A 109516-nucleotide genomic window follows, 5' to 3' on the forward strand; every position below is an offset into this window, starting at 1 on the left:
CGCTCGGCGCCGCGGATTTCCGCGAGAGCGCGCTCTACGCGCCCGACTACGACCGGCGCTACCGGCCCGGCGGCACGGTGGGGTCGCGATCGTGAGCGCCCCCGGCCTCCTCGTCGCGGCGCCGCGCTCCAGCTCCGGCAAGACGACCGTCACTCTCGCGCTGATGCGCGCCCTCACGCGGCGCGGCCTGCTCGTGCGCGGCGCGAAGTGCGGCCCCGACTACATCGACCCGGCCTTCCACCAGGCCGCGACCGGCCATCCGAGCTTCAACCTCGACAGCTTCGCCATGGCGCCGCCGCTCCTCGACGCCCTGGCGGGCGCGACGGCGGCGGCCGACCTGGTGATCGCCGAGGGGTCGATGGGTCTGTTCGACGGTGTCCGGGCGGCCGAGAACCGCACCGGGGCGAATGCCGACATCGCCGCGCGCTACGGCTGGCCGGTTGTGCTCGTGGTGGACGTGTCGGGCGCGGCGCAATCGGCCGCCGCCGTGGCGCTCGGCTGCACCCTCTACGATCCCCGCATCCGGATCGCCGGCGTGATCCTCAACAAGGTAGCGAGCGCCCGCCACCGGCGCCTCGTGGAGGCCGGCATGGAGCGCGCCGGTCTGCCGGTGCTGGGCGCGCTGATGCGTGACGCGCAGCTGGTCCTGCCCGAGCGTCACCTCGGACTCGTGCAGGCCGGCGAGACCGCGGACCTCGCCGCCCGTCTCGACCGGCTCGCCGATCTCGCCGAGGCGGGCATCGACCTCGACGCGGTGATGGCCTGCGCGGGCGGCGCCGTGCCGGCCTCCGGCGGCCAGTTGCCCCGGCCGCCGGGACAGCGCGTGGCCGTCGCCCGGGACGCGGCGTTCAGCTTCCTCTACCCGCATCTCGAGACCGGCTGGCGGATGGCCGGCGCCGAGCTCGTGCCGTTCTCGCCGCTGGCCGACGAGGGACCGCCCGAGGATTGCGACGCCTGCTGGCTGCCCGGCGGCTATCCGGAACTGCACGCCGGTCGGCTCGCCGGTGCGACGCGGTTCCTGGACGGCCTGCGCCGCTTCGCGCGGACCCGGCCGGTCCACGGGGAGTGCGGCGGCTACATGGTCCTCGGGCAGACGCTCCAGGATGCCGACGGCGCCACCCATCCCATGGCCGGACTGCTGCCGGTCGCGACCTCGTATCACCGGCGCAAGCTGCATCTCGGCTACCGCGTCGCGCGGCTGTGCGGTTCCGGCCTGCTCGGTGCCGCGGGGACGCGCCTCGTCGGGCACGAATTCCACTACGCCAGCGAGCTCTCGCCGATCGCGCCCGAGGCAACGGCGCTCGCCCGCGTGTCGGATGCCGAAGGTGTCGATCTGGGATTGGCCGGCCACCGGGTCGGACCCGTCACCGGCAGCTTCTTCCACCTGATCGCGACCGATCCGCCGTGACGCCGACCTCGGCGGAGCCGCTCCGGGCGCGCTGGCGGAGAAGCCGGCGTCGTGCGCCTGTCAGGCCGGATCCGTCGTCGGGGCCGGCGCGCGGTTCTGCGCGAGGCGCGCGGCGCTGCGGACCAGCGCGAGGACGTCGCGGCGCATCTGCTCGTCCTCGATCTGCGCGTAGGCGCGCAGCAGCTCGATGGCGCCGTGGGCGCTGAGGAAGCCGAACACGTCCTCCTGAGCGTTCTCCCGCGGCTCGCTCTCCTCGAAGAACGCGGATACCGGCACCTCGAGGAGGCGCGCGATCTCGCGCAGCCGACCGGCACCGACCCGGTTCTGGCCCTTCTCGTATTTCTGGACCTGCTGGAAGGTCACGCCGACCGCGTTGCCGAGCGCGGTCTGGCTCATGCCGCGCGCCTTGCGCAGGGCGGTGATCCGGATGCCGACCAGACGATCGACGTCAGTGGTCTGTTTCGGCATCGTCTGGCCGGAGGAATCCTTTTCCATGGCGTGGGCTGCATCCTCCTGCGGACGCGGTGTCTTCGCCTCGCTGTCGCGCCGCTTCACCGCCCGCCCCTAAGTCGCATGTCCTGCACGCCAGGTTGCCGGTACTCCGTGCCGCGGTCCGGCTATAGACCTGATGCCGGCACAGGTGAACCGCGGCGCAGTAGGACACCAAGTTGTCAAGCTTCGCAAGTCAAAGGTTACAGCTTCTAGTTTAAGCCCACACATCTTTGCAACATTGTTGCTCAAATGTCGATGCCGAGGTCTGGAATGCTCTTAAGGTGCGCCTTGTCGCCGCGCGGGCGTTCCCCTTAGGAGCACAGAGGCTTGTAGGTTCGGTACCGCGCAGGAGACTCGCATGTTCATCGCGATGAATCGCTTCAAGGTCGTTAAGGACGCGACGGCGGATTTCGAGGCCGTCTGGCTCGGGCGCGACAGCCACCTCGGCGAGATGGAGGGCTTCGTGGAGTTCCACCTGCTCCGCGGACCCGAGCACGAGGACCACGTGCTCTACGCCTCGCACACGATCTGGCGATCACGCGCGGATTTCGAGGCCTGGACCCGCTCCGAGCAGTTCCGCAAGGCGCACGGCCGCGTGCCCACGACCAAGCCCCTGTATCTCGGCCACCCGCAATTCGAGGGTTTCGAGACGATCCAGACAGTCGGCGGGACCGCCGAGGCCCGCCAGGACGCGGACGCCGTCTGATCGCGGCAGACCCCGGCCTCCCAGGGGCCGGGGTCGCCCGCGCTCGCCGACGCGGTTGAATGCGTGAGGCAAGAAACCCGCGTGAATTGAAATAGCTCCGGCGAAAGCGGTTCTCTATCGAAGCCGGCGCGCTCCGGCTGCGCCGAACAGTCACTCAGCATTAACTATGTATTGCCACGTCCGGAGGCAGGCCCTAAGTCGCAGCCTTCCTCCGTGACTGCGAACGCGAACCCGCGGGGCCCGCGGCTTGCTCCGTGACCGTCACCAGGCGGCGCTGAAACCTTTCGTGTCTCAGACTGGTACAGAGTCCGACTAAGACGGGACGTTGCGGGTCAGATGTTTCACGATCGGCTTCCGGAGACGTTTCAGGCGCTGCCGACCTCGGCGGAGCGCCGCCGCAATGTGTGGTCGGCCCTGCTGCCGCGCCGCGGACGGGCGCTGGCGCGGATCGCCCTGTCCACGACGCTGGCCGCGACCGATCTCGCGGCGATCGTGGCGGTGACTCTGGGCCTCGAATGCGCCTACCACGTCATCGCCCAGGACAGCACGGTGTGGGCGGGTCTCGTCCGCGGCCTGAGGCTGTCGGCGCTGCTCGCGCTGGTGATCGTCGCCGCGAACGTCCTGCGCCAGGAGTACAGCCTCGAGAACGTCATGGCGCAGAAGCCGGGCGTCCAGCGCGTGACCTCCCTCTGGCTCGTCGCCTGGGCCGCCGTGCTCGTCGTCAGCTTCATGACGAAGACGACCAACGACTACTCGCGGCTCGTCTCGCTCGGGATCTTCGTCGCGGGACTGCCGGTCCTGATCGGGGCGCGGGCCGCGGTGCGGCGGCTCGTACGCGATCGCCTGAGTGCCGGCTCGGCCACTGCCAGCCGGATCCACCTCGTCGGCTACGAGGAGGACATCGCGCGCTTCTACGCCGGCAAGGAAGTCGACCAGCTCGGCTCGCGGATCATCGGGACGAGCTACCTGCGGCGCGTCGATCCCGGCGCCGACGCGGCCACGCGCCACGACCAGCTGCAGGAAGATCTCGACCTCGCCGTCTCGGTCGTGCGCTTCCTGCGCCCGGACGACGTCTTCGTCCTGGTGCCTTGGGCCGACACCGCGGAGGTGGAGCGCTGCATCGACGCGTTCCTGCGGGTGCCCTCGGCCCTGCACCTGCGTCCCGGCGCGGTCCTCGACCGGTTCCCCGACCTGCAGGTCGCCCGGGTCGGCGGCGTCTCGGGGATCAACATCGGCCGTCGGCCGCTCAACGTCGGCGAGGTCATGCTGAAGCGCGCCCTCGACCTGACGGTGGCGACCATCGCTCTCGTATCGCTGTCGCCGCTGCTCGCCGCGATCGCGGTGGCGATCAAGTTGGACAGCCCCGGTCCGGTCTTCTTCCGGCAGAAGCGCTACGGCTTCAACCAGCAGCCGTTCGGCGTCTTCAAGTTCCGGTCGATGCGGGCGGATCCGAACGCCGCGTTCCGGCAGGCGACCCGGAACGACAGCCGGATCACCCGGATCGGCGCGATCCTGCGCCGGACGAACCTCGACGAGCTGCCCCAGCTCATCAACGTCCTCCGCGGAGAGATGTCGCTGGTCGGTCCCCGCCCGCACGCGCTGGCGCACGACCGCAGCTTCGAGCGCCGGATCGCCCTCTACGCCCGCCGCCACAACGTGAAGCCCGGGATCACCGGCTGGGCGCAGGTCAACGGCTACCGCGGCGAGACGCAGACCGACCTCGCCATGGAGCGGCGCGTCGCCTGCGACCTGCACTACATCGACAACTGGTCGATCTGGTTCGACATCCAGATCATGATCCAGACTGTGGTCTCGCGCCGCGCGTACCAGAACGCCTTCTGACCGGCGGCCGGCGGGGACCATCACGGGCGCCGGGTTGCGCGGCCCGGGCGACGCGCCTCAGGTCGCCGGCTTCCGACCCCGGCAGGCGCCGCAATCGCCCTCGACCTCCAGGATGCTGTGGGTCGGGGTGAACCCCGCCCGCTCGAGCGTGCGGCCCAGGCTGCCCTCGACCTCCTCCGACGAGGCCTCGTCCACGCCCCCGCAGGTGCGGCAGATCAGGAAGATGACCCCCTCTCCGGGCGCGTGGCCGTGCGCGCAGGGGACGAAGGCGTTCCGGCTCGCGATCCGGTGGACCAGCCCTTGATCCATGAGGAAGTCGAGGGCGCGGTAGACCGAGACCGGGGCCACGCGCTTGCCCGGCGCGCTGAGCCGCTCGGCGATGTCGTAGGCGCCCTGGGCCTTCCCGGCCTCCGCGACGGCTTCCAGTACCTCCCGGCGCAGGGGTGTGAACTGAAGACCGCGCTCGCGACACAGGGCCTCGGCCCGCGCGAGCATGTCACCGGTGCCGGCGTGGCACGCGTCGTGACCCTCGTGACGGTGCATGATTGCTCCAGACGTGATCCGCAGGTTGTCCCACGGGTTTGTTACAGTGTATCACCGCCGCCCAGCACCGCACCAGTAGCCCCGGGCGGTGCCCGCGCCGGCCCGAGTGCGCGACGAGGACTCCGTGCCGACCATTCCCAGCCCGAGACACGCGGCGCGGCGATCGCTGTTCCAGAGCGGGATCGGCCTGCGCCTGGCGCTCGCCGCTCTGCTCTCGGCGCTGGTCTGGCTGGCCATCGCCTGGGCGCTCGCCCCGTGAGCGGACCGGATCCGATCCGCCTCGTCGGTCTCACCCTCGGTTACGACCGGCATCCGGCGGTCCACCACCTCGACGGGTCCGTGCGGGCCGGCGACCTGCTCGCCCTGGTCGGACCGAACGGGGCCGGCAAGTCGACGCTCCTCAAGGGCATGGCCGGAGAGATCCGCTGCCTGGACGGCCGCATCGAGCGCGCCGGCGCCCTCGCCTATATGCCGCAGGTGGACGAGATCGACCGGAGCTTCCCACTCACCGTCATGGACCTCGCCGGCATGGGCCTGTGGCGGCGCGCCGGGGCGTGGCGCAGCCTCGCCCGGCGGCGCCCGGCGATCGAGGCGGCGCTGGCCGCGGTCGGGCTCGACGGCTTCGCGGCGCGGCCGATCGGCACCCTGTCGGGCGGGCAGTTCCGCCGCGCCCTGTTCGCCCGGCTGATCCTGCAGGACTGCCCGGTCGTGCTCCTCGACGAGCCGTTCACCGGCATCGACGCGCGGACGGTGGACGATCTCCTGGCGCTCATCCGCACGTGGCACGCCGAGGGGCGGACCGTGGTCGCGGCCCTCCACGACCTCCAGCAGGTCCGCGCGCATTTCCCGACGACGCTGCTGCTCGCCCGGGAGCCCGTGGCCTGGGGTCCGACCGCGCGGGTCCTGACGGCCGAGAACCTCGCGCGCGCCCGCAACCTGTCCGAGGCCTGGGACGAGGGCGCGGCGGTCTGCGCCGGTCCGCGAGAGATCGCGGCGCGGGCGCACGATTACGGCGGCGCGGGCCATCACCACCATGAGGACGCCGCGTGACCGATCCGTTCGGATCCCTGTTCGCGCCGTTCGTGGAGTTCGGCTTCATGCGCCGGGCCCTGGCGGGCTGCCTCGCGCTCTCGGTCTCGGCGCCGCCCATCGGCGTGTTCCTGACGCTGCGCCGCATGAGCCTGATGAGCGACGCGATGAGCCACGCGATCCTGCCCGGGGCGGCGGTCGGCTTCCTGGTCGCCGGCCTGTCGCTGCCGGCGATGACGCTGGGCGGCCTCGTCGCGGGTCTCGCGGTCGCCCTCCTGGCGGGTGCCGTCACCCGGGCGACCGTCGTGCGGGAGGACGCCAACCTCGCGGCGTTCTACCTCATCTCGCTCGCCGCCGGCGTGCTGCTGGTCTCCCTGCGCGGCTCGCAGATCGACCTGATGCACTTCCTGTTCGGCTCGGTCCTGGCGCTCGACGACGCCGCGCTGTGGCTGCTCGGCGGCATCAGCACCCTGACCCTCCTGGCCCTAGCCCTGATCTACCGGCCGCTCGTGATGGAATGCGTCGATCCGCTGTTCCTGCGCAGCGTCAGCCGCAGCGGCGGCCCGGTCCACCTCGCCTTCCTGGCGCTGGTGGTGGTGAATCTCGTCGGCGGGTTCCAGGCCCTCGGCACGCTGCTGGCGGTGGGGCTGATGCTGCTGCCGGCGGTAGCGGCCCGGTTCTGGGCCCGCGACCTCGCCGGGCTGATCCCGGTCTCGATGCTGATCGCCGCCCTGGCGAGCGTGTCGGGGCTCAGCCTGTCGTACCGGTACGACGTGCCGAGCGGGCCGGCCATCGTGCTGGCGGCCGGCGCCCTCTACGTCGCCTCGATGATGGTCGGCCCCCGCGACGGCCTGCTCCGCCGCCTCGTCCGGCCGCGCCACCTCGAGGCCTGATCAGGACTGGTCCTTGAGGGCGGCGAGCCCCTCGCGATAGGTCGGGTAGGCGAGCGCGACGCCGAGTTCGTCGCGGATCAGCCGGTTCCGGACGCGCTTGTTCTCGCCGTAGAAGCTGCGTGCCATCGGCGACAGGTCGGCGGTCTCGAAATCGATCTCGGGCGGCAGCGGCAGCCCGGTGAGGGCCGCCGCGTGCTCGGTTACGGTCTGGGGCGCGGCCGGCTCGTCGTCGGTGACGTTGTAGATCGCCCCCGGCCGCGGCTGGTCGATCGAGGCGAGCAGCGTCGTGGCGATGTCGTCGACGTGGATGCGGTTGAAGACCTGCCCGGCCTTCACGATGCGCTGCGAGCGGCCCTCGCGCAGCTTCACGATCGGGTTGCGCCCGGGCCCGTAGATACCCGAGAGCCGGAACACCTGGACGGCCTTGCCGGTCGCAGCGCCGAGGGCCAGCCACGCCGCCTCGGCGTCGAGGCGCACCTTGGACCGGGCGCTGCGCGGGGTCGCCGGCGCGGTCTCGTCGATCCAGGCGCCGCCCTGGTCGCCGTAGACGCCGATGGTCGACAGGTAGCCGATCCACCGGATCCGGCTCGCCGCGACGGTGTCGGCGTAGCGGGCCAGGACCGGGTCGCCCGCCTCGCCGGGGGGGGCCGAGACGAGCAGCACGTCCGTGTCGGCGAGGTCCGCGGCGATCCGGGGATCGTCGGCCTGAGGCCCGAAGGCGCGCATGGCGAAGCCCGTCTCCGCGGCGACGCGGTCGGCGGCTGCCGGGTCGGTGACGGTGCCGCGGACAGTCCCGAAACGCGCCCGTGCCCGCTCGGCGAAGCGACGGCCGGTGAAGCCGAGCCCGAAAACGAAGAGATTCATGCCGCGGATGTCTCGTCCGCCCGCGGTTCCGTCAAGCCGCCGGCTGCCCGCCACTCGTCGCGCACATGGGCGTCGCTCTCGGAATCACCGTGCTGCCGCCGGAGCGCGCGCACGGCCCCGGGCTCCAGCAGCCGGCCGCAGGCCCAGACCGCCATCCCGCGCACCAGCGGGGACGGGTCGCGCAGCCGCGCGACGGCCGCCTCGGCCAGAGCGGGTTCGCCCGAATTGCCGATCGCGATCATGACGTTGCGGAGGAAGCGGTCGCGCCCGGTACGCTTCACCGGCGTGCCGGCGAAGAAGGCGCGGAACGCCGCGTCGTCGAGGGCCGCCAGATCCGCGAGGGCCGGGGCTGCCAGGTCCGCCCGCGCGGCGAGGCGGCTCTCAGCCGCGGTGCGGGCGAACTTGTTCCACGGACAGACGGCCAGGCAGTCGTCGCAGCCGAAGACCCGGTTGCCGATCGCCGCCCGGAACGCCGCGGGGATCGGCCCGGCATGCTCGATCGTGAGGTACGAGATGCAGCGCCGGGCGTCGAGCCGGTAGGGCGCCGGGAAGGCGTCGGTGGGGCAGACGTCCAGGCAGGCGCGGCAGGAGCCGCAATGGTCCGGCTCCGGCGGGTCGGGCTCGAATTCCGCGCTCGTGTAGATCGCGCCGAGGAGCAGCCAGTTGCCGTGCCCGCGGGAGATCAGCACCGTGTGCTTGCCCTGCCAGCCGAGCCCGGCCGCCTCCGCGAGGGTCTTCTCCATGACGGGGGCGGTGTCGCAGAAGACCTTCACCCGCACGTCGCCCTTGGCCGACAGATATCCACCCAGTTCTTTCAGGCGGCCCTTCAAAACCTCGTGATAATCCCGCCGCTGCGCGTAGGCGGCGACGGCACCGCGGTCGCGGCGCGCCACGAGGTCGAGGGGATCGTGCTCCGGCCGGTAGCTCATCGCCAGGACCAGGATGCTGCGCAGACCGGGCCACAGCGCGATCGGGCTGGCGCGCTGGTCGGCCCGATCCGCCATCCAGGCCATGGTGCCCTGGGCGCCCTCGGCGAGCCAGGCGGACAGGCGGCCCGGCAGGTCGGGCAGCCGGTCGGGCCGGGTCACGCGCAGGCCGCAGAACCCGAGCGTCCGGGCCCGGGTCTCGACGAGGCGGCGCAGGTCGGCGCCGTGGTGGATGCGTCGGGCGTTCAGAAATCCAGATCCGCGTAGTGGGCGGCCGGCGCCATCCCGGCCACACGGTCGGCCAGCAGGGCGCGGAACGAGGGCCGTGACTTGACCCGCGCGTACCAGTTCCGCGCCATCTCGTCCTCGTCCCAGGGCACGTCGCCCAAGTAGTCGACGCAGGAGAGATGGGCGGCCGCCGCGAGGTCGGCATAGGTCAGGTTGTCGCCGGCGATCCAGCGCCGCCGCGCGATCAGGTAGCCGATGTATTTGAGGTGGTAGCGCACGTTGGAGCGCGCCGCGCGGATCGCGTTCATGTCGGGCGGGCCGCCGCCCTCGCTCGCCGACATGAAGCGCTTCGAGATCTTCTCGTTGACGAGGTAGGCGGTCACCTCGGACTCGAACTTGACCAGGAACCAGTCGAGCAGGCGCCGGACCTCGACGCGCTCGACCGTGTCCTCCGGCAGCATCCGCCGCCCGGAGAGACCGAGCCCGCGGGTCTCGTCGAGATACTCGGCGATGACGCCGGCACCGGGCACGACGAGGCCGTTCTGCTCCAGCAGCACGGGTGTGACGCCCGCCGGGTTGATCAGCAGGAAGTCGTCGCGCCGCTCCCAGGGCCGTTCCTCGAACAGCGTCGGCTCCATGCCCATCTCGGCGAGCACGAGACGGATGAACCGGGAATTCGCGCAGAAGGGGAAATGGTAGAGGGTTGCCATCGAGGCCGTGCGGGACGTTCGGTCTGCCAGCGCGGCCGGTCCCGCGCTCGTCGTGGGTCCCGGAGCGCCGGTCTTCAGCGCGCAGGACTTCGGACCGAGCGTTATTGCCCGACCGTTGCCGAGCCCTTAACACGCGCGGCCCGGCCCGGTAACTGCCCGTCAACCCTGATCGGCGAAGCCTCGGGTACAACCATTTCGCGTGGCAGGCGGCGGCCCGACGGGGGCCGCCGCGCCCGCGGCACAAGGCGTCGCGATGGATCCGGCAAGCATCGGCAAGGCAGTGCTGCTCGCCCTCGTGGAGGGGGCGACCGAGTTCATCCCAGTCTCGTCCACCGGCCACCAGCTGCTGGTGGGGCACTTCATCGGCTTCCACTCGCCCAACAACACCTTCGAGGTGCTGATCCAGCTCGGCGCGATCCTGGCGATCCTGCTCGTGTATTTCCGCCGCCTCCTGGGGATCGCCACCGCGGTGCCGTCCGACCCGAAGGCACGCCGCTTCGTGCTCGGCATCCTGGTGGCGTTCCTGCCGGCGGCGATCATCGGCGGCCTCTTCTCGAAGATGATCAAGGCCTACCTGTTCAACCCGTGGATCGTCTGCGCGACCCTGGTGGCCGGCGGCCTCGTGCTGCTCGTCATCGACGACACCGACCTCCAGGTGAAGAAGACCGACGTCTACGACTTCTCACTGCCGATGGACCTGAAGATCGGCATCTTCCAGTGCCTGGCGATGATCCCGGGCGTCTCGCGGTCCGGCGCCACGATCGTGGGCGCGATGCTGATGGGCGCCGACAAGCGCTCGGCCACCGAGTTCTCGTTCTACCTGGCGATGCCGACCATGGCGGGCGCCTTCGCCAAGGACCTGCTCGACAACTACAAGTACCTCTCGAGCAACGATGTCGGGCTGATCGTGATCGGCTTCATCGTGTCGTTCATCTCGGCGCTGTTCGTGGTGCGGGTTCTCCTCGACTACGTTTCCCGCCACGGCTTCTGGCTGTTCGCGTGGTGGCGGATCATCGTCGGCGCCCTCGGCTTCGCCGGCCTGATCATCCTCGGCTGACGGGGGGCGCCCTTCGCGTCGCCATGGTCGCGTCGCTCAAAATTCGGTGATCCGCGGCTTGAGGTTTCCTGAACCATCGGGCGATTGCCAGCGGCGGAGCGGCGTGCGAGGCAAACGCGTGAAAGCGGTGCAGCAGACGCCGCGCCCTGGGACGCACCGATGGAAGACAGACCGCTCGCCGACCTCTTCGAGCCCGCAGACCGCGCACGCTGGCTCGGCCTCGTCGAGGGCGTCCTGAAGGGGGCCGATTTCGAGAAGCGGCTGGTGTCGCGCACGGCCGACGGCCTCCGGATCGAGCCGCTCTACGGACCGGCCGAGCCGGTAGCGCAGCCGGTGCGCGAGCCCGGACCCTGGCGGATCGCCCAGCGTGTCGACCATCCCGACCTCGCCTTGGCCAACACGCAGGCGCTGACCGACCTGGAAGGCGGCGCCGACGCCCTCGTGCTCGCCTTCGCGGGCGCGCCGGGCGCCCGCGGCTTCGGCCTGACGGCGGCGAGCGTCGAGGCGTTCGACGCCGCGCTGAAGGGTGTGATGCTGCCGCTGATCGGCCTGCGGATCGACGCCGGGGGCCGCGGCCTGGAGGTGGCCCGGCTGGTCAGGGCGCTGGCGGAGCGCCGCGGCGAGGATCTCTCGACGTACGACGTTGATCTGGGGCTTGACCCGGTCGGCATCCTGGCGGCCACCGGCGGCCTCGGGGCCGTCTGGACCGACATCGCCCCCCGCCTCGCCGAGGCCGTGGCCGAGCTCGAGGCCGCGGGTTTCCGCGGTCGGGCCTTCCTGGCCGACGGCCGGCCCTACCACGAGGGCGGCGCCGGCGAGGCGGCTGAACTCGGCGCGGTGCTCGCCACCGCCGTCGCCTACCTGCGCGCCCTGGAAGCGGCCGGTCACGATCTCGCGAGCGCCCGCGACCGCGTCGCCGTGCTGCTGGCGGCCGATGCCGACGAGTTCGTGACCGTGGCGAAATTCCGCGCGATGCGGCGCCTCTGGGCGCGGGTCGAGCAGGCCTGCGGCCTCGATCCGAAGCCGCTGCGGCTCCACGCCGAGACCGCGTGGCGGATGATGACCAAGCGGGACCCGTTCGTGAACATCCTCCGGACCGGCATGGCGGCGGCCTCGGCCGGCATGGGCGGCGCCGACAGCGTCGCGGTCCTGCCCTACACGCAGGCCCTCGGCCTGCCCGACGCCTTCGCCCGGCGCGTGGCGCGCAACAGCCAGATCGTGCTCATCGAGGAATCGCACCTCGCGCGGGTCAGCGACCCCGCCGCCGGTGCCGGCGGCTTCGAGGTCCTGACGGCCGAGCTCGCCGAGGCGGGCTGGGCGGCGTTCCAGGCGATCGAGGCCGAGGGCGGCATCGTCGCCTCGCTCAGCGTCGGCAAGCTGCAGCGGCGGATCGAGGTGACCCGCGAGGCCCGCGCGAAGGCGGTGGCGACCCGCCGCGAGCCGCTCACCGGTGCGAGCGAGTTCCCGAACCTTCCCGAGAAGCCGGTCACGGTGCTCGACGTGCCGCCCGTCGCGGCGGTGCCCGGATCCAATTTCGGCGCGGGCGCGGCGGTCGCCTGCGACGCGCTGCCGTCCCAGCGCCTCGCCGAGCCCTACGAGGCCCTGCGCGACGCCTCGGACGCCTTCCTCGCCAAGACAGGGCGCAGGCCGGTCGTGTTCCTGGCCAATCTCGGCCCGGTGGCGGCCTTCAATGCCCGGGCGACCTTCGCGGCCAACGCCTTCGCGGCCGGCGGTCTCGAGGCGCTGTCGAACGAGGGCTTCCCCGACGCCGAGGCGGCCGCGCGGGCGTTCCGGGAATCCGGCGCCAGCCTCGCCTGCATCTGCTCCACCGACGGGATCTACGCCGAGCGCGCGGTCGCGACCGCCGAGGCGCTCACGAGGGCCGGCGCCGGACCGGTCTACCTCGCCGGGAAACCGACGGAGCTGGCCGAGCCCCTCAAGCAGGCGGGCGTGGCCGCCTTCCTGCATGTCGGCTGCGACCTGCTCGACCTCCTCAACGCGGCGCTCCGTGCGGCCATGCGGGCGCCGCCGCCGCGCTGACGGGGCGCAGGACGCTCCGAAGCCCTCCGCATCCCGGATCCGCATGACGCCCCGCCCCGCCGTCGCCCTGCTCCTCGCCGCCACGCTTCCCGCCACCGCGCTTCCCGCCGCGGCCGCGTCGCGCCCGGCCACCCCGCCCAACCGGTTCGACGGCACCTGGAGCGTCGAGATCATCACCGAGACGGGGACCTGCGACCGCGCCTATCGCTACCCGGTGCGGATCGAGCGCGGACGGGCGCGCTTCATCGGGACCGCCTTCACGGTCGAGGGCGGCGTCGCCAGGAACGGCGCGATCCGCGGCACGATCTCGAACGGCGCTGCCACCGCCGACGTGCGCGGACGCCTGGGCCCGGACGGGTTCGGGACCGGAACCTGGGTCGCGTCCGGGGCCCTCGCCTGCCGGGGACACTGGAACGCGGAGCGGCGCGGCTGAGCCGGGCTGTGGCCGTCGTGAAACGGTCGGGATCTTGCCCTCAATCGGGCAGCCGGACCGGGCCGCCAGCCCCGATCCCGACGCAATCATGAGCGAGAGCTGAACGCGGTTCGGACACCCGACGAGGCCGCCCGTATGAAGACTTCGATCCTCGCCACCTGCGCCGTCCTCGCGCTCGTCTCGGCCGCCGAGGCGCGTCCTCACCGGCACCCGGTCGCCCCGAAGGTGAACGCGGCGGAGGCCGAGAAGGTGCTGGCGCCGCTGCGGCAGGCCGCCACCGCGTGCTTCGCCGACACGGTGCTGTCGAATCCGAAGGCGACCGCCGAGGCGCGCGCCGGGCGGTGGTACGAGGCCGTCGGCATCACGGGCTTCCTGTGCCGCCCGGAGGTCGCCGCGATGATCCAGGCCCACGACAGTCTCTACGGTGCGAAGACCGGCGAGCGCTACTTCAAGGGCGCCTACGTCAAGCACCTGGACCAGCAGCTCGCCGAGCGCCTCCAGCCGATGTTCGCCCGCAAGGCCGTCGCCAGCGCCGAGCCGCCGGTCGAGAAGGCCTCGGCCGAGGAGCCCGCCGAGAGCAACTGAGCGGGAACCGACCGGGCTCGCCGCGCCTTCCCCGACCCGGAGGCGTCGATGCCCTACGAGCTCCATTACTGGCCGATGATCCAGGGGCGCGGCGAGTTCGTCCGCCTCGCTCTCGAGGAAGCCGGCGCCGACTACGTCGACGTCGCCCGCCGGGACGACGAGGCCGGCGGCATCGGACCGATGCTCGACCGCCTGTCAGACCCGGGCGAGCCGAGGCCTCCCCTGGCCCCGCCCTTCCTGCGCGACGGCGACGTCGTCGTCGGGCAGAGCGCCGCGATCCTGCTCTATCTCGGGCCGCGCCTCGGCCTCGTCGGCGCGTCGGAACGCGACCGGATCTGGACCCACCAGCTCCAGCTCACCGTCGCGGACGCGGTCGACGAGGCCCACGACACGCACCATCCCGTCGGTGTCGGCCTGTACTACGCGGATCAGAAGCCCGAGGCGCTGCGGCGGGCGGCCGAGTGCCGCAGCGAGCGCATCCCCAGATATCTCGGCTACTTCGAGCGCGTGCTGACGGCCAACGGCGGCGGCCGGCTCGTCGGTGCCGACCTCTGCTACGCCGACCTGTCGCTGTTCCAGCTCGTCGACGGCCTGCTCTACGCCTTTCCCAGAGCCACCGCCGCGGCCCTCCGGAGAAGCCCGCAGGTGGCGCGGCTCCATGACAGGGTCGCGCAGCGCCCGCGGCTCTCCGCCTACCTCGCCAGCCCGCGCCGGGTCCCGTTCAACGAGGACGGCATCTTCCGCCGCTATCCCGAACTGGATCCCTGAGACCGCCGCCGGAGCTCACCGCCGCGGGCCGGCGATCAGGATCGCCGCCAGCACCAGTGCGACGAGGCCGAGCAAAAGCGACAGCAGGCGCCAGAACAGCAGCGGGTCGCGCTCCAGCAGCGACGCCCGCCGGCCCTCCGTGAAGGCCGGGTTGGGGTGGCGCAGGTCGTGGACGAAGGCCGAGACCGCCGCGTAGCGCCGCTGCGGATCGGGATGGACGGCCCTGCACAGCGCCCCGTCGACCCAGACCGGCAGCAGCGGGCGCACCGTTCGCGCCGAGGCGTAGCGCAACCGCCGCTGCGCCGCACGCGTCCGCGCCCGGGGCACTGCGTCGCCGTAGGGCAAGCGCCCCGTGAGCATCTGGTAGGTCATCACGCCGACCGCGAAGACGTCCGACTGGGCGGTCCCCGGGGCGCCGAGGAAGCACTCCGGCGCCGTGTACTGAACCGTGCCGAGGATCTCCGTCGGGTCGATCCGCGGGTCGCCCTCGACGACCCCGGCGACCTGGGTCGCGCCGAAATCGATGATCTGGACAGTCCCGGTCGCGTCGATCAGGACGTTGTCGGGCCGCATGTCCTGGTGGACCATCTCCCGCCGGTGGAAGGCCTGCACGCCCCGCGCGATCTGCTCGACCAGCCCCCGCACAACCTCCAGTTCGGGCGCCGCGTTGTCGCGCATCCACTGGCTCAGGGTCTGGCCCTCGACGTAGCGCATCACCGTGTAGAGGTGGCTGCGGGGGCCGGCTTGGGGATGGGCCTTGAGCACGTGGGGATTGTCGATCCGCCGCGCGATCCACTCCTCCATGACGAAGCGCTTCCGCTGCGCCGGGTCGTCCCGGAGGTCGAGGGACAGCACCTTCAAGGCGACCTGGGCACCGGTCTCCGCCTCCACCGCCAGGTAGACGCGGCTGCGGGGACCGGAATGCAGGATCCGCAGCAGTCGGAATCCGTCGAGTTCCGCGGGCGGGTCGAGGAGCGGCGCCGGGTCCAGCCCCTCGGCCTCGCCGAGCAGGTCGGCCGGCTCACCCTCCGGCACCGCCTCGACCCGCACGATCTGGATCGTCAGGTTGTCCGGGCTGCCGGCCGCCAGGGCCGTCTCCACGATCGCCCGCGCGGCGCCGTCCAGGGTCTCGGCCGCCGCGATCGCCGCGACCATGTCGCGGGGCCGGACATGCTCGTGCACGCCATCGGTCGTCAGCACGAAGGTGTCGCCCGCCGCGATGCCGACGGCGTGGTAGTCGATCTCCAGGCGGGCCTGCGCCCCGAGGGCCCGGCCGAGATAGGATTCCGCAGCGGAGACCACGACGCGGTGGTCCTCGGTGAGCTGCTCCAGGGACTTTCCGGAGACGCGCCAGATCCGGGCATCGCCGACGTGGAAGAGATGGGCCGCGCGCGCTTTCAGCACGAGGGCGTCGAAGGTCGTGACGTGGCCCCGGTCGAGGTCGTTCGGGTCGATGCCGCGCCGCGTCTCGGCGAACAGCCAGGAATTGGTCGCCGCGATCACGCGCTGCGCCGAGGTCTTCACCGACCACGTGTCGGGCGTGGCGTAGTAGTCGCTGAGGAAGCTCTTGACCGCGGTCTCGCTCGCCGCGGCCCCGGCCGCGCTGCTGCTGATCCCGTCGGCCAGCGCGACCGCGATGCCCTTCAGGCCGAGGGCCGGCTGAACCGGGACCAGCGCGCCGTTGAAATCCTGGTTGGCCGCCTTGCGGCCGGCGCTGCTGTGCTGGCCGATCGAGACCGTCAGGTCGGCCGGGCCGCGCGGGCCGCTACTCACGCGGCCGCCGCCGCGCCGTCGCCGCGGCCCCGGTACGAGAGCGCCTCCGCGAGATGGAGCCGTCGAACCTGCGCCTCGCCGTCGAGATCGGCCAGGGTTCGGGCGACGCGCAGCGTCCGGTGAAAGCCGCGGGCGGAGAGGCGCATGCTCTCGGCCGCCTGGCGGATCAGCGCCGTCCCGTCGGCGTCGGGGCTCGCGACGTCCGAGATCAGCGTCGCCGGACAGGTCGCGTTGGTGGTGGAATCCGGCAGGCCGCGCGCGGCGTAGCGCGCGCCCTGGAGCGCGCGGGCCGCCGACACCCGCGCGGCGGCCTCGGCGGAGCCCTCGGCGGGTGCCGGCAGGATCAGGTCGACGGCGGTCACGGCCGGCACCTCGACGCGCAGGTCGATGCGGTCGAGCATCGGGCCGGAGATCCGCCCCTGGTACTGCGCCATGCAGCGCGCGTTCGGCCCGCGCCGGCAGGCGTAGCCCGGCTCGAGACCCTGGCCGCAGCGGCAGGGGTTCATCGCGGCGACCAGCTGGAAGCGCGCCGGGTAGGTGACGCGGTGGTTGGCCCGGGCGATCATCACGACCCCGGATTCCATCGGCTGGCGCAAGGAGTCGAGCACCTGCGGGGCGAACTCGGGCAGCTCGTCCAGGAACAGCACCCCGCCATGGGCGAGGGAGACCTCGCCCGGTCGCGCCCCGAGACCGCCACCGACGAGCGCCGCCATCGAGGCGGAATGGTGCGGCTGCCGGAACGGCCGCCGGTCGGAGAGGGCCCCGTCCTTCAGCGCGCCCGCAACCGACTGGATCATGGAGATGTCGAGGAGCTCGCGCGGCGTCAGCGGCGGGAGGATCGACGGAAGACGGGCCGCGAGCATGGATTTGCCCGAGCCCGGCGGACCGTTCATCAGGAGGTTGTGGCCGCCGGCCGCGGCGATCTCCAGGGCGCGCTTGGCGCCCTCCTGACCCCGGATGTCGGCGAGGTCGGGCAGGGGTCCGGCCGGCACGGCGACGGCGGGCTCCGGCCGCGCCATGACCTGGCTGCCCTTGAAGTGGTTGGCGAGCTGGATCAGCGAGCGCGGCGCGAGCACGTCGAGATCGCCCCCGGCCCAGGCCGCCTCCGGTCCGGTGGCGGCCGGGCAGATGAGCCCGAGCCCCCGGGCACCGGCCGCCATGGCTGCCGGCAGCACGCCGCTGACCGCGGTGATGCTGCCGTCGAGGGCGAGTTCGCCGAGCACGCAGTAGCCGGCGAGCGCGTCGGCCGGGATCGCGCCGATCGCCGCCATGACACCGAGCGCGATCGGCAGGTCGAAGTGCGAACCCTCCTTGGGAAGATCCGCCGGTGCGAGATTCACCGTGATGCGCTTGGCCGGCAGCGCCAGCCCGGAGGCGATCAGCGCGCCGCGGACACGCTCGCGCGATTCCGCCACCGCCTTGTCGGGCAGACCCACGACGGTGAACACCACCGAGCCCGGGACGATCTGGACCTGCACGTCCACCGCCCGCGCCTCGATGCCCTCGAAGGCCACGGTGGCGACGCGCGTGACCATCGGTGCCAAATCCTCGCCGCCGCGTTCCGTAGGGCCAAGATGTGCGGCAGATCCGGGGGCGGCTCAAGGGCATGGCCGCGATGGAACTCCGCTGCCGCCGGCCTGTTCACAGCCGGACACAATGGCCGGAGCGGAGACAGCCATGCGCCTGACCACCACCCTTCTCGCCCTGACCCTGCTCGCCGGCACCAGCCTCTCCGCCCGCGCCGACGAGAAGCTCCCGCCCGACCAGCAGGCGAAGGTCGAAGCCATGCTGAAACAGGAGGGCTTCACCAAGTGGAAGGAGATCGAGCTCGACGACGGCATGATCGAGGTCGACGACGCGATCGACGCGAGCGGCAAGCAGTTCGACCTCAAGCTCGATCCGAAGACCCTGGCGATCGTCAAGCGCGAGGCCGAGTAGGCGACGCAGAGGGGCAGTGCCGAGTCGCAGTGCCGAGTCGCAGCGCGAGATCGCGGCGCTTGCGTTCGGAGCGAGGCCCGGCCATATAGCCGGCGGGGGGTTGGCGAGGGACGTTTCACTCGCCAACCGGGTCAGGTCCGGAAGGAAGCAGCCCTAACGAGACCGAGCGGGTCTTCGTCCAGCCTCCCACCTTATCTCACGGCGCGCGGCAGCCAGACCCAGACACGGCATGGACGCTACGACCGGCACGCCTGACGACGAGCCGGGCCTGCCCGGGTTTCCAGCGCCCCCCGCCGCGGCGACGCCGTACCGGGTGCTCGCGCGCAAGTACCGCCCCACCAATTTCGGCGACCTGATCGGCCAGGACGCGATGGTGCGGACCCTCGCGAACGGGTTCGCGGCCAACCGCATCCCGCAGGCCTGGATGCTCACCGGCGTCCGCGGGGTCGGCAAGACCACCACGGCCCGGATCCTGGCCCGCGGCCTCAACTACGCCCGCGCCGGCCAGCCGGACACCGGCCCGACCGTGTCGATGCCGGAACTCGGCCTCCACTGCGCGGCGATCATGGAATCCCGGCACATGGACGTGCTGGAGATGGACGCCGCCTCGCATACCGGCATCGACGACGTCCGGGCGATCATCGACGGCATCCGCTACGGGCCGGTCTCGGCGCGCTACAAGGTCTACATCGTCGACGAGGTCCACATGCTCTCCGAGAAGGCGTTCAACGCCTTCCTGAAAACGCTGGAGGAGCCGCCGCCGCACGCGAAGTTCGTGTTCGCCACCACGGAGATCCGCAAGGTCCCGGTGACGATCCTGTCGCGCTGCCAGCGGTTCGACCTGCGCCGTGTCGAGGCGCCGACCCTGCACGCCCATCTCGCGAAGGTCTGCGCCGCCGAGGGCGTCACCGTCGAGGACGAGGCACTCGGCGCGATCGTGCGAGCCGCGGAGGGGTCGGTGCGCGACGCGCTCTCGCTGCTCGACCAGGCGATCGCCCACGGCGCCGGGACGATCACCGCGCAGAGCGTGCGCGACATGCTGGGCCTGGCCGATCGCGCCCGCATCCTCGATCTGTTCGAGGCGGTGATGCGCGGGTCGGTCCCGGCCGCCTTCGCGGAATTGCGGGCCCAGTACGATTCCGGCGCGGACCCGTCTGTGGTGCTCTCGGATCTCGCGGCCTTCACGCATCTCGTCACCCGGCTCAAGGTGGTGCCGGAGGCGGCCGCGGACCCGACGCTCAGCGAGACCGAGCGCGTCCGCGGGGCCGCGTTCGCCGAGAAGCTCACGATCCGCGCCCTGTCGCGGGCGTGGCAGATCCTGCTCAAGGCGATTCCCGAGGTTCAGGCGGCGCCCCGGCCGCTGGCGGCGGCCGAGATGGCGATCGTGCGTCTCGCCTACGCGGCCGATCTGCCGACACCCGACGAGGCCCTGCGCCAGTTGCGGGCGGAGGCGGCCGCCGCGCCCGCGGACGAACCGCCGTCCCTGTCGGCCCGGCCGCCGCTGCCGCCGATCCCCGACCTGCGCGGCGGCGGCTCCGCGGCCCTCGCCGCTGCACCCCGTACGGCCGCCCCGGAGGCCGCCCCGGGCGCCCCCGCGCCCGTCGCCGTGAACGCGCCCGTCGGTGCGCCGGCGCCGAGACCGGCGCCGGTGGCACCACCGACACCCCGCCTCGGACGGTACGAGGACCTGATCGCGCTAGCCGACGCCAACCGGGACATCCTGCTGCGGACCGCTCTGGAGCGCGACGTCCACCTGGTGCGCTTCGAGGAAGGCCGGATCGAGTTCCGCCTCGCCTCCGGCGGCCGGGCGAGCCTCGCCAACGACATCGCCGCCGCCATCGAGCGCTGGACCGGGCGGCGCTGGGTGGTGGCCCTGTCGAAGGACGAGGGCGCCCCGACCCTCGACGCGGCCGCCCGCGCCGCCACCGAGACCCGCCGGGAGAACGCCGCCGCGGATCCCTTCGTGCGGGAGGTGCTGACGCGCTTCCCCGGGGCCGAGATCGTCGACGTGCGCGAGACCGTCTCCGAGGCCCTGCCCTCCGCCGAGCAGGAGATCCTCGGGGAAGGCGATGCCGCGCGGGTCGGCGAGGTCGAGGACGACGACGCCTGACGCGCGGTGGCGCACGGGCCGCGCGATACCCAGATCAGACGAGGAAACGGAAAGAGAGCCGCATGCGCGACCTGATGGGCATCATGAAGCAGGCTCAGGCCATGCAGGAGAAGATGGCCAACCTGCAGTCCGAGATGGACGCGATCGAGGTGACCGGCGCGTCCGGCGGCGGCTCGGTCCGGGTCACCATGTCCGCCAAGGGTCAGATGAAGGGCGTCAGCATCGACCCGTCCCTGATGGTGGCGGACGAGCGCGAGATCCTGGAGGACCTGATCGTGGCGGCCTGCAACGACGCCCGCGGCAAGGCGGAAGCGACCATGCAGGAGCGCATGGCCGAGCTGACCAAGGGCCTGCCCCTGCCGCCGGGCATGAAGCTGCCGTTCTAGGAATCCGCTCGGACGAGACGTCCGAACCGTCCTCGCGAGCGGTGCGAAGCAACCCAGGGCAGCGCGACGCTCGCAAGCGTGGCGCAACTGGATTGCTTCGCTCCGCTCGCAAAGACGACTGGGGCGGCCCCGCGGGCCGCCCGCTCTCGGTTTACGCCGCGATCGCCTGAGCGGTCGGCCCGGCGGCGCGCACGTCGGCGTCGACATGGTCCTCGAACCGCTTGAAGTTGTCGTCGAACATCTTCACCAGCCGCGCCGCCGTCTCGACGAAGGCACCCTTGTTGGCCCAGGTCTTGACCGGGGTCAGGATGTGCGGCTCGACGCCCGGAACCGAGACCGGCACGGCGAAGCCGAAATACGGGTCGCGGCGGAATTCGGCCTGCGCCAGCGAGCCGTCGAGGGCGGCGCTCAGCAGGCGGCGCGTCACGCGGATCGGCATGCGCCGGCCGGTGCCGACACCGCCGCCGGTCCAGCCCGTGTTGACCAGCCAGCAATCCACGCTGTGCTTGGCGATGAGGTCGCGCAGCAGGTTGCCATAGGTGCTCGGATGCCGCGGCATGAACGGCGCGCCGAAACAGGTCGAGAAGGTTGCCTCCGGTCCGGTCAGGCCGCGCTCCGTTCCGGCCACCTTGGCGGTGTAGCCCGAGAGGAAGTGGTACATCGCCTCGGCGCCGGTGAGCTTGGCGATCGGCGGCATCACCCCGAAGGCGTCGCAGGTCAGCATCACGATGTTCTTGGGATGCCCGGCCCGGCCGGTGGCGCTCGCGTTGGCGATGAAGTCCAGCGGGTAGGCGCAGCGGGTGTTCTCGGTGAGCGACGCGTCGTCGAAGTCCGGCGCGCGGGTGACCGGATCGATGATCACGTTCTCCATCACCGTGCCGAAGCGCTCGGTGGTGGCGTAGATCTCCGGCTCGGCGTTGCGCGAGAGGCGGATGGTCTTGGCGTAGCAGCCCCCCTCGAAGTTGAAGATCCCGGAATTCGACCAGCCGTGCTCGTCGTCGCCGAGCAGCTGGCGGGAGCTGTCGTTCGACAGTGTCGTCTTGCCGGTGCCCGAGAGGCCGAAGAAGATCGCCGAGCCGCCCTCGGCGTCCAGCGCCGCGTTGGCCGAGCAGTGCATCGGCATCACGCCCTGTCCGGGCAGGATGTAGTTCAGGTAGGTGAAGACCGACTTCTTCATCTCGCCCGCGTAGGCGGAGCCGCCGATCAGCACGAGCTTCTTCGAGAAGTCGATGGCGATCACGGTCTTCGACCGGCAGCCGTGCCGGGCGGGGTCCGCCTGGAAGCTCGGCAGGTCGATGATCGTCATGTCCGGCACGTAGGACGCGATCTCGGATCGGTCCGGCCGGATCAGCAGGTTGCGGATGAACAGCGAATGCCACGCGAACTCGGTGAACACCCGCGCCTTGACCCGGTAGGCCGGATCGGCGCCGCCGTAGAGGTCCTGGGCGAACAGCTCCTTGCCCTCAGCGTGCTTCAAGAAGTCCTGGCGCAGGGTCTCGAACTGCTCTGGCGTGATGGCGCCGTTGTTGTCCCACCAGACCTCGTTCTCGGTGCCGGCATCGCGGACCACGAACTTGTCCTTGGGCGAGCGACCGGTATGGCTGCCGGTGGTGGCGACGAGGGCGCCGCCGCGGGCGAGCTGGGCCTCCTTGCGGGACAGAGCCTCCTCGTAGAGGCGCGGCGCCTCGAAATTCCAGTGGACGGCCTTGAGGTCGCGGAAGCCTGCCGCCTCGGCGCCGTGGGCCGCGTTGTGATCACCGATATTGGTCAAGATCGTATCTCCCGGGCCCCTGTTCGACCGTCGACGCGACTGAGCCGGACGGCAACGCCGTCCGGGTTTGCCCGGGAGACGTCCGTGCGGTCGTACAGGACCGCCGCACGCAGGATCTCCGTTCCCGGCAGCTTTCCGTCCCACTCGCGAGTAGGCGGCGAAGCTTCGCTGTCATAATGGGCCCCGCCAGGAGCCCGCAACATGTACAAACAGGTTAGACCACAGTCGTGGACTCAGGAACCGGGGTCTGTAAGCAGTTGCATCCGCCGCGCAGCATAATGCCACCGGTGAAGCGGCTTCAGAATACCCATATACCACATACGCGGGTGCTCGCCCGCGCACGGACCCTTGCGCGGCGCCCGGCGCCGTCTATGCCCGTCCGGGTCCGCAATCCCTTCCTCGTCCCAGAGGTACGATGCCCCAAGCCGTCGCCGGCCCCGAGATCGAGCGCCTGATCCAGCTCCTCGCCCGCATGCCGGGCCTCGGACCGCGCTCGGCGCGGCGCGCCGCCCTGCAGCTCATCAAGAAGCGCGACACGCTGCTCGGGCCCCTGGCCGACGCGATGCGCGTGGCGGCCGACCGCATCATCGTGTGCACGAGCTGCGGAAACGTCGACACCTCGGACCCGTGCACGATCTGCCGCGACGCCGAGCGCGACCCGACGACGCTCGTGGTGGTGGAAGACGTGTCCGACCTCTGGGCCCTGGAACGCTCCGGAGCCGTCAAGGCGCGCTACCACGTGCTCGGCGGCGTCCTGTCGGCGCTCGACGGCGTGCGCCCGGAGCACCTGAACCTCGCGAGCTTGGTGGAGCGCGTGGCACGGCCCGAGGTCAGCGAGGTCATCCTGGCGCTCAACGCCACCGTCGACGGCCAGACCACCGCCCACTACGTCACCGAGTCGATCCGGCACTGCGACGTGAAGGTCACGCGCCTCGCCCACGGCGTGCCGGTCGGCGGCGAGCTCGACTACCTCGACGAAGGCACGCTCTCGGCGGCGATCCGCAGCCGGACGGCATTCTGAGGGTCGGCGACAGGCAGCGAACCGGTATTTGACCGGTCCTCGGCCGCATCCTATGCGACAGTGAGCCCGGACCCGTCCCGGCGCCTTCCCTGCCGGTTCCCGCCATGACCATCCGCCCGCTCGTCATCCTCCCCGATCCCGTCCTGCGCCTGGGCTCCGAGCCGGTCGGGCCGATCACCGCCGAGATCCGGACCCTCGTCGCCGACATGTTCGAGACGATGTACGACGCACCCGGCGTCGGGCTGGCGGCGATCCAGATCGGCGTCGCCAAGCGCGTCGTGACGATCGACACATCCAAGGAGGAAGGCGTCCGCGACGCGCGGGTCTTCATCAATCCCGAGATCGTCTGGTCGTCGGAGGAGAAGCGCGTCTACGACGAGGGCTGCCTGTCGATCCCGGACTACTATGCCGAGGTCGAGCGGCCGGACCGGGTGCGCGTGAAGTTCCGCGACCTCGACGGCACGGAGCGGGAGATCGAGGCCGACGGCCTGCTCTCGACCTGCATCCAGCACGAGATCGACCATCTCAACGGCGTGCTGTTCATCGACCACCTGTCGAAGCTGAAGCGCGACCGGGTGATCAAGAAGTTCACCAAGGCGGCCAAGCGCGACGCGGCCTGATCCGGCCATGCGCGTCGTCTTCATGGGCACGCCCGACTTCGCGGTGCCGACGCTGGCGCGGCTCGCGCGGGACGGGCACGAGATCGCGGCGGTCTACACCCGCGCTCCCGCGAAGGCCGGCCGCGGCATGAGCCTGCGCCCCTCCCCGGTCCACGCGCTCGCCGACGCGCTCGGCGTGCCGGTCCTGACGCCGTCGACGCTCCGCACACCCGAGGCCGCCGAAACTTTCGCGGCGCACCGGGCCGACGTCGCCGTGGTGGTCGCCTACGGGATGCTGCTGCCGCAGGCGATCCTCGACGCGCCGAAGCACGGTTGCCTCAACCTGCACGGATCCCTGCTGCCGCGCTGGCGCGGCGCGGCGCCGATCCAGCGCGCCGTGATGGCGGGCGACGCCGAGAGCGGCGTCGGCGTCATGCGGATGGAGGCGGGCCTCGACACCGGTCCCGTGGCGCTCGAGGCCCGGCTGCCGATCGCCCCGGGCATGACCGCGGGCGCCCTTCACGACGCGCTCATGCCGCTCGGCGCCGACCTGATGGCGCGCGCCCTCGCGGCGCTCGCGGCGGGCACGCTGACCTTCGCGCCGCAGCCGGAGGACGGCGTCGTCTACGCCCACAAGATCACCAACGACGAGGCCCGGATCGACTGGTCGCGGCCGGCGGCTGAGGTCGCCAACCGGATCAACGGGCTGTCGCCGTTCCCCGGCGCCTTCTTCGAGGTCGATCTCGGCAAGGGGCCCGAGCGCGTGAAGGTGCTCCGCGCCGCTCCGGCAGAGGGTTCGGGCGCGCCGGGGACGCTGCGCGATTCCGACGGTACGGTCGCCTGCGGCAGCGGTGCCGTACGCCTCTTGGAGCTGCGCCGCGCCGGGAAGGGCGGAAGCGCGAGCGGGGCCGAGTTCGTCCGCGGCGCGCGGCTGGCGCCCGGCGCCAGCCTCGGCTGATGCCCCGCTACAAGCTCGTCATCGAGTACGACGGCGGTCCGTTCTGCGGCTGGCAGCGGCAGGCGGACGATCCCACGGTCCAGGGCGCGATCGAGGCGGCGGTCACGCGCTTCTCCGGCGAGGACGCCCGGCTCACCTGCGCGGGCCGGACCGATGCCGGCGTGCACGCGATCCATCAGGTCGCCCATCTCGACCTCGCCAAGGACTGGCGGACCGACACGGTGCGGGACGCCCTGAACGCCCATCTGCGGCCGCAGCCGGTGGCGATCCTGTCCGCCGAGATCGTGCCGGAGAGCTTCGACGCCCGCCACTCGGCGATCCGCCGGCACTACCGCTACCGCATCCTCAACCGGCGCAGCCCCGCCGCGCTGACGCGGGCCCATGTCTGGCAGGTGCCGTGGCTCCTCGACGCAGACCTGATGCACGAAGCCGCCCAGCGCCTCGTCGGCCGCCACGACTTCTCGGCCTTCCGGGCCGCCGAGTGCCAGGCGAACAGCCCGATCCGCACGCTGGAGCAGCTCGACGTGGCCCGCGCGCCGATGGCGCTCCACGACGAGATCGTGGTCGCGACGTCGGCGCGCTCGTTCCTGCACCATCAGGTCCGGGCGATGGTCGGCACGCTGATGCTCGCCGGCAGCCGCCGCCTCTCGGCAGATGACGTCGCCGAGATCCTCGCCTCGGGCGACAAGCGCCGGTGCGGGCCGCTGGCCCCGGCCGCCGGGCTGACCTTCGTGGGCGTCGACTACGATCTGGGGAAGTAGGCGTCGAGCACGCGCCCGTAGATCGCCGTCAGCCGCTCCAGATCGGCGACCGCCACGCACTCGTCGGTCTGGTGCATGGTCTCGCCGACGAGGCCGAACTCGATCACCGGGCAGGCATCCTTGATGAAGCGGGCATCCGACGTGCCGCCCGTCGTGGAGAGCGTCGGGGTGAGGCCGGTCTCGGCCCGGATCGCCTCCGCGACGAGCGTCACGAAGGCGTCCGGCCGCGTCAGGAAAGCCGGCGCGTTCGAGGGCTGCAGGTCGAGGCTGAAGCGCACCGCGTTCCCGGCCGCCTGCTCCAGGCGCCGGCGGATCTCGGCGCCGAGGCTCTCGGCCGTCCAGTCGTCGTTGAAGCGGATGTTGAAGGTCGCCCGCGCGGTCGCGGGGATCACGTTGGTGGCGGGGTTGCCGACGTCGATCGTGGTGAATTCGAGGTTCGAGGCGTCGAAATGCGCCGTCCCGCGATCCAGCGGCTCGGCGACCAGCGCCGAGGCGAGGCGCAGCAGGCCCGGGATCGGATTCTCGGCCTTGTGCGGGTAGGCGACGTGGCCCTGGCGGCCGAGCACGGTGAGTTTGCCGGTCAGCGACCCGCGCCGGCCGATCTTGATCATCTCGCCGAGCCGGCCTGGATTGGTCGGCTCCCCGAGGACGCAGTGGTCGAACCGCTCACCCCGGCGCCGCGCCCAGTCGAGGAGTTTCACGGTGCCGTTGACCGCCGGACCCTCCTCGTCGCCGGTGATCAGGAACGCGATGGAGCCGCCGAATTCGGCCCCGCGCCGGTCGAGGAAGGCGAGCGTCGCCGCCAGCATGCAGGCGACGCCACCCTTCATGTCGGCGGCGCCGCGGCCGTACAGCATGCCGTCGGCCACGGTGCCCGCGAAGGGATCGTGCCGCCACGCACCCTCGCCTTCCGGCACCACGTCGGTGTGGCCGGCGAAGACGAGGCACGGACCGCCCTGCCCGACGCGGGCGTAGAGGTTCGGCGTGTCGGGGTAGCCGGGCTCGGAGAAGACCGGCCGCTCGACCGCGAAGCCGGCCGGCCGGAGCGTGTCGGCGACCACGTCGAGGGCGCCCCGATCCTCCGGCGTCACGGACGGGCACCGGATCAGGTCCTGCGCGAGGCGCAGGGCCGCGTCGGGGGCGTGGTGGTCAGCCGGCATGGATCCGTCCTCGGCGGCGCGACGGGCCGCGCGGCCCGCTTAACCCGAAGCGGGCCGCCCCGGAACTCCCTTCCCGGGTCCTACTTGGTGACGACCACCTGCACGTCGCCGTGGCGGCGCTGCACCGAGACGGTGACGTCGTCGTCGTAGCGCTGGAACCGGATGTCCAGGCGCGAGCCGCCGAGCTTGACGTTGTAGAGGGTCACCCCGTCGAGGAAGCCCGGCAGGATCGGGTTCTTGAGCCGGACGCGGTTGCGCTCGTGGTCGAGTTCGAGGCCGAGGCAAGCCGCCAGGAACGCGAACGGCGCCGCCGCCGCCCAGGCCTGCGGGCTGCAGGCGACCGGGTACGAGACCGGGCCGCGCTGCTTGCGGCGCATGAAGCCGCAGAACAGCTCCGGCAGCCGCTTCTGGTCCTGGTAGAGCGAGGTGTCGAACATCCCCTGGAAGATGCGCGCGGCCTCGTGCTTGCGGTCGTAGCGCGCCAGACCCATCGCGATCAGCGCGTTGTCGTGCGGCCAGATCGAGCCGTTATGGTAGGACATCGGGTTGTAGCGCGCCTCGCCCTTGGCGATCGTGCGCACACCCCAGCCGTTGAAGCCGTCCTTGCACAGAAGCGTCTCGGCGACCCGCGCCGCCCGCTCCGGCTTGGCGATGCCGGTGAACAGGGCGTGCCCGGCATTGGAGGAGCGCACCGCGCACTGCTTCTTCGCGCCGTCGAGGGCCAGCGCGTAAGTGCCGATCTCCTCGTTCCAGAACGCCGCGTCGAACCGCTCGCGCAGGCTCGCTGCCTCCTGGGTGAGGCGCTCGGCCATGGGATCGTGCCCGAGGAGCGCCGCGAGCTTCGCCATGCCGTTCTTGGCCGCGTAGACGTAGCCCTGCACCTCGCAGAGGGCGATCGGACCCTTGGCCAGGTGGCCGTCGGCGTGGAAGATCGAGTCGTGGCTGTCCTTCCAGCCCTGGTTCTCGAGACCCTTGTCGGTGTCGCGGGCGTACTCGACGAAGCCGTCGCCGTCGCGATCGCCGTAGCGGTCCATCCACTCGAGGGCGAGTTCGAGGGCCGGCCAGATCGCGCGCACGGTCTCGAGATCGCCCGTGACCGCGTAGTACTCCCAGGCCAGCATCACGAAGAGCGGCGTGCCGTCGATGGTGCCGTAATAGTGCCGGAACGGCACCTCGCCGAGCATCGCCATCTCGCCGCGGCGGGTCTCGTGCAGGACCTTGCCGGGCTGCGCGTCGGCGGCCGGGTCGACCGCCTTGGCCTGGGTCGAGGCGAGGTAGCGCAGCACGCCGCGGGCGAATTTCGGGTCGATCCAGAGCGCCATCATCGCCGTGATGATGCCGTCGCGCCCGAATACCGTGGAGTACCAGGGAATGCCGGCGAAGGGGTAGATGCCCTCCGGGGTGCGGCTTGCGAGCATGTAGAGGTCGGCCGTAGCCCGGCACAGGCCCTCGTTGAACTGATCGTTCGACGAGATGATCGTGGTGATGCCCGCCGTCAGCGCCCGCAGGTCGCGCCGCGAATCGCGGTAGGCACGGGCGAAGATCGTGCCCTCGCCGAGGTCTTTCGGCTCGCGCCGCGCGCCGCCGGCATTGGCCGCGAGCGTGAGCCGGGCGGCGGCGTCCTCGCCGACCATCGTGTCCGTCGGGGGCTTGGTGAAGGCCCGATGCGCCTCGAAGGTCACGCGGATGAACAGCGAGGTCCGGCCACCAGGGGGGAGCGACACGTCGAACACCACCTTGCCGGGCTCGATCGAATCGGGCTTCGGACCGAAATGCAGCGACGTCGTCCGGACGATCTCGTCCAGGCCGACGTAGCGGAACTGCACCTCGCGGTCGCTCGCCACCAGGACGCCGCGTTTGCCGCGCTCCTTCCGGTCGGTCCCGCGCACCTCGAAAAGGTCGCGGAAATCCGCGTCGAAGGTGACGGCGATGCGCAGGCGGCGGTGCTTCGAGTCGAAGGAGCGCAGGCCGATCCGGTCGTAGCAGGCGCCGCGGAACAGGAACTTGGTGCGCTCGATCGCGACCGTCTCGCGCGGGATCGAGGTCTCATCGTGGGCGTCGATGCGGATGTCCGGCGTCGTCATGTCGACGCTGAGCGCGCCGTTGTCGTCCTGCATCACCGAGGAGAGCATCAGCGGGCGCTGGCCCTCCACCGTCACCTCCAGGCGGGAGAGGTAGCGCGTGTCCTGGAAGTAGAGCCCCTCCGGGCCGGGCTGGACGCCAATATCGCCGTAGGAATCGAGGACGCCGAAGGCCTCGCCGAACTTCAGTGAGCGCAGCGGCCGCTCGACGAGGGAGGTCTGCGCCTCGATGTGGTAGGGCGGAAGGACGTCGTCCGCGTCCTGGAAACCGTGCGCCACGCTTCCGACGCTCGCCGCGGTCCGGGCCTTCGCATCGTGGGCCGCTGCCGTGTTGTCCGCCGCCATGCAGGGCATCTCCGGGTGCAAGTGAGAGGTGCGAATCGAGAGGGCTGCCGCATCCGTTCGATGCAGCAGCCCTTGTTCACCCTACGGATGAGTCGCCTTTAAGACGCTAGGCCGAGCCGGACCCGCCTCGCAAGCCCGGTGCCGGATTTCAGGCCGGCATGGCAGCGACGGGGATCGCCGGACGCGCCGAGCCGTTGACCTCGCCGTACTGCGGCTTGAACCCGGACTTCGGCAGCTTGATCACGTCGGCGCCGCGGGCGAGCAGGTCCTCGTAGGCGGCGACGTACTTCTTCACCATGCACTCGGCGGTGAAGGCGCTCTCGAAGTGACGGCGCACGCCGGCGCGGCTCATGGTCTTGACCTTGGCGACCGCCGCCACGGCGTCGTCCATGTTCTCGCACAGCACGCCGCCGACGCCGTCCTTGATCACCTCCGGGACGGAGCCGTTGCGGAACGCGATCACCGGGGTTCCGGCCGACATCGCCTCGATCATCACGAGGCCGAAGGGCTCCGGCCAGTCGATCGGGAAGGCGAGCGCCAGGGCGTTGCCGAGGAAGTCCTTCTTCTGCTCCTCGTTGATCTCGCCGATGTACTCGATCAGCGGGTGATGGATCATCGGCTCGATGACCTCGTCCCAGTAATCCTGGTCGGCCTTGTCGACCTTCGCGGCGATCTTGAGGGGCGTGCCGGAGCGGATCGCCATCTCGATCGCGCGGTCGGGCCGCTTCTCGGGCGAGATGCGGCCGAGAAAGGCGAGGTAGCCGCCCTTGGCGTCCGGGTAGTACGGGCAGTTCTCGGCAGGAAGGCCGTGATGGATCGTCGCCAGCCAGTTGGAGGTCGGCGGCATGGGCAGGCGCTGGTTGTCGGAGATCGAGACCAGCGGCATGCCCGTGAAGGTGCGGTAGACCGGCATGAAGTCCGGCACGTCGAGGCGACCGTGCATCGTGGTGATGCACTTGTGGTTCAGGTCCTCGAACATCGGGTACTGCAGCAGGTCGATGTGGAAGTGCAGGATGTCGAACTCGTGCGCGCGGCGGTGCACCTGATGCAGCATCGCCAGGTGGCTGGCCGTGTGATCCCGATACCCGAGCAGGCGCAGGCCCTCGGGCGTGCAGGCCGCGAGCTTGGCAGTCGTCTCGGAGTCGCCGCTCGCGAACAGCGTGACTTCGTGGCCCTGGCGGACCAGTTCCTCTGTAATCCAGCTGACGACGCGCTCGGTGCCGCCGTAGAACTTCGGAGGGACGGCCTCCGACAACGGAGCGATCTGGGCAATGCGCACGGAGTGTCTCCTGGTTGGCCGAATTTGACGGGGGGTCTAACCCTGCCGGCCTGAGCGGGACATGAATGAAACCGACGGCCAAGGTTATGGTTCCTGGCGCTCCCGCTGTCCCGCACCGTTTTGTGCGGCGCGGCAGCCGTCCCCGAATTCCTCCGAATCAGCACGGGGAAGACGGCCGTTGCGGCGCCGTTTCCGGCTCGCCCGCACCGACGTCGCGCGCGGAAGCCCCGTCCTCGGGCTCGATACGCCGAAGCCCGCCGGGGCGTTCCGTCGGATCTCGATCTCGTGCTCAGGCCGGCGGACGTTGCCGCCGCGTCAGCTTTCTGTCATAAGCCGCCCCGCGTCGAACCGCCCGGCCGATAGGGCTGCCGTGGCGGCTCGTGCTGCTCCACCAGAAGCATCAGCGCGCGAACCTCATCCGATCCCCCGGGTCGGGCAGAGATCCTTTCGCGCAACGGAGAGCCAAATGCCCAAGTTGAAGACGAAATCGGGCGCGAAGAAGCGCTTCAAGATCACCGGCACCGGCAAGGTGATGTACGCCCAGGCCGGCAAGCGCCACGGGATGATCAAGCGGACGACCAAGCAGATCCGCAACCTGCGCGGCACCACGACCCTGTTCGAGGGCGATGCCGCCAACGTGAAGAAGTACTTCCTGCCGAACGCGCGGTAAGTCCTTCGACACCCGTTGCCACTGTCTTTCGTCGAATCCAGGAGATAACCGATGGCCCGCGTCAAGCGCGGCGTGACCAGTCACGCGAAGCACAAGAAGGTTCTGAAGGCCGCCAAGGGCTATTACGGCCGGCGCAAGAACACGATCCGCATCGCCAAGCAGGCGGTGGAGAAGGGTCTGCAGTACGCCTACCGCGACCGCAAGAACAAGAAGCGCACGTTCCGCGCCCTCTGGATCCAGCGCCTCAACGCGGCCGTCCGCGAGCACGGCCTGACCTACTCGCGCTTCATCGACGGCCTGGCGAAGTCCGGCATCGTGGTTGACCGCAAGGCGCTGTCCGAGCTCGCGATCCACGAGCCGGCGAGCTTCGCCGCCGTCGTCGAGAAGGCGAAGGCCGCGCTGCCGCAGAACACCGCCAAGGCCGCCTGATCCAGGCCTGAGGCGAGACGGACGGAAGGCGCGGTTCCCCAGGGAGCCGCGCCTTCGTCGTTTACGAGGTCCCGCGCCCCGCGCTTGCGCCCGGGCGCACAACGCGCGAGAGCACGGCCCGACGGCCGACTCCGCCAACCCTGCTCGAAGACAGCGATGACCGATCTCGACACCCTGGAACGCGACCTCCTGGCCCAGGTGGGCGCGGCCGCCGACGAGGCGGCCCTCGACGCGGTCCGCGTCGCCGCGCTCGGCAAGAAGGGCAGCGTCTCGGACCTCCTGAAGACCCTCGGCGCGATGACGCCGGACGAGCGCAAGGAGCGCGGGCCCCTGATCAACGGCCTGCGCGACCGGGTCCAGGGCGCCGTCACCGCGCGCAAGACCGAACTCGCCGAGGCCGCCCTGGAGGCCCGCCTCGCCTCCGAGCGGGTCGACGTGACCCTGCCGGTCCGCGAGGCCCCCGAGGTGCGCGGCCGGATCCACCCGATCTCCCAGGTCATCGACGAGATCACCGCGATCTTCGCCGACATGGGCTTCGCGGTCGCCGAGGGTCCGGACATCGAGACGGACGAGCTGAACTTCACGGCGCTCAACTTCCCGCCCGGCCACCCGGCCCGCGAGATGCACGACACCTTCTTCCTGGCCCCGGACCGCGACGGGCAGCGCAAGGTGCTGCGCACCCACACCTCGCCGGTGCAGGTGCGGACCATGCGGGCGCAGACGCCGCCGATCCGCGTGATCATCCCGGGCCGGACCTACCGGCACGATTCCGACCAGACCCACACGCCGATGTTCCACCAGGTCGAGGGGCTGGTGATCGACACCAGCGCCAACATCGCCAACCTGAAATGGGTGCTGGAGGAGTTCTGCAAGGCATTCTTCGAGGTGGAGGGCGTGAAGATGCGCTTCCGCCCGTCCTTCTTCCCGTTCACCGAGCCCTCCGCGGAGGTCGACATCCAGTGCTCGCGCAAGGGCGGCGAGATCCGCTTCGGCGAGGGCGACGACTGGCTGGAGATCCTGGGCTGCGGGATGGTGCACCCGAACGTGCTGCGCAATTGCGGGCTCGACCCGGACGCCGTGCAGGGCTTCGCCTTCGGCGTCGGCATCGACCGCATCGCCATGCTGAAATACGGCATGCCGGACCTGCGCCCGTTCTTCGAGGCCGACGTCCGCTGGCTCGACCATTACGGCTTCCGCCCGCTCGACGTGCCGAGCCTCGTGGGCGGCCTCACCGGCTGAGCCGCCCCGGCCCCGCCGCGGCCCTCCGGCCCCGGTGAGGGCGCCGCGATCCTGTTCCTCCGACGGTCGAGCCGATACCGGGCTCTCGAAGGTCCATCATGAAATTCACCCTCTCCTGGCTCAAGGACCACCTCGAGACCGAGGCCTCCCTCGACACCGTCGCCGAGACGCTCACGCGGATCGGCCTGGAGGTGGAGGGCGTCGAGGACAAGGCCGCCGCGCTCAAGCCCTACGTGATCGCCCGGATCCTGACGGCCGAGCAGCATCCGAACGCCGACCGGCTCCGGGTCTGCACCGTCGACACCGGCGCGGGCGCCCCCGTGCAGGTGGTCTGCGGCGCTCCGAACGCCCGGGCCGACCTCGTCTCGGTCTTCGCGCCGCCCGGCACCTACGTCCCCGGCAAGAACATCACCCTGTCGGTGGGCACGATCCGCGGCGTCGAGAGCCACGGCATGCTGTGCTCGGGCGCCGAGCTCGGCCTCGGCGACGACCATGACGGCATCCTGGAACTCCCGACCGACGCGCCGGTCGGCCAGGCCTACGCCCTCTATGCCGGACTCGACGATCCGGTCATCGAGATCAACCTGACGCCGAACCGGCCGGACTGCACCTCGGTCCACGGCATCGCCCGCGACCTCGCGGCCGCCGGCCTCGGCACGCTCAAGGGCGAGGCGCTGCCGAACGTGCGCGGCGAGGGTCCCTGCCCGGTCGAGGTCGCGTTGGACCTCGCGCCGGCCGACCGGCACCTGGCCCCGCTCTTCGCTCTGCGGTTGGTGCGCGGCGTCAGGAACGGCCCGTCGCCGGCCTGGATGCAGGCCCGACTGCGCGCCATCGGCCTGCGCCCGATTAACAGCCTCGTCGACATCACCAACTACGTCACGTTCGACCGCGGGCGGCCATTGCACGTCTTCGACGCCGCCAAAATCGCCGGCACGCTGACCGTGCGGCGGGCGCGGGCGGGCGAGAGCCTGCGCGCCCTCGACGGCCGGACCCACACGCTGGCCGACGACACCGTGGTGATCGCCGACGCGAACGGCGTCGAATCGATCGCCGGCATCATGGGCGGCGAGGCGTCTGGCTGCGACGCGGGCACGACGGACGTGCTGATCGAGTCGGCCCTGTGGGACCCGGCCAACATCGCCCAGTCGGGCCGCCGCCTCGGCCTCATCACCGACGCGCGCTACCGCTTCGAGCGGGGCGTCGATCCGGCCTTCACGCTCCCGGGCCTCGACCTCGCGACGCGGCTCGTGGTCGACCTCTGCGGCGGTACGCCGACCGAGGCGCGGATCGCCGGCGAAGCGCCCGAAACCGCGCGCAGCATCGACTTCCCCTGGACCGAGGTCCGCCGCCTCGCCGGCCTGGACGTGCCGCGCGCCGAGATGCAGCAGATCCTGGAGACGCTGGGCTTCCACGTCACCGGCTCCGGGGACCGGGTGACGGTGCTGCCGCCGTCCTGGCGGCCCGACGTCGAGGGCAAGGCCGACCTCGTGGAGGAAGTCGTCCGCATCGCCGGTCTCGACCGGATCGTGGCCGAGCCGCTGCCGCCGCTCGCCGGGATCGGCCGCCCGCTGCTCACCGTGATGCAGAAGCGGACCCGCATGGCCAAGCGCGCCCTCGCGAGCCGCGGCCTCATGGAGGCGGTCACGTGGTCGTTCGTGCCGCACGACGACGCCGTCCTGTTCGGCGGCGGCGGGGCCGACCTCGTGCTGGCCAACCCGATCGCCTCGGAGCTGTCCGACATGCGGCCGAGCCTCGTGCCGGGCCTCCTGCGCGCGGCGCAGCGCAACGCCGACCGCGGCCATCCGGACTCCGCCCTGTTCGAGGTCGGCCAGTGCTTCGCCTCCGACGTGCCGGAGGGCCAGACCGTCCGCGCGGCGGCGGTCCGCCGCGGCGGCGCGACCCTGGCCGGCGCCGGGCGGCACTGGAACGGCAAAACCGCGACCGTCGACGCGTTCGACGCCAAGGCCGACGCCATCGCGTTGCTCGGCAGCCTCGGCGTGCCGACGGGTGGCCTCCAGATCGCGGCGGGCGGCCCGTCCTGGCTCCATCCCGGCCGCTCGGGCACGCTGCGCTTCGGCCCGAAGACGGAGATCGGCTGGTTCGGGGAGGTGCATCCGCGGACGCTGCAGGCCCTCGACCTGAAGGGAACGCTCGTGGCGTTCGAGATCGTCCTCGACGCCCTGCCCCTGCCCAAGCTCAAGCCGACCAAGGCCAAGCCCGCCCTGGCGCTGTCGGAATTCCAGCCGCTGTCGCGGGACTTCGCCTTCGTGGTCGGCCGCGACGTGCCGGCGGGCGACATCGTCAAGGCCGCCCAGAACGCCGAGCGCAAACTGGTGACGGGCGTCGACGTGTTCGACCTCTACGAGGGGCCGGGCGTGCCGGACGGCGCGAAGTCGGTGGCGATCGCGGTGCGTCTCCAGCCCGTCGAGCGGACCCTGACCGACGCGGAGATCGAGGCGGTGAGCGCCAGGATCGTCGCCGAGGTCACCCGCAAGACGGGCGCGACCCTCCGGGCCTGAGGAACGCATGGACCGGATCGCCCTGCTCATCGACGACCTCGCGGCGGCCGAGTACCGGCCGAAGGCGGCGTTGCGGGAGGCCCTCAACCACCCGGCCGCCGTCGCGGAGGCGACGCTGCCGCTGCTCGAGGCGGCCGCCGACGGGCGCGAGTTGGCGCCGGAGGAGACGAACCTCCTGTTCTGGGGCCTGCACGTCATGGCCCATGCCCGGGACACACGCGCCCTCGCGCCGCTCCTCAGGCTGCTCCGGCACGACGGGGAGACCCTCGACGCGGTGCTGGGCGACGCCGTCACGGCGACGCTGGCCAAGGTCGTGGCGAGCCTGTTCGACGGCGATCCGCAGCCGCTGTTCCGGCTGATCCTGGACAGCACGGTCGACGATCACGCGCGCATGGCGCTGATGTGCGCCTGCACCTTCGTGACCCTGGAGGGACGGATCGACCGGGCCGCGATGCACGACCTGCTGGTCCGGTTCGACGACGCGCAGGCTGCCGTGGAGGACGGGCCGGCCTGGGTCGGCTGGGAAGAGACGATCGCGCATCTCGGCTTCCGGGACCTCGCGCCCCGCGCGGCCGCGGCCCGCGCCGACGGACGGCTGACCGACGAGATCAGCGACGCCGGGTGGTTCAAGGAGGCCCTGCGCAAGGCGGAGACCAAGCCGGACGACCGGGACCGGCTGGGGCCCTACCAGTACGGCTACCTCGACGATCCGGTCGAGGCCCTCGACTGGGCCGAGGAGGGCGCGGGCGAGCCGCAGCGCAACCCGTTCAAGGATGTCGGCCGCAACGATCCCTGCCCCTGCGGCTCGGGAAAGAAATTCAAGAAATGCTGCCTCGGCAAGGCCGAGGCGGAGGGGCCGTGGATGCCGCCGGGATCCTCAGGCGGCTGAGGCGCCGCTGCCGCTGAGCGGGTTCTCGGGATCCCAGCCGTAGCTCAGGGTCTCGAACCGCATGGCGCGGGCGTCGACCATGAGCAGGCGCCCGACGAGGGGCTCGCCGAAGCCCGCCACGGCCCGGATCACCTCCATGGCCATCAGCGAGCCCATGACGCCGGCGAGCGCGCCGAGGACGCCGGCCTCCGCGCAGGCGGGCACGCTGCCCGGCGGCGGCGGGTTCGGGAAGAGGCAGCGATAGGTCGGGTTCGGCGTCCCGTCTGGCCCCGTCTCGTGGGCCCGGATCGTGGTCAGCGTGCCGTCGAAGCGGCCCAGAGCCGCCGTGACCAGCGGCCGACGCGCGCGGAAGCAGGCGTCGGACACCGCGTAGCGCGTGGCGAAATTGTCGGACCCGTCGGCGACGAGGTCGTAGCCGCCGATCAGGTCGACCGCGTTGCCCGCGTCGATCCGGAACGGGTGCGACACCACCGTCACGTGCGGGTTGAGCCGCGCGACCGCGTCGGCCGCACTCTCCACCTTCGGCCGGCCGAGATCAGGGGTCCCGTGGATCACCTGCCGCTGCAGGTTCGACAGGGAGACCGTGTCGTCGTCGACGAGGCCGATCGTGCCGATCCCCGCGGCGGCGAGGTACTGGATCAGCGGCGCGCCGAGGCCGCCCGCCCCGACGACGAGGATCCGGGCGGCCTTGAGCCGGGCCTGGCCGGGACCGCCGACCTCCGCGAGGACGAGGTGGCGGGCGTAGCGTTCGATCTCATCGGGAGCGAGGGCCATGGGCTGCCCATAGACTGCCGTGGCCGCGCATGGAAGGATCGGGCGCGTCTCGAAGGCGCGTCGGAGTCTCGGCCGCTGCTTCGACCTCGTCATCGCGGGCGCATCTCGCCGATTCAGGTCAGCGAGGCGTCTCTCGGCGCGGCGCGACACCGGGTTGCTTCGCTCCGCTCACGAAGACGGCGGTGCCGTGATCGACAGGAAGCGTATAGCCCTGCACGCTCCGCTGTTCGAGGGCTCGGAACGCGAAACGCCGCCCCGGTGAGGAGGCGGCGCGGGTCTCGCGTCTCTCGATCCGCGCCGCTCAGCGCGGCGCGAGGATCATGATCATCTGCCGGCCTTCGAGCATCGGCTCGCTCTCGACCTTGGCGATCTCCGCGGTCTCGCTCTTCACGCGCTCCAGCAGGCGCAGACCGATGTCCTGGTGAGCCATCTCACGACCGCGGAAGCGCAGGGTCACCTTGACCTTGTCGCCCTCCTCGAAGAAGCGGTGCACCGACTTCATCTTGGTGTCGTAGTCGTGCTTGTCGATGCCGGGCCGGAGCTTGATCTCCTTCACCTCGACGGTCTTCTGCCGCTTGCGGGCCTCGTTCTGCTTCTTCTGCTCGTTGAAGCGGAAGCGCCCGTAATCGAGCAGCTTGCAGACGGGCGGCACGGAGTTCGGCGCGATCTCCACGAGATCGAGACCGGCCTCCTCGGCCAGATTGAGGGCGTCGAAGAAGGGAACGACGCCGCGGTTCTGCCCGGTGTCGTCGATCAGCTGCACTTCCCGCACTCCGCGAATGTCGCGGTTGGCGCGCGGCCCGTCCTTCTGCGGGGCCGGCATGGCTCTCATCGGTCTACGAATGGCTTAGGTCTCCTGCTGCAACGGCGAAACGGCGGATCTTCAGGAGGATCTCCTGACCGCCAGCCGCTCCGGTCTCATCCGGACATACAACGTTGGTGGAACCGCGGCCAGAGTCAACCGGCTACCGTCGCGGTGCCGGAAATATTCGGCCGCCGCGTCGCGATTCGAGGCCCGTCCCGGTGCCGCCTTCAGGCCGACCGGCCGAGCAGCCCGGCATAGACGGCCAGCGTGTCGCCGACCATCCGCTCCAGGGAGAAGTGCGCCTCGACATGCGCGCGGCTCCGCCGGCCGAGGGCGTCGCGGGCGCTCGCGCCGAGGGAGAGCGCTTCGCTGAGGGCGGCGGCGAGCGCGGCCGGGTCGCCGGGCGGCACGCGCCATCCGGTGCGCTGGCCCGCGGGGGTCTCGGGCGGTGCCAGCACCGTCTCCGGCACGGCGCCGAGGTCCGAGACCACCACCGGGGCGCCGAGCGCCTGCGCCTCCACGGCCGAGCGCCCGAAGGCCTCGGGCTCCACGGACGGCACCGCCACCACCGAGGCCGCGCGGAAGGCCGCCGGCATGTCGGTGCAGTGCCCGACCCGGCGGACGACGCCGCCGAGCCCGCGCGCCGCGATGAGCGCGTCGAGCTCGCGCTCGTAGGCGGCGCGGCCCTGCGGGTCCCCCGCCAGGACCACGGCGAGATCGGGAACGCCGCGGTCGCGCATCTGCGCGGCGGCCTCGATCAGCACGCGATGGCCCTTCCAGGCAGTGAGGCGGGCGGCCAGCAGGATCACACGCTCGTGCGGCGCCACGTTCCAGCTCCGGCGCAGCGCCTCGACCCGGGCAGCTCCCACGGCCACCGGGTTGAACACGGCGAGGTCGGTGCCCCTGTGAATGACCCGGACACGGTCGCCGGCCTGCTCGGCATGCAGTCGGTGGATCAGGTCCGCGGTGTAGTGCGAGTTGGCGATGACCACGTCACCGCGAGCCATCACCGAGTTGTAGAGAACCTTCACGCCGGTCCGGCCGGAATAGCTGCCGTGATAGGTGGTCACGAACGGCAATCCCAGGCGGCGCGCCGCCCCGAGGGCGACCCAGGCCGGCGCGCGGGAGCGGGCGTGAATGATCTGCACCTTCTCGCGGCGGCAGAGCGCCATCAGGCGCAGGACGTTCACCGCCATCAGCGCCGGGTTCTTCGACGCGGCCGGGAACCGGAGCCAGTGACCGCCCTTGGCCTGCAACTCGCCGACGAGACGTCCGCCCTCCGTCGCCACGAGGGCACGGGCACCGACGGCGGCGAGCCCGCCCGCCACATCCACCGCGGTGCGCTCGGCGCCGCCGGCGTCGAGCTCGGGGATGATCTGCAGGATGCGGGCGCCGGCCAGCGCCCCGACCTCCGCCGGGAAGCCCGACAGAGCGTGGGTTCCCTCGCCCGTCCGCGGGCCCTCGGCGAGGACGCGCAGGCCCCCGGCCGGTATCTGCCAAATGCTCGCTGCCATTGATCCAGCATCGCCGCCGGGCTTTACGGTCCGGTAAACGAGAGTTGAAGCCGAACCGTTCAGGACCGGACTTCTTCCGTCTCGAGACAGGGATACCGGAGAGAACGATGACGGATACGGCCCCCGAGTTCCTCACCGTCGGCACCGGCGACGCGGCCCGCCGCATCGCCGTGCGGGTGCGCCCGGGCGGCGGGCCGCCGGTGGTCTGGCTCGGCGGCTTTCGCTCCGACATGACCGCGACCAAGGCGACGGCGCTCGATGCCTGGGCCGAACGGACGGGCCGGAGGCTCGTGCGGTTCGACTACGCCGCGCACGGTGCCTCGGGCGGCACCTTCACGGATTGCACCATCTCGTCCTGGCTCCAGGACGCGCAGGCCGTCCTGGCAGCCTACGTAACGGAGGCGCCGGTGCTCGTCGGCTCGTCGATGGGCGGCTGGATCGCCTGCCTCGCGGCCCGCGACCGGGTTGCCCGCGGGCAGGCGACGGCGGGGCTGGTGCTCATCGCGCCCGCGCTGGACTTCACGGAGGAGCTGATCTGGAACCGCCTCACCGAGGCGGCCCGCGAGATGCTGATCCGGGACGGGGTCCTCAGGAAACCCAGCGACTACGCGCCGGAGCCGGACCCGATCACGCGGACCCTCATCGACGACGGCCGCCGGCATTGCATGCTGGGCGGGCCGGTGGATCCGGCCTGCCCGGTGCACATCCTGCAGGGCATGCGGGACACCGACGTCCCCTACACCCACGCCTTGCGGACGATCGAACGTCTGCCGGCCGAGGGGACCGTGCTGACGCTGATTGCCGACGGCGACCACCGGCTGTCGCGGCCGCAGGACATCGCGCGGCTCGTGGCAGCGGTGGCCGACATCGCCTGACCGATCCCCCGATCAGGCATGTCAGCGCAGATGATCAGTGCAGGCTGACGGGCTGCAGGTCGTGCGCGGCGGCGTTGGCCAGCACCACGTCCCGCGAATCGGCGAGCATGATCGGGGCGCCGCTCGCCGAGAGCAGAGCGAACAGGTCGAGCCCGGGCGTCAGCTCGGGAGCCTGCGGGAAGAAGCGGCGAACCTCGTCGGACCGGATCGGCCGGACGTAGGCGATGTGCCCCTCGCCCAGCGCCGCGAGATCGGCGGGCTGGAAATCAGCCGGATCGAGATCGGCCGGGGTCAGGGGAGACGGGTTCAGATCGGTCATCAAGCCCTCCTGGGGTGGCAGAGCGTCTACCGCCGATCCTGAAGGCACCGGCGGCTCCGCCCTGAGATGGGGATGCGCGCCGGCCAATCAATCGGTGGGCCCTAGCCCCGGGCGCCGATATCGATCTTGCGCACGATCCGGTCCGGCTCTGGCCGGACCAGGTCGATCGACAGCAGCCCGTTGGCGAGGTCGGCGCCGAGGACCTCCATGCCGTCCGCCAGCAGGAAGGTCCGCTGGAACTGCCGCGCCGCAATGCCGCGGTGGAGGAAGTGGCGCTCGCGCTCGTCGACCTGCCGGCCGCGCACCACAAGCTGGCTCTCCTCCAACATCACGTCCAATTGGTCGCGGGTGAAACCGGCCACCGCCAGGGTGATCCGCAGGCGCTCGGGCTCGCTCTCGGTCCGCGGCAGACGCTCGATGTTGTAGGGCGGGTAGCCGTCGTTGGCGGCTTTGGAGACCCGATCGAGCGCCTGCTCGATCTCGTCGAAGCCGAGCAGGAACGGGTGCCCGAAGGGCGAGGATCGAGTCATCGCGGCCATCATCCACAAAGCGAGGCCTCCGACCCAGGGATCTGCCGCAATCCCGGGATGCCTGAGCACCTCGTCGACAGGAGCCCGCCCGGGGCAGCGCTCCGCCGGACGCGACGACGCCGGCAACACGGAGATATGGCCAAGGCCCATTGAGCCATCAAGGGAGGCGATCCGTACGACCGCCGGCGTGCCGCAGACGCTGACCCAGGATATTTCGGCAAAAATTGACGGGATGCATAGGCAAAGCCAGGAACAGCCACGCTTTCTTCTAACAGTTTGGAACTGCTCTGATTTTCTCCCCGGCCCTTGATCCGGGCCGCGGGCCTGGATACTGCCGCGGCAGGCGATAATCCGGCTTCCGAGATTGGTCGCCGCGATCTTCTCGCGCGACGTGAGGCACCGGAGCCGTGAGCACGCCCATGACCCCGTCGAACCATGCGGCGATGCGGCGGGTCGCCGACGTGTGCGGCGACGAGGCCGACATCCTGGCCCTGTCGGTGGCCCGCTTCGTGGCGGCCGGCTACATGACCAGCGACGTCGCCTGCTGGAACGCGGCCTTCGACGGCGCCGAGCAGCTGCTCGGGCCGACGGAGGGCTGCCGCTTCGTCGCCTGCGTGGTCGCGATCATCCGGGCGCTCCGTGCGGAGCGCGACGGCGACTGGTCGTTCATGCCGGCGAGCTGCTGCCGCGTCACCGGCCACGAATGCGCGCTGGTGACGCTGATCAACCGGGGTCGACAGCGCCTCTGGGCGGATCTCGAGGCGGCCGCGGCCGAGATCACCGGCCGGGATGCGGCACCGCGCCTCGTGGCGGCGGTCCGCGCGGCGGTCGGGCCGCTGGACGCGGCGGCCGAGCGCCTCGCCCCTGCCTCCTGCCCGGCCGGGACGGTGCTGCACTGATCCGGCGCCCCGCAACCCCGGCCCGCGCGGCGCGACCCGCCGGCCGGCGCGAACTCGAAGAGGACTTTGATACGGTGCTTGCCCTGCGCGCTCCCCTGTACCGCCGTCGGATCGGGCGCATCGCCCTCGACACGGCGGCCTGCTTCGCGCTCTCGGCGCTCCTCGTCGTGTCGGCCCTGGCGCAGGACGCGTCCGAGAAGGCGCCGATCAAGCTGCAGCTCAACAAGGTCGAGACCGCGGGCGAGGCCTGCCGGATCACGATGGTGATCGACAACAAGGGGTCCGGCCTCAAGACCTACAAGGTGGATCTCTTCGCCTTCGACCCGGAGGGCGTCGCGCAGAAGCGCGTGGCCGTCGAGCTCGGGCCGCTGCCGCCGAAGAAGACCACCGTGAAGATCTTCGATTTTCCCGGCATCGCCTGCAACAAGGTCGGACGCGTCCTCCTGAACGACGTTCTGACCTGCGACGGCGGCGACGCGGGACGTGAGGCCTGCCTCGAGCGGACCGAGACCGACAGCAAGGCCGGCCTCCCGTTCGACCGCTGATGCGGGTGGTGTGACGGTCGACGAGACCAAACCGCCCGGCGGCGAGGCCCGCCGGGCGGCGCGCGGCTTTCGCCGCACCCCGTGACGATGGCGGCGCAAGGCCGCGTGAGACCAGGACGCCAGGAGCCCGCGATGGACCCGACACAAGCCCCGATCGAGGCGGCCCACGACTTCTCGTTCCTCGGACTGTTCCTGCAGGCCGACCCGATCGTGAAGGGCGTGATGATCCTGCTGGTGATCGCCTCGATCGCCTGCTGGACGGTGGTGTTCGAGAAGGTCATCCGGCTCGCCGCCGCGCGGCGGCAGGCCAAGGCCTTCGCGAACCTGGTCCGCTCTGGCGGCAGCCTCGACGGCGAGCACCGCGGCATCGCCGGCCACGTTGTTAAGGCGGCGATCGACGCGTGGCGCGATCAGGATTCCTCCGAGACAAGAGCCGAGCGCCGCGACCGCATCGAGCGGGCGATGAAGGGCGCTCTGACCATCGAGGTGAAGCGCCTGCGCACCGGTCTGTCGCTGCTCGCGACCTCCGGGTCCACGGCCCCGTTCGTCGGCCTGTTCGGCACCGTCTGGGGCATCATGAACTCGTTCTCGTCCATCGCCCGGAGCCAGGACACCTCCCTCGCCGTGGTGGCGCCGGGCATCGCCGAAGCGCTGTTCGCGACCGCGATCGGTCTCGTCGTCGCGATCCCGGCGGTGATGGCGTACAACAAGCTGTCGAGCGACGTGAGCGGCATCCAGAGCACCTTCTCGTCCTACATCTCGGTTCTGGGCAACCGCCTCGCGCGCGACCGCGCCGGCGCCCACCGCGCGGCCGCCGAGTAGAGCCGACCGGCGCCCGCCCCCAGAGAGCCGAACGTCAAGGTACCGGAGACGCCCCATGGCGATGGGATCCATTCGCGCGAACGACGACGACGACCTCGACGACGTGCCGATGTCCGAGATCAACGTCACCCCGATGGTCGACGTGATGCTCGTGCTGCTGATCATCTTCATGGTCGCCGCGCCGCTGATGACCACCGGCGTGCCGGTCCAGCTGCCGAAGACCGCGGCCCCCAAGGTCGCGCAGTCGAAGAAGCCCGCCGAGGTGACGGTCGACAAGGACGGCAACCCGTCCATCGCCAAGGAGGTGTTCACGATGGAGAGCATCGTGCCGCGCCTGCGCGAGATGGCGGCGACCGACAAGGACCAGGTCATCCTGGTGCGCGGCGACCGCGACGTGCCCTACGGCAAGGTCATGGAGGTCATGGGCCTCGTCGGGCAGGCCGGCTTCACCAAGGTGTCGCTGATCGCGCAGTCGCCCGGCGGCGCCGCTCCTGCCGCGCCCGCCGCCGCGCCCGCCGCACCCGCAGGGACCGCGCGCTGAACCGATGAGCACCTTCACGCCGACGGATATGCCGGCCGGCCTCGGTGAGCGCCGACCGTCCGGACTGCTCGCCGCCTTCCTGGTCGCCCTGGGCCTGCACGCCTGCGTGCTCGCCGCGGTCATGTTCCTGCGGCTCTCGCCGCCCGCACCGCCCGGCGAGCAGCAGATCACCGTCGACCTCGCGCCGCTCATGACCGACGCGACCACCGAGGCCCCGGCGGAGCAGCAGATGAGCCAGGAGGCGCCGCCGGAGACGAAGCCGGTGGACGCGCCGCCGGACGAAGCCGTCCAGCCGCCGCCGCCGACCGAGATGACCGAGGTGAAGCCGGAGGACACCCAGGCAGTCGAGACGCCGCCGGAGGCTCAGCCCGTGGAGGCGCAGAGCCAGGTGATCACCTCCGCGTCCGAGGCCGCCGAGCCGCTGGCACCGCCGCCCACCGAGGTGGCGAAGACCGAGGAGCCGCCCAAGCCGACGCCCGACCCGGCGAAGCTCAAGGCGGAGCGGGAAGCCAAGCTGCGCAAGATCCGTGAGGAGAAGCTCCGCGAGCAGAAGCGCGAGGAGGCACGGCAGGAACGGCTGGAGGAGATCCGCGAGGCGAAGGCCAAGGCCGCGCGCGAGGCGAAGGCCCGCGAGGCCAAGGCGCGGGCGGGCGCCGAGCGCAGTTCGGCCTCGGCCTCGCGCGCGAACGCTGCTGGCCGCGCCGCCGCCGGCAACGATCCGAGCGCCATGCGGCAGTGGCAGGGCGCCATCAGCGCGGCGATCCACAGCCGGATGAACGTGAACGCGGCGGTCGGCACCGGCGGCGGGACCGCGGTGGTGCGCTTCACCGTGATGCGCTCGGGTCAGGTGACGGGTGCGGGCGTGGCCCGCTCCAGCGGGATCGGCCAGATCGACAGCGCCGCCCTCGCGGCGGTGCGCGGCTCCATGCCGGCGGCGCCCCCCGGCGTGACCCAGTCGAGCCTCTCGGTCTCCATTCCGCTCAACTTCCGCGTGCGTTGATCGGGGGTCGATCGCGCCCGGATCCTCTCGGCTGAACTCGGGCCGGATCCGGATTGTCCAGTGGACGCGTACGAATAGTGTGCGCCGTCAGTCCCTGCCCGCGATCCGGATTCGCCATCGGCCGCGCGGGCATGCTAAAGCCTTCGTGAACCTGCCCTCCCCGCGCGCCTGACGGCGATGCGGGAGGGCGCCGATCCGGCCTTGCCCTCCGCCCCTCGAACAGGCCGGACCCGCTCTGACCCCGTCCCGCGCAGGCTGCGCCGGGTCGGACCCGTCGAGTCGGGGTGAAAGGGACAGGATGAGCGACGACACTGAGTACGACCTCGACGAGGTGAACGCCACCCGCGACGCGGAGGCGGAAGCCAAGACGCGCGCCGAGAACCGCGCCGAGCGCGCGGAACGGGCGGAGCGCATGGCTCGCGAGGGCGCCCAGGCGATGGCGGAGCATCACGCGGCCATCAAGGCGATGGATGAACGGACCGTGCGACTGCGCTCGCTCCGGCTCGCCAAGGAGGCCGCGGACGCGCAGGCCAAGGCGGCCGAGAAGGAAGCCAAGGCGGCCGCCAAGGGCAGCGCCAAGAAGGCCGCGCCGAAGAAGACGACCGCGAAGGGCTAGAGGTCGATGGCCGAAGACCGCAACCGCCGCCGCTTCACCGACCCCCGCGCGGCAGCCGAGGCGGCGTTCCGGGCCGCCACGAGCCCGAAGCCCGCCGCCCCGCCGCCGCAGGCCATGCCCCGGCCGGCGGCGATCCCGGGCTCCCGAGAGGTGGTGAGCCTGCGCCTCGACAGCGCCGTGCTCGCGCATTTCCAGAAGGACGGGCCTGGCTGGCAGGACCGCATCAATGAGGCTCTGAAGGGGCTCGTCCCAGCGGCCGAGGCCTGAGACCGCCCGCGTCCGAGACACGTCCGGTCCCGGACCCTTGCTCAGACCGACTTCGGCCGCTCGCGCAGGATCCGGTTCACCGCCCGGTCGAGGGCGGACAGGAAGGCCGACCGGTCGGCGCGCGAGAAGGGCTTCGGCCCGCCCGTGACGGTGCCAGCCTCGCGCAATGAGTGCATCAGGTCGCGGGTGGCGAGAGCGAGACCGATCCCGGCCTCGCTGAACGGCTTGCCGGTGAACGCCAGGACCGTGGCGCCGGCCTTCACGCAGCGCGCGGCCAGCGGGACGTCGGCGGTGAGCACGATGCTCCCCGGGCCGGCCCGCGCGGCGATCCAGTCGTCGGCGGCGTCCAGTGCTGAGCCCACGACCACTCGCTCGATCCAGGGCTCGCGCGGCAGGTTCAGAACACTGTTGGCGACGACGTGGACGGTCAGGCCGTAGCGTGCGGCCACCCGGTAGGTCTCGTCCTTGACCGGGCAGGCATCGGCGTCGAGGTAGATCGGCGGGCGCACCGGCGCGTCGCTCATGGCCGGGGCACCAGCTTCGAGGTGAAGCCCGCCAGGATCAGGAGCACGCCCAGGGCGAACTGCCCGTGCTCGATATCGCCGCCCACCGATAGAACGATGGCGCGGCCGAACACCACGAGGCCGATGAGCGGAAGGCCGAAGCGCAGCGCCATCTTCGCGGCGATCAGTGTGTTCGCCCGCGCGGTACCGGTCTCGGCCATCAGCGGGCGACCGCGGCGCGGCGCGGCGCCAGATCCGCCACGGGCGCGATCTCTGCGGCGCCGCGCTCCAGCGTGGCCACCGACAGCGGCGCACCGCGGCCGCGGAGCGCGTGGGCGCCGAGGGACCGCGCCCGCACGCCGGCCGGGAGGCGCGGCAGGCGGTTGAGAAGGTCCTGCGAGATCAGGATGCCGACGCCGAGGGGGCGGCACAGGGCCTCGATGCGCGACGTCACGTTCACGGCGTCGCCGAAATACGCGATCTTGTGGCGGTCGACCCCGACCTCGGCCGTGACCACCGAGCCGCCGTGCAGCGCCGCCCGCAGCCGCGGGACCGTGCCGAACCGGGCTTGCCAGGCCGCAGCGTCAGCCTCGATCCGGTCGAGCACCTCGAACACGCAGGTCACGCAGCGCGCGTCCTTCAGGCCGCGGGCCATCGGCCACGTCACCATGGCGAGGTCGCCGACGTAGTCGTCCACCGAACCGCCGTTGCGCCGCACGGGCTCGGCCAGCGTGGCGAACACCGCGCTCAGGTACTCCTGGGCGCGCAGGTCGCCGTGGGTCTCCGCGAAGGCCGTGGAGCCGACCACGTCGAGGAACAGGAAGACCCGCTCCTCCGCCACCGGCTTGTGGTAGCGGCCGATCATGAAGTTCACGAACACCTCGCCGCCGATCAGGTCGCGCATCCGGATGACGAAGACCAGCAGGCCCGAGACGGCCAGGGCGTAGGCAAGGACCCGTGCGGTCATGCGGGTCGCGGTCGTGAGGTCGTCCGGTGTCAGCGCGAAGGCCCAGACCAGGAGGCCGCCCAGCGCGTTGCCCGCCATGATCATCAGCACGTAGGCGAGTTCCGCGGCCAGCACGTAGAGCCAGGCCGGCAGCCGCCGGATCCGCGCCTGGAGACCGGCCAGGATCAGCCCGCGGTCGAAGGCCAGCACCGTGGCGCCCATGCAGAGGCCGTAGGTGAAGCCGGCGAGGGGCGAGGCGCCGGCGGCGAAGATGATGTTGTAGAGCAAGCCCGCGCCGGCCGCTGCCAGCAGGATCAGACCCCAGAATATCCGGTGGGCCGGCAGCATCGAGGCATCTCCAGCATGGCCAGCCGACGGACCGTGCGCGGGTCCGGGTGACGCGTGGCCCTGCGCGGCGGTGCTGCGCGGGCTCGGCAGGCCCGCGCCGCCGGACTCGAGGCATGGGCCTAAAGTTTAGCGCCGCGGAAGGCCGCGTGCCATTGCTCAACGCCCCAACATGGCGCGAGTAAGGCGTGCCGGGTTGTTGCGCGGCCGAGCCGTGATACGTCGGCGGCCGGGGACACGACCGGACCGCCGCCTGCAACCCCCTGCGACAGCGAAGAGGGAGCGCTGCCATGTACGCCAGGAGCTTCGGCGCGACGCGCGTCTCTGTGCCGGTCATCGGCCAGGGCACGTGGCACATCGACAGTTCGGACCGGACGGACGCGATCCGGGCGCTGCGGGCCGGGATCGACGCCGGCATGACCCATGTCGACACCGCGGAGATGTACGGCGACGCGGAGGCGATCGTCGCCGCCGCCGTTGCGGATTGCCGCGAGGAAGTGTTCCTCGTCTCGAAGGTGGTGCCGGGCAACGCGACGCGCCGGGGCGTCGCGCGGGCCTGCGAGGCCTCGCTCCGGCGGCTGCGGACGGACCGGCTGGATTGCTACCTGCTGCACTGGCCGGGCCAGCACCCGCTGGAGGAGACGGTCGCGGGGTTCGAGGACCTGCGCCGGGCGGGCAAGATCCTGTCCTGGGGCGTCAGCAACTTCGACGTCGAGGACCTCGACCGCCTCCTCGGCATCGCGGGGCCGGACCGGATCGCCTGCAATCAGGTCCTCTACCACCTGAATGAGCGGGCCATCGAGCACGCGGTGCTGCCCTGGTGCGAGAAGCACGGTGTCGCGATGGTCGGCTACTCGCCCTTCGGCAGCGGCGACTTCCCCGATCCGGCCAGCGCCGGCGGCCGCGTCCTGGCGGGCATCGCGCAGAACCACGGCACGACGCCCTACGCGGTCGCCCTCGCCTACCTGACCCGGCTGCCGGGGACGTTCACGATCCCCAAGACCGGGCGCCCGGGCCGGGCCGTCGAGAATGCCGGCGCGGCGGACCTGCACCTGGGCGCGGCCGAGCTCGCCCTGATCGACGCGCATTTCCCGCGCGGGCCGCGCCCCCGGATGCTGCCGATGCTCTGAGCGGCGTGCCGGCTCAAGCCGGCAGCGCCAGAGGCACCGGATCGACCGGCGCGGCGGCGCGGACCCGGTTGCGGCCGGCCTTCTTGGCCGCGTAGAGGGCCGCGTCCGCCGCCGTGAACAGGCCTTCGGGCGGATCGCCGCCGCCCGGATCGGCGCTGGCGATGCCGATGCTGACGGTGGCGCTGCCCCCGACCTCCGGAGCGTGGGGGATGCGGAGGTTCACCACGGCGCGGCGGATGCGCTCCGCCGCCACGCTGGCGGCCGTCGCGTCGAGGCCGGGAAGAAGGGCGACGAATTCCTCGCCGCCGATCCGGAAGCTGAGCCCGGTGGTGTCGAGGGTCCGCTGCAGGCAGCCCGCGACCGCCCTGAGCACCTCGTCGCCGCGCTGGTGGCCGAAGCGATCGTTGAACTGCTTGAAGTGGTCGGCATCGACGATCATCAGCGCCAGGGGCGTCCGGAGCTGGGCGGCCCGCTTCCACTCCACGGCGAAGTGCTCGTCGTAGCTGCGCCGGTTCGGCAGGCCTGTCAGGCCGTCGGTCCGGGCGAGAACCGCGAGCGCGGCGTTGGCCTCGCGGGTAGAGGCCTCCGCGGCCACGTGGCGCCCGACCTCCCGGTGCAGCAGGACCGTCAGGCCGAAGGAGAGGCCGCAGAGGCACAGGATCAGGACGCCGACGATCGCCGCCTTGTAGATCCAGACGCCGCGGATGCTGTCGACATCCGTCGCCACCGTCACGATCAGCGGCAGGTCCTCGAGGTCGGCGAAGCTGTAGACACGCTCCACGCCGTCGAGGAACGAGCGACCCTGGAACTCGCCGCGCGGCTTGGACCGGTACATCTGGTAGCCGGGGCTCGTGCTGATGCTGTGACCGAGCGCCTGCGGCCGCGCGGGCGCCCGGATCAGGAGCGTCCCGTCCCGATGGAAGACGTTCAGAGCGATGCCGTCGTCGAAGTGCAGGCGCTCGAACAGGGCCTGGAAATGGGCGAGCTTGATCGACCCGGAAACGATCCCGCCGAACGCGCCGTCGGGCGTCTGGATTCGCCGGGTCATGCGGATGATCGGCTCCCCGGTCAGGAGGGATTCGGTCGGTCCGGACAGGATCAGGCCCGCATCCGGGTCCGCACGGTGGATCTGGAAGTCCGGCAGGGCGCTCAGGTTGGGCCGGGTCCGCACGCCGGGATCGCTCGTCAGCCGGACGTCGCCGGCCGCGTCCGTGACGGCGATCGGGCCGAGGCCGGATCCCGCCGCGGCGGTGTCGAACAGGGCCAGGCGCCGCAGATCCGGGCCCAGGGCCGCGATGTCGGCGCGGCTCGCGAGCCGTGCGGAGCTCTGCAGGGAGAGGTCGTAGATCCTCAGGCTGTGACCGACGCCCTCCTCGATCACCGCCAGGAGGTTCCCGGCGTTGCGGCGCGCGTTGTGCCAGGCGATGTCGCGCAGGTCGAGGCAGAGATAGGCGCCGAGCAGTGCCAGGCAGGCCAGCAGGCATGTGCCGCCCGCCGCGATCAGGCGCGAGGCGCGATCGTCGAGATGGGCTCGGATCGCTGTGGCGGTCGCGCGCAGGAGCATCGGCTCGATCGGGCTGTCGCCGACCGCGCCATTGCGGTCGACGGACTCAGTGTCGACCCGATCTTACGGCGGCGAAGATTGAAAAAGGGGTTATTAACAGCATTAAGAAGCGCCGAATTGCCATCAATACAAATGCAGCCCGGCACGCCTGTCAGTGCAGACGCGCCTCGGACCGGAACGCGACCGTCGTCGGGCTGAGAAAGGACGGCGCGCGCCGCGGGCGGACTCATACCCGTGACGCGCGCCGTCGCGTGACCCCGTCGCAGGCGGACCGTCAGTCCCCGATGCCGAACAGCTTCTCGATGAAGTTGCGGTCATCCTTCTGGCCGCGCCGCGCCGGTGCGGCCTGGCGCGGCGCGGGCGCATCAGGCTCACCGAGGATCTGACCCAGGAGACCACCCGGGCCGGCCGGGGCGGCGCTCGCGACCGAGGCGGTCGTCTCCGGCTGCCGGCGCCAGCGATTGAGGCCCGGGAGCGGGACCGGTGTCTGTCCCTTCAGCGCCTGGGTCATGTAGGTCTTCCAGATCTCCGCCGGCAGGTTGCCGCCAGTGACCTTCTTGGTGAGTTCGCCGTCGTCGTTGCCGAGCCAGACCCCGGTCACGAGGCTGCCCGAGAAGCCCATGAACCACGCGTCGCGGTAATCCTGGGTGGTGCCGCTCTTGCCGGCGAGATCCCATCCCGGGATGTCGGCCTTCTTGCCGGTGCCGCTCACGAAGGTCTCGTGCATCATGGCGTTCATCATGCCATCGGCATTGGCGTCGATGACCCGACCCAGACCGTTGTCGGAGCGCTTGTAGAGCACCTTCCCGTCCTGGCTCTTCACGGCGGTGACCACGTAGGGGATCACGCCGATGCCGCCGTTGGCGAAGGCCCCGTAGGCGCCGACCATCTCCAGGAGCGTGACCTCGGACGTGCCGAGGGCGATGGAGCCGTTGGCCTGAAGCGGCGAGGTGATGCCGAGCCGCTGTGCGGTCTGGACCACGGTCTTAGGCCCGACCTCCTGGCCGAGGCGCACCGCGACGGTGTTGAGCGACTGGGCGAGCGCCGTCCGCAGGGTGACGGGCCCCTCGTAGCGGTGGGAGTAGTTCTCCGGCGCCCAGTTGCCGATCCGGATCGGCGCGTCCTCCCGGACCGTGTCGGGCGTGGCGCCGTGCTCGACGGCCGCGAGGTACACGAAGGGCTTGAACGAGGAGCCGGGCTGGCGCTTGGCGGTCGTGGCCCGGTTGAACTGGCTCTGCGCGTAGTCGCGGCCGCCGATCAGGGCGCGGATGGCGCCGTCGGGCCGCATCGAGACCAGCGCCCCCTGGCTGACGTTGTAGCGCGTGCCCTTGGCGTTGAGCTCGTCGGTGAGCGCCTTCTCGGCGGCGGCCTGGAGGCCGGGATCGACCGTGGTCTGGACCGTGATGTCGGTGTCGAACTTGCCGACGTAGTCGTCGAGCACGTCCATGACGAGGTCGGCGACGTAGTTGGCCGACCCGCCGCCGCGGGCGTTGGCGGGCTTGGCCGGCTGGGCGAGCGCCACCTTGACGTCCTGTGCCGACGCGAAGCCCAGCTCCTGCATGGCGGCGAGCACCTGCGCGGCGCGGGCCTGGGCGGCCGGGAGATTGCGGTTCGGGGCGAGGCGCGAGGGCGCCTGCACGAGGCCGCCGAGCATCGCGGCCTGCGCGAGGCTCACCTCCTTGGCGGGCTTGCCGAAGTAGCGCTGCGCCGCCGCCTCGACCCCGTAGGCGCCGGCGCCGAAGTAGACGCGGTTCAGGTAGAGTTCGAGGATCTCGTCCTTGGTGTACTTGTGCTCGAGCCAGAGCGCGAGGATCGCCTCCTGGATCTTGCGCGACGCGGAGCGCTCCGGAGTCAGGAACAGATTCTTGGCGAGCTGCTGGGTGAGGGTCGAGCCGCCCTGCGCAACGCCGCGCCGGGTCAGGTTCTGGCCGATGGCGCGCAGGATGCCGACCGGATCGACGCCGAAATGCTGGTAGAAGCGCCGATCCTCGATCGCCACGAAAGCGCGCGGCAGGTAAGGCGGCAGCTCCTTGATCGACACGACCCGACCGCCGGTCTCGCCGCGGTTGGCGAGCAGGGAGCCGTCGCTGGCCAGGATGGCGATGTTGGGCGGCCGCTTCGGCACCGCCAGCTGGTCGATCGGCGGCAATTGCGACGCGTGGTAGGCGATGAGGCCGGCGAGGCCGATCACCCCCCAGAGGCCGAGGACGACGGTCCCGTAGACGATGCGGCCGAGCCAGGAGCGGCGGCGTCGGCCGCGCCCCGAGGCCTTCGCCCGCCCCGTAGTCCGCGCCGGCGCCTTGCCCGGCTGCCGCGCCCCGCCGCCCGCTCGCTTCGCCACGCCGTCTCCTGCCCCGGGACGGTCCTCGCGGGTCAGGCGCAGGTCGAGTTCGCCGCGGTCCCGCGCGCGCCCCTCGGGCACGTCGAAATTCGGCTCAATCCTGCCCCGACCCTTGGCCATGCATCCCGTCTTCGACTGTTCCGCCACGACGCGCGTCCGTCAGGCACGCCGCGGAACGGTTTCCGCACGCCAAATGCGGCGGTTTCGCGCCCCGTCCGGAAACGACGCGGGGGCCGGCGGCACCGGCCATCCTTGTCGAAACCGTCTGTGACCGCTTCGCGGTACGGTGCGGAAAAAGGCTGGCCAATCCGTTAAGGAACGCGCCGATCCGTCCGGAGAGTGGCCGGACCCCGAGCTTCGGGACGGCGCGCGACTAGCGCGCGCCGCCCTGCAATTCGCGCGTGCTCGCCAGGATCGCCTCCTGCAGCGCGGTGGCCGCCGCGTGGTGGCGCCCCGGACCGAGCACGACGAACTCGACCGCGCCGAGCGGGGGCAGAGCGGCCGCCTCGGGGAGCGCGGCGAGGCCCGGCGGCATGACCTTGGCCGAGTGCGGCGCGACGCCGAGCCCCGCTTCGACGGCGGCCCGCAACCCCATCAGGCTGCTACTGGTGCAGGCGACCCGCCAGGATCGGCCTACCGCCGCGAGGGCGTCGAGCGCCAGGGTGCGGGTCATCGAGGGCGGCGGGTAGAGCACCAGGGGCAAGGGTTTGTCGGGATCCGGAACGGCGCCGGGGCGGCCTGCCCAGATCAGGTCCTCCGCCCAGGCCAGGGTCCCACGCGGATCGCCGCGACGGCGCTTGCAGAAGATCACGTCGAGCTCGCCCGCGTCGTAGCCCTGGTAGAGAGTCCGGCTCAGCCCGACCGTGATCTGGAGATCGACCGCGTCGTGCCGATCGGCGAAGCCGGCCAGGACCTTCGCCAGGGTCGACAGGGTGTAGTCCTCGGAAACGCCGAGGCGGATGCGTCCGCGCAGGCCGCCCGGCGAGAAGAAGGCGCGCAGCCGGTCCTGCGCCTCCACCACGTCGCGGGCGAAGCCGATCAGGACCTGACCGTCCGGCGTCGGGGCGACCCGGTGCGTGTCGCGCGTCAGGAGCGCGCGCCCGAGAGCCCGCTCCAGACGCGCGATGTGCCCGCTGACCGTCGATTGCCGCAGACCGAGCGTCTGGGCCGCTGCCGTGAAGCTGCTGCTCTCGACGACGGCCAGGAACGAGCGCAGCAGCTCGATGTTCGGATTGCCTATCATGGTTCACGATAACCGATATCGGTAACCCTGGGACGCCGCGCGGCGTTAGGGTCCCGGACAGACCCGTCCCAGAGCCGCGCCGCGAAGCCCCGTCCGATGTCCGCACCCGTGATCATGACCACGCTGTTCGTCGGCGGCCTCGTGGCGATACCGACGCTCGGGAGATGGGCGACGCAGGTCACCGAGGTGCTCGCCTCGCTGCTGGCGACCGCCACCGTCCTGGTCGTGATCCTGTACCTCTGCGATCGCTGGCCGGGCTACTTCGCGAACCCGCAGGTGCCGGTCGGCCTGACGGCGACACCGTTCGGCGACTGAGCCGATGACCCGTCCCGCGCGATCGCAGACCGTGGGGCGCGACCGCACCGCGGGCGCCGCCCTGGCCTTCGTCGCCGGATTCATCGACGCGGCGGCCTTCATCGCCCTGACCGGTCTCTTCACCGCCCACGTGACCGGCAACTTCGTCCTGATCGGCGCCGAGCTGGTCGCGAGCTCCGGCGGCGTGGTGGCCAAGCTCCTGGCGCTGCCCGTCTTCGTCGGGGCGGTGGCGGGCGCGCGGGTTCTGGCCCTGGCGCTGGAACGGCGGGCGCTCGACCCGCTGCCCTGGCTGCTCGCGGTCGAGGTGGCCCTGCTCGCAGGGTTCGGGCTGTGCGGCACCGCGTGGTCGCCCCTCGGCGCGGCGGACAGTGCCGCGTCCATCGCGGTCGGCATGCTGGCGGTCGCGGCCATGGGCCTGCAGAACGCTATCGGCCGCCTGTCCCTCGGCCATCTCGCACCCACGACGGTCATGACGGTGAGCGTCAGCCAAGCCGTCATCGACGCGACCGACCTCCTTCTGGGCAGCGGCGAGCAGCGCGATCAGACCCGGAAGCGATTCCTGCGCGTGCTCCCGGCGATCGCGGCCTTCGCCGTCGGTGCGCTCGTCGGCGCCTTCGGGATCGCGCACCTCGCCTTCGGCAGCCTCGTCCTGCCGCTCGGCGTCCTGACGGCCCTGATCGTCCAGGCCGGAGCGCCCGGCGGCGCCGGCGCCGCGCCGTGAGGCGCCGCGCCGGGCGGCGGTCAGGGAGCGGACGGCCTCACCGCTCGGCCGGCGGTTTGGCGGACGGCTCGCCGAGCACCCGTCGGGCCTCGGTGAGCAGCACCGCGTGGCGCGCCGCCGGCGGACCGGAATCCGGCGTCTCGCGGCCGAGCCGGGCGATGCGCGCCCGGAACAGGCGCCGGCGCAGGCCGAACCGGCGAAGGCTCATCACCAGCGCCTGAAGCACGAGGCGGACGGCCTCCGTCCGTTCGCGCTCCTCGACGATCGCCGCCGCGAGCGCGGCCTCGCGGCGGAGCGCGGCCTCGAGCTCATCCCGGACGGCGGCGCGGGACCCCTCGTCCCTGCGCGCCGCGTCGAGCTGGATCCGGCATTCCTGCAGCGCGCTGAGCAGCAGAAGCTCCTGCGCGGACGCATCCCTCATCAAGGCCTCCAGGGGCGCCGTCACCCGTCCGACGACGGGGCGTTCCGCCCGATCACCGTCGCGCCGGCCGCGGACCGGCCCGCGCGCATCCTCGTGCGACGCCATAGCGAGCGCGGCCGCTGGCCGGAAGCCGCCGACCGGATTATTCGGCACCCGCACCGCAAACCACGGGGGAATCGGGGACGTGCAGATTCGGATCGCTCTGGCCTTCGGGGCCATCACGCTGGGAGGGGGCGCGCTCGCACCCGCCCCGGCCCAGGCCTACCAGCTCGACACGGTGAACTTGGTCGGCTGCGCGCAAGAGGGCGGCGTCTGCCGGATGCCCTACCCCACCAACGTCTATTACGGCGTGCCCGGCCGGACGAACGGTCGGCCGTTCCCGCAGGGCGGCGTCGTGCCCTGCAACACCCAGACCTTCGGCGATCCGGCACCGGGCCAGGCGAAGAGTTGCTGGTACGCGCCGCGCGTCAACGTCGGCGGCGGGGGCGGTGGCTACGGTGGTGGAGGCGGGAATTCCGGCGGCAACGGTTACGGCGGCGGGGGCGGCTACCGGAACGACGGGTACGACGACCGGCGCGAATCCTACCGCGACCGGCGCGACTACGATCGCCCGCCGGTGCGCCGCCCCTACGACGACGATTATGGTCCGGGACCGCGGCGCTACCGGGGCGATCCGGACGAGTACTGATCTCGGCCAAGCAGGGCAGGCACGGGAACGTATTTGCCCTGTTAACCGCCATCCGGCATCGTCCGGCTCCGCGAGGCCCGTGTCCGCGGAGCCGCTCGACCGGATGGAGGAGTTGATGACGGAGAATCGCCGCGGCGCTTTCCGCAAGAACGCCTTCACCTTCGGCGCGGTGCTGCTCGACGGCGGCGAGGTGAGCTGCCTGGTCTGGGACGCCACCGACGTGGGCGCGCAGATCGAGGTCGAGGACGATCAGGCCGTGCCGGACCGCTTCCCGCTGCGCGTCAGCGCCGGCACAGAACCGCGCTTGGCCACCGTGGCGTGGCGGCGCAGCCGGCGGATCGGCATCGCCTTCGAGGGCTGAGCCCCTTCAGGTCGCCTGCAGGGCCGGGCGTGGCCGGGAGCCCGACCCGACGAGCCGGAACCAGCGCGGCCGCACGAACAGGCAGTCGAGCACCGTTCCGCGGACCAGCCGCTCCAGCGCCAGGGGCAGCATCACCGCCACTGCTATGACCGTCAGGCTCGCGAGGCCGATATCGGCGATCGCGCCGGTGCGCACGAGGACCTCGCGGGTCGCCGCCATCGGCAGGGAGAAGGCGAGGTAGATCACGATCGAGCGCTGGCCGCAGATCCGGACCGCCTCGGCGACCGGGCCGCCGGCGCGGCCGATCAGGGAAGCCGCCACCACGATCGCTTGGGCACCGGCGGCGCCGAGGGCGAGGCTCGCCAGCGGCAGGCTGGCAAGCGTCGGGTGCTCCGGCAGGCCCGATGGAGTGAGCGCGAGCCAGCCCTCCAGGATCGCCCAGGCGGCGAGGCCGAGCAGGGCGAGCGGGACGCGGCGGCGCGCCGCGTCCGCGAGCGCGAAGATCCGCCCGGCGAACAGGTAGCCCGCGACGAAGTACACGTAGCGGGCGCAGAACTCCTCGATCAGCGTCGAGTCGCTGCGGATGTCGGCAATCTGCAGCAGGGCGGCGCCGGCGAGGAGCACGCCGCCGGGCACGCGGCGCAGGGCCTTCGTGACCACCGAGAACACCGCCAGCAGGTAGATGAACCAGAGGCTGGAATAGGGCTCGATCAGCGCGTGCGCGAGGTGCGCCGCGAAGGCCGCCGGGCCGGCATCGCCGACGATCTTGCCGTACTTGGCGACGGACTGAATCACCAGCCAGAGCAGGTAGAAATAGGCGAAGTGGACGACCCGGCGGTCGGAGAACAGGCGCCAGTCGCGGTCGATGACCCGTCCCACGAAGAGGCCGGAGAGCAGGAAGAAGTCCGGGATCCGGAACGGCTTCGCGAATGCGACGACCGGGTGGAGGAAGCCCTCGCCGCCCATGGCCTCGCCGGTGCCGATGACCGAATGCATCATGACGACCAGGAGGATGCAGATCCCCTTGGCGATATCGACCCAGGCGAGCCGATCTCCCGTATCCCCGACCCCGGCCATCGTCCCAACCCTCGCGATCGGGGCGATCCTGGACCGGCTCGGGTTGACGGCAAGGAACGGGGCGGCGGCCACCTGCGGATGTGACGAACGCCCGGTAAACGCCGGCCGGGCAGGTGTCAGATCTTGCGGCGCGCCGACTTCCGCTCGCGGGTCATGCGCGTGGCGGCGTGGAAATCGTCGGGCTTGCCGCGGACCCAGACGAGGAAGCGCGCGATCTCCGGATCGGCACGCAGGGCCTCGACGTCGGCGAGGCGCTTGGCGATCTCCGCCTCGCTGTAGCGGGCGTGGATCGCCGAGTGGCAGATCTGGTGCAGCCGGACCGTGCCGCGGTGGGTCCCGCCCTTCAGCTTCGGCGTGAGGTGATGGAGGCTGGAGCGGGCGCGGCGCGGGATCGGGCGCTCGCAGAGGGGGCAGACCGGGTCCGGCGGGCCCGGGACGCCCGGCGCGTCCGGATCCTCGGCGCTCCAGCGCTGCGAGCGCCGTCCGACCACGCGAGCCTCCCTCTCCTACCCCTCCTGGTCCATCGGCTGCGGACAGGCCGCACCGACGCGCGGCCCGAACAGCGCCTCGGCCTCGCGATCCCGGCTCCCCAGGATGGAGACGTGGTCCCCCGGGATCACGTCGATCCGGGCCCGCGGGCCGGCCGCCGCGGCGAGGTTCCGCGCCAGCTCGGCCGGCACCACCGGATCGTCGGAACCCTGCACGATCAGCACCGGCGCGGTCCCGTCGCGGATGCGCAGGTCCGAGCGGTACGTGTCGCGCAGGAGCCAGATCGGGGCTAGCGGGACATGCAGCCGCACGGTGTGGGTCATCGAGTCGAAGGGCGCCTCCAGGTACAGTCCGATCGCCGGAACCCGTTCGGCGACCGCGACGGCCACGGCGGCCCCGAGGGAATGGCCGTGCAGCAGGATCGGCGCGCCGGGCGCCCGCGCCCGCGCGGCCTCGGCGGCCGCCAGCCCGTCGCGGATCAGCCCGTCCTCGCTGGGGCTGCCGGTGGATCCGGGATAGCCGCGATAGGCCACGGTGAGCACGCCCCAGCCGCGGGCCCGCCAGGGCTCCGCGGCGAAGCGGGCCGCGTGCGGCTCGGGGCGGGACCCGTTGCCGTGGAAGCTCACGACGACACCACAGCCCGGCCGCGGCGGCCGCCACAGCCCGTGCAGGGTCTCGCCGTCGGGGGTCGCGACCGTGATGGTCGCGAGGCCCGACGGGATCGTCCACGGGTTCTGCGGGCCGAAGGCGCCCGGATAGAGGAAACGGCGCTGCCCGAGCGCGAGCGCGGCGCAGGCCAGACCGCAGAGGAGGAGCGCGGCGAGCAGGAGGCCGGCGATGAGGCGCATGCGCGGGGCAGGAGAACGTGTGCGTTCGGACGAACGGTTTCCGGGATGTGTTCTCTAGGGCGGCCGGGCAGCATTGACAAAGCCGTCCGCGCGCCCGAGTCTGGAACAGTTCCGAGGGGGGCCCTGCAGAGGGCTGAGATTGGGCACGCGGCCCTGACCCTTGAACCTGATCCGGCTCATACCGGCGGAGGGACGGGAACCTGCGGTCGCCGCTCGCGCGACCACATCTCATCTCGGCCATCGCGTGGACCGGACCGCTCCAGCACGAGGAGAGGCCCACGATGAACGCACCCGTTCTCCCGAAGGACGTGAAAGGCAGCCCCGAGACCGTGACCACGGGTCCGGTGACCGGATCGCGCAAGGCCTACGCGAACCCGGCCGGGCGGCCGGACATCCGCGTCCCCTACCGCGAGATCGTCCTCTCCGATCCGAAGGAGGAGCCGGTGCGGGTCTACGACCCGTCGGGCCCCTACACCGAGACCGATGCCCGCATCGACCTCAATGCCGGCCTCCCCGGCGTGCGCGAGCCCTGGATCGCGGCGCGCGGCTACGCGGCCGTCGCGCCGCGGGCGGTGAAGCCCGAGGATAACGGCTTCGCGGGCGACAAGCTCGTGGCCCCCTGCCCCGCCGAGCGGACCGTCCGCAAGGCGGCCCCGGGCCAGATGGTGACCCAGTACGAGTTCGCCCGCGCCGGGATCATCACCGAGGAGATGATCTATGTCGCCCATCGCGAGAACGTCTGCCGCGAGGCGATGCTCGCGGGCGCCGAGGCCGCGCTCGCCGACGGACAGAGCTTCGGGGCCTCGGTCCCGCCCTTCATCACCCCGGAATTCGTGCGCGACGAGATCGCCCGCGGCCGGGCGATCATCCCGGCCAACATCAACCACACCGAGCTGGAGCCGATGGCGATCGGCCGGAACTTCCTGGTCAAGATCAACGCCAACATCGGCAACTCGGCCGTGACCTCCTCGGCCGCCGACGAGGTCGAGAAGCTCGTCTGGTCGATCCGCTGGGGCGCCGACACGGTCATGGACCTGTCCACCGGCCGCAACATCCACAACATCCGCTCGTGGATCATCCGCAACAGCCCGGTCCCGATCGGCACGGTGCCGATCTACCAGGCGCTGGAGAAGGTCGGCGGCGACCCGCTCAAGCTCGACTGGGAGGTCTTCAAGGACACCCTGATCGAGCAGGCCGAGCAGGGCATCGACTACTTCACCATCCATGCCGGCGTGCGCCTCGCCCACGTGCCGCTGACCGCGCGGCGCGTCACCGGCATCGTCTCGCGCGGCGGCTCGATCATGGCCCGCTGGTGCCTCGCCGGGCACCGGGAATCGTTCCTCTACGAGCGGTTCGACGAGATTTGCGACATCATGCGGGCCTACGACGTGTCGTTCTCCCTGGGCGACGGCCTGCGCCCGGGCTCGATCGCCGACGCCAACGACGCCGCCCAGTTCGGCGAGCTGGAGACGCTGGGCGAATTGACCAAGGTCGCCTGGGACAAGGGCTGCCAGGTGATGATCGAGGGCCCCGGCCACGTGCCGATGCACAAGATCAAGGTCAACATGGAGAAGCAGCTGAAGGAGTGCGGCGAAGCGCCGTTCTACACCCTCGGCCCGCTGACGACCGACATCGCCCCCGGCTACGACCACATCACCTCGGGCATCGGCGCCGCCATGATCGGCTGGTTCGGGACCGCGATGCTCTGCTACGTCACGCCGAAGGAGCATCTCGGCCTGCCGGACCGGGACGACGTGAAGACCGGCGTCATCACCTACAAGATCGCCGCCCACGCCGCCGACCTCGCCAAGGGGCATCCCGCCGCGCAGCTCCGGGACGACGCGCTCAGCCGCGCCCGGTTCGACTTCCGCTGGGAGGACCAGTTCAACCTGGGCCTCGATCCGGATACGGCCCGGCGCTTCCACGACGAGACCCTGCCGAAGGACGCCCACAAGGTCGCGCATTTCTGCTCGATGTGCGGGCCGAAATTCTGCTCGATGAAGATCACGCAGGACCTGCGCGCCGAGGTCCTGGCGATGGAGGAGGCCGGCGAGGTCGTGGGCGCGGCGCCCGCGATGTCCAAGGCCGAAGCCGAGGCCGGCATGCGGGCGAAGTCGCAGGAGTTCCTGGCCGAGGGCGGCAAGCTCTACGTCGACGCCGCCGAGTGAGACGGCGGCGCGCCCGGTCCGCTCAGGATTCGGGCGCGCCGCAGCCCCGCCCCGGCGTTCCGCCGCGCGGGGCCTCGATATCGAGAATGTCGCCCGGGCGGGCGCCGTAGGCATCGTGCAGCGCCGCCAGCATCAGATCCGCGGCGATGCCCATGTCGGGCGGCGTTCCCAGCTCCACGAGGCGCGCGAAATTCTCCGCCAGGTCCGCCTGGACGTATCCGAGCGCCGCCAGCGCCTGCCGGGCCGTCGCATCCAGCCGCAGGCGCCTTCGGCCGGGTGGTCCGTAGGTGCCCGACGCGGCCTCGCAGAACATCCGCGAATCCCGATCCTGGAAGATGCACTGGACGTAGCGCCGCGCCTGTCCGTGCGGCGCGACGACGATGAAGCGGTCGCGCGAGACGTCGACCGGCCCGCGCCTGTGGATGGCGTCGAGCCGCTCCGCGACGGCGCAGCGGTGCTCGCGGATGAACGGCGCGCGCGTACCCGGATCGCCAGCCGCGGCCGGCGCGGCGAGCGCCGGACTCGTCGCCAGGACGAGCATCGCCGAGATCCTGTGCATCGCGTGCTCCACGCTGCGCGGGGCGGGCCGCGGCCCCGTCGCGGGAAGACGAACCGGCTGGGCGCCGGGTCGATCCAGGAGAAAATTCAGCACGGATTTGTGTCGCACCGGTAACGCGATGTTCATCGCATCTCCGATGCCGCCGCATCATCCGGTGGACCGGCGGTCGCCATTAAGGAACGATTAGGCAGGCCCGCGCCTCAATCCTTCGATCACAGGATCGCAGGAGACCGGCGATGGAGATCCGAACGCTGACATCCACGACGCCGGGGCCGCAGGGCCTCGACGCGCTCGGAGCGACGGCCGCCGCCGCCGTGACCCAGCAGGCGCCCGAGCCCGAGACCCCTGCCAAGCCGCTCGAGCCGGCGGTGAAGCTCGACATCGGCACGAACGGCGGCAAGGCGCGGTACATCCAGGACCCGGACACCAGCTCGATCGTGTTCCAGGTGGTCGATCCGTCGTCCGGGAACGTGATCGACCAGCTCCCGAGCGAGACCGCGCTGCGCAACCGCGCCTACGATTCCGCCCGCAGCGCGCAGGGCTCCCAGAGCGGCAGCCTCTCCCGCGTCGCCTGAAGGGCGTCGCTCAGGCGCGCAGCCGGCGAACCGAGTCGTCGACCGGCGGCGCGGCCAGGCCGAACTGCGCGAGCGACAGGATCTCCACCGGCGCATCGCGCCGCGCGACGAGCACGCTGTTCTCGGCGACCGTCGTCCAGGTGCCGTGATCCCGGTCGAGCGGCTCCGAGGCGACGACCACGCCGCCCTCCGAGGCGCGGAAGTAGAGCGAGTTGGCCTTGTCGTTCGCGGCGTACCGGAACGCGTAGAGATCGCGGCCGTCCGCCAGCGCCGCCGTGAAGCGGAACGGGTGCGGGCCGGCGAGGTCCGTGAGCCGCGCGAGCGCGCGCGCCGTCGCCTCGACCGGAGTGCTGCGCGGGCCCGGTCCCATCAGGCCGCAGCCCAGCAACCCCAGGAAGATCGCCTCGGAATCGGTGGTGCCCGCTCGGGACGGGTAGAGCTCGTCGGGGATCAGCGCCTCGACCGGCCGCCGCAGACGGCTCCAGTCGCCGATATAGCCGTTGTGCATGAACAGCCACGGGCCGCAGGCGAAGGGATGACAGTTCGGACGGGTAATCGGTGTCCCGGTCGCGGCGCGCACGTGGGCGAAGAACAGGTGCGAGTGCAGGTGCCGGCACAGGTAGCGCAGATTGTCGTCCGACCAGGCGGGCTGAACCTCGCGGTAGCGGCCGGGCTCCGGATGATCGCCGTACCAGCCGAGCCCGAACCCGTCGCCGTTCGTCGCCGCGGTCGATTCGAGTGCCGCGATGCTCTGCGAGACGAGGCTGTGGGACGGCTCGGTGACGTAGTGCTCCAGCGGGATGGTGCGTCCCGCATAGGCGATCCAGCGGCACATCGACGGGCTTCTCCGGGTGTCTGTCGACCGGCTGATCCGGGACGATCGTGGACAAAGCGCGGCACCTTGAGCGCGCAGTCGATCACGATCCGTCGCGAAAGGCGTGCCGCGACCCGTCTCAGACGCCGTGCGTCTGGAGCCAGCTCTCCAGGAGGGCCACCTGCCAGAGCTTCGAGTTGCCCTTGGGCGTCAGCGTGCCGTCGGGATCGGCGAGCAGGTGATCGACGTAGGCGCGGTTGAAGATGCCGCGCGCGCGCGCCTCGGGCCGGTCGAGGATATCGCGGACGTAGTCGAGGAACGGGCCGCGGATGTGCTTCAGCGCCGGAACCGGGAAGTACCCCTTCTTGCGGTCGATCACCTCGGCCGGGACGACCGCCCGCGCGGCCTCCTTCAGGATGTACTTGCCGCCGTCCCGGACCTTGAGCTCCGCCGGGATGCGGGCCGCCAGCTCGACGAGTTCGTGGTCGAGGAACGGCACCCGCGCCTCGAGGCCGCAGGCCATCGTCATGTTGTCGACCCGCTTGACCGGGTCGTCGACCATCATGACTTCCTGATCGAGCTGCAGGGTCTTGTCGATGGCGCTGTCGCTCAGCGATCTCGCGAAGAAGTCCGCGATGTAGTCGGTGCTGTGATCGCCGCCCAGCATGTCGGGCATCAGGGCTTCCCGCATCTCGGCGTGGTCGCGGTCGAAATACGCCTTCGCGTAATCGGCGACCGGATCGGTCGAGCCCATCAGCTTCGGGTACCAGTGATAGCCGCCGAACACCTCATCGGCGCCCTGCCCGCTCTGGATCACCGTCACGTGCTTGGCGACCTCCTGGGACAGCAGGAGGAAGGCCACGGCGTCGTGGCTCATCTGCGGTTCCGACATCGCCGCGATGGCCGCGGGCAGCGCCTCCAGCGTCCGCGAGCCATCGACGGCCAGCTTCGTGTGATCGGTGGCGAAGGTTTCGGCGATGATGTCCGAGTACTTGAACTCGTCGCCCTCGACGCCGTTCACCGCGTCGAAGCCCACCGAGAAGGTCTTCAGGCCGCGCTGTCCGCCGCGCGCCAGCAGGGCCACGAGCAGCGAGCTGTCCAGGCCGCCCGAGAGCAGTACCCCCGTCGGGACGTCGGCGACCTGCCGGCGCTCGACGGCTGTGCCGAGGGCCTCGAGGACGGCTTCGCGCCAATCCGCCTCGGTCCGGCCGCGATCGGCCTCGCGCGGGCCGATCGCCAGCGTCCAGTAGGTTGACCTGTGCTGAGTCCCGTCCGACTCGATCGTCAGGATCGTGGCCGGTGCCAGCTTGCGGACGCCCTTGAAAATGGTGAGCGGAGCCGGGACGCCCGCGTGCCAGCTCATGTAGTGGTGGAGCGCGACGGGATCGATCGCGGTATCGACGTCTCCGGCGGCGAGCAGGGCCGGAAGCGACGAGGCGAAGCGGAACCGGCCCTTCGTCTCGCTGTAGTAGAGCGGCTTCACGCCGAGCCTGTCGCGCGCCAGCACGACCCGCCCGGAATCCCGCTCCAGGATGGCGAAGGCGAACATGCCGGCGAAGCGCTCGACGCAGGCATGTCCCCAGGCGTGATAGGCCTTGAGCACCACCTCGGTGTCGCTCGTCGAGAAGAAGCCGTAGCCCATCTCCGCGAGCTCAGCGCGCAGGGCGCTGAAATTGTAGATGCAGCCGTTGAACACGATCGCGAGTCCGAGGGCCGGATCGACCATGGGCTGCTGGCCGGCCTCGGACAGGTCGATGATCTTCAGCCTGCGATGGCCGAAGACGACCCGGCCGGAACCGAAGAGCCCCGCGGCGTCGGGGCCGCGCGGCCGCAGGCACCCCATCATCGCGTCGACGGCGGCGGGGTCAGCCGGCCGGTCGAAGCAGATCTCGCCGCAGATTCCACACATGATGCCAGCAGGGTCTCGGTCCGGCGCGTTGCGCGCGCCGCCGAGCGAAACGGCCCGCGCGCCGCGGCGTTCCGCCGATCCCGCCCGGACGGCGCGCCGGTCATCCACACGTCGGACCCCGCTTGCCGCGGCGCGAAGGTGCGCTTGGCGTTTGACGCCGTCGTCGTCGAACTGCTAAACCACGACCGTACATGGGCGGACGGCGCCACTCGGAGTTCGAGTTCCGCGCCAGTTCGTGCCGGCCATGTCGGCGGGCGTAGTTCAGTGGTAGAACGTCAGCTTCCCAAGCTGAATGTCGTCGGTTCGATCCCGATCGCCCGCTCCAGTCAAAACCCTGACCCGGCTGCTCTTCTTCGAGACCTGATCGGACGCGGTGTTCCCCGCCGCTCCCCGAAACCACTCGGAATCCCATCCGAGTCGGACGAAGCCTCGGACTCTGACACCCCTTCCTCAACATCGGCTCTGATCTCGGACCGAATGACGAGATCGGCTGCGGACTCAGGTTGGATCGACCGAGACGCCGCCCTGAGTCGACCGCCCCGTTCGGGGCCAGCCTATATCGGCTGACAGCAGCCGTTATCCGGGAAACAGACAGGCTGCTCGGTACCCCTCGCGGTCGAGAATCATCGGAAACGTCCGTCGCCGAGAGCGGACGTGATCAGTCCATAGTTCGAACCGCCGCCCTCTTCAGCGGCAACTGAACGGACGTCGGCGATGTCGGATGCTTTCGCAGACCAGATTCCGACGCGTTACGGCCGCGGAGAAGCGCCGACGACCGTCGTGAGGTAGCTCTCGATACCGTGCGCGAGGCCGTCAATGAACGCATTGGCCAGCCGCGACGGCTCGCGGTGGTTGGGTACGACCAGGGTCACCCCGACATCGATCGGCGGCACGAAGGGCCGGGCGACGATTCCGTTGGCCAGAAGATTGATCGCCGAGAAAGGGTCCGTGATCGTCAGGCCAAGTCCTTCGAGCACGAACGAGCACGCGATCGCCGAGAGGGGAGTCTCGATCCTCTGGTAGCTGGCCGCTGGACCCAACGCGCTCTCGACCTTGTGCCGGAAAAGGCTGCCCTTCCCGAGAAGGATGATTCGCTCGTTGACGAGATCGTCGGCAGAGATCCGGTCTCGATCGGCCAGACGATGGTCGCGCCGCAGGATCACGACAGCCGAAGCCGGGATCGGGGTGAGGCTGAGGGACGGCCTCTCCACCGGATGCGCCGCGAAGCCCAGGTCGAACTGTCCGCCGGCCACACGCTCCAGCACCAGATGGGAGGGAATTCCGTCGAGCAGGATCGACAAATCCGGGTGCTGCCGTACGAAGGCGGCAATGTAATGGGGCAGAAATCCGAGCGCCATCGCGGGATGCGCGGCGATCCGCAACGACCCTCTCTCGAGATTGCGCAGGTCGTTGGCCCGTTTCTCAATGAATTCGAGGCCGAGATAGGTGCGCTCGACTTCTGAAAAGAGTTCGACCGCCTCAGCCGTCGGGGTGATTTGATTGCCGCGCCGATGGAACAGGACGAGGTCCAGCGTCGCCTCGAGATCCTTGATCAAGCGACTGACCGCGGGCTGAGTGATGTGCAGGGTTTCGGCGGCAGCCGTCATGCCGCCTGTCAGCATCACGGCGCGGAACGCTTCGATCTGGCGGGCCTGCATGCGCATCGTTCGATAATATTTGCGCATGCAAGAGCGTCAATTATGAATTTGCGCTGATCGACGGGCTGCGGGACAGTCGGCACTCATCGAGGTCGGGGGATGCAGGTCATGAGCAGGCGGTTGCGCATCACGGCGGGGCTCGCCCTCGCCCTTCTCTCGCTCCCAGGCCCGCTCCAGGCGCAGGAATCCCTCGTCGTCGCCGGCTATGGCGGCTCGACGGAGACGGCGATCCGCGAGAAGATCCTTCCGAAGTTCGAGAAGGAGAACGGCGTCAAGGTCACCTATGTCGGCGGAAATTCGACCGACACCCTGGCCAAGCTCCTCGCCCAGCGCGACAACCAGGAATACGATGTCGCCCTGATCGACGACGGCCCGATGAGCCGGGCCGTGTCGCTCGGGCTCTGCGCTTCCACCCCGGACATCGATCGGAGCAAGCTGCAGCCGGTCGCCAACATCTTCGGCGACAAGGCGTCGGGCCTGGGCATCATCGCTACGGGGCTGATGTACAACACCAAGGTCTTCAAGGAGAACGGCTGGGCGCCGCCGACGTCTTGGAACGACCTGAAGGATCCCAAGTACAAGGGCAAGATCGTCATGCCCCCGCTCAACAACGGCTACGGCCTGCTGACGGTGGTGATGCTGGCGCGGATGAATGGCGGCAGCGAGGCCAAGATCGATCCGGGCTTCGCCGCGATGAAGGACGTGGCGCCCAACATCCTGGCGTTCGAGCCGTCGCCGGCCAAGATTACAGAACTGTTCCAGACGGGACAGGCGATCCTGGCGGTCTGGGGCTCCTCGCGGGTGCAGGCTTTTGCCGAGACCGGCTTCCCGGTCGACTTCGCCTACCCGAAGGAAGGCGCGCCTGTGGTGATGACCGCCATCTGCACGGTGGCGAAGAAGGCCCCTTCGCCCAAGGCCGAGGCCTTCATGAAGATGATGCTGTCGCCGGCGGTGCAGTCGATCCTGGCCGATGCGGGCGGCACCGCCCCGGTGAACAAGGACGCCGTGATCCAGCGCCCCGGGATGATGCCGGTCGGCGACAAGGCCGCCAAGCTCGTGGCCGCCGACTGGCAGGTGATCAACCCCGTCCGGGACGCCTGGAACAAGCGCTGGACACGGGAAATCGAGCGCTAGGCCGCGCGCCCCGCGACGGATGACGGGGGCGGCTCGGCAGCGCGCCGCATCCCCCTATGCCCCATCAGACCCGCACCATCGCGGGCGGGAGGATGCATGTCGTATCTTGTCTTGAGTGGCCTGCGAAAATCCTATGGCACCGTGCAGGTCCTGCAATCCCTCGATATCGCCGTCGAGAAGGGCGAGTTCATCTCGCTGCTCGGGCCCTCGGGCTGCGGCAAGACCACGACGCTGCAGATGATCGCGGGCTTCCTCGAGCCCAGCGGCGGAACGGTGACGCTGGATGGCGCCGACCTGCTCAAGCTCGCCCCCAATCGGCGGGGCCTCGGGATCGTGTTCCAGAGCTACGCCCTGTTTCCGCACATGAGCGCGGCCCAGAACGTGGCCTTCGGTCTCGAGATGCGCGGCGTCGCCCGGGGGGAGGTACGCCGGCGGGTCGCAGAGGCGCTCGCCCTCGTCGGCCTCGCGGACAAGGGCGAGCGGTTCCCCCGGCAGATGTCGGGGGGGCAGCAGCAGCGCGTCGCGCTGGCGCGGGCCCTGGTGATCCGGCCCTCCATCCTGCTCCTCGACGAGCCGCTCTCGAACCTCGACGCCAAGATGCGCGAGGAGATGCAGATCGAGCTGCGCCAGATCCAGCGCACGCTGGGGACCACCACGATCCTCGTAACCCACGACCAGCAGGAGGCGCTGGCCCTCTCCGACAGGATCGTGGTGATGAACGCCGGTCGGATCGAGCAGGTCGGCGCCCCCCTCGACGTGTACGAGCGCCCGGCGACGCCCTTCGTCGCCTCCTTCCTCGGCACCACCAACGTCTTCCGGGGGACCGGTCGCGGTTCGGCGATCGAGATCGCGGGCCACCTCGTCCCCGTCGGACGGGCGGTGTCCGGGCCGACGGAGCTGACGGTCCGTCCCGAGAAGATCCACTTCGCTGGACCAGGGGCTCCGGGACTGCCCGGCACCGTCAAGGCCCGGGTCTTCCAGGGCGGGCACTGGCTGTTCGAGATCGAGACCGCCGCCGGCCGCACAGTGGTGATCCGCCAGAACGATGGCAGCCCCGCCCCCGCCGAGGGTGACCTCGTGGTGCTCGGCTTCGAGGGGGCCCATGCCCAGCTGCGCGATCAGGAGAGGGCGGCATGAGCGCGTCGAGATCTCCCTCGCCCTACGCCGCCGTCGGCCCCGCCGCGCTGCTCTTCCTCGGGGTTCTCGCGGTGCCCCTCGCGATGACCGTGCTGCTGTCGTTCAACGCCTTCGATTCGGCGCGAGGCATCGTCGCCACGCGCGACTTCCAGAACTACGCCGAGGTCCTCGGCGACGCCTATTTCGCCGAGATCTTCCTGCGAACCCTGCGGATCTCGCTCACCGTCACGGCGATCAGCGTCCTCCTGGGGGTTCCGGAAGCGTATATCCTGAAACGGATGCGCGAGCCCTGGCGCTCGATCTTCATCCTGGTGGTCATCGGCCCGTTGCTGGTCTCGGTCGTGGCACGGACGCTCGGCTGGGCGATCCTGCTCAACGGCAACGGGCTGCTCTCGCAGGCCCTCCAGGCGACGCATCTCAGCGCCGGGCCGGTCTCGCTGATGTTCACCGAGACCGGGGTGGTGATCGGCCTCGTCCACGTCCTCGTGCCGTTCATGGTCCTGTCGGTCTGGGCCTCGCTCTCGCGGATGGATACGGCGAGCGAGCGGGCAGCCGAATCGCTCGGCGCCGCCAAGCTGACGATCCTGCGCCGAATCGTGCTGCCGCAGGCCGTGCCCGGAATCCTCTCCGGCAGCATCGTGGTGTTCTCGCTGTCGGCCAGCGCCTTCGCCACGCCGGCGATCATCGGCGGGCGCCGCCTCAAGGTCGCGGCGACGCTCGCCTACGACGAGTTCCTGAACACCCTCAACTGGCCCCTCGGCGCCGCCGTCGCGGTGCTTCTCCTCGTCGGGATCGTCGCCATCGTGGTCGGCTGGAACCGGTTCGTCGAGCGACGCTACCAGCAGGTGTTCGCATGAAGAACGGCCCCCTCGCCCTCCTCTTCCACGCGCTGTTCATGGCGTTCCTCGTGGCGCCCATGCTGGTGGTCTGCGTCGTCGCCTTCACGCCGGAGGGCTACCTCGCCCTGCCGACCCACGGCGTCTCCCTGCGCTGGTTCCGGCGGCTCGTGGAGTACCCGGAATTCCTCTCGGCCTTCCGCACCAGCCTGCTGATCGCGGCGGCCTCCTCGGTGACGGCGGTCGTCTTCGCCACGCCGGCGGCGCTCGCCATCGCCCGCCATCGCTTCCCCGGGCGGGACGCGCTGAGCGCCCTGTTCCTGGCGCCGCTGATGATCCCGCACGTGGTGCTCGGGATCGCCTTCCTGAGGTTCTTCTCGAGCGTCGGCCTGTCGGGGACCCTGCTCGGGCTGATCGTCAGCCACGTCGTCGTCATCTTTCCCTTCGCCCTGCGGATGGTGCTGGCCGGCGCCAACGGCATGGATCGGCGGATCGAGGATGCCGCCCTCTCCCTGGGCGCGTCCCGGGCGACGGTGGTGCGGCGGGTGATGCTGCCGCTCATACTCCCAGGCATCGCCAGCGGCTTCGCCCTGTCGTTCATCCAGAGCTTCGACGAGGTGACGATGACGGTGTTCATCGCCTCACCCTCGACGACGACCCTGCCGGTGCTGATGTTCAACTACATCCAGGATTCCATCGACCCGCTGATCTGCGCGGTCTCAACCTTGATGATCGTGCTGACGGTGCTCTTCATGATCGTCGTACATAAATTCTACGGTCTTGAGCGCCTGTTCGTCGGCGAGACCCGCGCATGAACCCGCTGATGCAGGACGGCCCCGACTCGCACGACGTCGTCGTGGTGGGCGGCGGCTTGGTCGGGATGGCGCTGGCCTACGGGCTGGCCCGCCAGGGCCGCGGCGTCACCGTCCTGGACGAGGGCGACGTCGCGCACCGGGCATCCCGGGGGAACTTCGCCCTCATCTGGGTGCAGGGGAAGGGCCTCGCGATGCCGGCCTACGCGGACTGGACCCTGCGGTCGGCGGATCTCTGGGGCGGCCTCGCCGCCGGGTTGAGCCGGGAGACGGGTATCGACCTCGGCTATTCCCGCCGGGGAGGGTTCAGCCTGAGCCTCAGTGCGGCCGACCTGGAGGACCGTGCCGGGCGCATGACGCGGCTCCACAACCAGCTCGCCGCGCCGGCAACCTTCGAGGTGCTCGACCGGTCGGCCCTCGGCGACCGGCTTCCGGCGATCGGGCCGGAGGTGGCCGGGGGGATCTACTGCCCGGCCGACGGCCACGTGAACGTGCTCCGGCTCTTCGGAGCGCTCCACCGTGCGGCGCAGACGCAGGGGATCCGGTACCGGCCGAACACTCCCGTGCAGGACATCGCCCGCCATCCGCGCGGCGTCGCCGTCCGGACGGGTGGCGGGGAGATCCGGGCGCGGACGCTCGTCCTCGCCGCCGGGCTCGACAATGCCCGCCTCGCGCCGATGGTCGGCCTGCGGGCGCCGGTGAGGCCGCAGCGGGGGCAGGTGATCGTCACCGAGAAGGTGGCGCCCTTCCTCGACCATCCCCTCGGCACGGTCCGCCAGACCGACGAGGGCAGCGTCATGATCGGCGATTCGAAGGAGGAGGTCGGCTTCGACGACGGCACGCAGAGCCACGTGCTCGGTGGGATCGCCGACCAGGCTGTGCGCATGTTTCCCCTGCTCGCCCGGGCGCAGGTGGTGCGCAGCTGGGGGGCGCTGCGAGTGATGAGCCCGGACGGGCACCCGATCTACGAGCGGTCGCGCACCCTGCCGGCCGCCTATCTCGTCACATGCCACAGCGGCGTGACCCTCGCCGCCGCCCACGCCCTCGTACTCGCACCGCGCATCGCGGCGGAGACGTGGTCCGAGGATCTGGCCCCGTTCGCAGCAGGAAGGTTCGCCGATGTTCCGCAGGCTGCATGAGGCCGCCGAGACCTGCCGGGTGGTCGTGGACGGGCGGCCCGTGGCCGCCGCCGCCGGCGACACCGTCGCCACGGCCCTCCTGCTCGCCGGCATCGGTCCATTCCGCCGGACCCTGAGGAGCGGGACGCCCCGGGCCGCCTATTGCGGCATGGGCGTGTGCTTCGAGTGCCTCGTCGCCATCGACGGCGTCGGCCACCGGCAGGCGTGCCTGGAACCCGTCCGCGACGGGATGGTGATCGTGACGGGCGGGCAGGGCCGCCACCTCAGCGACGAGGACAGGCCATGAGCGACCCAGCCCCACAGGACGCCCCCCAGGACCTGCTGATCGTGGGCTGCGGCCCCGCCGGCATGGCCGCCGCCATCGCCGGCCGGCGGGCCGGACTGGCGGTGACCGTCGCCGACGAATCCCAGGCGGCGGGCGGCCAGATCTACCGGTCGGTGCTGAAGCCGTTTCCGGGAAGCCCGGCGCTGGGCTCCGATTACCGGCTCGGCGCGGCCCTCGCCCGGCGCTTCTCGGATTCGGGCGCCGTGCTGATACCCGGCGCAACGGTCTTCCTCGTCGAGCCCGCCCCCGAGGGCGGGTTTGAGACCGGGCTGATGATCGGCGGGCGCGGGCGCCGGGTCCGCTCCCGGTGCGTGCTGATCGCCACGGGCGCCCACGAGCGGCCCTTCCCCGTACCGGGCTGGACCCTCCCCGGCGTGATGACGGCGGGCGCCGCGCAGACGATGCTGAAGGCGAGCGGCGTCGTGCCCGAGGGCCCCCTGCACCTCGTCGGCACCGGGCCGCTCCTCTATCTCCTCGCCGCCCAGTATGCCCGCCTCGGCGTGCCCGTCGCGGCCCTGCTCGACACCGCCCCCCGCCGGAACTGGCTGGCGGCTCTGCCGCACCTGCCAGCCTTCCTCGGCACCGCCTATGCCTGGAAGGGGATCGGGCTCCTGCGCGAGGTGCTCGCCTCGACGCGCATCGTCCGCGGCGTCGAGGATCTCTCCCTCGGGGGAGACGGGCGTGTCGCCGAGATCCTCTACCGGGCCGGCGGCCGACGGCACGTCCTGCCGACCCGCACGGTGCTGCTGCACCAGGGCGTCGTGCCTCAGGTCAACCTCGCCATGGCCTGCGGCGTCCCGCATCGCTGGAACTCGGACCGGCTCGCCTTCGAGCCGGAACTCGGCCCGGACGGCCGGACGCACCGGCCCGGCCTCTACGTCGCGGGCGATACGGGGGGAATCGCCGGCGCGCAGGTGGCCGAGCACCGGGGGACGCTGGCGGCCCTCGCCGTCCTGCGAGACCTGGGCCGGGACGCGCCGGACGCCGCCGGCCCGCGCGGCGCGGCACGAAAGGCCCTGCGCGGACGGCGCTTCCTCGATGCCCTCTACCGGCCGCCCGACCGGTGCCGCGTCCCGTCCGCGGACGAGACCATCGTCTGCCGCTGCGAGGAGGTGCGGGCCGGCGAGATCCGCGCCCTCGCCCGGCAAGGCGCACAGGGACCGAACCAAGCGAAGTTCTTTTCCCGTGCAGGGATGGGTCCCTGCCAGGGGCGCCTCTGTGGCCTCACGGTCTGCGAGACCATGGCCGCCGAGACGGGGCGCGACCCGGAGGCGATCGGCTACATGCGCGTCCGCATGCCGGTGAAGCCGGTGCCCCTCGCCGCCATGGCGGATCTCGCCCGCGAGCCCGTTTGACCCTTACGAACCGAGAGAGGACTTCGCGATGACCGCCGCCATCACACGGCTGCACACCAACGCCCGGATGAGCAAGATCGTGGAGGCCCAGGGGCTCGTCTATCTCTGCGGCCAGACCTCGGGCGGGACGGACATCGCCGACATCGTGGGCCAGACCCGCGAGGTCCTGTCGCGGATCGACCGCCTCCTCGGCGAGACCGGCTCCTCGCGCACCCATATTCTGACCGCGACGATCCATCTGCGCGACATGGCCGATTTCGACGCGATGAACGCCGTCTGGGAGGCCTGGATGCCGGAGGGAAGTGCCCCGGCCCGGACGACGGTTGAGGCGAGACTCGCCACGCCGAGTTTGCTCGTCGAGATGACGGTGACGGCGCTGCGGGCATCGCGGCCCTGATGCGACGGGCTGGATCGGGGTCAGGACCGGACCGGCGGATTTGACCATCCGACCGGGACGCCTCCGCCATCATCGGGCAAGGACCGCGAGCGTCTATGTTCCTGAGCATCTTCGATGTCTTCAGCATCGGAATCGGGCCCTCGAGTTCGAACACGATGGGGCCGATGCTCGCGGCCCACCACTTCGTCCAGGCGCTGCGCGACCGGGCTGGGCGCGCGCCCGCGACCGCCCCGACGAACGGCGCGTCCAGCGTCATCCCGGCTTTCATCCGCTACTACCGCGACCATTGCCACGGCTCCGACCATGCGGGCATCCGCGACCTCCTCCTGACGGCCGCGGCCATCGGCGGGATCATCAAGACGAACGCGTCGCTCTCCCGGGCCGAGGTCGGCTGCCAGGGCGAAGTCGGATCGGCCGCCGCCATGGCCGCCGCGGGCCTGTGCGCCGCGCTGGGGGGCACGAACGCCCAGGTCGAGAACGCGGCCGAGATCGCGCTGGAACACCATCTCGGCCTGACCTGCGACCCGATCCGGGGGCTGGTGCAGGTGCCCTGCATCGAGCGCAACGGCCTCGGGGCGATCTAGGCCGTCGCCGCCGCTTCGCTGGCGCTACGGGGAGACGGCACGCACATCATGCCCCTCGACAACTCCATCGAGGCCATGAGGCAGACCGGCCGCGATATGAGCACCCGCTACAAGGAAACCTAGACCGGTGGTCTCGCCGTCAACCTCCCCGAGTGCTGAGGCAAGAGCCTACCGCCTGTCCGGGCAGCTCGGAGGATGAGTTAGAACGGCGCTGCGCGCGGCCTTCGTCGCCCGAGCGCCATCCTCCCTCGGAGCTTCGCTCGGCCCTCTGGTTTCCAAGCCTGCGTGGCGCAACTGGCGGATGGTGCAGCCTTCCGGATCTGCTCTCTTCGACGCTGTAAGAGGACCTTCCGCGTTCGGCCAGATCCGGCCGATGCGCAGCGCCCATGTGCTCGTCTCAGATGGGTGGGAAGCAGCTTGGCTGCTTTCAGTCGCAAAACGTTCTAAAGCGGACCTAGGATGAACCGCCTTCTTCGGATGGACGGTCGAACCCATCTCAGGGTCGAAGTTCGTTAAAGCCGGATGCCGACTTCATCAGAGGCGATGCGACCGGCGCGGAAGTGCTATGTCTCGGAGACAGCGGGATTCACGATCGCAAAGCCCCAATCACGCGACGTCTCGTAATGGTCCGGCATGGCCAGAGCGTAGCCAACCAATTCGGTCTATTTACGGAATTGCTGGACTCGCCCTTGACCAAGCAGTGCCGGTTAGAGGCAGAGGCAGCCAGACGGCGTTTGGCCAAGCGCAGCTGGCGCTTTTCCGATGCCTTCACCTCGACGCTGACGCGGGCCGTCGTGAGCGGCTGGCTTATCCTCGATGCGCTCGGGCAACCCGGCCTAATCCCCAACGCTTCGCCGCGCTCGACGAGCGGGACTACGACGACCGACCAGACCGCCGCCGATGCGTGTTGGGGGGCGGAGCGGATCAAGACCTGGCGCTGCTCCTACGCCGAGACGCTGCCGAACGGTGAGATCCTATGCGATACCGTCGCCCGCATCGTGCCATGCTACCTCCGATCCATCCTACCCGCGATCATGGGCAGGGACGTGCTCGTCGTCGGCTATGGTAATTGCCTACGGGCCCTCGTTATGGCGCTCGAAGACCTCAGCCCGGCGGAGATCGAGCACCTCGAACTCGCGACGGGCTCCGTTAGGATCTACGAGTTTGCCGCGGACATGACGATCAAGGCAGGCTGCATCGACGGCTGAATGCGCCTGACGGCCCCCCAAAATGGATCTTCAAAGGCCGCGAAGGGAGTCTAACTCATCTATTTCATTGATGATAAGCATCTAATCATTCCGTTGGATTGAATGAAAGGGCAGTGGGATTCTCCGGCATCACATCGGAGCCATCCATGTCCGCCCCCAGACTTGTCTCCCACCCTCGATCGATGCGTGCTCTGGCCGGCACGAGAACTATCCTTCCGGGACTGAGCCTCTGCGTGGCGGTAACCGCCGCAGCGGTCGGCTTTGAGGCCGTCGAGACGCGCCTGTTCGGTCGCGCTTGGCTCGAAGCCCTGGTGCTGGCGATCCTACTCGGGAGCGCGGTCCGCACCGCCTGGACCCCGTCGCAGCGTTTCTTTCCCGGCATCGCCTTCGGGGCCAAGACCGTGCTGGAGATCGCGGTAGTACTGCTCGGCGCGTCGCTCAGCCTCGCGACGATCCTCGCCGCCGGCCCGGGCCTGCTCTTCGGCATCGCGGGCGTCGTCGTGGTCGCAATCCTGTCGAGCTACGGCATCGGCCGGGCACTCGGGCTGCATTCGCGCATGGCAATCCTCGTCGCCTGCGGCAACTCGATCTGCGGCAACTCGGCGATCGCCGCCACCGCTCCGGTGATCGGCGCCGACGGCGAGGACGTCGCCGCCTCCATCGCCTTCACCGCGGTCCTGGGCGTGCTGGTGGTGCTCGGCCTGCCGCTGCTGGTGCCGCTGCTCGGCCTGTCGCCAATGCAGTACGGCGTGCTTGCCGGCCTCACCGTCTACGCCGTGCCGCAGGTCCTCGCCGCCACCGCGCCGGTCGCGACGCTCAGCGTCCAGGTCGGAACCCTGGTGAAGCTCGTCCGGGTGCTGATGCTCGGGCCGGTCGTTCTGATGCTATCGCTCGGTGCGAGCCGGCTGCGCGAGGAGACCGACGAGGCCGCGCCTGCCGTCACCGCCGGCGACCGCCCGGCCCGCGGCGGCCTCGCGATCCAGCGCCTGGTGCCGTGGTTCATCCTCGCCTTCCTGGCGCTCGCGGGACTTCGCTCGGCCGGGCTGATCCCGCAAGTCGCGCTCGCGCCGATGTCGGAGACCGCCAACGTGCTGACCGTAATCTCGATGGCGGCGCTTGGCCTCGGGGTCGACGTGCGCAGCGTCGCCAAGGCCGGGGCGCGGGTGACCCTCGCTGTGGTCGCGTCGCTCCTTGCCCTCGGCGCCGTCAGCCTCGGCCTGATCCATGTGCTCGGCCTCGTCTGATCCGCGCTATGGCATCGATCCGAACCCTTGATGGAAGAATTGCCGTGACACGTTCGTCCCAATCTTCATCCGAGGCAGTCGCGCAGGCGACGGGATGGTTGATGGGGCCGGGTCGCGAAGCGGTGGACGCGGCAGCCCTTCTTGATGGGTTCAGTGCGTGCCTCTCGGGGCTCGGCCTGCCGCTGGCCCGCGCCACCACCCACGCGCCGACCCTGCATCCGTCGTTCCGGTGGGTGATGCGCGTCTGGCATCCAGGAACGTCGAGCCTAGCCCTGCGTCGCCGCCACGGCATCGAGACAACGCCGACCTTCCACGGCAACACCGTCGAACACGTGGTCGAGACGCGGACCCCATTCCGATGCCGTCTCGACGGGGATGGGCCGCTGCCGTTTCCCGTGCTCGGCGAGCTTCGCAACGAAGGTCTGACCGACTACCTCATCGCGCCGCTGCGCGCCGCGCGTGGACGAATGGGTGCCGCCTCCTGGGCGACAGTGAGACCGGGCGGATTCACGCCGATCGAGATCGACACGTTGCTGGCACTGGTCGAGCCGTTCTCGCTGCTGTTCGAGATCAAGGCGCTCGACGACATGCTCGGCGCAATCCTGAGTGCCTATGTCGGGCGCGACCCGGCTCGGCAAATCCTGGCCGGCACAGTTCGGCGCGGCGACGTACGCCTCATGCGGGCCGCGATGATGCTGACCGACCTGCGTGGGTTCGGCGAACTGTCCGACCGGCAAAGCCCCGACCGTGTCGTGGCCTCCCTCAACCGGATGTTCGACGCCATCGTGCCAGCCGTCGAGGAAGAAGGCGGCGAGGTGCTTAAGTATATCGGCGACGGGCTACTGGCCGTGTTCGATGCCGATCGCGACGAGGCCGAAGCGCGCCGTGCCGCCTTGCGTGCCGCCGAGGCCGCACTCGATGCGCTTGCGACTTTGCGCGACGGCCATAGACCCGCCTTCGAGGTCGGTGTCGCACTTCATGTCGGAGAAGTCGCCTACGGCAATATCGGCGGCGGCGACCGGGTCGATTTCACGGCGATCGGCCGCGATCTGAATGTGCTCGCCCGCGTCGAGCGCCTGTGCAAGACATATGATACGCCGCTCATCGCCACCGACACCTTCCTCGACGGCCTCGCGCATTCCCTCGAATCGCTCGGGACCGTCGCCCTGCGTGGTTTCGCCGAACGTCACGCCCTGTTCGGGCATCGCAGGACCACGGCAGTTGAAGCACCGGCGGCCCGACGTTGAAACGGCATCAAGCACGATCGGGGCGGAGATCGAAAATTTCCAAATCATCGCTTTGAGAGATCGTTCGCATCACGAAAGACCGTTAGTGGGAATAAATCGCATCCCGTAGCATCTCCCTGGTCGCGAGATACCGCGGCGGGCTTGGTGCCCTCGAACGCATCGATGCCGACATTCTTCAAGGGGGAGAGACCATGCACGGACTGGACAGACCAATGAACCGCCGCCTCGTGCTGGGTGGGCTCGGGCTCGGCAGCCTCGGCGCCGCGCTGCCGGCCTGGGCCAAGAGCACTGTGAGGCTTCCACTGCCAGGCGGCCCGGATGAGCGGGATCTGACCACCGCCTTTCCGGGCAAGGGTGAGATGATCCTGCAGCGTACTCATCCTCCGCTGCTGGAGACGCCGTTTTCGGTGTTCGACGAGGGCGTGTTCACCCCCAACGATCGCTTCTACGTGCGCTGGCACTGGGCCTCGATCCCGACCGAGGTCGATGCCGGCACCTTCCGTCTGAAGGTCCACGGTCATGTCGAAAAGGAGCTCTCGCTCTCCCTCGATGCCATCGCCGGCCTGCCGCGCTTCGAGATCGCCGCGGTCAACCAATGCTCGGGCAACTCCCGCGGGTTGTTCGAGCCGCGGGTGCCCGGCGCACAATGGGCGAACGGCTCGATGGGCAACGCCCGCTGGACCGGGGTGCGCCTCAAGGACGTGCTCGAAAAGGCCGGCGTGAAGGCCGGTGCCGTACAGGTGCGCTTCAGCGGTCTCGACGAGCCGGTCGTGGACGACGCGCCGGACTTCAAGAAGTCGCTCGATCTCGACCACGCTAACGATGGCGAGGTGATGATCGCCTACGCGATGAACGGCGAGCAATTGCCGCTTCTCAACGGCTTCCCCCTCCGCCTCGTGGTGCCGGGCTGGTACTCGACCTACTGGGTCAAGATGTTGTCGGACATCGAGGTGCTGGACAAGCCCGACGACCAGTACTGGATGAAGACCGCCTATCGTATCCCGGACGTCCCGGGCGCCAACATCAAGCCCGGCCAGACCGGCTTCAAGACGGTGCCGATCAACAAGATGGTACCGCGCTCGTTCGTCACCAATCTGCAGGACGGCGCCAAGGTCGCGGCCGGAACGCCGTTGGCCGTACGCGGCATCGCCTTCGGCGGCGATTGTGGGGTGAAGGCGGTCGAGTTCTCCGGAGACGGCGGGGCGACGTGGCGTCCAGCACAGCTCGGCGCGGACGAGGGCCCCTACAGCTTCCGCCGCTTCGAGGGCAGCCTGCCGGCGTTGGCCGCCGGCACCCACACGGTGAAGGTCCGCTGCACCAATACCAACGGCGTCGCGCAGCCCACGGACCGGGTCTGGAACGGGGCTGGCTTCATGCAGAACGGTATCGAGACCGTGTCCTTCCAGGCCGCTTGAGGAGAACAGCCATGACCCCGATCCGCTCTGCGGCACTCAGCGTCGCGCTTATACTGTTTCCCCTGGTGGCGGTCGCCGCCCCGGCTCCCGAGCCGATGCGCTTCACCTCGCAATCGATCGAGATGCCGATGTCCGGCCGGATCTTCCCCGACGGGCCGGGGGCGGAGGCGGTCAACAACAACTGCCTCGCCTGCCACTCGGCCGGGATGGTGTTGACCCAGCCCAAGCTCACGAAGACGCAGTGGACCGAGACCGTGAACAAAATGGTTCACGTCTACAAGGCTCCGGTCGATCAGGCCGACGTGCAGACCATCGTCGACTACCTCACGGCGTTGAAGCCGACCCCCTGAACTCCCGAATCCCGAGGCCGCCGCGTTTTTTCGCCGGCCTCGGGGAATAGACCGCCCTCGCTGGCATCTCCTTAAGGCGATGCATGGCCGGACCGGTCCCGCACGACGCAATCCGATTTCGAACCCGCCCGCGCGGCTGGCCCCGGCCGCCGAACGAGCGCGCATGCCCGAGAGACCCGCTTCATGACCCATATCCGCACCAGTCTCCGCGCCTTCCTCGCCGGAGCTGCTTTGCTTCTCGCCCAGGGCCAGCCCGGGTCCGCCGCTGGTTTCGACGGCGCGATTAAGAACAACGCCTTGGCGCTGAACGCTGCCGGGACCGTCGCCGCTGTATCGAACAGCGAAGAGAGCGCCGTCGTCGTCTACGACGTCGCCAAGGGCACGGTGCTGCGCCGTCTCGACGGCTTCGTCACGCCGCGCAACATCGTGTTCGCACCCGACGGCTCCCGCTTCTACGTCTCCGACAGCGGCACCGGCCGGATCACGGTTTACGAGACCGCCACCGGCAAGGAAGCCGGCGTTCTTGCCGCGGGCCCCGGTGCGTTCGGCACGGTGCTCTCGGCCGACGGGGGCAAACTCTACGTCAACAACGAGGCCACGAGCACGCTCACCGTGTTCGACACCAAGACTATGGTGGCAGACGCCGTGATTCCCGGCTTCGCGCAGCCACGCCAGGGCGTGAAGCTGTCGCCGGACGGCAAGACCGTGTTCGTGACGAACTTCCTCGGCGACAAGATCACGTTGGTCGACACCGCCACCAACAAGATCACAGGCGAGATCGCCGGGTTCGACAAGCTGCGCGCAATCTCGATCACCAAGGACGGCAAGACGCTGTTTGCCGCCAACAGCGGCCGCAACACCATCGGCGTGGTCGATGTCGCCGCCCGCAAGGTCACGTCAGAGGTCGCGGTGGGCAAGGACCCCTACGGTGCCGCGCTGACCCCGGACGGGCGCTTCGTCTATTCGGGCAATCTCAAGGACAACTCCTTGTCGGTGATCGACACCGGCAGCCTCAAGGTCGTCGCCACGGTGACCGGCCTGAACGAGCCGCGCCAGGCGATCGCGTTCTCGGCCGACAACGCCCACGCCTACGTCCTCAACCGCGATCTCAGCGTCGCCGTGGTGGATCGCGCGAAGAACGAGGTCGTCTCGACGATGAAGCCCTGAGGCGACTCGCGTCGGGGGCCTTATCGCCCCCGGCGCGTTCTCGTCGTCGACACGTCACGAACGCAGGACAAAGACCCCATGCTCGGCCTGTTCCAGCGCAAGGACCGCCTCATCGTCCACGGCAAGGCGCCCTACAATGCCGAGCCGCCGCTCGATCGCCTGCGCGCGGCCTTCCTCACCGACCAGGCCAACTTCTATGTCCGCAGCCACGGCGACATCCCGGACCTCGACGCCGACAGCTACCGCCTGACAGTGGATGGCATGGTCGCCATGCCGCTCGAACTCTCCCTCGCGGGACTCAAGGCGCGCTTCGCGCCCGTCACCGTCACGGCGGTGATGCAATGCGCCGGCAACCGCCGGGCCGACATGCTGGCCGTGGCGCCGGTCTCCGGCGACCCGTGGGCGCCCGGCGCCATCGGGAATGCGGAGTGGACCGGCGTGCGGCTCGGCGACGTGCTGCGCGCGGCCGGCATCGATGCGGATGATGAGCGCCACGTCGCCTTCGAAAGTCACGACCGGATCGCGGACACGGACACGCGCTTCGGCGCCTCGATCCCGCTCGCCAAGGCGCTGGCTCCCGAGACGCTGCTTGCCTTCGCGATGAACGGCGAGCCTCTCGCCCCCGAGCACGGCCATCCGTTGCGCGTGGTGGTGCCGGGATTTGCCGGTATCCGCAGCCCGAAATGGCTCGCCCGGATCACGGTGCAGGACTGGCCCTCCGACAACCCGATGCAGGCCGACGACTACAAGCTGTTTCCGCCCGACGTGACGGCCGAGACCGCCGACCCGGCCCGCGGCATCACCATCGAGGCGATGCCGCTCAACAGCGCGATCTGCGAGCCCGCCCGCGGCGCGGCATTGAAGGCCGGCCGGCACGCGATCCGCGGCTACGCCATCGCCAGCGACCGCGCGGTCGCCCGCGTCGACGTCTCGACGGATGGCGGCCGCAGCTGGGCGCAGGCCCGGATCGAGCGCGATGTCGACGCGCCCTACGCGTGGACGTTCTGGGAGATCGAGCGCGAGCTGACGGCCGGCGAGCACGAACTTGCGGTGCGGGCCTGGGATACGGCCGGCCAGACCCAGCCTGCGGCGCCGGACGACACCTGGAACTACAAGGGCTACCTCAGCGCCGCATGGCACCGGGTGCGGGTGACCGTCGCCTGACCCTCACGCCCAGAGCAAGACGGTGGCTGCGAGGCCCGAGATCGCGATCAGCAAGGCCGAGATCCCGATGGTGAGGATGCGCGGCATCATCGGGATCTCGGCATGGGCGAGACGCGCCCGGATCGCCCGGTCCCGCCATGCGGCGCCGGCGAACGAGGCAAGCGCGCAGGCGATCAACGTGAGCGACAGCACCTTCAGCGGCCAGACCGCCAGCACCTCCCGCAGGAAGCGCTGCGCGGCCAAGCCGACGCCCAGAAAGGCGAGCCCGGTTCGAAGCCACGCCACGAACGTACGCTCGGCTGCCAGCACCGTCCGGTCCTCGGCGAGCCTCACCCGCGGGTCGTCGGGGGGCACTGGTTTCGCGGGCTCGCTCATTTGATGTTCGCCGTCGCGATCAGGTCGAGAAGCGCGTCGGCGGCCCGGCTGCGGTAGCGCTCCTTGTGGCGCAGCACCCGGAACGGCCGGCTCGGTAAGTCGAACGCCGCCCGCACCAGGGTCCCGGTTCGAAGCGCTGCGGCGACCACGGTCTCGGACAGGACGGCGGCCCCGCCCCCGGCCTCGACGGCGGCGCGCACTGCCTCGTTCGAGGGCAGTTCGAGCATGACCCGGAGCTGGGCCGCGGCAAGGCCGGCCGCACCCAGGGTCGCCTCGAAGGCCGAGCGGGTTCCCGATCCCGCTTCGCGCAGCACCCAGTCGGCCCCGGCGAGGTCTTCGGGTGCGAGTGCAGCCGCCCCGGCGAAGGGATGGTTTGGGGCGACCACGAGGACGAGTTTGTCCTGGGCGATGGTCGTGCTTGCGAGCGTCGGGTCGTCCAGCGCCCCCTCGACGAAGCCGAGTTCGGCCTGCCCCGCGCGCACCGCGTCGGCGGCGTCGGTGGTGTTGCCCACCGCCAACCGGATAGCGATCTCAGGGTAGGCCCGGCGGAAGGCGACGAGGTGGCGCGGCAACCAATCGCTAGCGATGGTCTGGCTGGCGTAGAGCGCCAGCGTCCCGCGTCGCATGCCGCTGAGGTCGGCGAGCACAAGTTCGGCGGCCTCGGCCCGGGCGAGCACGGCGCGGGCCTCGACGAGGAACACGCGCCCTGCTTCGGTCAGCTCGATCCCGCGGCCAACCCGGTGAAACAGCTTCGTCGCGTGCCGCCCCTCGATGTTGGCGATCGCCGTGCTGACCGCCGACTGGACGAGGTTCAGCGCCTCGGCGGCCCGCGTCACGTGCTGTCGCTCGGCCACCGCCACGAAGATGCGAAGCTGATCGAGGGTCATGGCTGCTGACGATCCGGCGCGAGGCCGCGGACGTGCGCATCGACCGCCTGCGCGACGGAGAGCAGCCGGGCCTCGTCGGTGCGGCCGGTGACGACGTAGGACATGCCACCATCGACCCAGGAGAAGGCAGCGATGTCGCCCTCGCGGGCGAAGCGGAAGAGCGTGCGGCCGTCGCCGTCACCGACGCGGCTGTAGAGCGTCAGCCGGGTGCCGCGGTCGTCGTCGTACATCAACATCGCCGCGGGCTCGGTGCCGGCCGGCAACAGGCGCCCGCCCATCAGCCGGAAGCCCTGCGCCGAGAGGTCGGGGGCCGCGACCGCGTGACCGAGACGCTTCGAGAGCCACGTCACGAGGTGGGGCTTCTCGTCGGCGCGCACCTCCACCGGATGCACTGCCTCGACCACGAAGGTGCGGAAGGCTGCGACCGCGTCCTGCGTCGCCGGTGCCTCCGCCACCGCCGCGGGCACACCGTGCATGGCATGGCCGACCCAGCCGCCGGCACCGCCGAGCGCGAGGCAGAGCACGGCCGCAGCCGCCATGGGGAACCAGCGTGCGCCAGGGTACAGGTGTCGCGAGCGGATGTTAGCCACCCGCAGTCGCGCCGGGATCGCCTCCTCGGCGATCGGCGCGAGGCGGGCGCGCAGGCGCTCGCGCAGAACTCGGTCCGTCGAGACTTCAGCCCCACGCGCGGGGTTCCCCGCGAGCCACGCCTCGACCAGCGCCTGCCGCTCCGGTTCAAGGCGGCCGTCGATCAGGCCGTGCAGGTCGTCCTCGCCGACCGGGCGCGGATCCCCGCTCATTTAACCCTCCTCAGCAGGCCTGTCCGGCCCGTCTCCAGAAATCCGCGCATCCGCGTCCGCGCCCGGCTCAATCGCGACATCACCGTGCCGAGCGGCACCCCGAGCACCTGTGCCGCTTCGGCATAGGACAGGTCCTCCACCGCCACGAGGAGCAACACCGAGCGCTGCTCCTCGGGCAGGGTGTCGAGCCCGGAGAGTACGTCACGGGCTCCCAAAGCTGCCCCCGGGTCGGCGCTCGGATCGGGCACCTGCTCCAACGCTTCCGCGCCGAGATCGGCGCCGCGCCGGCCCCGGCGTCGGACGGCGGCGAGGAACAGGTTGCGCTCGATCGTGAACAACCACGCCCGCAGGTCGCCGTCGCGGCGACGCCCGGACCAGGCGGACAATGCCCGCTCCAGGGTGTCCTGGACGAGGTCGTCCGCCGCTTCGCGATCCCGAAGAAGCGCGACCGCGTAGCGCCGCAGGGCCGGGATCTGCGGTTCGATGAGGGAGGCGATGTCGTCCAACGACGTTTCTCGGTTAAAGAGAACCGATCCATGCATTCACCGATCAAGGCTTAGCGATGTGCCAAGCGCCGTTGAGGAAGCCGTCGCCGGTGATGTCACCCGGCTTGGTGTCCTTGGCGAAGGTGTAAAGCGGCTTGCCCTTGTAGGCCCACTGCATCGTGCCGTCGTCCCACGTCACTTTCGTCCAGTCACCGCTGACGGCCGAGCCGGAAGCGGCCATCAGGGCCGGCCAGTTGGCGGCGCACGGGCCGTTGCACATCGACTTGCCGCCCATGTCCTTGTCGAAGGTGTAGAGGGTCATGCTCTTGGCATCGACCAGGGCCGGCCCCTTGGCGGTCTGGGCCGTCATGGCTGGCGCGGCGGCCTGAGCGGCCACGGCGGAGAAGGCGATGGCCGCAAAGGCGGCGCGGATCAGCAGATTGCGCATGGGTGAAGTCTCCCGCGGTCGAGCATGACCGCATCGGGAGGGATGTCGAACGGGCCCTTCTATTCCGCTGACAGACGAAAAAATTGGTCACGCCAGCGTGACCGTCGACTCGTCTCAATCATGGCATACGGCCGTCACTTAGGATCAGTTAGAGGACTAATGCGGTGGGGTCACCGTTTTGAAAGGCGAGATCGTCTGCAACGGCTGCTTTCGAGAGATACGTTGGCTTGCTCTTACGGCGAGGTTGGGTCGGAGGCGGAATTGCAGCTTAGGTCGTTCAGAGACTGCCTGCTTCCGAGAGACGGGCGACGGAAGCGGACCGCACGGCCGGATCAAACGGAGCCTCGCGGCTCCGGCCGGGGGGACGCGGTCAACGGCACCCTCGCCGGGCAGGAACGTGAGCGCTCATGGACGGAACCGGTCGAGCCTGGTTGGCTTGGCTCCCCGGGATACACGATGTCGAGGCGAGACCTCGACCAATCGCGAGACGTGGGCTTTGGTTGGGTTCGACATCACGGCGTTGTCGCGGAACGAGCTTGAGGCGGAAGTCATACGCCTGCGGTCGCGGCTCTCGGAGGCGGAAGGAGAGGCGTTCCGGTGGACGGCGCTGAGGGAGAACGAGGCGAAGCTCCGCGAGAGCGAAGACCATTTGCGGCATACGGTCGAGTTGAACCCGCAGGTGCCGTGGACCTGCGACCCGGCCGGCAACATCACGTCGTACTCGAACCGCTGGCTCGAACTGACGGGACAGGCCCCGGGCGAACCCGACGGGTCCGGCTGGATCAAGGCCCTGCATCCGGACGACGTCCCGCACACGGTGGCCGTGTTCTCCCGTTGCCTAGCCTCCGGCGATCCGGTGGACGTGGACTACCGCATCAACATCGCGGCGACCGGCGAATACCGCTGGATGCGGGCCAGGGCGCAGCCCCGCCGCGACGCGGCCGGCGGGATCGTGGCTTGGTACGGGGTCGTCGAGGACATCCACGACCGCCGCCTGGCCGAGGCAGCGCTGCAGAAGAGCGAGGCCCGTTACCGGACGCTGTTCGAGACGGTCGAGGTCGGGTTCTGCATCCTCAGGATGCGGTTCGACGCGGACGGGAGGGCGGTCGACTACCTGATCGAAAGGCCAATCCGGCCTTCGCGCGGCAGACCGGCGCCGACGTCGCCGGCCAGTGGGTCAGCTCGTTCGCGCCCGACCTCGAACGGCATTGGTTCGACCGCTACGGCCGCGTCGCCCTGACCGGGGAGCGCGCCCATTTCGAGAACTACGCCGCCGTGTTCGGGCGCTGGTTCGACGTGCGCGCGTACCGGGTCGGGGATCCGCGCGATCACCGCGTCGCGGTCTTCTTCAACGACATCACCGCGCGCAGGAACGCCGAATTGCGGGCGGAGGACAGCGCGCGCGAGCTACGGCTGATCGCCGATGCGCTGCCCGTGCTGATCGCGTTCATCGACGCGGGCCACGTCTACCGTTTCGCCAACGATGCGTACCGGGACTGGTTTTTCATTTCACCTGCCGAGGTCGTTGGGCGCGATGTCCGCGAGCTCCTGGGGCCGGCGGGCTACGCCGTGCGGCGGCCCTACATTGACCGTGCGCTCGGGGGCGAGCCCGTCACGTTCGAGACGGACTGGCCGCATCGCGACGGGCGGCACCGCGTCGCCGAGATCCGCTACCTGCCCCGCCGGGACGACAAGGGCGCCGTCGACGGCTTTCACGTCTTCGTACAGGATGTGACCGCCCGGGCGCAGACGGAGGTCGACCTCGCCCGCCAGGTCGCAGCCCGCACCGCCGAGCGCGACCAGATCTGGCAGGCGTCATCCGACCTGCTCTGCGTGGCCAACCTCGACGGCTACTTCGTCGGTCTCAACCCGGCCTGGTCGCAGACCCTCGGGTGGACTGACGCCGAGATGAAGGCGCGACCGTTCCTCGACTTCGTCCACCCCGACGACGTCGCGACGACGGCGGCGGCCGCGGGGGGGCTATCGCGCGGGGAGGCCCAACTCACGTTCGAGAACCGCTATCGCCGCAAGGACGGCGATTACGTCTGGTTGTCCTGGAACGCCGTGCCGCGCGCCGGCCTGATCTACTCGTCCGTGCGCGACGTGACCGGCATCAAGCTGCAGGCCGAGGCCCTCGCGAAAACGGAGGAGGCCCTGCGGCAGTCGCAGAAGATGGAGGCGGTCGGCCAACTGACCGGCGGCCTGGCACATGATTTCAACAACCTGCTCGCGGGAATCTCGGGTTCGCTGGAACTGATGCAGACCCGCATGTCGCAGGGCCGCATGGGCGACCTCGACCGCTACATGAGCGTCGCCCAAGGGGCGGCCAAGCGCGCCGCCGCCCTGACCCACCGCCTGCTCGCCTTTTCCCGCCGCCAGACCCTCGACCCCAAGCCAACCAACGTGAACCGCCTGGTCCGGGACATGGAGGAGTTGGTCCGGCGTACAGTCGGCCCTGCCGTCCACCTGGAGGTCGTCGGCCTCGCGGGGCTGTGGCCGGCGCTGATCGACCCGGGCCAGCTTGAGAACGCGCTGCTCAACCTCTGCATCAACGCCCGGGACGCGATGCCGGACGGCGGCCGCATCACCATCGAAACCGCCAACAGGTGGATCGACGAGGCCGGCGGCCGCCAGCACGACCTCGCCCCCGGCCAGTACCTCGGCGTGTGCGTGACCGACACCGGCACCGGCATGGCCCCGGACCTAATCGGCAAGGTGTTCGAACCGTTCTTCACAACGAAGCCTACCGGTGAGGGCACGGGCCTCGGATTGTCCATGGTCTACGGCTTCGCCAAGCAGTCCGGCGGGCAGGTGCGGATCTATTCCGAGGTCGGCGAGGGCACGACCGTCTGCCTCTACCTGCCGCGCCACTACGGCGAGGCCGACGAGGATGAGGTCGCACGCAAGCTCGCCGAGGTGGGGCAGGCCGGTCAGGGCGAGACGGTGCTGATCGTCGACGACGAGCCATCGGTGCGCATGCTGGTCACCGAGGTGCTGGAGGATCTCGGCTACACCGCCATCGAGGCGGCCGACAGCGTCGCCGGCCTCAAAGTGCTTCAGTCGGACGTGCGCATCGACCTGCTTGTGACCGACGTCGGTCTGCCGGGCGGCATGAACGGGCGCCAGATGGCCGATGCCGGCCGCGAGCGGCGGCCGGACTTGAAGGTACTTTTCATCACCGGCTACGCCGAGAATGCTGTGCTCGGGAACGGCTATCTGCGACCCGGCATGCAGGTCCTGACCAAGCCATTCGTGCTGGAAACCCTCGCCACCCGCATCAAGGATCTCATCGCCGAAGCTTGAACCTGCCGGCTTCGGAGACGACAAGCGGGAGACTGTCATGAGCCGACCTCGTAGGCGTACCCGCTCTGATTGCTCGGCTCGAGGAAGCGATCACGGAGACCCGCACATCGAGCTTCTTCGCGTCCACGGCCGTGTCCGCTTATGGGAGGTCCATAGCCGCGCGTGAACGACCGTGTTGGGTCGCAAGCGGACAGGCGGTCTTGCGCCACCGAAGGTCCGCATCGACGATGCTCATCCCTCGGGTTCCGTCGTAACGTCCTTTTGCCGTTCGACGGGGGCGGCGCGAGCGTCACCGTCGCGCCGAGATGGTTGAACGTCGGGATGAAGCGATCATGACTGCGGATCGACCGTACGGTGTGGGGCCGCGCCGTGTCCTCCTTCTGGGGGCGACCGGCACGATCGGCCGGGCGACGGTTCGGGCGCTGCTGTCGCGCGGTCACGAGGTCATCTGCCTCGTCAGGCGCCCTGCCGAAAACGCCATCCCCGCCGGCGCTACCGCGCGGATCGTGGATCTGACCGATCCGATATCGCTGGCGCGCGACGGTGTCCGCGGCGAACGCTTCGACGTTCTGCTGTCGTGCCTCGCCGCGCGCACGGGGCTGCCCGACGATGCTTGGGCGATCGATTACGGTGCGCAGGTCAAGGCCTTGCAGGCGGCGCGGACGGCCGGCGTGACGCATGTCGTGCTTCTGTCGGCGATCTGCGTCCAGAAGCCGATCCTCGCCTTCCAGCACGCCAAGCGCGCCTTCGAGACCGAGCTGATCGCGTCGGGGCTCGACTACACGATCGTCCGGCCCACCGCCTTCTTCAAATCGCTCTCGGGGCAGATCGACCGCGTGAAACGCGGCAGGCCATTCCTGGTGTTCGGAGATGGCACCTTAACGGCCTGCAAGCCGATCAGCGACGACGACCTTGGCCGCTATCTGGCCGACTGCCTCGACGATGGGGACCGCCGCAATCGCGTTCTGCCGATCGGCGGCCCGGGCGAGGCGATCACGCCGCGCGCGCAGGGCGAGCGGCTCTTCGCCCTTCTGGGACGCGAACCGCGCTTCACGCACGTTCCGGTCGTGCTGCTGGACGTGATCGTCGCCGTTCTGGCGATGATGGGTCGATGGGTGCCGCCTCTCACCGCCAAGGCCGAACTCGCGCGGATCGGGCGCTACTACGCGACGGAGTCCATGCTCGTTCTGGACCCAGCGACCGGGCGATACGATGCGCAAGCCACTCCGTCGACGGGCACGGAGACGCTGTTCGACTACTACGCGCGCGTGGTCCGGGGTGAGGCAGTCGCCGAGCGTGGCGACCACGCCGTGTTCTGACGATGCGCGATGGCAGCATGTCCGCCTCTCCAGCGGCCACGCTCCGAAGCAGGCCGGCCGCTCGCGGCCAGACTGCGTCACGCCGGATCGTCAAGGTGCGCAGAACCGACCGCGTCATAACCAGCCGCCGTACGAAGATCGCTCAGAGACTGGACAGATTCCGGCCCCGGTCACACCCGTCAGAGGCTCTGGTGCAGTCCGCGGACCGGGCTCACGCCCTCCGGCACCGCGGTCGCGCGCAGGAGGGACGCCTCCGCCAGCCAGCGCTACCAGTTGCCCATCTTTTCGATGCCGTGCTTGTGCGCCGGGACGGGCAGGACCGGGGTCAGGAGAGCGGCGAACTCCCGGGGGTAGGCCGCGAAGCCGCTCCGCCGCCTGCTCCGCCGCGACGTAGTCCTTCGTCGAGGTGCCGGGCAGCGACAGCGTGGTCTTGGCCATCCTGGACATCTCGGCCTCGCGCCCGGACGTCGCCTCGCGGCAGGCCGGCCTCATGGCCGTGACGTGGAGCCTGTCGAACGCGTCGCGGGCGACGTCGCGCTCCAGCACCGGGATGCGCGCTTCCTCGACGTGGTGCCCGTCGCCCCGTATGGCCTCGGCCGCCACGACGTTCGCCACGACGTTCGCCACGACCTGCGCGTCGACGGCGCCGAAGCCCGGCCCGACCATCCAGCCGGCGTGGCGCTCGCGGCCGGGGGCGGCGCCGGGGCCGTATCGACGCTCTTGCCGTGTCGAGGCGTCCGGATAGAGTGCCGGCGCGCTTCGGCACTGACGCGACGGCGTCCGCCGCCAGCATCGCCCCCCGTCACGCACCGAGCGACCTCGGATGTCATCCGCACCGCCCCCCGATCTGTCCGCCTTTCGCGACCTGCTGGACGAGGGCGGGCTCGTCACCGACGCTGCCAGCTTGACCCGCTACACCCACGATCAGCGCTCGCTGATGCGGGGGGAGACGCCGGGCGTCCTGCGCCCGCGCTCGTCCGGGGAGGTCCAGGAGATCGTCCGCCTCGCGGCACGCAGCGGCTTCGGTCTGGTGCCCCAGGGTGGCAACACCAGTTATGTCGGGGGCGCGACACCGGAGCCTGGTCGCCGGCAACTCGTCGTCTCGCTCGAGCGGATGAACCGTGTCCGATCCGTCGATGCGACGGGGTTCACCCTCGCCTGCGATGCCGGCACCATCCTCGCCGACGCACAGGCGGCCGCGGAGGCGAGCGGCTGCCTGCTGCCGCTCAGCCTCGGCGCCGAGGGGAGCTGCCGCCTCGGCGGCAATGTCGGCACCAATGCGGGCGGGCTGCAGGTGCTGCGCTACGGCATGACGCGCGACCTCGTGCTCGGCCTGGAGGTCGTCCTGCCGGACGGATCGCTGTTCTCCGACATGAGGACGCTGCGCAAGAACAACATCGGTTACGATCTCAAGCAGCTCTTCATCGGCGCCGAGGGCACCCTCGGCATCATCACCGGCGTGGTGCTCAAGCTCTGGCCGGCGCAGACGCAGCGCGCCACCGCTTGGCTGCAGCTCGCGGCGCGCGCGCCGATCCCCGACATCGCCGCCCTGATCCGGCGCGAGACCGCCGATCTTGCCTCGACCTTCGAGCTGATCTCGGCCTCGTCGCTGGGTCTCGTCGCCGACATGCGCGGCGCCGATCTCGGGCTCGCGGCCGGACCCGGCGGGGCGGTGCTGCTCGAACTCTCCGCATCCGCGCAGCGCATTCCCCTCACCGAGATCCTCCTGGGCACGCTGGAGGCGCTGATGGAGGCCGGCCACGTCGAGGACGCGGTGCTGGCCCAGTCGGAGCGGCAGCGGCGCGAGATGTGGACCATCCGCGAGACGATCCCGGAGGCCGAGAAGCACGCGGGCGGCTCGGTGAAGCTCGACATCGCGGTCCCGACCTCGGCTGTCTCGGACTTTCTGGAGCGAGCGGGCGCGGTGGTGGCCGAGCAGGCGCCGGGCACGCGGCTGTCGTTCTACGGCCATGTCGGTGACGGCAACATCCACTTCAATCTGCTGGTGCCGGGGGGACGCGACCGGATCGACTTCACGAGAGAGGTCGAGGAGGGCATCGCCCACGCGATCTACGCGGTCGCGATCGACCTCGGCGGCAGCTTCAGTGCCGAGTACGGCATCGGCCGCTTCAAGCGCGACCTGCTCGGCCGCTACGGCGACCCGGTCCGCCTGGACCTGCTCGCCACTCTCAAGCGGGCGGTCGATCCGACCGGGTTGATGAATGCGGGCGCGATGACCTGACGGCGGCGCCGGGCGCACCGCCAGACGCGTCGGCCACGCGGTCGGCTCGTCCCGAACGCTGGCGCCGGCGAGACCGGTTTCGGGCAGCGCCGCTCGGACGGGGGCGGAACGCGGAATGCGCGCCCGGGGCATCCGGGACGCCGAACCGTGCTGCGCCGTCGGCACGGAACGCGCGAGGTGATGCCGGGAGAGCGTGGGGCGATCCGGTCTGAGCCGACCGGTCGGAGACTCGGGAAGGCGCCGTGGCTCCCGCTAGGACCGTACCGAGACGGGCCTCAGGTCCTCATCGCGACCGGACGCCGGACCGGCGCTCCGAGCCGCTTGAACGCGTTCATCGCCGCGACGGCGATCGTGAGAGCCACGAGATCCTTGTGCGCGAGATCCGCGCTCGCGGCCGCTGGGTTTCGTCGGAAGCGTGCGTCCCGTTGACCCGCGTGATTTCCTCCGCCCGCGCGAGCGCTGTGTTGGTCAGAGAACAGGTCGGGCGCCGCGGCCCGGATCGGAGAATCGGGGCGACATTCTCGAACGGCGTCGTCTGCGGATCAGGACTTCGGGTCAGATGACGTCGGAACATCGACGCTCGTCCGATCGGCAACGACGTCGATCAACAGGCGGTTCGTGACCTTCCTCCCGATCAGCGGAACTATACAACGCCGGATTGCTCAGAACATCGAGCCGGCCCAGCAATCGCCGTCGCGGTCGGTGCAACGGAGGCCCGGAGCTGCGGGTCGAGCGCACCATTTTTGCCGCACGTGACGAAATTCATCAGCTATCGGTGAGTATTCCGGTTGCTACCGTTCGTCCGGCACGCAGCGGGCATTGACCAGATGAACGGGCCTCCGAAAGATACTGCCCATCCGTTTGGGTTGCACCGCTCATCGCCAGGGAGGGATTGCGCGTGCGTCGTTCGGTCATCGCTACTCTCGTCCTCGCCGCCGGCCTCGCGGTCACGGGTGCGCAGGCACAGTCCGGCCTCGGCAACGGGACCGGCAATTCGGGCGCCGGCAACGGCAACGGAAACGGAAACGGCAGCAACAACGTCCTGGGCGCTGCCGCAGCGGCGGGCTCGTCGAGTTCGGTGAACATCGGCGGCAGCGGCAGCGGCCGGAACACGCCCGGCGTGTGGGCGCCGGGGCTCGCGGCGGCCGGGATCGAGAGCTGCCTCGGCAGCGCCAGCGCCGGCGGGGCCGGCCCGGGATTCGGCGTCACCATCGGCGGGACCCTGACCGACAAGGGATGCAATCTGCGTCTCTACGCACGGACCCTGTACAGTCTCGGTCACCGGGTCGCGGCGACACAGATCCTGTGCAACGATCCCGACGTCGCCCTCGCCCTCGCGGTCGAGGGCGTGCCGTGCCTCGCCGGCCCCGGAGCGGAGGTGCAGCGGTCGGTGGGCTTCACGGCCGCCGCGTCCGAGTATGCCGCGATTTCGGCTCCAGGCCCGGAGACCGGGCCAGAGGGTCCTCCCATGGCTCTCCGCTCGCCTCCGAGGCGCCGCCCCCGTGTCAAGGCGGAGACCGTCCGGCGGTCGGCGCAGCCCGCTAACCCGCGGCGCGGGCCGCCAGGGCTCGCGGGTGCGGCGCTGGCATCGGGGTCACCGGACGGGACGTGAGCAGCATCGCGATCTGGGTCCGGTTGTGGAGCCCGAACTTGCGCAGGATGTTACCGATATGCGTCTTCACGGTATTGGCTGAAATCCCCATCCCGTAGGCGATCCCGTCATTCTGCGCGCCCGCGGCGATGTATTGAGCGATCTCCTGCTCCCTCGCGGTCAGGGTGATGTGGGTGTCGAGAAGCGCGCGTCGCACGCAGATCTGGACCATCTTGGCCTCCTTCCGGGCCGGGACAGGCCCGACGTCTCGGGATCATTCCATCTTGAGGGCGTCGACAGGATCGAGCCGGGAGGCCCGGTGGGCCGGGTAGTACCCGAAGAAGAGTCCGACGAGCGCCGAGAACCCGACCGACAGCAGGACAGCCTGTGCGTCGATGACCGTTGCCCAGCCCGCCGTGCGCGCGACGGTCAGCGAGATCCCGGTGCCGAGGACCACGCCGACGAGGCCCCCCAGGAGGCAGAGCACCAGTGCCTCGGCCAGGAACTGCAGGCGGATGTCGACCCCGCGTGCGCCGACCGCGCGCCGGATCCCGATCTCCCGGGTCCGCTCCGTGACCGTCACCGTCATGATGTTCATGATGCTGATGCCGCCGACCAGCAGCGACACGCCCGCCACCGAGGTCAGCAGCAGCGCGATTGTCCGCGTGGCGCCGCGCTGGGCATCCATGGCGGCGGCCGGGTCGGAGACCCGGAAATCGTCCTCCTGGCCCGCGGCCATGCGGTGACGCTGGCGCAGGAGCGCCTCGATCCCGGCACGCGCCCGGGCCATGGCCTCGTCGGAGACCGCCTTGGCGACGATGTAGGCGACGGCATCGCGGTTGACGCCGCTCGCGCTGCCGAGAAAGCGCAGCTTGGCGGTCTCGAGCGGCACGAAGACCACGTCGTCTTGATCGGGTCCCTTGGCGTCGAGCACGCCCACCACCTCGAACGGCACGCTCATGATGCGCACCTCGGCGCCGATCGGGTTGTCGCGCCCGAACAGCTCTTTTGCCACCACGCTGCCGAGGATCGCGACTTTCGCGGCGGTGGTCTGCTCGGTGCCGTTGAAGCTGCGCCCGCGCCCCAGAAGCCAGTCGCGCACGACGAAATGGCCGTTCGTCGTGCCGTTGACGACGGTGTTCCAGTTCTTGTTCTCGCGCACGATCTGCGCGCTGCCCGACAGCGACCCGGCCGCGGCGCGGACTTCCGGCACCTGCGCGAGGATCGCCTCGACGTCGCCCTCGGTCAGCGTCAGCCGCGTGCCCGCCTTGAGCCGGACACCGTCCTTCTGCGCGGTCCCGGGATTGATCATCAGGACGTTGGCGCCGACCGCCCGGATCTGATCGGCCACCCGGCCCTGCGCGCCGCTGCCGATCGCCAGCACCGTCACCACCGAGGCGACCCCGATGACGATGCCCAGCATCGTGAGAACGCTGCGCATCGGGTTCAGGCGCAGCGACCGCAGCGCGACGAGGAGCGTCTGAGACAGGCTCATGCCGCCACCGCCCGCGGGCCGACGCCCCGCACGTCGTCGTGGATCCGGCCGTCGCGGAGGTGGATCGTGCGCGCGCACCGGGCCGCGACCGCCGCATCATGGGTGATCATGATCACGGTCTGTCCGCTCCGGTTGAGCTCGCGGAACAGGTCGAGGATCTCGGCGCCGGTGCGGCTGTCGAGGGCGCCGGTCGGCTCGTCGGCGAGCAGGACCGCCGGAGCGCCCACCAGCGCGCGCGCGATGGCCACCCGCTGTTGCTCCCCCCCGGAGAGCTGCGCGGGGAGATGCCGCTCCCGAGCCGACATGCCCACCGATTCCAGGGCAGCGCGGGCGCGCAGCCTGCGCAGTCGCGGCGCGACCCCAGCATAGATGAGGGGCAGCTCGACGTTCTCCACCGCCGTGCTGCGCGGCAGCAGGTTGTAGGACTGAAACACGAAGCCGATCCAATCCCGCCGCATCCGGGCGCGGGCGTCGTCGGACAGTCGTGCCGTGTCCGCTCCGTCGAGGCGGATCGCCCCGGAGGTCGGACGGTCGAGCAGCCCGACCATGTTCATCAGCGTGCTCTTGCCCGATCCGGACGGGCCCATGATGGCCACGCACTCGCCCGCATCGACGCCGAGCGAGATGTCGCGGATCACCGGCACCGACAGAGTGCCGATCTGGAAGGTTCGGTGCACGGCGTCCAGGGCGAGGAGCGTCATCGTCAGAACCCCAGCCGGACGCCGAATAGGCGCCGTCCGGCCGGCGCCTCTGCCTGCCCGACCACGACCTCACTGCCCTCTGCGAGGCGGCCGGGCGCGCGCAGGGCGACGAGATCGGCGCTGGTGGCGCCGACCTCGACACGCACCGGCTCCAGCCGGCCGTCGGGCGCCTGCACCCAGACGGCGGGCTCGCCCTGATCGCGGGGCGGAACCCCTTCGGGGCGGAAGCGCAGGGCCGCGAGAGGCACCTTCAGCACGTCCGCGTCCTTGTGGATCGTCAGCTTCACCAGGGCAGTCATGCCCGGCAGGAGCAGACCGTCGCGGTTGTCGGTCTTCAGGACCACCGTGTAGGTGACCACGTTCTGCGTCACCAGCGGCGCCTTGCGCACCTGCCGCACGACCGCCTCGAACCGGCGGCCCGGATAGGCGTCCACCCCGAAGGTCGCCCGCTGACCGGCCGCGACCCGGCCAATATCGGTCTCGTCGACGCGGGCATGGACCTCCATCTCGGCGAGGTTCTTGGCGATGTTGAAGGCCGTCCGCACCTCCAGGCCCGCTGCCAGCGTCTGCCCCTGGTTGACGAAGCGGCCGACCACGACGCCGTCGGTGGGCGCGCGGATCACCGTGCGGTCGAGATCGATCTCGGCGCCGCGCAGGCTCGCCTGCCGCTGGGGCACCGCGGCGCGGGCTTGCGTCAGTTCGGCCTCGAGCCGCCTGACTTCCGCGACGGCGGCTTCCACGGCGAAACCGTTGAGGTCGAGCAGGGTGCTGGCCTCGCGTGTCTGGGCCTTGCGGGCAGCGAGGTCGGTCTGCGCCTCTTCCAGGACAGCGGCCGAGGCGACCTCGCGGGAGCGCAGCGCGACCTTGCGCTCCAGGTTGCGCTCGGCCGCCAGCTGCACGGCCTGGGCGCTCTCGAGCTTGGCCTGAAGCACCGCCTTGTTGCCGCGGGCATTGTCGAGGTCGACCCGGGCGCGGTCGAGCCGGGCCTGCTGCACCGTCACGCTGGCGACCGCCATGGCGAGGGCGGCGCGGTTCTCCTCAACCTTGGCGAGGAAGCTGCGTGGATCGAGCGCGGCCAGCGGCTCGCCGAGCCGGACCCGGTCGTTGAAGTCGACGTACAGTTTGGCGATCTGTCCCGCGAGCTGCGAGCCGACCTCGACCGTGTCGACCGGCTGCACGGTGCCGGTGGCGGTGATGAGCTGCTCCAGAGCACCGCGCTGCACCGGCGCCGTGAGGAAGCGGCCCTCGGGAACCGGTGCGGCAGCCTTGGCATCCTTCGGGTCGGCCGCGACCGCCGGCGACCCAAGCGGCACCGACCCCAAGCCCCCGACCTCGGGATTGATGCAGGCGAGCAGCCCGAAGGCCGCGACCGCCGCGAAGCCGAGCGTCATCAGGTTGTTGGGCAACCATCGCGCCACGATTCGTCCCTCCCTCTGTTACGCCTCGGATGATCGGAAAATCCCCGTCTCCGGGCGGCCGAACCGGGCTCGCGCGCGGCCTACTCTCGCTCTCGACGCTCTCTGCGGCCACAGATTCTCAGTAGAACCTGGACCGACGAACTCTGACCTGACGATGATCGTCGAAGCACGACCGAACCCACCGAGCGAGAGAGACATTCGACGTTCACGGATTCGGCCCGGGGCATTCGGACATCGCGATGAACCGGAGAGTGTCGCCCGTGCGGCGAGCGATTTCGGTGCCTGCCGGAGCTGGCGGCTGTCACGCGGCAGCTGGCCGCGATCAGGCGCCTCCCGCCGCCGACGTGTCCGGCTAAGCCTTCATCGAGAGCGCGGCACGCCATCGACCTGCCTCGCCATCCCGGTGGGTCGCCGGCGCTCACGGCTCGATCAGTCCTGAGACAGTGGGGCGCCCCCGTTCCCGACACCGTCGCCCACGCCGAAATTGCCGTTGCCGTTCGTCCGGTTGCCGTTGCCGTTATTGGACCCGACGTTCCCGTTGCCGTTCCCGTTGCCCGCGCCGCTCATCAGGTTCAGGCGCGATGAGGCAGGGATGCCGTTGTTGAGAATGGCGAGGTCGTCGGGCGCGGCGGGCGGCCGAGCGAGCCGCGGCGTGCCCGAACTGGCGAGAGGCTGGAGCAAGCTCCACGGCGGCACGTGCTGGCCGCGCGGTGGCAGGTCGCGAGAGGGCCAGGGGGGCGCCGCGATCCACCCCTGACCCGGAACGGCCGATGCCGGCGGGATCAGGAGCACCTGGGCCGAGCCGGAGGCGGGAAGCAGCGGTAAGACGGCGATGGCGACACCGCGGGTGACACGTCGGAACACGTCGCTCATGCTGCGAACTCCTTCGATGCTGGCACCGTGGCGAGGCGCGGCCGAACGGTCCCGACGCGGGCCGTGATGCGGTCTTCGCTGTGTGTCGTGCTCTCACCGGACTCCCGGCAGCCCTCGAACACCTTCGCGCCTGTTCGGGCCCTTCGACGGCTCGGCCCGAGCGCGATCGGCGTCACCTCCGGAAGAGGTTCAGGCTCGCATTGCCATTGAGGTTGCCGTTCCCGGCGCCGATGTTCCCGTTCCCGTTCCCGCTGCCGCCGTTATAGTTCCCGTTGCCGGCACCGACATTCCAGTTCCCGTTCCCCGCACCGGCGTTGTTGTTCCCGTTATAGGCACCGACATTGTGCGAGCCGTTGCCGGCTCCCGTATTGCCCATGCCGTTGAAGGCGCCGACATTGCCCGATCCGCCGTTGAAGGCTCCGATGTTGTTCGAGCCGCTGTTGAACGCACCCATATTGCCGTTGACGACGGGCATTCCGGTCCCGTTGCCGTTGCCGTTGCCGTTGCCTGAGCCCGAGTTCCAATTGCCGTTGCTGTTCCCGTTCAGGGACCCGATATTTCCGTTCCCGTTGCCCACGCCGTTGCCGATGGCGAAGATCTGAGCCTGTGCCTGCAGGGGGGCCAGAAGAAGGGGCCAGAGAAAGAAGGTTCGGACGAGTATTTTCACCGCAATGCTCCCTGGTTCCGAGGGCCTCGCGTGAGGTCGGCGTTCAGCACGGTGTCGACGGCCGCCCACTTGGCGGCCGTCGCAGTCGTTCTGACGGCCTCGCGTTAGGGCGTGTTGCGGTTGCCGTTGAGGTTGCCGTTGAAGCTGCCGAAGTTGTTCACGCCGTTGAGGTTGCCGTTGGCGACCCCGAACAGGTTCCGGTTCCCGTTGAGATTGCCGTTGGCGTTCCCGGTGTTGATGTTGCCGTTCCCGTTGCCGTTGCCGACGCCGAAGATGTTGCCGTTGCCGTTCAGATTGCCGTTGCCGGAACCCGCGTTGCCATTGCCGTTGGCGTTGCCGTTCAGGAAACCGATGTTGAAGTTGCCGTTGCCATTGCCGTTCAAGGAGCCGGCGTTGGCATTACCGTTGCCGTTGCCGTTGCCCGAACCGATGTTGCCGTTGCCGTTGCCGTTTCCGTTGCCGCCGGCCAGCGCCATCGAGGGCGCGCCAGCGAGGGCAAGGACGGCGACAGCCGAGAGCAGCGTTGTCCTCATCGCGTTCCTCCTGATTGATGCTTACCCAAACCCTTCTGGCGGGCCGGGCGATGCTGTCTGTCGCTCAGGTTGAGCAACGCGATCAGGGTGCTGATGCGAGCAGAATACGACTAGATAGGAATTCGGCCTAGCCTATTCGGGCTACCTCTTTCGACGTAAACGGCCACATTTTTCCGCATCTAGGATTTTTAGATCCGTTGCGTTGCAATATTCAATCTAATAATTTGCGCCGCTGTGGCCTGTCGTTACTGCACGAGGTCAGATTAGATCCGCATCATAAAATTTAATCTATTCGATATCCGCACATACAAGATCCTTCTCGCATAATTTTCCAGTTCCAGCGATCTATCGTCCAGATATCTATCAGTATTTTTGAAAACAGATATCCATTTACATCGCGTTGACGGAAGTGCAGTCAGAAAGTCAGGCTTTTCACTGCCTGGCAGCGTTCTCCGGAAGGCTGATACCGCACGGGAACGGGCTGAACGCCGGCACCCGCTCGCGGTCGGGCATCGGACCCAGGTTGGCCCGGGCGTTCCGCTCCGCCCCAGGGTGCGCAGCGCGTGCCGGCACGGGCTCGGTCCTCCGGAAGGATCCGGCCAGCACCCGACCCGCCCGGCATATCGACCGCCGCGCCCCCGCCATGCGCCCGGCCCGCGGTGATCGTGAGGGTCACCGGACGGTCCGTGGCCTCGACCAGCGCGTCCATCGACAGGCTCGGGATGAGGCGACCCACGCCATCGGGTCGGCCGTCCTTCTTCGGGCGCGGGCGGCAAGCTGGCGAACCCGCACGCGAAGGCCAGCCGTCAGGGGCTCGCGATCCGGGAATGCGGGACGGCCATCTCGAAGCGGAGACCGCTTCCGTCGATGGTGCGCTCGAAGCGACCGCCCAGGCTGCGCTCGATCGTCTGCTTGAGCAGCCGCGATCCGAAGCCGGTCCCGTCGGCCTTGGGCACGTCCGGCGGCGCCGGCCCCTCCCGCCACGTCACGCGCACGTCGTCGCCGGCCAGCTGTCCCTGAACTCTCAGCGTCCCGCCGCCCGACAAGGCCCCGTACTTGGCCGAATTGGTGGCGAGCTCGTGGAAGATCATCGCGTAGTCGTTCAGCTTGCCCGAGGGGGCGACCACCGCATCATCGATGTCGATCTCGATGTTGGCGCCGGTCCGGTACGGCGCCAAGATGCGCTCGGCGAGGACGGCCATCGGAACGGTGCCGTCCTCGCCGTTCTGCGCGCGTGTCGCCAGGACGGTCGCCTCGTGCAGCACGCCGAATCGCCGCGACAGGTCCTCGGCGAACAGCGGCGCCGACTTGGCGTCCCGGGCGACGATGGACGTCAGCGCCCGCGCCACCGAGAACATGTTCGACACCCGGTGGGCGAGTTCGGCGGCCAGAAGCCGCTCGGCCTCCTCGGCCCGCTTCTGGTCGGTGATGTCGAGGAAGATGGCCTGGATCCAGTCTCCGACCCGGCCGGCATCCCCACCGACGCCGCGCGCCGAGATCCAGCGCGCGTCCGCCTCCTCGCCGATGCGGAAGTCGAACGAGTAAGGATGCGGGTCCCGCTCGCTGGCCGCCCATTTCTCAACCATTCCGGTGCGGTCGTCGGCGTTGACGCGCGCGAACAGCGCGTCGATGTCGACGACGGTCTCCGAGACGCCCCAGAACGCGCAGCACAGGCTGTCGAGGCGAGCCACCCGCCGGGCCGGCGACCACGCCCAGAGACCGACGCCGCCCCGGTGGATCGCGCCGGTGAAATTCGCCAGCGTCCAACCGTCGCTTGTCACTTCGAAACCCCCGTGCCTGCGCGCTTCAGGTGCATGCGGATCGGGACGACATGTCCGGTACGATGCCCGGGTATAACCCCCAGAGGACGTGCTGGCTCCGGCATAGCTTCGGCGCCGTTCTGTCGGCGTGAGCGTGTGGGGCGACACGCGCGCGCGTCGACGTGACCGGGACCGTCCGGACCTCCGGCGACTTTGCCCTCGGCGGCCTCGTCCAGAGCATCGGCGGCAACGGTGACATCCAGCCCGATGCCGGCGGCGCGGCCCGGTGGCCGGGGCGGTGACGGCGGCACCGTCACGGTGACCCAGGGCGGGACGATCGTCACGGAGGGCGACGATGCCCTGGGCCTCGTGGCGCAATCCTCAGCGCCGTCGACCGGATGACGTCAGTCTTCGCTACGCTGATGCTTGTCCACCGATGCCGTGTAGATCTCGTCGATCGCCTCGGCGAGCGCCGCATCGAATGCATCGCCGCTCATGCCGGCCGTCAGCCCCTCCGTGAGCGCGCGCGAGAAACTCGCGATCACGCCGTGGTTGCAGGCGAGCTTGGCGCAAGCTTCCTTCCGCGCGTAGCCCCCCGACAGCGCGACCACACGGGCCACCCGCGGATGACGGGTCAACGGCGCGTAGAGGTCCGTCACGTCCGGGAGGGTGAGCTTCAGCATCACCTGCCGGCCTTCGGGAAGAGCGTCGAGCCGCTGTGCCAGCGCCGCGAGAAGGAGCGCCTCGGCGCCGGGCTTGTCGGGGCTCTTGATGGAGACTTCCGGCTCGATGATCGGCACGAGCCCGTGCGACGCGATCCGGTCCGCGATCGCGAACTGCTGCTCCGCGACGGCGGCGATGCCGCGCTCGGACGGCATGTTGATGACCGAGCGCATCTTCGTGCCGTAGACCCCGAGCCGGACGGCGCGGTCGAGAAGCGCGTCGAGATCCGGCATCGGCTTCATCAGGCTCACGCCATCGTCTTCCGGAGCGAGCCCCTTGTCGACCTTGAGGAACGGCACGATCCCGCGTTCCTCCCAGAGGAAGGCCGGGACGGGCTTACCGGCGGCGCTGCCGTCCATCGTGCCCTCGAAGAGGATCGCACCCAGCACCTTCGCACCCGTGAAGGCGGCCGAGGTCATGATGCGCACGCGCATCGCGTGGATGAGCGCGAACATCTCGGCGTCGCCGGCATAGGTGTCGTCGGGGATGCCGTAGAGGCGCAGTGCGCCGGGGGTCGACCCGCCGCTCTGATCGAGCGCGGCGATGAAGCCGTCGGCCGCGACCCGATCCGCCATCTTATCGCGTAACATGGCCGTCACTCCACGATCGCACGCGCCACTGCCGGTCCCCGCGCGACCGACTTGATCACAAGTCTTCACCGAGCTCGTCAAGGTCAGCAGCCGGACCGCGGCGCCCGGCCGGTGACGACGGTCCGCGCGTCACCGCTCGCGCGGGCGAACGGTTGCGGACACGTCGCGGCCGAGAGACGGGGCGTCCCCCGCCGTCACCGTCCCGTCTCGTGCTCGCGTCCATTACCGACTCCGCGACGACCGTATTCTCGCGCTCCGATTCGAACCGCGCCTCCGACGAAGATCGAGCGATCTCGCGCCTCACCTGCCGAGAAGCACCGCCCCGCGAGTCCGGCTCAGAGATCCAGGGTCTTGCGGGCGAAACTCTCGATGTAGTCGACGAGCTTGTCCGACGCGGCGCCGGCCGCATCGATGTCCCACCGCGCGACCGCCTCGCACACGTCCGCGTGGAGGTTGGCGGTCAGCGGCAGGTCGGCCGCCTGCTTGTAGTGCTGGTACCAGAACCGGCGCGACAGGCCCGCCATGCTCTCCAGGGAGCGCACCGCGAACTCGTTGCGCGAGGCCGTCGCGATCAGCTCGTTGAACTGACGATCGAGCCGCATGAACGCCAGATCGTCGGACGCCGCGGCCGCGTCGCGCATGTCCTGCGCGAGCCCCGCGAAGACCTCGCGCTCCTCCCGGGTGGACCGCTCGGCGGCGAGGCGGGCGATCAGGCGCTCCAGGACGCGCCGCGTCTCCAGGAGACGCAGCTGCGTCCGCACGTTGATGTCCGAGACGAGGATCCCGCGCCGCGGCATGACCACGACGAGCCCGTCGCGGGCGAGCCGCTGCAGCGCTTCCCGGATCGGGGTGCGCCCGATCCCCAGCCGCTGAACCAGGTTCTGCTCGCCGAGCACGAGGCCGGGCGGGAGCACCAGCGTCGTGATCATCTCTTCCAGCTGCTGGTAGGCCCGGTCGGTCAGCGTCAGGTCGGGCAGATCGTCGGTGCCGCCCGGCCCGTCGGACGCCGCCTTCACGGCCCTGCGAGCCCGCTTCCCACCCCGCTCGGCAGCGCGGACGGAACTCGTCTTCCCGGTCACGAAATTCATGGACGACCCTCCCGCCCCGGCCGGGCCCGCACATACCGCAACCGTCAGCGTGCATGGGGCGACCCGCCGCGCCGTGCAAGTGCATACGTCTGATATATCTTGCGCATCTTAGTAATATCCTGCATGACGACTCGCCGCATACGAACATGAGGGAGGTTGAGCCATGGCAGGGCCTGTTGCGATTTCCGCCGGCGACATGCTGCCGGACCGGGTGGCCGCGGACGCCACCGCCCGCGCGGCGGGCGGGTCCGGCGCGCTGATCGCGGCGCGGCTCGAGCGGCTTCCGATGACCGCCTTCCAGCGCAACATCTTCCTCATCATCGCCACGGCGTGGTTCTTCGATTCGATCGATCTCGGCTCGCTCACCTTCCTCCTGGGCTCGATCAAGACCGAGTTCGGTCTGACGACCGCCCAGGCGGGGCTCCTGTCGAGCATGAGCTTCATCGGCATGTTCGCGGGCGCGGCCCTCTCGGGGATGCTCGCCGACCGGTTCGGGCGGAAGGTCGTCTTCCAGATCAGCATGGTGTTCTGGGGGCTCGGCAGCCTCTGGTGCGCTTACGCCCCGGACGCGACGATGCTGGGCTATGCCCGCCTGCTGCTCGGCTTCGGCATGGGCATGGAATTTCCGGTGGCGCTCGCCATCGTCTCGGAGTTCCTTCCGACGGCCAAGCGCGGCCGCTATCTCGCCGTCATGGAAGGGTTCTGGCCGCTCGGCTTCATCGCGGCCGGCTGCCTCAGCTACGTGCTGCTCAGCCACTTCGACTGGCGCGCGGTGTTCCTCGCGCAGGCCGTGCCGGCGCTGTTCCTGTTCGCGATCCGCTTCCTCGTGCCGGAATCGCCCCGCTGGCTCGCGGATCGCGGCCGCCACGCGGAGGCCGACCGGGTGATGGCGCAGATCGAGCGCAAGGTCGCCCTGCGGCTCGACGGGCGTCCGCTGCCCGAGCCGCACGTTCTGCCGGAGCCGGCCCGGGGCGAGCGGCGCTTCTCGTTCCTGGAACTCTGGAGCCCCGGCTACGCCAGCCGCACGGTGATGATCTGGCTGACGTGGTTCTTCGCCCTGCTGGGCTTCTACGGCCTCACCACTTGGCTCGGCGCGCTCCTGCAGGAGGCGGGCTACAGCGTCGCCAAGTCGGTCACCTACACGATCCTGATCTCGCTCGCGGGCGTGCCGGGCTTCATCGCCTCGGCGATCCTCGTCGAGCGCTGGGGCCGCAAGCCCACGGCGGTCCTGATGCTCCTGGGGAGCGCCGTCGCGGCCTACCTCTACGGGCACTCGCCGTCGTTCGGCTGGCTCATCGCCTACGGACTGATGATGCAGTTCTTCCTGTTCGGCATGTGGTCGGTGCTCTACGCCTACACGCCCGAACTCTACCCGACGCGGGCCCGCGCCACCGGGGCCGGCTGCGCCTCGGCCATCGGCCGCGTCGGCTCGCTCATCGGGCCCTTCGCCATAGGCCTCATCCTGCCGGTTCTCGGCCACGGCGGCGTCTTCGCCCTGGGCGCCGGCTCGTTCGTCATCGCCGCCGCGAGCGTCGGCTTCCTGGGCATCGAGACCAAGGGCAAGTCCCTCGAGACCATCTCGCACTGACCGGACCGGCCCCGACCGGGCGGCGGCGCCGTCGCCCGGTCAGGTTGACGACTGATATATCAACGGTATCTCTAAACGGGCAGATCCCGGTTGGGGCGCATCGTCATCCCCTTCCCAGCAAGGAGACGCACCATGGAACTCGCCAACACCCGCATGAGCGAACGGCAGCGGAACTACCGCGCCAATTATCGCCAGCGCGTGGCCGGCTGGTACAACGGCTTCCTGCACATCGCGATCATCTACACGATCGGCCTCACGGCCCTGTACATCTACGTCTCGAACATCCACGCGCCGAGCTGGATCGAACTCGCGACGGTCCCGGTCGTGTTCCTGTTCTGCAATTTCTTCGAGTGGTGGCTCCACCGCTACGTGATGCATCGGCCGCAGAGCAATCCGATCGGGCGGGCCGTCTACAATCGGCACACGCTGCAGCATCACCAGTTCTTCACCGACCACGAGATGCGCTTCGCCGACCACCGGGACTACCGGGTGACATTCTTCCCGCCCTACGCGCTGGCGACGTTCACGCTGATGTCGATCCCCGGCGCCATCGTGCTCGGCAACATCTTCACGCCCAATGTCGGGTGGCTGTTCATCACTACGACGACCAGTATCTACATGATCTACGAGTTCATGCACTTCTGCTGCCATGTCGAGGAGAACTGGTTCGTCCGCAACATGCCGTTCATCAACACGAACCGGCGGCACCACACGGCCCACCACGACCAGTCGATCATGATGGAGCGGAACATGAACCTGACGTTCCCGATCATGGACTGGCTGTTCGGCACCTCGGACCTGAACCGCGGTCTCCTCGGAACGCTCTTCAACGGCTACGACACGCGCCACGTGAAGACCGACATGCGCAAGACCGCGCGCACGCCCGGCGCCCCCGAGCCCCGCGCGATGCAGCCCGCCGAGTAGTCCGCAGAGCAGCCCGCAGAGCAGTTCGCCGAAACCGGAGCCTCGCCATGGACATGATCGAACCGAACGTCGCCGCGCTGGCGTGGTTCGCCCTCTTCGCCGGGATCGCCTGCACCGGCTTCTACGTGCTGGCCGGGATGTTCCCGCTGGAGACCCGCCCCGACCTGAGGGCGCGTCCCCTCGGCCGCGCGCTGATCGCGGCCGACGTGCTCCTGCTCGCGGCGCTAACCGGCGGGATGCTCGCCTACGGGGTCGCCGAGCTCCGCTGGTCGAGCCTCGTGATCGTGGGCGGCTTCGCCGTGCTGTTCGCGCCCGGCCTGTTCAACCTCTGGCCCCAGCGCTGGCGCGACGGCGTCGCGGGCTTGGCGATCGTGCTCGCCGCCCTCTGCGGCGCCCTCGGCCTGCTGCAGCAGGTCGGCGCCGTCTTCGTCCTCTGACCCGCACGCGCGATCCGGGAGGGATCCGATGCCGTTTCCGATCAAGTTCGGCCTGTCCGTCGCCGTCGCGCTCGCGGCGCTCGCCGGCTGGTTCTACATGGGCCATCTCGGCCAGACCGGGCCGCGCTGGGCCGTGGCCTTCCTCGGCCCGTTCATGGTGGTCAGCCTCTGGATCTTCCCCGAGGTGATGCGCAACCGCTCCGACGGGCGCACCCCGCGCCACCGGATCCGGGAGGCGCGGTGATGGACAAGGTCTATGCCGGGGACCGGACGATCGACGGGATCGTCGTCACGGTGAACGGGGCGCCGCTGCCGGATCGGGTCGAGGCCAAGTGCTACTCCCGGAAGGGCTTCGAGTGGAGCTACGAAGGTCCCGAGCCGTCGCAGCTCGCCTACGCGATCCTGTTCGACCATCTCGGCGATGCGGCGGAAGCGGAGCGCCTGCAGCCGCGATTCATGCGCGGCGTCGTGGCCAACTTCCAGAACGCGTGGGAGATGACGACGGCCGACATCGCCCGCGTCCTGGAGCGCCTCGATTCGGGTGGCGCGGCGCGGTCGGGCTGAGACCCGCGGCGGGGCTCCCTCCGCCGGCGCCCGTCGAGCCTCCGCCGCGTTTCGAAGCGGGCCCGGCTGTGCCATGCTCCCCCGCCCGGGATCCTGTCGGAGCGAGGCCAGCATGTCCGACGACCGCTACCACAAGAAGCTGCTCGGCAACCGCCCGCTGCATCCCGAGACGCTGATGCTCGGCTACGGCTACGACCCGGCCCTGTCCGAGGGCGCGGTGAAGCCGCCGGTCTTCCTGACGTCGACCTTCGTCTTCACCTCGGCCGAGCACGGCAAGGCCTTCTTCGACTACGTCTCCGGGCGGCGCGAGCCGCCGGTCGGCGAGGCGGCGGGGCTCGTGTACTCGCGCTTCAATCACCCCAACAGCGAGATCGTCGAGGATCGGCTGGCCGTCTTCGAGGAGGCCGAGGCCGCCCTGGTCTTCTCCTCCGGGATGTCGGCGATCGCCACCACGATCCTCGCCTTCGCGCGGCCCGGCGACGCGATCCTGCACTCGCAACCCCTCTACGGCGGCACCGAGACGCTGATCGCCAGGACCCTGGCCGGATTCGGCATCGCGCCGTTCGGGTTCTCGGACGGTACCGACCCGGCGAGCGTGCGCGCCGCGGCCGACCGGGCGGCCGCGGCGGGACGCGTCAGCGTCGTCATGGTCGAGACACCCTCGAACCCGCTCAACACCCTCGTCGACCTCGGGCTCGTCCGGGCGGTGGCCGAGGAGATCGGTGCCCGGCAGGGCGGCGGCGCGCCGGTGGTGGTCTGCGACAACACCCTGCTCGGCCCCCTCTTCCAGCACCCGCTCCGCGACGGCGCCGACATCTCGGTCTATTCCCTGACGAAGTATGTCGGCGGCCACTCGGACCTGATCGCCGGCGCCGCCCTCGGCTCGGCAGCGCGGATGAAGCCGGTGCGGCTGCTGCGCTCGGCGATCGGGACCGGTCTCGACCCGCATTCCTGCTGGATGCTCGGGCGCTCCCTCGAGACCCTATCCCTGCGGATGAGCGCGGCCAACCGCAACGGCGAGATCGTCGGCCGGATGCTGGCGGCGCACCCGAAGGTGGCGCGCCTCCACCATCTCGCGCATCTCGAGCCCGGATCGCGGCAGGCGCAGGTCTACGCCCGGCAGTGCGCGGCGCCGGGCTCGACGTTCTCGTTCGACATCGTCGGCGGCGAGGCCGAGGCGTTCCGGGTTCTCAACGGCCTCCAGCTGTTCAAGCTCGCCGTGAGCCTGGGCGGAACGGAGTCGCTCGCGAGCCACCCGGCCTCCACGACCCATTCGGGCGTGCCGAAGGCGGTGCGCGACCGCCTCGGCATCACGGACGCGACGATCCGGGTGTCGATCGGGATCGAGCACCCGGACGATCTGGTCGCCGACCTCACGGCGGCTCTCGCCGTCCTGAGCTGAGCGGCGCCGCCCCCTTGACGGACGCGCAGGTCCGTCGTCCAATCGCGCTGCCAGCGCCAAGACACCCGGCCGATCTGGTCCATACAGCGACGCTATCGGCGACCGAAGCTGGAGACCGCTCGTTAACGACGCCCCGCAGTTCGGACGGTCGCCGCACCACATTGCGGGGACGGGACAGAATTGCGGCCGCGCGGAACTGGCCAGCGCAGGCCTTGCTTCCTAGTGTCTCGTCGCGAAACGCGACGGGACAATCGACGGACCTATGAATTCCGGAACCGGGACCCGGCTCGATACGCGGAGCGGCGCTCCGGGCACGCGCGTGGCCGCCGTGACCTTCGACCCGCGGGTCAAAGGTCTCACAGGGCTGGCGCTGAAGGGCTTCCTGCTCTCGATCGTGACCTTCGGTATTTACAGATTCTGGTATGTCACCAATCTGCGCCGCTTCTTCTGGGTGCGCACCGCGCTCGACGGCTCGCCCGCCGAGTATACCGGCACCGGCAAGGAACTGTTTCTCGGCTTCCTCGTCGCGCTCGCGATCCTCGTGCCGATCTACGTCGCTCTGTTCGCGGTCTCCCTCGTGGCGCCCGCCCTGGCCCCGTTCTCGGTGGTGATCTCCTTCGTGTTCCTGTTCCTCCTCGGGCAATTCGCGATCTATCGCGGGCGCCGCTACAGGGCGATGCGGACGCTCTGGCGCGGCATCCGCCTCGGGCAGGACGGATCGGGCCTCGCCTACGCGGCCCGCGCGGGCGGTTGGTGGCTGCTCACGCTCGTCACCTTCGGCCTGGCCTTCCCGTTCATGCGGGCGAGCCTGGAGCGCTACCGCATCGACCACACCCTGGTCGGCACCAGCCGGATGCACTCGACGGCGCGGGGACGCAGCGTGCTCGGTCCCTGGCTCTTGCTGTACGCGGTCGGGCTGGGGCCGCTGATCGGGCTCGGTGTCGCCCTCCTGATTGCGGTCGACTTCTCGCTGCCCACGGATCTCCTGGTGCCGAAGCCCGGCGGCAAGGCCGGCCAGACGATCCTCAACCCCGCCTACGCGGCCTCGAAGATCGGCATCCTCCTCCAGGCGATGGGCTTCGCGGCCGCGATCTGCGTGCCCGCGGCGCTGCTGCTGCTCCCGTACTACCGCGCCCGGGAGACGCGGGCATTCAT

Annotated in this window: 111 protein-coding genes, 1 tRNA gene, 1 other RNA gene, 1 pseudogene and 1 riboswitch (2 of these 115 cut by a window edge); of the genes and pseudogenes, 69 read left to right on the plus strand and 45 right to left on the minus strand. The window is 70.4% G+C overall.

Translation table 11 applies throughout. The features are described 5' to 3' along the window. Both cobM and ACLBXO_RS03020 read left to right on the plus strand, forming a co-directional pair. Nucleotides 1–95, plus strand: partial view of a precorrin-4 C(11)-methyltransferase gene (gene cobM / locus ACLBXO_RS03015; RefSeq protein ID WP_447684468.1) — the final stretch only. 682 nt of this gene lie to the left of the window's left edge; only the last 95 of its 777 coding nucleotides appear in the window; its start codon lies off the left edge, out of view; the stop codon is at nt 93–95. Beyond that, a complete protein-coding gene (locus ACLBXO_RS03020; RefSeq protein ID WP_447684539.1) occupies nt 89–1408 on the plus strand; it encodes a cobyrinate a,c-diamide synthase in 1320 nt (439 codons plus the stop codon). The genes cobM and ACLBXO_RS03020 overlap by 7 nt, the downstream gene beginning before the upstream one ends. Before the next feature lie 60 nt (nt 1409–1468). Here the strand turns inward: ACLBXO_RS03020 and ACLBXO_RS03025 are convergent, their stop codons facing one another. Further along, nucleotides 1469–1903, minus strand: coding sequence for a helix-turn-helix domain-containing protein (locus ACLBXO_RS03025; RefSeq protein WP_331317563.1), 435 nt, complete (start codon nt 1901–1903; stop codon nt 1469–1471). Between the two features lie 355 nt (nt 1904–2258). Here ACLBXO_RS03025 and ACLBXO_RS03030 point away from each other — a divergent pair, with 355 nt between their 5' ends. Both ACLBXO_RS03030 and ACLBXO_RS03035 read left to right on the plus strand, forming a co-directional pair. Next, a complete protein-coding gene (locus tag ACLBXO_RS03030; RefSeq protein ID WP_331317561.1) occupies nt 2259–2606 on the plus strand; it encodes an antibiotic biosynthesis monooxygenase family protein in 348 nt (115 codons plus the stop codon). A gap of 336 nt (nt 2607–2942) precedes the next feature. Then, on the plus strand, nt 2943–4448 hold the full coding sequence (locus tag ACLBXO_RS03035) for an undecaprenyl-phosphate glucose phosphotransferase (RefSeq protein ID WP_331317559.1): 1506 nt from the start codon (nt 2943–2945) through the stop codon (nt 4446–4448). Nucleotides 4449–4505: 57 nt separating this feature from the next. On the opposite strand, the gene ACLBXO_RS03040 is transcribed toward ACLBXO_RS03035, so the two are convergent. Then, complete coding sequence (locus ACLBXO_RS03040) at nt 4506–4991, minus strand: transcriptional repressor (RefSeq protein ID WP_447684469.1); 486 nt, start codon at nt 4989–4991, stop codon at nt 4506–4508. Nucleotides 4992–5115: 124 nt separating this feature from the next. On the opposite strand from ACLBXO_RS03040, the gene ACLBXO_RS03045 reads away from it, so the two are divergent. From ACLBXO_RS03045 to ACLBXO_RS03055, 3 genes are read left to right on the plus strand one after another with little or no spacing between them, the layout of a single operon-like run. Next, nucleotides 5116–5250, plus strand: coding sequence for a hypothetical protein (locus ACLBXO_RS03045; RefSeq protein WP_331317556.1), 135 nt, complete (start codon nt 5116–5118; stop codon nt 5248–5250). Beyond that, complete coding sequence (locus tag ACLBXO_RS03050) at nt 5247–6041, plus strand: metal ABC transporter ATP-binding protein (protein ID WP_447684470.1); 795 nt, start codon at nt 5247–5249, stop codon at nt 6039–6041. Before ACLBXO_RS03045 ends, ACLBXO_RS03050 begins: the two co-directional genes overlap by 4 nt. 47 nt (nt 6042–6088) lie before the next feature. Then, nucleotides 6089–6913, plus strand: a complete 825-nt coding sequence (locus ACLBXO_RS03055) for a metal ABC transporter permease (protein WP_051123769.1) — start codon at nt 6089–6091, stop codon at nt 6911–6913. Here the strand turns inward: ACLBXO_RS03055 and ACLBXO_RS03060 are convergent, their stop codons facing one another. Genes ACLBXO_RS03060 through ACLBXO_RS03070 form a run of 3 tightly spaced genes read right to left on the minus strand, consistent with a single transcriptional unit; the run spans nt 6914 to nt 9641 of the window. Continuing rightward, a complete protein-coding gene (locus tag ACLBXO_RS03060) occupies nt 6914–7777 on the minus strand; it encodes an SDR family oxidoreductase (RefSeq protein ID WP_447684471.1) in 864 nt (287 codons plus the stop codon). It abuts the gene before it with no gap. Beyond that, on the minus strand, nt 7774–8919 hold the full coding sequence (gene queG, locus ACLBXO_RS03065; protein WP_447684540.1) for a tRNA epoxyqueuosine(34) reductase QueG: 1146 nt from the start codon (nt 8917–8919) through the stop codon (nt 7774–7776). Before queG ends, ACLBXO_RS03060 begins: the two co-directional genes overlap by 4 nt. 29 nt (nt 8920–8948) lie before the next feature. Continuing rightward, nucleotides 8949–9641: a glutathione S-transferase family protein gene (locus ACLBXO_RS03070; protein ID WP_331317552.1), complete on the minus strand. Its 693-nt coding sequence runs from the start codon at nt 9639–9641 to the stop codon at nt 8949–8951. A gap of 253 nt (nt 9642–9894) precedes the next feature. Here ACLBXO_RS03070 and ACLBXO_RS03075 point away from each other — a divergent pair, with 253 nt between their 5' ends. The 5 genes from ACLBXO_RS03075 to ACLBXO_RS03095 all read left to right on the plus strand — a co-directional run bounded on the left by ACLBXO_RS03075 (nt 9895) and on the right by ACLBXO_RS03095 (nt 14524). Further along, a complete protein-coding gene (locus tag ACLBXO_RS03075) occupies nt 9895–10698 on the plus strand; it encodes an undecaprenyl-diphosphate phosphatase (RefSeq protein ID WP_447684472.1) in 804 nt (267 codons plus the stop codon). Nucleotides 10699–10857: 159 nt separating this feature from the next. After that, the gene (locus tag ACLBXO_RS03080; RefSeq protein WP_447684473.1) at nt 10858–12738 is read left to right on the plus strand and encodes a methylmalonyl-CoA mutase family protein; all 1881 of its coding nucleotides are present in this window, start codon (nt 10858–10860) and stop codon (nt 12736–12738) included. Between the two features lie 43 nt (nt 12739–12781). Continuing rightward, entirely contained in the window at nt 12782–13171 is a 390-nt protein-coding gene (locus tag ACLBXO_RS03085; RefSeq protein ID WP_447684474.1) for a hypothetical protein, read from the plus strand. Nucleotides 13172–13306: 135 nt separating this feature from the next. After that, the gene (locus ACLBXO_RS03090) at nt 13307–13756 is read left to right on the plus strand and encodes a hypothetical protein (protein ID WP_447684475.1); all 450 of its coding nucleotides are present in this window, start codon (nt 13307–13309) and stop codon (nt 13754–13756) included. Between the two features lie 48 nt (nt 13757–13804). Further along, nucleotides 13805–14524: a glutathione S-transferase gene (locus ACLBXO_RS03095; RefSeq protein WP_447684476.1), complete on the plus strand. Its 720-nt coding sequence runs from the start codon at nt 13805–13807 to the stop codon at nt 14522–14524. A 15-nt stretch (nt 14525–14539) separates the two neighbouring features. On the opposite strand, the gene ACLBXO_RS03100 is transcribed toward ACLBXO_RS03095, so the two are convergent. Then, entirely contained in the window at nt 14540–16297 is a 1758-nt protein-coding gene (locus ACLBXO_RS03100) for a protein kinase domain-containing protein (protein WP_447684477.1), read from the minus strand. Continuing rightward, a complete protein-coding gene (locus ACLBXO_RS03105) occupies nt 16294–17832 on the minus strand; it encodes a YifB family Mg chelatase-like AAA ATPase (protein ID WP_447684478.1) in 1539 nt (512 codons plus the stop codon). Before ACLBXO_RS03105 ends, ACLBXO_RS03100 begins: the two co-directional genes overlap by 4 nt. A 142-nt stretch (nt 17833–17974) precedes the next feature. Between ACLBXO_RS03105 and ACLBXO_RS03110 the strand changes: the two genes are divergently transcribed. The 4 genes from ACLBXO_RS03110 to ACLBXO_RS03125 all read left to right on the plus strand — a co-directional run bounded on the left by ACLBXO_RS03110 (nt 17975) and on the right by ACLBXO_RS03125 (nt 20731). After that, a complete protein-coding gene (locus ACLBXO_RS03110) occupies nt 17975–18235 on the plus strand; it encodes a PepSY domain-containing protein (RefSeq protein WP_447684479.1) in 261 nt (86 codons plus the stop codon). 93 nt (nt 18236–18328) lie between these two features. Continuing rightward, nucleotides 18329–18427: signal recognition particle sRNA small type (gene ffs / locus ACLBXO_RS03115), an RNA gene on the plus strand. A gap of 37 nt (nt 18428–18464) precedes the next feature. After that, nucleotides 18465–20345 carry a DNA polymerase III subunit gamma/tau gene (locus ACLBXO_RS03120; RefSeq protein ID WP_447684480.1) on the plus strand — a complete coding sequence of 627 codons (1881 nt, stop codon included), beginning with the start codon at nt 18465–18467 and terminating at the stop codon, nt 20343–20345. 62 nt (nt 20346–20407) lie between these two features. Next, nucleotides 20408–20731, plus strand: coding sequence for a YbaB/EbfC family nucleoid-associated protein (locus tag ACLBXO_RS03125; protein ID WP_331318624.1), 324 nt, complete (start codon nt 20408–20410; stop codon nt 20729–20731). A 151-nt stretch (nt 20732–20882) separates the two neighbouring features. On the opposite strand, the gene ACLBXO_RS03130 is transcribed toward ACLBXO_RS03125, so the two are convergent. After that, the gene (locus ACLBXO_RS03130) at nt 20883–22502 is read right to left on the minus strand and encodes a phosphoenolpyruvate carboxykinase (RefSeq protein ID WP_447684481.1); all 1620 of its coding nucleotides are present in this window, start codon (nt 22500–22502) and stop codon (nt 20883–20885) included. Between the two features lie 415 nt (nt 22503–22917). Between ACLBXO_RS03130 and recR the strand changes: the two genes are divergently transcribed. From recR to truA, 4 genes are all read left to right on the plus strand, one after another. Then, the gene (gene recR / locus ACLBXO_RS03135; RefSeq protein WP_331317537.1) at nt 22918–23523 is read left to right on the plus strand and encodes a recombination mediator RecR; all 606 of its coding nucleotides are present in this window, start codon (nt 22918–22920) and stop codon (nt 23521–23523) included. Between the two features lie 104 nt (nt 23524–23627). Continuing rightward, on the plus strand, nt 23628–24143 hold the full coding sequence (gene def, locus ACLBXO_RS03140) for a peptide deformylase (RefSeq protein WP_331317535.1): 516 nt from the start codon (nt 23628–23630) through the stop codon (nt 24141–24143). A 7-nt stretch (nt 24144–24150) separates the two neighbouring features. After that, nucleotides 24151–25080 carry a methionyl-tRNA formyltransferase gene (gene fmt, locus ACLBXO_RS03145; protein WP_447684482.1) on the plus strand — a complete coding sequence of 310 codons (930 nt, stop codon included), beginning with the start codon at nt 24151–24153 and terminating at the stop codon, nt 25078–25080. Next, nucleotides 25080–25841, plus strand: coding sequence for a tRNA pseudouridine(38-40) synthase TruA (truA, locus tag ACLBXO_RS03150; protein ID WP_331317532.1), 762 nt, complete (start codon nt 25080–25082; stop codon nt 25839–25841). Before fmt ends, truA begins: the two co-directional genes overlap by 1 nt. Here the strand turns inward: truA and dapE are convergent. The 3 genes from dapE to ACLBXO_RS03165 all read right to left on the minus strand — a co-directional run bounded on the left by dapE (nt 25823) and on the right by ACLBXO_RS03165 (nt 30706). Further along, the gene (gene dapE / locus ACLBXO_RS03155) at nt 25823–27001 is read right to left on the minus strand and encodes a succinyl-diaminopimelate desuccinylase (RefSeq protein WP_447684483.1); all 1179 of its coding nucleotides are present in this window, start codon (nt 26999–27001) and stop codon (nt 25823–25825) included. The genes truA and dapE overlap by 19 nt on opposite strands. Nucleotides 27002–27081: 80 nt before the next feature. After that, nucleotides 27082–29427: an amylo-alpha-1,6-glucosidase gene (locus ACLBXO_RS03160; protein WP_331317529.1), complete on the minus strand. Its 2346-nt coding sequence runs from the start codon at nt 29425–29427 to the stop codon at nt 27082–27084. Between the two features lie 148 nt (nt 29428–29575). Then, a complete protein-coding gene (locus ACLBXO_RS03165; RefSeq protein WP_331317527.1) occupies nt 29576–30706 on the minus strand; it encodes a glycosyltransferase family 4 protein in 1131 nt (376 codons plus the stop codon). Nucleotides 30707–31172: 466 nt separating this feature from the next. Between ACLBXO_RS03165 and rpmI the strand changes: the two genes are divergently transcribed. The 5 genes from rpmI to ACLBXO_RS03190 all read left to right on the plus strand — a co-directional run bounded on the left by rpmI (nt 31173) and on the right by ACLBXO_RS03190 (nt 36452). Further along, a complete protein-coding gene (rpmI, locus tag ACLBXO_RS03170; RefSeq protein WP_007561407.1) occupies nt 31173–31376 on the plus strand; it encodes a 50S ribosomal protein L35 in 204 nt (67 codons plus the stop codon). 51 nt (nt 31377–31427) lie between these two features. Next, nucleotides 31428–31805: a 50S ribosomal protein L20 gene (gene rplT, locus ACLBXO_RS03175; protein ID WP_010682315.1), complete on the plus strand. Its 378-nt coding sequence runs from the start codon at nt 31428–31430 to the stop codon at nt 31803–31805. 156 nt (nt 31806–31961) lie between these two features. Then, a complete protein-coding gene (gene pheS / locus ACLBXO_RS03180) occupies nt 31962–33044 on the plus strand; it encodes a phenylalanine--tRNA ligase subunit alpha (RefSeq protein WP_447684484.1) in 1083 nt (360 codons plus the stop codon). A gap of 98 nt (nt 33045–33142) precedes the next feature. After that, the gene (gene pheT, locus ACLBXO_RS03185) at nt 33143–35563 is read left to right on the plus strand and encodes a phenylalanine--tRNA ligase subunit beta (RefSeq protein ID WP_447684485.1); all 2421 of its coding nucleotides are present in this window, start codon (nt 33143–33145) and stop codon (nt 35561–35563) included. 7 nt (nt 35564–35570) lie between these two features. Next, complete coding sequence (locus tag ACLBXO_RS03190) at nt 35571–36452, plus strand: DUF1186 domain-containing protein (RefSeq protein WP_447684486.1); 882 nt, start codon at nt 35571–35573, stop codon at nt 36450–36452. Here ACLBXO_RS03190 and ACLBXO_RS03195 read toward each other — a convergent pair. The 3 genes from ACLBXO_RS03195 to ACLBXO_RS03205 all read right to left on the minus strand — a co-directional run bounded on the left by ACLBXO_RS03195 (nt 36441) and on the right by ACLBXO_RS03205 (nt 39545). Continuing rightward, on the minus strand, nt 36441–37226 hold the full coding sequence (locus ACLBXO_RS03195; protein WP_331317519.1) for a HesA/MoeB/ThiF family protein: 786 nt from the start codon (nt 37224–37226) through the stop codon (nt 36441–36443). The two genes, ACLBXO_RS03190 and ACLBXO_RS03195, sit on opposite strands and share 12 nt — an antisense overlap. Before the next feature lie 301 nt (nt 37227–37527). Then, nucleotides 37528–38049, minus strand: a complete 522-nt coding sequence (infC, locus tag ACLBXO_RS03200) for a translation initiation factor IF-3 (protein ID WP_020092802.1) — start codon at nt 38047–38049, stop codon at nt 37528–37530. Between the two features lie 209 nt (nt 38050–38258). Then, on the minus strand, nt 38259–39545 hold the full coding sequence (locus ACLBXO_RS03205; protein ID WP_447684487.1) for a glycosyltransferase family 4 protein: 1287 nt from the start codon (nt 39543–39545) through the stop codon (nt 38259–38261). A 107-nt stretch (nt 39546–39652) separates the two neighbouring features. On the opposite strand from ACLBXO_RS03205, the gene ACLBXO_RS03210 reads away from it, so the two are divergent. After that, entirely contained in the window at nt 39653–40420 is a 768-nt protein-coding gene (locus ACLBXO_RS03210; protein ID WP_447684488.1) for an alpha/beta hydrolase, read from the plus strand. A 34-nt stretch (nt 40421–40454) separates the two neighbouring features. Here the strand turns inward: ACLBXO_RS03210 and ACLBXO_RS03215 are convergent, their stop codons facing one another. Then, nucleotides 40455–40739: a BQ00720 family protein gene (locus ACLBXO_RS03215; RefSeq protein ID WP_020092805.1), complete on the minus strand. Its 285-nt coding sequence runs from the start codon at nt 40737–40739 to the stop codon at nt 40455–40457. Between the two features lie 101 nt (nt 40740–40840). Then, the gene (locus tag ACLBXO_RS03220) at nt 40841–41269 is read right to left on the minus strand and encodes an Hsp20 family protein (RefSeq protein ID WP_210032855.1); all 429 of its coding nucleotides are present in this window, start codon (nt 41267–41269) and stop codon (nt 40841–40843) included. Between the two features lie 419 nt (nt 41270–41688). Here ACLBXO_RS03220 and ACLBXO_RS03225 point away from each other — a divergent pair, with 419 nt between their 5' ends. The 7 genes from ACLBXO_RS03225 (at nt 41689) to ACLBXO_RS03255 (ending at nt 45959) form a co-directional block, all read left to right on the plus strand. Next, nucleotides 41689–42168: a hypothetical protein gene (locus tag ACLBXO_RS03225; protein ID WP_331317511.1), complete on the plus strand. Its 480-nt coding sequence runs from the start codon at nt 41689–41691 to the stop codon at nt 42166–42168. A gap of 74 nt (nt 42169–42242) precedes the next feature. Then, on the plus strand, nt 42243–42713 hold the full coding sequence (locus ACLBXO_RS03230; protein ID WP_447684489.1) for a Tat pathway signal protein: 471 nt from the start codon (nt 42243–42245) through the stop codon (nt 42711–42713). Between the two features lie 132 nt (nt 42714–42845). Continuing rightward, nucleotides 42846–43535 (plus strand): MotA/TolQ/ExbB proton channel family protein, encoded by a 690-nt coding sequence (locus tag ACLBXO_RS03235; RefSeq protein WP_331290896.1) that lies wholly within the window; start codon nt 42846–42848, stop codon nt 43533–43535. 55 nt (nt 43536–43590) lie between these two features. Beyond that, the gene (locus ACLBXO_RS03240) at nt 43591–44076 is read left to right on the plus strand and encodes an ExbD/TolR family protein (RefSeq protein WP_331317508.1); all 486 of its coding nucleotides are present in this window, start codon (nt 43591–43593) and stop codon (nt 44074–44076) included. 4 nt (nt 44077–44080) lie between these two features. Beyond that, nucleotides 44081–45076: a TonB family protein gene (locus tag ACLBXO_RS03245; protein ID WP_447684490.1), complete on the plus strand. Its 996-nt coding sequence runs from the start codon at nt 44081–44083 to the stop codon at nt 45074–45076. 298 nt (nt 45077–45374) lie between these two features. After that, complete coding sequence (locus ACLBXO_RS03250) at nt 45375–45692, plus strand: hypothetical protein (RefSeq protein WP_012320114.1); 318 nt, start codon at nt 45375–45377, stop codon at nt 45690–45692. Between the two features lie 6 nt (nt 45693–45698). Further along, nucleotides 45699–45959, plus strand: a complete 261-nt coding sequence (locus ACLBXO_RS03255; RefSeq protein WP_331317504.1) for a BrnA antitoxin family protein — start codon at nt 45699–45701, stop codon at nt 45957–45959. A 41-nt stretch (nt 45960–46000) separates the two neighbouring features. Here the strand turns inward: ACLBXO_RS03255 and ACLBXO_RS03260 are convergent, their stop codons facing one another. Genes ACLBXO_RS03260 through ACLBXO_RS03270 form a run of 3 tightly spaced genes read right to left on the minus strand, consistent with a single transcriptional unit; the run spans nt 46001 to nt 47756 of the window. Then, nucleotides 46001–46483, minus strand: a complete 483-nt coding sequence (locus ACLBXO_RS03260) for a YaiI/YqxD family protein (RefSeq protein WP_331317503.1) — start codon at nt 46481–46483, stop codon at nt 46001–46003. After that, nucleotides 46480–46683, minus strand: coding sequence for a hypothetical protein (locus ACLBXO_RS03265; protein WP_331317502.1), 204 nt, complete (start codon nt 46681–46683; stop codon nt 46480–46482). Before ACLBXO_RS03265 ends, ACLBXO_RS03260 begins: the two co-directional genes overlap by 4 nt. After that, nucleotides 46683–47756, minus strand: a complete 1074-nt coding sequence (locus ACLBXO_RS03270) for an adenylate/guanylate cyclase domain-containing protein (RefSeq protein WP_447684491.1) — start codon at nt 47754–47756, stop codon at nt 46683–46685. Before ACLBXO_RS03270 ends, ACLBXO_RS03265 begins: the two co-directional genes overlap by 1 nt. 287 nt (nt 47757–48043) lie before the next feature. On the opposite strand from ACLBXO_RS03270, the gene ACLBXO_RS03275 reads away from it, so the two are divergent. Beyond that, a complete protein-coding gene (locus ACLBXO_RS03275; RefSeq protein ID WP_447684492.1) occupies nt 48044–48883 on the plus strand; it encodes an aldo/keto reductase in 840 nt (279 codons plus the stop codon). A 13-nt stretch (nt 48884–48896) separates the two neighbouring features. Here the strand turns inward: ACLBXO_RS03275 and ACLBXO_RS03280 are convergent, their stop codons facing one another. The 3 genes from ACLBXO_RS03280 to ACLBXO_RS03290 form a co-directional block, all read right to left on the minus strand. Further along, entirely contained in the window at nt 48897–50447 is a 1551-nt protein-coding gene (locus tag ACLBXO_RS03280) for a GGDEF domain-containing protein (RefSeq protein WP_331317494.1), read from the minus strand. A 274-nt stretch (nt 50448–50721) separates the two neighbouring features. After that, nucleotides 50722–52908 (minus strand): transglycosylase domain-containing protein, encoded by a 2187-nt coding sequence (locus tag ACLBXO_RS03285; RefSeq protein ID WP_447684493.1) that lies wholly within the window; start codon nt 52906–52908, stop codon nt 50722–50724. Between the two features lie 253 nt (nt 52909–53161). Further along, a complete protein-coding gene (locus tag ACLBXO_RS03290; RefSeq protein ID WP_447684494.1) occupies nt 53162–54031 on the minus strand; it encodes a LysR family transcriptional regulator in 870 nt (289 codons plus the stop codon). 96 nt (nt 54032–54127) lie between these two features. On the opposite strand from ACLBXO_RS03290, the gene ACLBXO_RS03295 reads away from it, so the two are divergent. After that, on the plus strand, nt 54128–54346 hold the full coding sequence (locus ACLBXO_RS03295; protein ID WP_331317490.1) for a hypothetical protein: 219 nt from the start codon (nt 54128–54130) through the stop codon (nt 54344–54346). Nucleotides 54347–54350: 4 nt separating this feature from the next. Then, the gene (locus ACLBXO_RS03300) at nt 54351–55067 is read left to right on the plus strand and encodes a YoaK family protein (RefSeq protein WP_447684495.1); all 717 of its coding nucleotides are present in this window, start codon (nt 54351–54353) and stop codon (nt 55065–55067) included. A 37-nt stretch (nt 55068–55104) separates the two neighbouring features. Here ACLBXO_RS03300 and ACLBXO_RS03305 read toward each other — a convergent pair whose 3' ends face one another. Further along, nucleotides 55105–55488, minus strand: a complete 384-nt coding sequence (locus ACLBXO_RS03305) for an ATP-dependent helicase (protein ID WP_447684496.1) — start codon at nt 55486–55488, stop codon at nt 55105–55107. A 184-nt stretch (nt 55489–55672) separates the two neighbouring features. Between ACLBXO_RS03305 and ACLBXO_RS03310 the strand changes: the two genes are divergently transcribed. Next, nucleotides 55673–56176: a hypothetical protein gene (locus tag ACLBXO_RS03310; RefSeq protein WP_447684497.1), complete on the plus strand. Its 504-nt coding sequence runs from the start codon at nt 55673–55675 to the stop codon at nt 56174–56176. Nucleotides 56177–56291: 115 nt separating this feature from the next. Continuing rightward, nucleotides 56292–56537: a pilus assembly protein PilZ gene (locus ACLBXO_RS03315; RefSeq protein WP_447684498.1), complete on the plus strand. Its 246-nt coding sequence runs from the start codon at nt 56292–56294 to the stop codon at nt 56535–56537. A gap of 6 nt (nt 56538–56543) precedes the next feature. On the opposite strand, the gene ACLBXO_RS03320 is transcribed toward ACLBXO_RS03315, so the two are convergent. The 3 genes from ACLBXO_RS03320 to ACLBXO_RS03330 all read right to left on the minus strand — a co-directional run bounded on the left by ACLBXO_RS03320 (nt 56544) and on the right by ACLBXO_RS03330 (nt 58951). Then, nucleotides 56544–57614 carry an acyltransferase family protein gene (locus ACLBXO_RS03320; RefSeq protein WP_447684499.1) on the minus strand — a complete coding sequence of 357 codons (1071 nt, stop codon included), beginning with the start codon at nt 57612–57614 and terminating at the stop codon, nt 56544–56546. 116 nt (nt 57615–57730) lie between these two features. Next, the gene (locus ACLBXO_RS03325) at nt 57731–58105 is read right to left on the minus strand and encodes a restriction endonuclease (RefSeq protein WP_020092825.1); all 375 of its coding nucleotides are present in this window, start codon (nt 58103–58105) and stop codon (nt 57731–57733) included. 15 nt (nt 58106–58120) lie between these two features. Then, the gene (locus ACLBXO_RS03330; RefSeq protein ID WP_331317481.1) at nt 58121–58951 is read right to left on the minus strand and encodes an alpha/beta hydrolase; all 831 of its coding nucleotides are present in this window, start codon (nt 58949–58951) and stop codon (nt 58121–58123) included. A gap of 104 nt (nt 58952–59055) precedes the next feature. Next, a riboswitch (TPP riboswitch) is annotated at nt 59056–59161 on the plus strand. A gap of 71 nt (nt 59162–59232) precedes the next feature. Here ACLBXO_RS03330 and thiC point away from each other — a divergent pair. Then, on the plus strand, nt 59233–61119 hold the full coding sequence (gene thiC / locus ACLBXO_RS03335) for a phosphomethylpyrimidine synthase ThiC (RefSeq protein ID WP_447684500.1): 1887 nt from the start codon (nt 59233–59235) through the stop codon (nt 61117–61119). Between the two features lie 22 nt (nt 61120–61141). On the opposite strand, the gene ACLBXO_RS03340 is transcribed toward thiC, so the two are convergent. After that, a complete protein-coding gene (locus ACLBXO_RS03340; RefSeq protein WP_447684501.1) occupies nt 61142–61678 on the minus strand; it encodes a TY-Chap domain-containing protein in 537 nt (178 codons plus the stop codon). A gap of 236 nt (nt 61679–61914) precedes the next feature. On the opposite strand from ACLBXO_RS03340, the gene ACLBXO_RS03345 reads away from it, so the two are divergent. Beyond that, a complete protein-coding gene (locus tag ACLBXO_RS03345) occupies nt 61915–62253 on the plus strand; it encodes a hypothetical protein (RefSeq protein WP_331317477.1) in 339 nt (112 codons plus the stop codon). Between the two features lie 10 nt (nt 62254–62263). Here ACLBXO_RS03345 and ACLBXO_RS03350 read toward each other — a convergent pair whose 3' ends face one another. Together ACLBXO_RS03350 and ACLBXO_RS03355 are read right to left on the minus strand one after the other, a co-directional pair. After that, complete coding sequence (locus ACLBXO_RS03350) at nt 62264–63088, minus strand: class II glutamine amidotransferase (protein WP_447684502.1); 825 nt, start codon at nt 63086–63088, stop codon at nt 62264–62266. Nucleotides 63089–63206: 118 nt separating this feature from the next. Next, nucleotides 63207–64976: an N-acetylglutaminylglutamine amidotransferase gene (locus ACLBXO_RS03355; protein ID WP_447684503.1), complete on the minus strand. Its 1770-nt coding sequence runs from the start codon at nt 64974–64976 to the stop codon at nt 63207–63209. 250 nt (nt 64977–65226) lie between these two features. Between ACLBXO_RS03355 and ACLBXO_RS03360 the strand changes: the two genes are divergently transcribed. After that, nucleotides 65227–65301, plus strand: a tRNA-Gly gene (locus tag ACLBXO_RS03360). Nucleotides 65302–65725: 424 nt separating this feature from the next. Here the strand turns inward: ACLBXO_RS03360 and ACLBXO_RS03365 are convergent. Then, nucleotides 65726–66634, minus strand: a complete 909-nt coding sequence (locus tag ACLBXO_RS03365) for a LysR family transcriptional regulator (protein ID WP_447684504.1) — start codon at nt 66632–66634, stop codon at nt 65726–65728. Nucleotides 66635–66742: 108 nt separating this feature from the next. Between ACLBXO_RS03365 and ACLBXO_RS03370 the strand changes: the two genes are divergently transcribed. The 16 genes and pseudogenes from ACLBXO_RS03370 to ACLBXO_RS03445 all read left to right on the plus strand — a co-directional run bounded on the left by ACLBXO_RS03370 (nt 66743) and on the right by ACLBXO_RS03445 (nt 82148). After that, nucleotides 66743–67768: an ABC transporter substrate-binding protein gene (locus tag ACLBXO_RS03370; RefSeq protein WP_447684505.1), complete on the plus strand. Its 1026-nt coding sequence runs from the start codon at nt 66743–66745 to the stop codon at nt 67766–67768. Nucleotides 67769–67864: 96 nt separating this feature from the next. After that, nucleotides 67865–68905 (plus strand): ABC transporter ATP-binding protein, encoded by a 1041-nt coding sequence (locus ACLBXO_RS03375; RefSeq protein ID WP_447684506.1) that lies wholly within the window; start codon nt 67865–67867, stop codon nt 68903–68905. Continuing rightward, complete coding sequence (locus ACLBXO_RS03380) at nt 68902–69762, plus strand: ABC transporter permease (protein ID WP_447684507.1); 861 nt, start codon at nt 68902–68904, stop codon at nt 69760–69762. Before ACLBXO_RS03375 ends, ACLBXO_RS03380 begins: the two co-directional genes overlap by 4 nt. Beyond that, nucleotides 69759–70556, plus strand: coding sequence for an ABC transporter permease (locus tag ACLBXO_RS03385; protein ID WP_447684508.1), 798 nt, complete (start codon nt 69759–69761; stop codon nt 70554–70556). The genes ACLBXO_RS03380 and ACLBXO_RS03385 overlap by 4 nt, the downstream gene beginning before the upstream one ends. Then, nucleotides 70553–71692, plus strand: coding sequence for an NAD(P)/FAD-dependent oxidoreductase (locus tag ACLBXO_RS03390; protein ID WP_447684509.1), 1140 nt, complete (start codon nt 70553–70555; stop codon nt 71690–71692). The genes ACLBXO_RS03385 and ACLBXO_RS03390 overlap by 4 nt, the downstream gene beginning before the upstream one ends. Continuing rightward, on the plus strand, nt 71673–71978 hold the full coding sequence (locus ACLBXO_RS03395) for a (2Fe-2S)-binding protein (RefSeq protein ID WP_447684510.1): 306 nt from the start codon (nt 71673–71675) through the stop codon (nt 71976–71978). The genes ACLBXO_RS03390 and ACLBXO_RS03395 overlap by 20 nt, the downstream gene beginning before the upstream one ends. Next, complete coding sequence (locus ACLBXO_RS03400; RefSeq protein ID WP_447684511.1) at nt 71975–73372, plus strand: FAD/NAD(P)-dependent oxidoreductase; 1398 nt, start codon at nt 71975–71977, stop codon at nt 73370–73372. The genes ACLBXO_RS03395 and ACLBXO_RS03400 overlap by 4 nt, the downstream gene beginning before the upstream one ends. 28 nt (nt 73373–73400) lie before the next feature. After that, entirely contained in the window at nt 73401–73769 is a 369-nt protein-coding gene (locus tag ACLBXO_RS03405) for a RidA family protein (protein WP_447684512.1), read from the plus strand. 146 nt (nt 73770–73915) lie between these two features. Next, nucleotides 73916–74476, plus strand: a pseudogene (locus ACLBXO_RS03410) (L-serine ammonia-lyase, iron-sulfur-dependent, subunit alpha); the annotation flags it as partial. 500 nt (nt 74477–74976) lie between these two features. Beyond that, nucleotides 74977–75561 carry a histidine phosphatase family protein gene (locus ACLBXO_RS03415; RefSeq protein WP_083461092.1) on the plus strand — a complete coding sequence of 195 codons (585 nt, stop codon included), beginning with the start codon at nt 74977–74979 and terminating at the stop codon, nt 75559–75561. 182 nt (nt 75562–75743) lie between these two features. After that, nucleotides 75744–76805 (plus strand): putative sulfate exporter family transporter, encoded by a 1062-nt coding sequence (locus ACLBXO_RS03420; protein ID WP_053622208.1) that lies wholly within the window; start codon nt 75744–75746, stop codon nt 76803–76805. A 44-nt stretch (nt 76806–76849) separates the two neighbouring features. Further along, entirely contained in the window at nt 76850–78052 is a 1203-nt protein-coding gene (locus tag ACLBXO_RS03425; RefSeq protein WP_447684513.1) for an adenylate/guanylate cyclase domain-containing protein, read from the plus strand. A gap of 191 nt (nt 78053–78243) precedes the next feature. Beyond that, on the plus strand, nt 78244–79467 hold the full coding sequence (locus ACLBXO_RS03430) for a molybdopterin-dependent oxidoreductase (protein WP_053622210.1): 1224 nt from the start codon (nt 78244–78246) through the stop codon (nt 79465–79467). An 11-nt stretch (nt 79468–79478) separates the two neighbouring features. Then, nucleotides 79479–79817, plus strand: coding sequence for a c-type cytochrome (locus ACLBXO_RS03435; RefSeq protein WP_053622211.1), 339 nt, complete (start codon nt 79479–79481; stop codon nt 79815–79817). Between the two features lie 183 nt (nt 79818–80000). After that, complete coding sequence (locus tag ACLBXO_RS03440; protein ID WP_447684514.1) at nt 80001–80984, plus strand: beta-propeller fold lactonase family protein; 984 nt, start codon at nt 80001–80003, stop codon at nt 80982–80984. Nucleotides 80985–81062: 78 nt separating this feature from the next. Beyond that, the gene (locus tag ACLBXO_RS03445; RefSeq protein ID WP_447684515.1) at nt 81063–82148 is read left to right on the plus strand and encodes a molybdopterin-dependent oxidoreductase; all 1086 of its coding nucleotides are present in this window, start codon (nt 81063–81065) and stop codon (nt 82146–82148) included. Between the two features lie 3 nt (nt 82149–82151). Here the strand turns inward: ACLBXO_RS03445 and ACLBXO_RS03450 are convergent, their stop codons facing one another. From ACLBXO_RS03450 to ACLBXO_RS03470, 5 genes are all read right to left on the minus strand, one after another. Next, nucleotides 82152–82457: a DUF202 domain-containing protein gene (locus ACLBXO_RS03450; RefSeq protein WP_447684516.1), complete on the minus strand. Its 306-nt coding sequence runs from the start codon at nt 82455–82457 to the stop codon at nt 82152–82154. A gap of 62 nt (nt 82458–82519) precedes the next feature. Beyond that, nucleotides 82520–83410, minus strand: a complete 891-nt coding sequence (locus tag ACLBXO_RS03455) for a LysR family transcriptional regulator (RefSeq protein ID WP_063111201.1) — start codon at nt 83408–83410, stop codon at nt 82520–82522. Next, nucleotides 83407–84210, minus strand: coding sequence for an anti-sigma factor family protein (locus tag ACLBXO_RS03460; protein ID WP_447684517.1), 804 nt, complete (start codon nt 84208–84210; stop codon nt 83407–83409). Before ACLBXO_RS03460 ends, ACLBXO_RS03455 begins: the two co-directional genes overlap by 4 nt. Continuing rightward, nucleotides 84207–84716 carry an RNA polymerase sigma factor gene (locus tag ACLBXO_RS03465; protein ID WP_063111203.1) on the minus strand — a complete coding sequence of 170 codons (510 nt, stop codon included), beginning with the start codon at nt 84714–84716 and terminating at the stop codon, nt 84207–84209. The genes ACLBXO_RS03460 and ACLBXO_RS03465 overlap by 4 nt, the downstream gene beginning before the upstream one ends. A 43-nt stretch (nt 84717–84759) precedes the next feature. After that, complete coding sequence (locus ACLBXO_RS03470; RefSeq protein WP_447684518.1) at nt 84760–85143, minus strand: COG4315 family predicted lipoprotein; 384 nt, start codon at nt 85141–85143, stop codon at nt 84760–84762. A gap of 496 nt (nt 85144–85639) precedes the next feature. On the opposite strand from ACLBXO_RS03470, the gene ACLBXO_RS03475 reads away from it, so the two are divergent. The 4 genes from ACLBXO_RS03475 to ACLBXO_RS03490 all read left to right on the plus strand — a co-directional run bounded on the left by ACLBXO_RS03475 (nt 85640) and on the right by ACLBXO_RS03490 (nt 92007). After that, nucleotides 85640–86383: a PAS domain-containing protein gene (locus ACLBXO_RS03475; RefSeq protein WP_447684519.1), complete on the plus strand. Its 744-nt coding sequence runs from the start codon at nt 85640–85642 to the stop codon at nt 86381–86383. Between the two features lie 35 nt (nt 86384–86418). Then, a complete protein-coding gene (locus tag ACLBXO_RS03480; RefSeq protein WP_447684520.1) occupies nt 86419–88446 on the plus strand; it encodes a PAS domain-containing protein in 2028 nt (675 codons plus the stop codon). A 332-nt stretch (nt 88447–88778) separates the two neighbouring features. Next, nucleotides 88779–89765 (plus strand): NAD(P)H-binding protein, encoded by a 987-nt coding sequence (locus tag ACLBXO_RS03485; protein ID WP_447684521.1) that lies wholly within the window; start codon nt 88779–88781, stop codon nt 89763–89765. A gap of 823 nt (nt 89766–90588) precedes the next feature. After that, nucleotides 90589–92007: an FAD-binding oxidoreductase gene (locus ACLBXO_RS03490; protein ID WP_447684522.1), complete on the plus strand. Its 1419-nt coding sequence runs from the start codon at nt 90589–90591 to the stop codon at nt 92005–92007. A 1541-nt stretch (nt 92008–93548) separates the two neighbouring features. Here ACLBXO_RS03490 and ACLBXO_RS03495 read toward each other — a convergent pair. The 8 genes from ACLBXO_RS03495 to ACLBXO_RS03530 all read right to left on the minus strand — a co-directional run bounded on the left by ACLBXO_RS03495 (nt 93549) and on the right by ACLBXO_RS03530 (nt 101066). Beyond that, nucleotides 93549–93830, minus strand: coding sequence for a LuxR family transcriptional regulator (locus tag ACLBXO_RS03495; RefSeq protein WP_331317331.1), 282 nt, complete (start codon nt 93828–93830; stop codon nt 93549–93551). A 42-nt stretch (nt 93831–93872) separates the two neighbouring features. Continuing rightward, entirely contained in the window at nt 93873–95093 is a 1221-nt protein-coding gene (locus ACLBXO_RS03500) for an ABC transporter permease (RefSeq protein WP_331317330.1), read from the minus strand. Further along, complete coding sequence (locus ACLBXO_RS03505) at nt 95090–95794, minus strand: ABC transporter ATP-binding protein (RefSeq protein WP_331317329.1); 705 nt, start codon at nt 95792–95794, stop codon at nt 95090–95092. The genes ACLBXO_RS03500 and ACLBXO_RS03505 overlap by 4 nt, the downstream gene beginning before the upstream one ends. Before the next feature lie 2 nt (nt 95795–95796). Then, on the minus strand, nt 95797–97212 hold the full coding sequence (locus tag ACLBXO_RS03510; protein WP_447684523.1) for an efflux RND transporter periplasmic adaptor subunit: 1416 nt from the start codon (nt 97210–97212) through the stop codon (nt 95797–95799). 429 nt (nt 97213–97641) lie between these two features. Beyond that, complete coding sequence (locus ACLBXO_RS03515; RefSeq protein WP_447684524.1) at nt 97642–98085, minus strand: hypothetical protein; 444 nt, start codon at nt 98083–98085, stop codon at nt 97642–97644. 172 nt (nt 98086–98257) lie between these two features. Next, nucleotides 98258–98752: a hypothetical protein gene (locus tag ACLBXO_RS03520; protein WP_331317323.1), complete on the minus strand. Its 495-nt coding sequence runs from the start codon at nt 98750–98752 to the stop codon at nt 98258–98260. Between the two features lie 104 nt (nt 98753–98856). Then, nucleotides 98857–99285 carry a hypothetical protein gene (locus ACLBXO_RS03525; RefSeq protein ID WP_331317321.1) on the minus strand — a complete coding sequence of 143 codons (429 nt, stop codon included), beginning with the start codon at nt 99283–99285 and terminating at the stop codon, nt 98857–98859. Nucleotides 99286–100091: 806 nt separating this feature from the next. Then, complete coding sequence (locus ACLBXO_RS03530; protein WP_331317320.1) at nt 100092–101066, minus strand: sensor histidine kinase; 975 nt, start codon at nt 101064–101066, stop codon at nt 100092–100094. A gap of 231 nt (nt 101067–101297) precedes the next feature. On the opposite strand from ACLBXO_RS03530, the gene ACLBXO_RS03535 reads away from it, so the two are divergent. Beyond that, nucleotides 101298–101447 (plus strand): hypothetical protein, encoded by a 150-nt coding sequence (locus ACLBXO_RS03535; RefSeq protein WP_331317318.1) that lies wholly within the window; start codon nt 101298–101300, stop codon nt 101445–101447. 2 nt (nt 101448–101449) lie between these two features. Here the strand turns inward: ACLBXO_RS03535 and ACLBXO_RS03540 are convergent, their stop codons facing one another. Further along, nucleotides 101450–102358, minus strand: coding sequence for a fructose bisphosphate aldolase (locus tag ACLBXO_RS03540; RefSeq protein WP_331318613.1), 909 nt, complete (start codon nt 102356–102358; stop codon nt 101450–101452). A gap of 335 nt (nt 102359–102693) precedes the next feature. Continuing rightward, complete coding sequence (locus ACLBXO_RS03545; RefSeq protein WP_447684525.1) at nt 102694–103446, minus strand: GntR family transcriptional regulator; 753 nt, start codon at nt 103444–103446, stop codon at nt 102694–102696. Nucleotides 103447–103609: 163 nt separating this feature from the next. On the opposite strand from ACLBXO_RS03545, the gene ACLBXO_RS03550 reads away from it, so the two are divergent. The 7 genes from ACLBXO_RS03550 to ACLBXO_RS03580 all read left to right on the plus strand — a co-directional run. After that, nucleotides 103610–105034, plus strand: coding sequence for an MFS transporter (locus ACLBXO_RS03550; protein WP_331317315.1), 1425 nt, complete (start codon nt 103610–103612; stop codon nt 105032–105034). 132 nt (nt 105035–105166) lie between these two features. After that, complete coding sequence (locus ACLBXO_RS03555) at nt 105167–105958, plus strand: sterol desaturase family protein (protein ID WP_331317314.1); 792 nt, start codon at nt 105167–105169, stop codon at nt 105956–105958. A 47-nt stretch (nt 105959–106005) separates the two neighbouring features. After that, nucleotides 106006–106395, plus strand: coding sequence for a hypothetical protein (locus ACLBXO_RS03560; RefSeq protein ID WP_331317312.1), 390 nt, complete (start codon nt 106006–106008; stop codon nt 106393–106395). A 28-nt stretch (nt 106396–106423) separates the two neighbouring features. Continuing rightward, nucleotides 106424–106639: a hypothetical protein gene (locus ACLBXO_RS03565; RefSeq protein WP_020095789.1), complete on the plus strand. Its 216-nt coding sequence runs from the start codon at nt 106424–106426 to the stop codon at nt 106637–106639. Further along, nucleotides 106639–106959: a DUF6166 domain-containing protein gene (locus ACLBXO_RS03570; protein ID WP_331317311.1), complete on the plus strand. Its 321-nt coding sequence runs from the start codon at nt 106639–106641 to the stop codon at nt 106957–106959. Before ACLBXO_RS03565 ends, ACLBXO_RS03570 begins: the two co-directional genes overlap by 1 nt. A 112-nt stretch (nt 106960–107071) precedes the next feature. Continuing rightward, entirely contained in the window at nt 107072–108361 is a 1290-nt protein-coding gene (locus tag ACLBXO_RS03575) for a cystathionine gamma-synthase family protein (RefSeq protein ID WP_331317310.1), read from the plus strand. A 262-nt stretch (nt 108362–108623) separates the two neighbouring features. Then, nucleotides 108624–109516, plus strand: the 5' portion of a protein-coding gene (locus tag ACLBXO_RS03580; protein WP_447684526.1) for a YjgN family protein. The gene runs 400 nt beyond the window's last position; only the first 893 of its 1293 coding nucleotides appear in the window; the start codon lies at nt 108624–108626; the stop codon falls past the right edge of the window.

The organism is Methylobacterium sp. C33D (assembly GCF_053345825.1).

Coding starts and splice junctions, on each gene's coding strand:
- ACLBXO_RS03025 (WP_331317563.1), bottom strand. CDS start 1,903: ATGGAAAAGGATTCCTCCGGCCAGACGATGCCGAAACAGACCACTGAC.
- ACLBXO_RS03030 (WP_331317561.1), top strand. CDS start 2,259: ATGTTCATCGCGATGAATCGCTTCAAGGTCGTTAAGGACGCGACGGCG.
- ACLBXO_RS03035 (WP_331317559.1), top strand. CDS start 2,943: ATGTTTCACGATCGGCTTCCGGAGACGTTTCAGGCGCTGCCGACCTCG.
- ACLBXO_RS03040 (WP_447684469.1), bottom strand. CDS start 4,991: ATGCACCGTCACGAGGGTCACGACGCGTGCCACGCCGGCACCGGTGAC.
- ACLBXO_RS03055 (WP_051123769.1), top strand. CDS start 6,089: ATGCGCCGGGCCCTGGCGGGCTGCCTCGCGCTCTCGGTCTCGGCGCCG.
- ACLBXO_RS03060 (WP_447684471.1), bottom strand. CDS start 7,777: ATGAATCTCTTCGTTTTCGGGCTCGGCTTCACCGGCCGTCGCTTCGCC.
- ACLBXO_RS03070 (WP_331317552.1), bottom strand. CDS start 9,641: ATGGCAACCCTCTACCATTTCCCCTTCTGCGCGAATTCCCGGTTCATC.
- ACLBXO_RS03075 (WP_447684472.1), top strand. CDS start 9,895: ATGGATCCGGCAAGCATCGGCAAGGCAGTGCTGCTCGCCCTCGTGGAG.
- ACLBXO_RS03080 (WP_447684473.1), top strand. CDS start 10,858: ATGGAAGACAGACCGCTCGCCGACCTCTTCGAGCCCGCAGACCGCGCA.
- ACLBXO_RS03085 (WP_447684474.1), top strand. CDS start 12,782: ATGACGCCCCGCCCCGCCGTCGCCCTGCTCCTCGCCGCCACGCTTCCC.
- ACLBXO_RS03090 (WP_447684475.1), top strand. CDS start 13,307: ATGAAGACTTCGATCCTCGCCACCTGCGCCGTCCTCGCGCTCGTCTCG.
- ACLBXO_RS03095 (WP_447684476.1), top strand. CDS start 13,805: ATGCCCTACGAGCTCCATTACTGGCCGATGATCCAGGGGCGCGGCGAG.
- ACLBXO_RS03105 (WP_447684478.1), bottom strand. CDS start 17,832: ATGGTCACGCGCGTCGCCACCGTGGCCTTCGAGGGCATCGAGGCGCGG.
- ACLBXO_RS03110 (WP_447684479.1), top strand. CDS start 17,975: ATGCGCCTGACCACCACCCTTCTCGCCCTGACCCTGCTCGCCGGCACC.
- ACLBXO_RS03120 (WP_447684480.1), top strand. CDS start 18,465: ATGGACGCTACGACCGGCACGCCTGACGACGAGCCGGGCCTGCCCGGG.
- ACLBXO_RS03125 (WP_331318624.1), top strand. CDS start 20,408: ATGCGCGACCTGATGGGCATCATGAAGCAGGCTCAGGCCATGCAGGAG.
- recR (WP_331317537.1), top strand. CDS start 22,918: ATGCCCCAAGCCGTCGCCGGCCCCGAGATCGAGCGCCTGATCCAGCTC.
- def (WP_331317535.1), top strand. CDS start 23,628: ATGACCATCCGCCCGCTCGTCATCCTCCCCGATCCCGTCCTGCGCCTG.
- fmt (WP_447684482.1), top strand. CDS start 24,151: ATGCGCGTCGTCTTCATGGGCACGCCCGACTTCGCGGTGCCGACGCTG.
- truA (WP_331317532.1), top strand. CDS start 25,080: ATGCCCCGCTACAAGCTCGTCATCGAGTACGACGGCGGTCCGTTCTGC.
- dapE (WP_447684483.1), bottom strand. CDS start 27,001: ATGCCGGCTGACCACCACGCCCCCGACGCGGCCCTGCGCCTCGCGCAG.
- ACLBXO_RS03160 (WP_331317529.1), bottom strand. CDS start 29,427: ATGGCGGCGGACAACACGGCAGCGGCCCACGATGCGAAGGCCCGGACC.
- rpmI (WP_007561407.1), top strand. CDS start 31,173: ATGCCCAAGTTGAAGACGAAATCGGGCGCGAAGAAGCGCTTCAAGATC.
- rplT (WP_010682315.1), top strand. CDS start 31,428: ATGGCCCGCGTCAAGCGCGGCGTGACCAGTCACGCGAAGCACAAGAAG.
- pheS (WP_447684484.1), top strand. CDS start 31,962: ATGACCGATCTCGACACCCTGGAACGCGACCTCCTGGCCCAGGTGGGC.
- pheT (WP_447684485.1), top strand. CDS start 33,143: ATGAAATTCACCCTCTCCTGGCTCAAGGACCACCTCGAGACCGAGGCC.
- ACLBXO_RS03190 (WP_447684486.1), top strand. CDS start 35,571: ATGGACCGGATCGCCCTGCTCATCGACGACCTCGCGGCGGCCGAGTAC.
- ACLBXO_RS03195 (WP_331317519.1), bottom strand. CDS start 37,226: ATGGCCCTCGCTCCCGATGAGATCGAACGCTACGCCCGCCACCTCGTC.
- infC (WP_020092802.1), bottom strand. CDS start 38,049: ATGCCGGCCCCGCAGAAGGACGGGCCGCGCGCCAACCGCGACATTCGC.
- ACLBXO_RS03205 (WP_447684487.1), bottom strand. CDS start 39,545: ATGGCAGCGAGCATTTGGCAGATACCGGCCGGGGGCCTGCGCGTCCTC.
- ACLBXO_RS03210 (WP_447684488.1), top strand. CDS start 39,653: ATGACGGATACGGCCCCCGAGTTCCTCACCGTCGGCACCGGCGACGCG.
- ACLBXO_RS03215 (WP_020092805.1), bottom strand. CDS start 40,739: ATGACCGATCTGAACCCGTCTCCCCTGACCCCGGCCGATCTCGATCCG.
- ACLBXO_RS03220 (WP_210032855.1), bottom strand. CDS start 41,269: ATGACTCGATCCTCGCCCTTCGGGCACCCGTTCCTGCTCGGCTTCGAC.
- ACLBXO_RS03225 (WP_331317511.1), top strand. CDS start 41,689: ATGACCCCGTCGAACCATGCGGCGATGCGGCGGGTCGCCGACGTGTGC.
- ACLBXO_RS03235 (WP_331290896.1), top strand. CDS start 42,846: ATGGACCCGACACAAGCCCCGATCGAGGCGGCCCACGACTTCTCGTTC.
- ACLBXO_RS03240 (WP_331317508.1), top strand. CDS start 43,591: ATGGCGATGGGATCCATTCGCGCGAACGACGACGACGACCTCGACGAC.
- ACLBXO_RS03245 (WP_447684490.1), top strand. CDS start 44,081: ATGAGCACCTTCACGCCGACGGATATGCCGGCCGGCCTCGGTGAGCGC.
- ACLBXO_RS03250 (WP_012320114.1), top strand. CDS start 45,375: ATGAGCGACGACACTGAGTACGACCTCGACGAGGTGAACGCCACCCGC.
- ACLBXO_RS03255 (WP_331317504.1), top strand. CDS start 45,699: ATGGCCGAAGACCGCAACCGCCGCCGCTTCACCGACCCCCGCGCGGCA.
- ACLBXO_RS03260 (WP_331317503.1), bottom strand. CDS start 46,483: ATGAGCGACGCGCCGGTGCGCCCGCCGATCTACCTCGACGCCGATGCC.
- ACLBXO_RS03265 (WP_331317502.1), bottom strand. CDS start 46,683: ATGGCCGAGACCGGTACCGCGCGGGCGAACACACTGATCGCCGCGAAG.
- ACLBXO_RS03270 (WP_447684491.1), bottom strand. CDS start 47,756: ATGCTGCCGGCCCACCGGATATTCTGGGGTCTGATCCTGCTGGCAGCG.
- ACLBXO_RS03275 (WP_447684492.1), top strand. CDS start 48,044: ATGTACGCCAGGAGCTTCGGCGCGACGCGCGTCTCTGTGCCGGTCATC.
- ACLBXO_RS03280 (WP_331317494.1), bottom strand. CDS start 50,447: ATGCTCCTGCGCGCGACCGCCACAGCGATCCGAGCCCATCTCGACGAT.
- ACLBXO_RS03285 (WP_447684493.1), bottom strand. CDS start 52,908: ATGGCCAAGGGTCGGGGCAGGATTGAGCCGAATTTCGACGTGCCCGAG.
- ACLBXO_RS03290 (WP_447684494.1), bottom strand. CDS start 54,031: ATGATAGGCAATCCGAACATCGAGCTGCTGCGCTCGTTCCTGGCCGTC.
- ACLBXO_RS03295 (WP_331317490.1), top strand. CDS start 54,128: ATGTCCGCACCCGTGATCATGACCACGCTGTTCGTCGGCGGCCTCGTG.
- ACLBXO_RS03300 (WP_447684495.1), top strand. CDS start 54,351: ATGACCCGTCCCGCGCGATCGCAGACCGTGGGGCGCGACCGCACCGCG.
- ACLBXO_RS03305 (WP_447684496.1), bottom strand. CDS start 55,488: ATGAGGGATGCGTCCGCGCAGGAGCTTCTGCTGCTCAGCGCGCTGCAG.
- ACLBXO_RS03315 (WP_447684498.1), top strand. CDS start 56,292: ATGACGGAGAATCGCCGCGGCGCTTTCCGCAAGAACGCCTTCACCTTC.
- ACLBXO_RS03320 (WP_447684499.1), bottom strand. CDS start 57,614: ATGGCCGGGGTCGGGGATACGGGAGATCGGCTCGCCTGGGTCGATATC.
- ACLBXO_RS03330 (WP_331317481.1), bottom strand. CDS start 58,951: ATGCGCCTCATCGCCGGCCTCCTGCTCGCCGCGCTCCTCCTCTGCGGT.
- thiC (WP_447684500.1), top strand. CDS start 59,233: ATGAACGCACCCGTTCTCCCGAAGGACGTGAAAGGCAGCCCCGAGACC.
- ACLBXO_RS03340 (WP_447684501.1), bottom strand. CDS start 61,678: ATGCACAGGATCTCGGCGATGCTCGTCCTGGCGACGAGTCCGGCGCTC.
- ACLBXO_RS03345 (WP_331317477.1), top strand. CDS start 61,915: ATGGAGATCCGAACGCTGACATCCACGACGCCGGGGCCGCAGGGCCTC.
- ACLBXO_RS03350 (WP_447684502.1), bottom strand. CDS start 63,088: ATGTGCCGCTGGATCGCCTATGCGGGACGCACCATCCCGCTGGAGCAC.
- ACLBXO_RS03355 (WP_447684503.1), bottom strand. CDS start 64,976: ATGTGTGGAATCTGCGGCGAGATCTGCTTCGACCGGCCGGCTGACCCC.
- ACLBXO_RS03365 (WP_447684504.1), bottom strand. CDS start 66,634: ATGCAGGCCCGCCAGATCGAAGCGTTCCGCGCCGTGATGCTGACAGGC.
- ACLBXO_RS03370 (WP_447684505.1), top strand. CDS start 66,743: ATGAGCAGGCGGTTGCGCATCACGGCGGGGCTCGCCCTCGCCCTTCTC.
- ACLBXO_RS03375 (WP_447684506.1), top strand. CDS start 67,865: ATGTCGTATCTTGTCTTGAGTGGCCTGCGAAAATCCTATGGCACCGTG.
- ACLBXO_RS03380 (WP_447684507.1), top strand. CDS start 68,902: ATGAGCGCGTCGAGATCTCCCTCGCCCTACGCCGCCGTCGGCCCCGCC.
- ACLBXO_RS03385 (WP_447684508.1), top strand. CDS start 69,759: ATGAAGAACGGCCCCCTCGCCCTCCTCTTCCACGCGCTGTTCATGGCG.
- ACLBXO_RS03390 (WP_447684509.1), top strand. CDS start 70,553: ATGAACCCGCTGATGCAGGACGGCCCCGACTCGCACGACGTCGTCGTG.
- ACLBXO_RS03395 (WP_447684510.1), top strand. CDS start 71,673: ATGTTCCGCAGGCTGCATGAGGCCGCCGAGACCTGCCGGGTGGTCGTG.
- ACLBXO_RS03400 (WP_447684511.1), top strand. CDS start 71,975: ATGAGCGACCCAGCCCCACAGGACGCCCCCCAGGACCTGCTGATCGTG.
- ACLBXO_RS03405 (WP_447684512.1), top strand. CDS start 73,401: ATGACCGCCGCCATCACACGGCTGCACACCAACGCCCGGATGAGCAAG.
- ACLBXO_RS03415 (WP_083461092.1), top strand. CDS start 74,977: ATGGTCCGGCATGGCCAGAGCGTAGCCAACCAATTCGGTCTATTTACG.
- ACLBXO_RS03420 (WP_053622208.1), top strand. CDS start 75,744: ATGCGTGCTCTGGCCGGCACGAGAACTATCCTTCCGGGACTGAGCCTC.
- ACLBXO_RS03430 (WP_053622210.1), top strand. CDS start 78,244: ATGCACGGACTGGACAGACCAATGAACCGCCGCCTCGTGCTGGGTGGG.
- ACLBXO_RS03435 (WP_053622211.1), top strand. CDS start 79,479: ATGACCCCGATCCGCTCTGCGGCACTCAGCGTCGCGCTTATACTGTTT.
- ACLBXO_RS03440 (WP_447684514.1), top strand. CDS start 80,001: ATGACCCATATCCGCACCAGTCTCCGCGCCTTCCTCGCCGGAGCTGCT.
- ACLBXO_RS03445 (WP_447684515.1), top strand. CDS start 81,063: ATGCTCGGCCTGTTCCAGCGCAAGGACCGCCTCATCGTCCACGGCAAG.
- ACLBXO_RS03455 (WP_063111201.1), bottom strand. CDS start 83,410: ATGACCCTCGATCAGCTTCGCATCTTCGTGGCGGTGGCCGAGCGACAG.
- ACLBXO_RS03460 (WP_447684517.1), bottom strand. CDS start 84,210: ATGAGCGGGGATCCGCGCCCGGTCGGCGAGGACGACCTGCACGGCCTG.
- ACLBXO_RS03470 (WP_447684518.1), bottom strand. CDS start 85,143: ATGCGCAATCTGCTGATCCGCGCCGCCTTTGCGGCCATCGCCTTCTCC.
- ACLBXO_RS03485 (WP_447684521.1), top strand. CDS start 88,779: ATGACTGCGGATCGACCGTACGGTGTGGGGCCGCGCCGTGTCCTCCTT.
- ACLBXO_RS03490 (WP_447684522.1), top strand. CDS start 90,589: ATGTCATCCGCACCGCCCCCCGATCTGTCCGCCTTTCGCGACCTGCTG.
- ACLBXO_RS03495 (WP_331317331.1), bottom strand. CDS start 93,830: ATGGTCCAGATCTGCGTGCGACGCGCGCTTCTCGACACCCACATCACC.
- ACLBXO_RS03500 (WP_331317330.1), bottom strand. CDS start 95,093: ATGAGCCTGTCTCAGACGCTCCTCGTCGCGCTGCGGTCGCTGCGCCTG.
- ACLBXO_RS03505 (WP_331317329.1), bottom strand. CDS start 95,794: ATGACGCTCCTCGCCCTGGACGCCGTGCACCGAACCTTCCAGATCGGC.
- ACLBXO_RS03515 (WP_447684524.1), bottom strand. CDS start 98,085: ATGAGCGACGTGTTCCGACGTGTCACCCGCGGTGTCGCCATCGCCGTC.
- ACLBXO_RS03525 (WP_331317321.1), bottom strand. CDS start 99,285: ATGAGGACAACGCTGCTCTCGGCTGTCGCCGTCCTTGCCCTCGCTGGC.
- ACLBXO_RS03540 (WP_331318613.1), bottom strand. CDS start 102,358: ATGTTACGCGATAAGATGGCGGATCGGGTCGCGGCCGACGGCTTCATC.
- ACLBXO_RS03545 (WP_447684525.1), bottom strand. CDS start 103,446: ATGAATTTCGTGACCGGGAAGACGAGTTCCGTCCGCGCTGCCGAGCGG.
- ACLBXO_RS03550 (WP_331317315.1), top strand. CDS start 103,610: ATGGCAGGGCCTGTTGCGATTTCCGCCGGCGACATGCTGCCGGACCGG.
- ACLBXO_RS03555 (WP_331317314.1), top strand. CDS start 105,167: ATGGAACTCGCCAACACCCGCATGAGCGAACGGCAGCGGAACTACCGC.
- ACLBXO_RS03560 (WP_331317312.1), top strand. CDS start 106,006: ATGGACATGATCGAACCGAACGTCGCCGCGCTGGCGTGGTTCGCCCTC.
- ACLBXO_RS03565 (WP_020095789.1), top strand. CDS start 106,424: ATGCCGTTTCCGATCAAGTTCGGCCTGTCCGTCGCCGTCGCGCTCGCG.
- ACLBXO_RS03570 (WP_331317311.1), top strand. CDS start 106,639: ATGGACAAGGTCTATGCCGGGGACCGGACGATCGACGGGATCGTCGTC.
- ACLBXO_RS03575 (WP_331317310.1), top strand. CDS start 107,072: ATGTCCGACGACCGCTACCACAAGAAGCTGCTCGGCAACCGCCCGCTG.